101 protein-coding genes and 3 tRNA genes (1 of these 104 running past the window's edge) are annotated in these 114,812 nt (G+C 73.0%); 57 read left to right on the top strand and 47 right to left on the bottom strand.

Going from position 1 to position 114,812, the window contains the following annotated elements; genetic code table 11:
• On the bottom strand, window positions 1-330 hold the 5' portion of the coding sequence (gene cmtR / locus ACZLMO_RS06130) for a Cd(II)/Pb(II)-sensing metalloregulatory transcriptional regulator CmtR (protein ID WP_463653180.1). It extends 30 nt beyond the left edge of the window; 330 of the gene's 360 nt are visible here — the first part of the coding sequence; the start codon lies at window positions 328-330; its stop codon lies off the left edge, out of view.
• A gap of 96 nt (window positions 331-426) precedes the next feature.
• Here cmtR and ACZLMO_RS06125 point away from each other — a divergent pair, with 96 nt between their 5' ends.
• Window positions 427-672 carry a FitA-like ribbon-helix-helix domain-containing protein gene (locus tag ACZLMO_RS06125; RefSeq protein WP_463653179.1) on the top strand — a complete coding sequence of 82 codons (246 nt, stop codon included), beginning with the start codon at window positions 427-429 and terminating at the stop codon, window positions 670-672.
• Window positions 669-1,064 (top strand): type II toxin-antitoxin system VapC family toxin, encoded by a 396-nt coding sequence (locus ACZLMO_RS06120; RefSeq protein WP_463653178.1) that lies wholly within the window; start codon window positions 669-671, stop codon window positions 1,062-1,064. The genes ACZLMO_RS06125 and ACZLMO_RS06120 overlap by 4 nt, the downstream gene beginning before the upstream one ends.
• Window positions 1,065-1,107: 43 nt before the next feature.
• On the opposite strand, the gene ACZLMO_RS06115 is transcribed toward ACZLMO_RS06120, so the two are convergent.
• Both ACZLMO_RS06115 and ACZLMO_RS06110 read right to left on the bottom strand, forming a co-directional pair.
• A complete protein-coding gene (locus ACZLMO_RS06115) occupies window positions 1,108-2,178 on the bottom strand; it encodes a hypothetical protein (RefSeq protein WP_463653177.1) in 1,071 nt (356 codons plus the stop codon).
• A gap of 210 nt (window positions 2,179-2,388) precedes the next feature.
• Entirely contained in the window at window positions 2,389-3,042 is a 654-nt protein-coding gene (locus tag ACZLMO_RS06110) for a winged helix-turn-helix transcriptional regulator (protein ID WP_463653176.1), read from the bottom strand.
• 61 nt (window positions 3,043-3,103) lie between these two features.
• Between ACZLMO_RS06110 and ACZLMO_RS06105 the strand changes: the two genes are divergently transcribed.
• The 3 genes from ACZLMO_RS06105 to ACZLMO_RS06095 all read left to right on the top strand — a co-directional run bounded on the left by ACZLMO_RS06105 (window position 3,104) and on the right by ACZLMO_RS06095 (window position 6,438).
• Window positions 3,104-3,814, top strand: a complete 711-nt coding sequence (locus tag ACZLMO_RS06105; RefSeq protein ID WP_463653175.1) for a DUF899 family protein — start codon at window positions 3,104-3,106, stop codon at window positions 3,812-3,814.
• Between the two features lie 150 nt (window positions 3,815-3,964).
• Window positions 3,965-4,768 carry an alpha/beta fold hydrolase gene (locus ACZLMO_RS06100; protein WP_463653174.1) on the top strand — a complete coding sequence of 268 codons (804 nt, stop codon included), beginning with the start codon at window positions 3,965-3,967 and terminating at the stop codon, window positions 4,766-4,768.
• Window positions 4,769-4,857: 89 nt separating this feature from the next.
• Window positions 4,858-6,438, top strand: a complete 1,581-nt coding sequence (locus ACZLMO_RS06095; protein WP_463653173.1) for a hypothetical protein — start codon at window positions 4,858-4,860, stop codon at window positions 6,436-6,438.
• Here the strand turns inward: ACZLMO_RS06095 and ACZLMO_RS06090 are convergent.
• Window positions 6,435-7,277 carry a protein phosphatase 2C domain-containing protein gene (locus tag ACZLMO_RS06090; RefSeq protein ID WP_463653172.1) on the bottom strand — a complete coding sequence of 281 codons (843 nt, stop codon included), beginning with the start codon at window positions 7,275-7,277 and terminating at the stop codon, window positions 6,435-6,437. The genes ACZLMO_RS06095 and ACZLMO_RS06090 overlap by 4 nt on opposite strands.
• A gap of 210 nt (window positions 7,278-7,487) precedes the next feature.
• Between ACZLMO_RS06090 and ACZLMO_RS06085 the strand changes: the two genes are divergently transcribed.
• Entirely contained in the window at window positions 7,488-8,048 is a 561-nt protein-coding gene (locus ACZLMO_RS06085) for a DUF421 domain-containing protein (protein ID WP_463653171.1), read from the top strand.
• A 64-nt stretch (window positions 8,049-8,112) separates the two neighbouring features.
• Here ACZLMO_RS06085 and ACZLMO_RS06080 read toward each other — a convergent pair whose 3' ends face one another.
• The 4 genes from ACZLMO_RS06080 to ACZLMO_RS06065 are packed head-to-tail and all read right to left on the bottom strand — an operon-like array spanning window position 8,113 to window position 12,866.
• Entirely contained in the window at window positions 8,113-9,177 is a 1,065-nt protein-coding gene (locus tag ACZLMO_RS06080; RefSeq protein WP_463653170.1) for a LacI family DNA-binding transcriptional regulator, read from the bottom strand.
• Window positions 9,178-9,199: 22 nt separating this feature from the next.
• Window positions 9,200-9,904 carry a sulfite exporter TauE/SafE family protein gene (locus tag ACZLMO_RS06075; protein ID WP_463653169.1) on the bottom strand — a complete coding sequence of 235 codons (705 nt, stop codon included), beginning with the start codon at window positions 9,902-9,904 and terminating at the stop codon, window positions 9,200-9,202.
• Window positions 9,901-11,316: an amidohydrolase family protein gene (locus tag ACZLMO_RS06070; RefSeq protein WP_463653168.1), complete on the bottom strand. Its 1,416-nt coding sequence runs from the start codon at window positions 11,314-11,316 to the stop codon at window positions 9,901-9,903. Before ACZLMO_RS06070 ends, ACZLMO_RS06075 begins: the two co-directional genes overlap by 4 nt.
• Window positions 11,313-12,866, bottom strand: coding sequence for a uracil-xanthine permease family protein (locus tag ACZLMO_RS06065; protein WP_463653167.1), 1,554 nt, complete (start codon window positions 12,864-12,866; stop codon window positions 11,313-11,315). Before ACZLMO_RS06065 ends, ACZLMO_RS06070 begins: the two co-directional genes overlap by 4 nt.
• A 424-nt stretch (window positions 12,867-13,290) precedes the next feature.
• Here ACZLMO_RS06065 and ACZLMO_RS06060 point away from each other — a divergent pair, with 424 nt between their 5' ends.
• Window positions 13,291-13,983, top strand: coding sequence for a hypothetical protein (locus ACZLMO_RS06060; RefSeq protein ID WP_463653166.1), 693 nt, complete (start codon window positions 13,291-13,293; stop codon window positions 13,981-13,983).
• Window positions 13,984-14,019: 36 nt separating this feature from the next.
• Here ACZLMO_RS06060 and ACZLMO_RS06055 read toward each other — a convergent pair whose 3' ends face one another.
• The 6 genes from ACZLMO_RS06055 to ACZLMO_RS06030 form a co-directional block, all read right to left on the bottom strand.
• A complete protein-coding gene (locus ACZLMO_RS06055) occupies window positions 14,020-15,837 on the bottom strand; it encodes an L-lactate permease (protein ID WP_463653165.1) in 1,818 nt (605 codons plus the stop codon).
• 208 nt (window positions 15,838-16,045) lie between these two features.
• Window positions 16,046-17,482 carry a glycolate oxidase subunit GlcF gene (gene glcF, locus ACZLMO_RS06050; RefSeq protein ID WP_463653323.1) on the bottom strand — a complete coding sequence of 479 codons (1,437 nt, stop codon included), beginning with the start codon at window positions 17,480-17,482 and terminating at the stop codon, window positions 16,046-16,048.
• 26 nt (window positions 17,483-17,508) lie between these two features.
• Window positions 17,509-18,792, bottom strand: a complete 1,284-nt coding sequence (locus tag ACZLMO_RS06045; RefSeq protein ID WP_463653164.1) for an FAD-binding oxidoreductase — start codon at window positions 18,790-18,792, stop codon at window positions 17,509-17,511.
• Window positions 18,792-20,315, bottom strand: a complete 1,524-nt coding sequence (locus ACZLMO_RS06040) for an FAD-linked oxidase C-terminal domain-containing protein (RefSeq protein ID WP_463653163.1) — start codon at window positions 20,313-20,315, stop codon at window positions 18,792-18,794. The genes ACZLMO_RS06045 and ACZLMO_RS06040 overlap by 1 nt, the downstream gene beginning before the upstream one ends.
• A gap of 156 nt (window positions 20,316-20,471) precedes the next feature.
• Complete coding sequence (locus ACZLMO_RS06035) at window positions 20,472-21,503, bottom strand: GNAT family N-acetyltransferase (RefSeq protein WP_463653162.1); 1,032 nt, start codon at window positions 21,501-21,503, stop codon at window positions 20,472-20,474.
• A gap of 103 nt (window positions 21,504-21,606) precedes the next feature.
• Window positions 21,607-22,554: a mechanosensitive ion channel family protein gene (locus ACZLMO_RS06030; RefSeq protein WP_463653161.1), complete on the bottom strand. Its 948-nt coding sequence runs from the start codon at window positions 22,552-22,554 to the stop codon at window positions 21,607-21,609.
• Between the two features lie 238 nt (window positions 22,555-22,792).
• On the opposite strand from ACZLMO_RS06030, the gene ACZLMO_RS06025 reads away from it, so the two are divergent.
• The gene (locus ACZLMO_RS06025; RefSeq protein ID WP_463653160.1) at window positions 22,793-23,251 is read left to right on the top strand and encodes a GNAT family N-acetyltransferase; all 459 of its coding nucleotides are present in this window, start codon (window positions 22,793-22,795) and stop codon (window positions 23,249-23,251) included.
• 25 nt (window positions 23,252-23,276) lie between these two features.
• Here ACZLMO_RS06025 and dnaB read toward each other — a convergent pair whose 3' ends face one another.
• The gene (gene dnaB, locus ACZLMO_RS06020; protein ID WP_463653159.1) at window positions 23,277-24,725 is read right to left on the bottom strand and encodes a replicative DNA helicase; all 1,449 of its coding nucleotides are present in this window, start codon (window positions 24,723-24,725) and stop codon (window positions 23,277-23,279) included.
• A gap of 287 nt (window positions 24,726-25,012) precedes the next feature.
• Here dnaB and ACZLMO_RS06015 point away from each other — a divergent pair, with 287 nt between their 5' ends.
• Complete coding sequence (locus ACZLMO_RS06015) at window positions 25,013-26,374, top strand: MATE family efflux transporter (protein WP_463653158.1); 1,362 nt, start codon at window positions 25,013-25,015, stop codon at window positions 26,372-26,374.
• 56 nt (window positions 26,375-26,430) lie between these two features.
• Window positions 26,431-27,708 carry an MFS transporter gene (locus tag ACZLMO_RS06010; RefSeq protein ID WP_463653157.1) on the top strand — a complete coding sequence of 426 codons (1,278 nt, stop codon included), beginning with the start codon at window positions 26,431-26,433 and terminating at the stop codon, window positions 27,706-27,708.
• Window positions 27,709-27,810: 102 nt separating this feature from the next.
• Here the strand turns inward: ACZLMO_RS06010 and rplI are convergent, their stop codons facing one another.
• The 5 genes from rplI to ACZLMO_RS05985 all read right to left on the bottom strand — a co-directional run bounded on the left by rplI (window position 27,811) and on the right by ACZLMO_RS05985 (window position 32,075).
• Window positions 27,811-28,263 carry a 50S ribosomal protein L9 gene (gene rplI / locus ACZLMO_RS06005; protein ID WP_425713995.1) on the bottom strand — a complete coding sequence of 151 codons (453 nt, stop codon included), beginning with the start codon at window positions 28,261-28,263 and terminating at the stop codon, window positions 27,811-27,813.
• A gap of 14 nt (window positions 28,264-28,277) precedes the next feature.
• Window positions 28,278-28,514: a 30S ribosomal protein S18 gene (gene rpsR, locus ACZLMO_RS06000; protein WP_425713996.1), complete on the bottom strand. Its 237-nt coding sequence runs from the start codon at window positions 28,512-28,514 to the stop codon at window positions 28,278-28,280.
• A gap of 123 nt (window positions 28,515-28,637) precedes the next feature.
• Window positions 28,638-29,231 (bottom strand): single-stranded DNA-binding protein, encoded by a 594-nt coding sequence (locus ACZLMO_RS05995; protein ID WP_463653156.1) that lies wholly within the window; start codon window positions 29,229-29,231, stop codon window positions 28,638-28,640.
• Between the two features lie 45 nt (window positions 29,232-29,276).
• Window positions 29,277-29,567, bottom strand: coding sequence for a 30S ribosomal protein S6 (rpsF, locus tag ACZLMO_RS05990; protein WP_425713998.1), 291 nt, complete (start codon window positions 29,565-29,567; stop codon window positions 29,277-29,279).
• A gap of 234 nt (window positions 29,568-29,801) precedes the next feature.
• A complete protein-coding gene (locus ACZLMO_RS05985; RefSeq protein ID WP_463653155.1) occupies window positions 29,802-32,075 on the bottom strand; it encodes a transglycosylase domain-containing protein in 2,274 nt (757 codons plus the stop codon).
• A 248-nt stretch (window positions 32,076-32,323) separates the two neighbouring features.
• Here ACZLMO_RS05985 and ACZLMO_RS05980 point away from each other — a divergent pair, with 248 nt between their 5' ends.
• Entirely contained in the window at window positions 32,324-33,397 is a 1,074-nt protein-coding gene (locus ACZLMO_RS05980) for an inositol-3-phosphate synthase (RefSeq protein WP_463653154.1), read from the top strand.
• Here ACZLMO_RS05980 and ACZLMO_RS05975 read toward each other — a convergent pair.
• Together ACZLMO_RS05975 and ACZLMO_RS05970 are read right to left on the bottom strand one after the other, a co-directional pair.
• The gene (locus ACZLMO_RS05975) at window positions 33,394-36,282 is read right to left on the bottom strand and encodes a cation-translocating P-type ATPase (protein ID WP_463653153.1); all 2,889 of its coding nucleotides are present in this window, start codon (window positions 36,280-36,282) and stop codon (window positions 33,394-33,396) included. The two genes, ACZLMO_RS05980 and ACZLMO_RS05975, sit on opposite strands and share 4 nt — an antisense overlap.
• Window positions 36,283-36,420: 138 nt before the next feature.
• A complete protein-coding gene (locus ACZLMO_RS05970; RefSeq protein ID WP_463653322.1) occupies window positions 36,421-37,848 on the bottom strand; it encodes a CCA tRNA nucleotidyltransferase in 1,428 nt (475 codons plus the stop codon).
• Window positions 37,849-38,066: 218 nt separating this feature from the next.
• Here ACZLMO_RS05970 and ACZLMO_RS05965 point away from each other — a divergent pair, with 218 nt between their 5' ends.
• The 8 genes from ACZLMO_RS05965 to ACZLMO_RS05930 all read left to right on the top strand — a co-directional run bounded on the left by ACZLMO_RS05965 (window position 38,067) and on the right by ACZLMO_RS05930 (window position 51,019).
• Window positions 38,067-38,573, top strand: coding sequence for an NUDIX hydrolase (locus ACZLMO_RS05965; protein ID WP_463653321.1), 507 nt, complete (start codon window positions 38,067-38,069; stop codon window positions 38,571-38,573).
• Window positions 38,570-41,017, top strand: coding sequence for a DUF6049 family protein (locus ACZLMO_RS05960; protein WP_463653152.1), 2,448 nt, complete (start codon window positions 38,570-38,572; stop codon window positions 41,015-41,017). Before ACZLMO_RS05965 ends, ACZLMO_RS05960 begins: the two co-directional genes overlap by 4 nt.
• Window positions 41,014-43,713 carry a murein biosynthesis integral membrane protein MurJ gene (gene murJ, locus ACZLMO_RS05955; protein ID WP_425714004.1) on the top strand — a complete coding sequence of 900 codons (2,700 nt, stop codon included), beginning with the start codon at window positions 41,014-41,016 and terminating at the stop codon, window positions 43,711-43,713. The genes ACZLMO_RS05960 and murJ overlap by 4 nt, the downstream gene beginning before the upstream one ends.
• Before the next feature lie 199 nt (window positions 43,714-43,912).
• Window positions 43,913-46,825, top strand: a complete 2,913-nt coding sequence (locus ACZLMO_RS05950; protein ID WP_425714005.1) for a hypothetical protein — start codon at window positions 43,913-43,915, stop codon at window positions 46,823-46,825.
• Between the two features lie 94 nt (window positions 46,826-46,919).
• The gene (gene trxB, locus ACZLMO_RS05945) at window positions 46,920-47,969 is read left to right on the top strand and encodes a thioredoxin-disulfide reductase (RefSeq protein ID WP_425714006.1); all 1,050 of its coding nucleotides are present in this window, start codon (window positions 46,920-46,922) and stop codon (window positions 47,967-47,969) included.
• Window positions 47,970-47,973: 4 nt separating this feature from the next.
• Window positions 47,974-48,294, top strand: coding sequence for a thioredoxin family protein (locus tag ACZLMO_RS05940; RefSeq protein WP_463653151.1), 321 nt, complete (start codon window positions 47,974-47,976; stop codon window positions 48,292-48,294).
• A 271-nt stretch (window positions 48,295-48,565) separates the two neighbouring features.
• Entirely contained in the window at window positions 48,566-49,933 is a 1,368-nt protein-coding gene (locus ACZLMO_RS05935; RefSeq protein WP_463653150.1) for an aminotransferase-like domain-containing protein, read from the top strand.
• An 84-nt stretch (window positions 49,934-50,017) separates the two neighbouring features.
• The gene (locus ACZLMO_RS05930; RefSeq protein WP_463653149.1) at window positions 50,018-51,019 is read left to right on the top strand and encodes a D-alanine--D-alanine ligase family protein; all 1,002 of its coding nucleotides are present in this window, start codon (window positions 50,018-50,020) and stop codon (window positions 51,017-51,019) included.
• Between the two features lie 124 nt (window positions 51,020-51,143).
• On the opposite strand, the gene ACZLMO_RS05925 is transcribed toward ACZLMO_RS05930, so the two are convergent.
• The 8 genes from ACZLMO_RS05925 to rpmH all read right to left on the bottom strand — a co-directional run bounded on the left by ACZLMO_RS05925 (window position 51,144) and on the right by rpmH (window position 58,819).
• Entirely contained in the window at window positions 51,144-52,457 is a 1,314-nt protein-coding gene (locus ACZLMO_RS05925; protein WP_425714010.1) for a ParB/RepB/Spo0J family partition protein, read from the bottom strand.
• 3 nt (window positions 52,458-52,460) lie between these two features.
• Window positions 52,461-53,555, bottom strand: coding sequence for a ParA family protein (locus ACZLMO_RS05920; RefSeq protein ID WP_425714011.1), 1,095 nt, complete (start codon window positions 53,553-53,555; stop codon window positions 52,461-52,463).
• A gap of 1,468 nt (window positions 53,556-55,023) precedes the next feature.
• Window positions 55,024-55,683 carry a 16S rRNA (guanine(527)-N(7))-methyltransferase RsmG gene (gene rsmG / locus ACZLMO_RS05915; protein ID WP_425714012.1) on the bottom strand — a complete coding sequence of 220 codons (660 nt, stop codon included), beginning with the start codon at window positions 55,681-55,683 and terminating at the stop codon, window positions 55,024-55,026.
• A gap of 160 nt (window positions 55,684-55,843) precedes the next feature.
• Window positions 55,844-56,314 (bottom strand): Jag family protein, encoded by a 471-nt coding sequence (locus tag ACZLMO_RS05910; protein ID WP_425714048.1) that lies wholly within the window; start codon window positions 56,312-56,314, stop codon window positions 55,844-55,846.
• A gap of 260 nt (window positions 56,315-56,574) precedes the next feature.
• Window positions 56,575-57,747 carry a membrane protein insertase YidC gene (gene yidC / locus ACZLMO_RS05905; RefSeq protein WP_425714013.1) on the bottom strand — a complete coding sequence of 391 codons (1,173 nt, stop codon included), beginning with the start codon at window positions 57,745-57,747 and terminating at the stop codon, window positions 56,575-56,577.
• A 15-nt stretch (window positions 57,748-57,762) separates the two neighbouring features.
• Window positions 57,763-58,302, bottom strand: coding sequence for a membrane protein insertion efficiency factor YidD (gene yidD, locus ACZLMO_RS05900; protein ID WP_425714014.1), 540 nt, complete (start codon window positions 58,300-58,302; stop codon window positions 57,763-57,765).
• A complete protein-coding gene (gene rnpA, locus ACZLMO_RS05895; RefSeq protein ID WP_425714015.1) occupies window positions 58,295-58,678 on the bottom strand; it encodes a ribonuclease P protein component in 384 nt (127 codons plus the stop codon). The genes yidD and rnpA overlap by 8 nt, the downstream gene beginning before the upstream one ends.
• Window positions 58,679-58,681: 3 nt before the next feature.
• Window positions 58,682-58,819 (bottom strand): 50S ribosomal protein L34, encoded by a 138-nt coding sequence (gene rpmH / locus ACZLMO_RS05890; protein WP_425707255.1) that lies wholly within the window; start codon window positions 58,817-58,819, stop codon window positions 58,682-58,684.
• A 381-nt stretch (window positions 58,820-59,200) separates the two neighbouring features.
• On the opposite strand from rpmH, the gene dnaA reads away from it, so the two are divergent.
• The 13 genes from dnaA to ACZLMO_RS05825 all read left to right on the top strand — a co-directional run bounded on the left by dnaA (window position 59,201) and on the right by ACZLMO_RS05825 (window position 73,141).
• Complete coding sequence (gene dnaA / locus ACZLMO_RS05885) at window positions 59,201-60,670, top strand: chromosomal replication initiator protein DnaA (RefSeq protein ID WP_463653148.1); 1,470 nt, start codon at window positions 59,201-59,203, stop codon at window positions 60,668-60,670.
• A 444-nt stretch (window positions 60,671-61,114) separates the two neighbouring features.
• On the top strand, window positions 61,115-62,245 hold the full coding sequence (gene dnaN / locus ACZLMO_RS05880) for a DNA polymerase III subunit beta (protein ID WP_463653147.1): 1,131 nt from the start codon (window positions 61,115-61,117) through the stop codon (window positions 62,243-62,245).
• A gap of 26 nt (window positions 62,246-62,271) precedes the next feature.
• The gene (gnd, locus tag ACZLMO_RS05875; RefSeq protein ID WP_463653146.1) at window positions 62,272-63,198 is read left to right on the top strand and encodes a phosphogluconate dehydrogenase (NAD(+)-dependent, decarboxylating); all 927 of its coding nucleotides are present in this window, start codon (window positions 62,272-62,274) and stop codon (window positions 63,196-63,198) included.
• A complete protein-coding gene (gene recF / locus ACZLMO_RS05870) occupies window positions 63,199-64,452 on the top strand; it encodes a DNA replication/repair protein RecF (protein ID WP_463653145.1) in 1,254 nt (417 codons plus the stop codon).
• Complete coding sequence (locus ACZLMO_RS05865) at window positions 64,449-65,096, top strand: DciA family protein (protein ID WP_463653144.1); 648 nt, start codon at window positions 64,449-64,451, stop codon at window positions 65,094-65,096. Before recF ends, ACZLMO_RS05865 begins: the two co-directional genes overlap by 4 nt.
• 311 nt (window positions 65,097-65,407) lie before the next feature.
• Complete coding sequence (gene gyrB / locus ACZLMO_RS05860; RefSeq protein WP_463653143.1) at window positions 65,408-67,522, top strand: DNA topoisomerase (ATP-hydrolyzing) subunit B; 2,115 nt, start codon at window positions 65,408-65,410, stop codon at window positions 67,520-67,522.
• A 154-nt stretch (window positions 67,523-67,676) separates the two neighbouring features.
• A complete protein-coding gene (gyrA, locus tag ACZLMO_RS05855) occupies window positions 67,677-70,280 on the top strand; it encodes a DNA gyrase subunit A (RefSeq protein WP_463653320.1) in 2,604 nt (867 codons plus the stop codon).
• Window positions 70,277-70,795 carry a DUF3566 domain-containing protein gene (locus tag ACZLMO_RS05850; protein WP_463653142.1) on the top strand — a complete coding sequence of 173 codons (519 nt, stop codon included), beginning with the start codon at window positions 70,277-70,279 and terminating at the stop codon, window positions 70,793-70,795. The genes gyrA and ACZLMO_RS05850 overlap by 4 nt, the downstream gene beginning before the upstream one ends.
• A gap of 291 nt (window positions 70,796-71,086) precedes the next feature.
• Window positions 71,087-71,160 (top strand) — tRNA-Ile (locus tag ACZLMO_RS05845).
• 33 nt (window positions 71,161-71,193) lie between these two features.
• Complete coding sequence (locus ACZLMO_RS05840; protein ID WP_425714023.1) at window positions 71,194-71,361, top strand: DLW-39 family protein; 168 nt, start codon at window positions 71,194-71,196, stop codon at window positions 71,359-71,361.
• A 100-nt stretch (window positions 71,362-71,461) separates the two neighbouring features.
• A tRNA-Ala gene (locus ACZLMO_RS05835) sits at window positions 71,462-71,537 on the top strand.
• 111 nt (window positions 71,538-71,648) lie between these two features.
• A complete protein-coding gene (locus tag ACZLMO_RS05830) occupies window positions 71,649-72,185 on the top strand; it encodes an ATP-dependent endonuclease (RefSeq protein ID WP_463653141.1) in 537 nt (178 codons plus the stop codon).
• Window positions 72,182-73,141, top strand: coding sequence for a N5-glutamine methyltransferase family protein (locus tag ACZLMO_RS05825; RefSeq protein ID WP_463653140.1), 960 nt, complete (start codon window positions 72,182-72,184; stop codon window positions 73,139-73,141). The genes ACZLMO_RS05830 and ACZLMO_RS05825 overlap by 4 nt, the downstream gene beginning before the upstream one ends.
• A gap of 50 nt (window positions 73,142-73,191) precedes the next feature.
• Here ACZLMO_RS05825 and ACZLMO_RS05820 read toward each other — a convergent pair whose 3' ends face one another.
• Together ACZLMO_RS05820 and ACZLMO_RS05815 are read right to left on the bottom strand one after the other, a co-directional pair.
• A complete protein-coding gene (locus ACZLMO_RS05820; RefSeq protein WP_463653139.1) occupies window positions 73,192-74,286 on the bottom strand; it encodes a DNA glycosylase AlkZ-like family protein in 1,095 nt (364 codons plus the stop codon).
• A gap of 46 nt (window positions 74,287-74,332) precedes the next feature.
• Window positions 74,333-75,187 (bottom strand): TetR/AcrR family transcriptional regulator, encoded by an 855-nt coding sequence (locus tag ACZLMO_RS05815; RefSeq protein WP_463653138.1) that lies wholly within the window; start codon window positions 75,185-75,187, stop codon window positions 74,333-74,335.
• 93 nt (window positions 75,188-75,280) lie between these two features.
• Here ACZLMO_RS05815 and ACZLMO_RS05810 point away from each other — a divergent pair, with 93 nt between their 5' ends.
• Both ACZLMO_RS05810 and ACZLMO_RS05805 read left to right on the top strand, forming a co-directional pair.
• Window positions 75,281-76,288 carry an ABC transporter ATP-binding protein gene (locus ACZLMO_RS05810; protein ID WP_425714028.1) on the top strand — a complete coding sequence of 336 codons (1,008 nt, stop codon included), beginning with the start codon at window positions 75,281-75,283 and terminating at the stop codon, window positions 76,286-76,288.
• Complete coding sequence (locus tag ACZLMO_RS05805) at window positions 76,281-77,078, top strand: ABC transporter permease (protein ID WP_463653137.1); 798 nt, start codon at window positions 76,281-76,283, stop codon at window positions 77,076-77,078. Before ACZLMO_RS05810 ends, ACZLMO_RS05805 begins: the two co-directional genes overlap by 8 nt.
• 97 nt (window positions 77,079-77,175) lie before the next feature.
• Here the strand turns inward: ACZLMO_RS05805 and ACZLMO_RS05800 are convergent, their stop codons facing one another.
• Entirely contained in the window at window positions 77,176-77,571 is a 396-nt protein-coding gene (locus ACZLMO_RS05800; RefSeq protein ID WP_425714030.1) for a (R)-mandelonitrile lyase, read from the bottom strand.
• Between the two features lie 249 nt (window positions 77,572-77,820).
• Here ACZLMO_RS05800 and ACZLMO_RS05795 point away from each other — a divergent pair, with 249 nt between their 5' ends.
• Window positions 77,821-78,243, top strand: a complete 423-nt coding sequence (locus ACZLMO_RS05795; RefSeq protein ID WP_425714031.1) for a VOC family protein — start codon at window positions 77,821-77,823, stop codon at window positions 78,241-78,243.
• Between the two features lie 37 nt (window positions 78,244-78,280).
• Here the strand turns inward: ACZLMO_RS05795 and ACZLMO_RS05790 are convergent, their stop codons facing one another.
• Entirely contained in the window at window positions 78,281-78,664 is a 384-nt protein-coding gene (locus ACZLMO_RS05790; RefSeq protein ID WP_425714032.1) for a cupin domain-containing protein, read from the bottom strand.
• A 38-nt stretch (window positions 78,665-78,702) separates the two neighbouring features.
• On the opposite strand from ACZLMO_RS05790, the gene fdxA reads away from it, so the two are divergent.
• From fdxA to ACZLMO_RS05775, 3 genes are all read left to right on the top strand, one after another.
• Complete coding sequence (fdxA, locus tag ACZLMO_RS05785) at window positions 78,703-79,059, top strand: ferredoxin (RefSeq protein WP_425714033.1); 357 nt, start codon at window positions 78,703-78,705, stop codon at window positions 79,057-79,059.
• A gap of 34 nt (window positions 79,060-79,093) precedes the next feature.
• Complete coding sequence (locus ACZLMO_RS05780) at window positions 79,094-79,429, top strand: cupin domain-containing protein (RefSeq protein WP_425714034.1); 336 nt, start codon at window positions 79,094-79,096, stop codon at window positions 79,427-79,429.
• Window positions 79,430-79,524: 95 nt separating this feature from the next.
• The gene (locus ACZLMO_RS05775; protein ID WP_463653136.1) at window positions 79,525-80,049 is read left to right on the top strand and encodes a hypothetical protein; all 525 of its coding nucleotides are present in this window, start codon (window positions 79,525-79,527) and stop codon (window positions 80,047-80,049) included.
• A gap of 39 nt (window positions 80,050-80,088) precedes the next feature.
• Here ACZLMO_RS05775 and ACZLMO_RS05770 read toward each other — a convergent pair whose 3' ends face one another.
• The gene (locus ACZLMO_RS05770; protein WP_425714036.1) at window positions 80,089-81,114 is read right to left on the bottom strand and encodes an LLM class flavin-dependent oxidoreductase; all 1,026 of its coding nucleotides are present in this window, start codon (window positions 81,112-81,114) and stop codon (window positions 80,089-80,091) included.
• 75 nt (window positions 81,115-81,189) lie between these two features.
• On the opposite strand from ACZLMO_RS05770, the gene ACZLMO_RS05765 reads away from it, so the two are divergent.
• Window positions 81,190-81,834: an NADPH-dependent F420 reductase gene (locus tag ACZLMO_RS05765; RefSeq protein ID WP_425714037.1), complete on the top strand. Its 645-nt coding sequence runs from the start codon at window positions 81,190-81,192 to the stop codon at window positions 81,832-81,834.
• Between the two features lie 76 nt (window positions 81,835-81,910).
• Here the strand turns inward: ACZLMO_RS05765 and ACZLMO_RS05760 are convergent, their stop codons facing one another.
• Window positions 81,911-82,729: a hypothetical protein gene (locus ACZLMO_RS05760; protein ID WP_463653135.1), complete on the bottom strand. Its 819-nt coding sequence runs from the start codon at window positions 82,727-82,729 to the stop codon at window positions 81,911-81,913.
• 236 nt (window positions 82,730-82,965) lie between these two features.
• On the opposite strand from ACZLMO_RS05760, the gene ACZLMO_RS05755 reads away from it, so the two are divergent.
• Complete coding sequence (locus ACZLMO_RS05755) at window positions 82,966-83,487, top strand: peptidylprolyl isomerase (RefSeq protein WP_425714039.1); 522 nt, start codon at window positions 82,966-82,968, stop codon at window positions 83,485-83,487.
• The gene (locus ACZLMO_RS05750) at window positions 83,484-84,461 is read left to right on the top strand and encodes a rhomboid family intramembrane serine protease (RefSeq protein ID WP_463653134.1); all 978 of its coding nucleotides are present in this window, start codon (window positions 83,484-83,486) and stop codon (window positions 84,459-84,461) included. The genes ACZLMO_RS05755 and ACZLMO_RS05750 overlap by 4 nt, the downstream gene beginning before the upstream one ends.
• Before the next feature lie 394 nt (window positions 84,462-84,855).
• Here the strand turns inward: ACZLMO_RS05750 and ACZLMO_RS05745 are convergent, their stop codons facing one another.
• Complete coding sequence (locus tag ACZLMO_RS05745) at window positions 84,856-85,131, bottom strand: cell division protein CrgA (RefSeq protein WP_463653133.1); 276 nt, start codon at window positions 85,129-85,131, stop codon at window positions 84,856-84,858.
• A 120-nt stretch (window positions 85,132-85,251) separates the two neighbouring features.
• On the opposite strand from ACZLMO_RS05745, the gene ACZLMO_RS05740 reads away from it, so the two are divergent.
• The 4 genes from ACZLMO_RS05740 to ACZLMO_RS05725 all read left to right on the top strand — a co-directional run bounded on the left by ACZLMO_RS05740 (window position 85,252) and on the right by ACZLMO_RS05725 (window position 87,672).
• Window positions 85,252-86,076, top strand: a complete 825-nt coding sequence (locus ACZLMO_RS05740) for a DUF881 domain-containing protein (RefSeq protein WP_463653132.1) — start codon at window positions 85,252-85,254, stop codon at window positions 86,074-86,076.
• 107 nt (window positions 86,077-86,183) lie between these two features.
• The gene (locus ACZLMO_RS05735; RefSeq protein WP_463653131.1) at window positions 86,184-86,894 is read left to right on the top strand and encodes a class E sortase; all 711 of its coding nucleotides are present in this window, start codon (window positions 86,184-86,186) and stop codon (window positions 86,892-86,894) included.
• The gene (locus tag ACZLMO_RS05730; RefSeq protein WP_463653130.1) at window positions 86,894-87,049 is read left to right on the top strand and encodes a hypothetical protein; all 156 of its coding nucleotides are present in this window, start codon (window positions 86,894-86,896) and stop codon (window positions 87,047-87,049) included. Before ACZLMO_RS05735 ends, ACZLMO_RS05730 begins: the two co-directional genes overlap by 1 nt.
• 2 nt (window positions 87,050-87,051) lie before the next feature.
• Window positions 87,052-87,672, top strand: coding sequence for an anthranilate synthase component II (locus ACZLMO_RS05725; RefSeq protein WP_463653129.1), 621 nt, complete (start codon window positions 87,052-87,054; stop codon window positions 87,670-87,672).
• Window positions 87,673-87,865: 193 nt separating this feature from the next.
• Here ACZLMO_RS05725 and pknB read toward each other — a convergent pair whose 3' ends face one another.
• From pknB to ACZLMO_RS05690, 7 genes are read right to left on the bottom strand one after another with little or no spacing between them, the layout of a single operon-like run.
• The gene (gene pknB, locus ACZLMO_RS05720) at window positions 87,866-89,887 is read right to left on the bottom strand and encodes a Stk1 family PASTA domain-containing Ser/Thr kinase (RefSeq protein ID WP_463653128.1); all 2,022 of its coding nucleotides are present in this window, start codon (window positions 89,885-89,887) and stop codon (window positions 87,866-87,868) included.
• A complete protein-coding gene (locus ACZLMO_RS05715) occupies window positions 89,880-90,857 on the bottom strand; it encodes a serine/threonine-protein kinase (protein WP_463653127.1) in 978 nt (325 codons plus the stop codon). Before ACZLMO_RS05715 ends, pknB begins: the two co-directional genes overlap by 8 nt.
• Window positions 90,854-92,308: a peptidoglycan D,D-transpeptidase FtsI family protein gene (locus tag ACZLMO_RS05710; protein ID WP_463653126.1), complete on the bottom strand. Its 1,455-nt coding sequence runs from the start codon at window positions 92,306-92,308 to the stop codon at window positions 90,854-90,856. The genes ACZLMO_RS05715 and ACZLMO_RS05710 overlap by 4 nt, the downstream gene beginning before the upstream one ends.
• A complete protein-coding gene (locus ACZLMO_RS05705; RefSeq protein WP_463653125.1) occupies window positions 92,305-94,266 on the bottom strand; it encodes an FtsW/RodA/SpoVE family cell cycle protein in 1,962 nt (653 codons plus the stop codon). Before ACZLMO_RS05705 ends, ACZLMO_RS05710 begins: the two co-directional genes overlap by 4 nt.
• Window positions 94,267-94,279: 13 nt before the next feature.
• Complete coding sequence (locus tag ACZLMO_RS05700) at window positions 94,280-95,623, bottom strand: PP2C family protein-serine/threonine phosphatase (RefSeq protein ID WP_463653124.1); 1,344 nt, start codon at window positions 95,621-95,623, stop codon at window positions 94,280-94,282.
• Window positions 95,624-95,626: 3 nt separating this feature from the next.
• The gene (locus tag ACZLMO_RS05695; RefSeq protein WP_425715852.1) at window positions 95,627-96,109 is read right to left on the bottom strand and encodes an FHA domain-containing protein FhaB/FipA; all 483 of its coding nucleotides are present in this window, start codon (window positions 96,107-96,109) and stop codon (window positions 95,627-95,629) included.
• 4 nt (window positions 96,110-96,113) lie between these two features.
• Window positions 96,114-96,812, bottom strand: coding sequence for an FhaA domain-containing protein (locus tag ACZLMO_RS05690; protein ID WP_425715853.1), 699 nt, complete (start codon window positions 96,810-96,812; stop codon window positions 96,114-96,116).
• 250 nt (window positions 96,813-97,062) lie between these two features.
• On the opposite strand from ACZLMO_RS05690, the gene ACZLMO_RS05685 reads away from it, so the two are divergent.
• From ACZLMO_RS05685 to ACZLMO_RS05670, 4 genes are all read left to right on the top strand, one after another.
• Window positions 97,063-99,531 carry a phosphoketolase family protein gene (locus ACZLMO_RS05685; RefSeq protein ID WP_463653123.1) on the top strand — a complete coding sequence of 823 codons (2,469 nt, stop codon included), beginning with the start codon at window positions 97,063-97,065 and terminating at the stop codon, window positions 99,529-99,531.
• A 291-nt stretch (window positions 99,532-99,822) separates the two neighbouring features.
• Window positions 99,823-99,906: transfer RNA gene (locus ACZLMO_RS05680), tRNA-Leu, on the top strand.
• Between the two features lie 109 nt (window positions 99,907-100,015).
• Entirely contained in the window at window positions 100,016-100,405 is a 390-nt protein-coding gene (locus ACZLMO_RS05675; protein WP_463653122.1) for an ankyrin repeat domain-containing protein, read from the top strand.
• 55 nt (window positions 100,406-100,460) lie between these two features.
• Entirely contained in the window at window positions 100,461-101,060 is a 600-nt protein-coding gene (locus tag ACZLMO_RS05670; protein ID WP_463653121.1) for a hypothetical protein, read from the top strand.
• A 69-nt stretch (window positions 101,061-101,129) separates the two neighbouring features.
• Here the strand turns inward: ACZLMO_RS05670 and ACZLMO_RS05665 are convergent, their stop codons facing one another.
• Entirely contained in the window at window positions 101,130-102,140 is a 1,011-nt protein-coding gene (locus ACZLMO_RS05665) for a tetratricopeptide repeat protein (RefSeq protein ID WP_425715857.1), read from the bottom strand.
• Window positions 102,141-102,312: 172 nt separating this feature from the next.
• On the opposite strand from ACZLMO_RS05665, the gene solA reads away from it, so the two are divergent.
• From solA to ACZLMO_RS05630, 7 genes are all read left to right on the top strand, one after another.
• Window positions 102,313-103,539, top strand: a complete 1,227-nt coding sequence (solA, locus tag ACZLMO_RS05660; protein WP_425715858.1) for an N-methyl-L-tryptophan oxidase — start codon at window positions 102,313-102,315, stop codon at window positions 103,537-103,539.
• Window positions 103,540-103,596: 57 nt separating this feature from the next.
• On the top strand, window positions 103,597-103,962 hold the full coding sequence (locus tag ACZLMO_RS05655) for an ArsR/SmtB family transcription factor (protein WP_425715859.1): 366 nt from the start codon (window positions 103,597-103,599) through the stop codon (window positions 103,960-103,962).
• Window positions 103,963-104,000: 38 nt separating this feature from the next.
• Window positions 104,001-105,221, top strand: coding sequence for an MFS transporter (locus tag ACZLMO_RS05650; protein WP_425715860.1), 1,221 nt, complete (start codon window positions 104,001-104,003; stop codon window positions 105,219-105,221).
• A gap of 79 nt (window positions 105,222-105,300) precedes the next feature.
• A complete protein-coding gene (locus tag ACZLMO_RS05645; RefSeq protein ID WP_425715861.1) occupies window positions 105,301-107,325 on the top strand; it encodes an ABC1 kinase family protein in 2,025 nt (674 codons plus the stop codon).
• 47 nt (window positions 107,326-107,372) lie between these two features.
• Complete coding sequence (locus tag ACZLMO_RS05640) at window positions 107,373-107,912, top strand: DUF4442 domain-containing protein (RefSeq protein ID WP_425715862.1); 540 nt, start codon at window positions 107,373-107,375, stop codon at window positions 107,910-107,912.
• Between the two features lie 131 nt (window positions 107,913-108,043).
• Window positions 108,044-109,141, top strand: a complete 1,098-nt coding sequence (gene ald, locus ACZLMO_RS05635) for an alanine dehydrogenase (protein ID WP_463653120.1) — start codon at window positions 108,044-108,046, stop codon at window positions 109,139-109,141.
• Entirely contained in the window at window positions 109,059-109,397 is a 339-nt protein-coding gene (locus ACZLMO_RS05630; RefSeq protein WP_425715864.1) for an ATP-binding cassette domain-containing protein, read from the top strand. Before ald ends, ACZLMO_RS05630 begins: the two co-directional genes overlap by 83 nt.
• A 75-nt stretch (window positions 109,398-109,472) precedes the next feature.
• Here ACZLMO_RS05630 and ACZLMO_RS05625 read toward each other — a convergent pair whose 3' ends face one another.
• Entirely contained in the window at window positions 109,473-110,438 is a 966-nt protein-coding gene (locus tag ACZLMO_RS05625) for an electron transfer flavoprotein subunit alpha/FixB family protein (RefSeq protein ID WP_425715865.1), read from the bottom strand.
• A complete protein-coding gene (locus tag ACZLMO_RS05620; RefSeq protein ID WP_425715866.1) occupies window positions 110,435-111,202 on the bottom strand; it encodes an electron transfer flavoprotein subunit beta/FixA family protein in 768 nt (255 codons plus the stop codon). The genes ACZLMO_RS05625 and ACZLMO_RS05620 overlap by 4 nt, the downstream gene beginning before the upstream one ends.
• A gap of 443 nt (window positions 111,203-111,645) precedes the next feature.
• Between ACZLMO_RS05620 and ACZLMO_RS05615 the strand changes: the two genes are divergently transcribed.
• A partial coding sequence (locus ACZLMO_RS05615) for a phosphodiester glycosidase family protein (protein ID WP_463653119.1) occupies window positions 111,646-114,812 on the top strand: 3,167 nt, incomplete at its 3' end.

Genomic DNA, 114,812 nt, shown 5'->3' with positions numbered 1-114,812 from the left:
GGGCACCGAGCACTCGGCGTCCATGCACGGCACGCTCTCGTCGACCGCCAGCGTCACGTCCACCAGCGCCGTGAGCGCCGCGCCGATGTGAGGATCGGCGATCTCGTACCGGGTCCGCCGCCCCTCCGGCTCGGCGACGACGATTCCGCAGCCCCGCAGGCAGGCCAGGTGGTTCGACACGTTCGTGCGCGTCAGGTCGAGCTCGCGGGCGAGCACCGCCGGATAGCCGGGCCCCTCGAGGAGGGCGAGCAGGATCCGTGAACGGGTCGGGTCGGCCATCGCTCGGCCGAGCCGGTTCATGACGTCGACACGAGAGGCAATGGTCAGCATGTACTGACCATACAGCAGTCGCTGAACGGTCGACCGCACTCGGAACACCCCGCCGGCACCTGGTGCGTGCAACTATCAGATTGATATCGTCTCGTCATGGACGTTCTCATCAGGGACCTGCCGGTCGAGGTCCACGCCGAGCTGACCCGCCGGGCCGCCGCCGAGGACAAGAGCCTGCGCGCCTACCTGCGCGACGTCCTCACCCAGCACGTCGCCACGCCCTCCATGGACCGCTGGCTCGAGAGCGTCCGCGAGCTCGGGCCGAACCACGTGGGCGGCCCGTCCGGAGCGGATCTGGTCACCGCCGGGCGCGCCGAGGACGACGACCTGGCCGGCCGGTGACCGTCGTCGTCGTCGACGCCGCGACCGTCGTCGACCTCATCTGCGGCCTGCCGGCGGCCGATGCCTTCCGGCGTCACCTCGTCGAGGCCGATGTCGTCGCCGCACCCGCCCACCTGGACGCGGAGGTGCTCTCCGCACTGGGGCGGCTCAAGCGCACCGGGCGGCTCACCCACGAGGCCGAGCGCGTGGCGGCGCTCGGCTCCTTCGGCGCGCGGCGTTGGCCGCTCCAGCCCCTCCTGCCCGCCGCGTGGGCGCTGACGGACCGCATCGCCGTCCGCGACGCGCTCTACGTGGCGCTGGCCCGCACCCTCGACGCCACCCTGGTCACCACCGACGGCCGCCTCCGTCGAGGTGCAGCGGGAATCATCGACATCGCCGAGCCGGAGGAGTGAGCGACTGCGAGGGCCGCTGCATGCCCCGCTCCGCCGGCGCCCGCTAGGCGTTCACCGCGGCCTCCTGCCGGTCGGCCCCCGCGGCCAGCGTGGCCAGCAGCTCGGGCATGACCGCCTGGTTCCAGAAGTAGCCGCAGTAGTGCGCCACCCCGAAGTCCGGCAGGGCCTTGCGCGCCGCGGCCATGCGGCGGTCCATCGCCTCGATGCCGTCGTTGCACTCGAGGCCGAGGTAGATCGTCGCGTCGCCGGTCTCGAGGTCCGCGAGCGGGGCGAAGTAGGCCTCGTCGGAGTCGGACATCGCCGGCAGGTGGAAGAAGTCGACGACGCCGCCGGACGCGCGCTGGACGGCGTTCGAGAGGCGGACCGGGAGCGCGATGTCGTCCAGCGGCTGCACGGGGAAGCTCGGCGAGGTGCCGCAACAGACGTGGATGCCGATCCGGACCTCCTCGGGCAGACCGGCGAGGTGGCCCCGGATGTACTCCTCGGACGTGTACTGCGCGAACAGCTCATCGGCGGGCAGGTCGGGCACCCAGGAGAACAGCTTCGACCACTCGCCGCCGATGTGGATGAGCTCGGTGCAGTAGTCGACCTGGACGCACAGCTCGTCGGCCGGGACCACCTCGAGGATGCGGCGGTACTCCTCCTGGAGGGCCTGCTGCCACGCCTCGACGACGACCGGCCACTCCTCGACCTCGGGGAAGGTGATCGAGACGACGTCGTGCGCGCCGGGGACCGAGACCTGGAAGCGGACGCCCTCGGGGATGCGTCCCTCCTCGCGCAGCCGCGTGAACGTGCGGTAGGAGTCGATGGCATCCTTCGCGTAGGGCAGGCGACCACGCAGGTCGACGGCCTGGCCGGGCCGGATGCGCAGGGTCCTGAACACCGTGTACGCGTGGTCCTCGGACTGGCCGAGATCGGCGTCGACCTCCTCGAAGCACGGGGCCTTCGCGAGCACCTCGTTGTTGACCGCGCCGATCCAGCCGCGCCGCTCGGGGGTGGTCTCGCCGTCGGGCCAGCTCAGCGCGCGGTCCCCCACGGTGTCGGCGATGAGGGTGAAGACGCCCTCCGCACCGTCGGCGGGGATCCCGCCCGAGAACATCACGTTCTGTGCCATCCGGCCTTCTCCTGTCGTCGCGCCTCGTCGGTCGTGGTCGGGGCGCGCGTCGGCACCCCGGTACGGGGACGGACGCTAACGGCCCGACGACGAACCACGCGCGGTCCCGCCCGACGGTCTCGCCCACCGGGACCGGTGAGACGGCGCCGACGGCACGAGCCGGTTGCCGGGAGTGGTCGTCGAGACCGGTCAGCAGGTGCCGGTCACCGGTCAGGCGGCGAAGGCGGCGACCAGGCGGCGGACCTCGTCGACGTCGCCGTCGATCTCCACCTCGTCGAGCGGGACGCCGTCGTAGAGGACGCCCGCCCACGTGGTCGAGTCGCCGGTCACCCGCGCGGGCGCGTCGGTCGCCGGCTCCCGGACGATCGCGAGCTCGTCGTCCCACGTCAGGCGGAACTCGTACGGCCGGGGGGCCTCGATCCGTGCGTCGTGGAGGAGCAGCCCGACCTCGACCGGGGCGGTCGGTGGGGTCGACGGCGCCATGGTGAGCATCGACTGCACGGTCCCGTCGGGGGTGAGTCCGCCGTCGTCGTCCCGGGTGGGCGAGTCCATCGCCCACCGGCCGAGCGCGTTGAGGAGCGGGCGGAGCTCCTGTCCCCACGGCGTCACGCGGTACCCGGTGGCGCGGGTGGGTGCGGGGAGGTCGACGCGCTCGACGAGGCCGGCGTCCTGGAGCGCCCGAAGCCGAGCCGTCAGCACGGCGGGCGTGACGCCGATCAGGCCCTCGGCGAGCTCGACGAACCTCTTGGGCCCGAGCATGAGCTCGCGCAGGATCGGGTAGGTCCAGCGGTCGCCGATGAGCTCGACCGCGTGCGCGGTGGCGCACGCGTCCCCGAGCTCGGCATAGCTGCGCTTGATCGGCATGACCTCATCATTCCACATTCGATATGGACACGGTAGTGATCGCTCTGTTAAACATATCTCCATGGACATCGCCGACAGGGCAGTCGACCGCACCGCGTGGGAGACCGCGCAGGCCGAGCACCTCACCGCCGAGAAGGCGCACAGCCGGGCCGGGGACGCGCTGGCCGCCGCGCGCCGCCGGTTGCCGGTCACCCTGGTCGGGCCGGTCCGGCTCGTCGGCGCCACCGGCGACGTCCCGCTCGTCGACCTGTTCGAGGGACGCCGCCAGCTCGTCACCTACTCGTTCATGTGGCACCACGGCCGGCCGCACCACGGGCAGTGCGAGGGCTGCACGTTCTCGATGAGCCAGGTCTCCGAGGCCACCCGGGCCTACCTCGCCGAGCGCGACGTGGCGTTCGCGGTCCTCAGCGAGGGGACGTGGGCCGAGCTGGCCGCCTACCGCGACTTCATGGGCTGGACGATGCCCTGGTACTCGGTCGAGCACGCACCGGACGAGCCCGCCGTGGCCGGCGGCGGGCAGCTGCGCTCCTTCGTCCGCGACGGCGAGGACGTCTACCTCGCGTTCGAGACCGTCGCGCGCGGGACGGAGCCGTTCGACATGGCGAACCTGCTCCTCGACCGGACACTCCTCGGGCGGCAGGAGGAGTGGGAGGACTCCCCCGCCGGTTGGCCGCAGACACCGGCCGGCGGGTGGTGGCGCCGCGACGGCCGCCCCGTGGCCCAGTGGCTGCGCACCGACGAGCCCGTCGAGCACGCGGCCGCCTGCCACTGACCCAGCACGAACGACCACCGACCGAGACCGGACCACCCACCGGGACCCGACCGCACGACCGCGAGGGACCGATCGACCGGTACGACCCGCACGAACACCAGCTGCACGACCGACGACCGCACGGGACACACCGACGACGAAGGAGCCATCGTGACCACCTCGAGCACCACCACGTCCGCGACCACCACCCACGGAACCGTCACCTCGGCCGACGGGACGACGCTCGCCTGGAGCCGCACCGGATCCGGCCCGGACCTCGTCATGGTCCACTGCGTGGCCACCTCCCGCACCGCCACGCCGCAGCCCGACCTGCCCGGCGCCCTCGCCGCACACTTCACCGTATGGACGTACGACCGCCGCGGCACGGGCGAGAGCGGCACCACCGCGCCCTACGCCGTCGAGCGCGAGTTCGAGGACCTCGCGGCGATCGTCGCGCTGGCCGAGGGTCGGCCCGTCACCGCCTACGGCTTCTCCTCGGGCGCCACCCTCCTGCTCCTGGCCGCCGAGGCCGGGGCTCCCGTGGCCCGCCTCGCCCTGCTCGAGCCGCCGCTCATGCCCGCCGACCCCGAGCACGCGGCGCGGGCCGAGGCTCAGCGCCTCATCGACGAGGACCTCGAGGCGGCGCACCGGTGGTTCAACGTCGAGGTGGTCGGGGTGCCCGCGGAGGTCCTCGCCGAGCTGCCGCCCCTGAGCAAGCAGGACCTCGAGAACACCCGCACGATCGTCCACGAGCTCACCTTCCTCCCCGGCACATCCGCGGCGCGGTTCGCCTCGATCACCACGCCCACGCTCGTCATCGCCTCGGAGGCGACGGACCCGGGCATGCTCGAGGGTGTGCGCGAGCTGGCCGACGCCGTCCCGTCCGCGACCGCCGCGGTCCTGCCCGGCGAGTGGCACGGGGTCGACGACGCGACCCTCACGGACGCGATCCACGGGTTCGTCTCTGGCGCCTGAGCGCGGCGGGGCCGGGGGCGGCGGGACACGGCTAGATTGACGGCGGAACCACGTCGACGTCGTCTCCCCCGGCCCGATCGGAGCACCCCGTGCGCCACCACGCCCACCCGTCCACGCCCACCCGATCGCGGCGCCCGCTCGCGCACCGACTGATCGCCGTCCTCGGCTCCGCCCTCCTCGGCGTCACCGCGCTCGGCCTGCCCGCGGGCGCCGCGCCGGTGCCGGACGGGGAGGAGGCCGACGACGACGCGCCCCCCGTCGTCGTGCCCGGGTCCGCCGCGACCGACACCGGCGCCGCACCGGACCAGGGCGGCACGATCGGGTCGGTCGGCAGCTCGCCGACGTTCCACCTCTCGAACTCCCCCACCGGGGCCTCGCCGCGGCAGGTGATCTTCGGGCGGACCGGGGACGAGGTGTTCATCGCCGACACGGACGGCAACGGGACGGACGAGATGATCGTCCGCCGAGGGGCCGAGTTCCACGTGTCGGGCTCCGGCGGGTCCGCCGTCACCACCCACCGGTTCGTCTACGGGCGGGCCGGGGACGAGGTCTTCTTCGGCGACTGGGACGGCGACGGGGTCGACACCCCGGCGGTGCGGCGCGGCAACACGTTCCTCGTGCGCAACGAGAACTCGGCGGGGTTCGCCACGTCGTCGTTCGACTACGGCCGGGTGGGCGACGAGGTGCACGTGGGCGACTACGACGCCGACGGGCTCGACACGATCGCCATCCGCCGCGGCATCCAGATCCACGTCCGCAACACCCTGACCAGCGGGCCCGCGAGCGTCCAGTGGCCCTACGGGCGGGCGACCGACAGCGTCCTCGTGGGCGACACGGACGGCGACGGCACCGACACCTTCCACGTGCGGCGGGGCAGCACGGTCTACGTGAGCGACTCCCACGGCGAGACCGCCGCCGACCGGACGTTCACCTTCGCCGCCGCCTACGACGTGGCGATCCTCGGTGACTGGGACGGGAACGGCACCGATACCATCGGGGCGCGCGCCGCCGACCGTTCGAGCTGGGGCCGCTGCGCCCCGCTCTCGCTCGGGCAGTCCCGGTACGACACCGGGCTCACCGATCGCGTGTCGATGGCAGTCGCGGAGAACTGGTCGACCTCGTGGGCCACGTTCACCGTGTGCGAGCGGGTCCCCGGGTCCGAGGCCTACCGGGAGCGGTGGTCGACCTCCGCCCGGATCGGCGCCAACGGCACCGCGCGGCCCGGGCAGCCGGCCGCCTGGCACACCTACCGCACGCCGACCGGCGCGTACTCCGTGACCGAGTCCTTCGGCCTCTACGACCCGGGGACGGCACTCGACCACCGGATCCTCACGCCGTACTCGCGCTGGGGCGGGACGCCCGGGCGGAACTACAACCAGTACTACGACGCGTCCTCGCCGAGCATGGCCAACACGATGCCCGACGAGAACATGTGGCGCCTCGCCCACACCCGCGGCGGCGACTACCGCCAGGGCGCGGTCATCAACTACAACCGTCCGCCGGACAGCCGGATCCGGGAGGGCATGGGGTACGCGATCTTCCTCCACGCCAACCCGGTGGCCACGGCCGGGTGCATCGCGATCCCCGAGCACCTCGTCTCGCGCTACCTGCGCGAGACGCAGCCCGGGGACACGATGCTGCTCGGCGTGCGGGACGACCTGTTCGGCTAGGCCGGGAGCGTCGTCGCCCCCGGAGCGACGGCGACGGCCACGACGGTCAGGTCGTCGTGGCGCTTCTCCCCCGGCGCGACGTCGGTGCGGGCGGTCTCGGCGGCCCGGACGGCGTCGCGGAGCCCGGTCAGGCGTCCGGCCGCGCACTCGCTGGCGAACTCCTCGAGGGTGTGCGTGCCGACCTCGAGGAAGGACCGGGTCGCGCCGTCCGAGGCCGCGACGAGGTGGCGGACCTCCGCGCGGGGCACGGTGGTGACGAGCGCGCGGTGCGCGACGTCCGGGTCGTGGCTCGCCACCCAGTAGCCGCCGGGCGTGTTGAGCAGATCGGCGGCGCGGGGCACGGGGGCCGGCGTTCCGCCCGCGGCGGCGACCCTCGCTGCCTCCTCGCGGACGGCGGCGAGGCGGTGCACGAGCTGGTCGAGCCGGTCGTCGGTGAGGTGGAGCGGGCCCTCCTCACGCACGACGACGATCGACGAGTCGCACAGGACGAGGCACTCGACATCGTCGTCCCCGATGCGCCACGCGACCACGGTCGCGCTGGGTGACCCGGACGCGAGGTCGCACGTCGTCGCATGCCGGTCGCGGACGTCGGCGAGCGCCGCCTCGAGGGAGTCGGTCATCGAGGAGTCCCCGCGCTCGAGGATCGGGCCGAACGCCTCTGCGAGCGCGTGGGAGAACCAGGCGACGGTGTGCGCGCAGCCGGCGCGGAACTCCTTCGGGAGTCCCGCCCCGTCGGCCACGACGACGACGCGCTCGCCCACCCAGGACGCGTCCTCGTTCTCGCGGTCGGGGGAGCCGGGGACGGACAGCGCACGGACGGTCGAGGCGGTCGCACCCATCGCGCCAGCGTGGCACGGACGGCGGGGCGCACGCCGTGCGACGACGGTGGTTCGGGGCGGGTCGTTCGTCGTCGTCGGGCGTGGTGTCCTCCGGCGGCGGTCCCCGGGCGCGGACCGGAGGCATGATGTCGGTCAGGAAGGGGGCCGGGACGCCGCGTCGCGGGCGACGGGAGCGAGAGTCCGAGCCCCGGGCGAGTCGACGGAGGACCTGTGCGCGACCTGTTGTTCATCACCACGACCGAGGCGCTCGCGGTGGCGGTGGCCACCGCGGGGATGTACCTCGCGATGGTTCTGCTCGTGCGGGTCCTCGGGCAGCGGGTGCTGTCGAGCATGTCGAGCTTCGACCTCGTGGCCGTCATCGCGTTCGGGTCGGTCATCGGGCGCGCCGCACTGGGCGAGGCACCCGTGCTGGCCGGGGGGATCGTCGCGCTGCTCACGCTCATCTCGATGCAGGCGCTCGTCGGCCTCGTGCGCCACCTGCGCGGCGGGAACCGGGCGCTCGTGGCGCGGCCCGTGCTGCTCATGGCCGGCTCGCAGGTGATCGACGAGCACATGCGGAAGTGCCACGTGCTGCCCGGGGAGCTGCAGTCGCGGCTCCGGCTCGCCGGGATCAGCCACTACGGGCAGGTGGCGGCGGTGACGTTCGAGCCGACCGGGACCATCAGCGTGCTCCGCCGCGGCGAGCCCGTGGACCCGCTGCTGCTCAGCGGGGTGGTCGGCGCATCGCTGGTGCCGGCCGAGCTGCTCGCCGAGCACGAGGCCGAGGCATAAGCGCCGTGGATCACGCATCGATCGAGGAGACGCTGGAGATCGCCGGGCGTCCGGAGCTGCTTGCTCAGGTCCGGGACGGCCTGGACGAGATGGCCGCCGTGGAGGCCCGGGGCAGCAGCACCGGCGCGGGGATGGCGCGCGCGCTCACGGCGCCGACGGCGTCGCCGCCGCCCGCGCGGTCGAGCTCCGCGAGCAGCAGGTCGACGGCGACCCGGGAGACGTCACCGAGGTGGAGGTCCACGGCGGTGAGCGGCGGTCGGGCAGACCGCGCCCGGATGCCGTCGTAGCGGGTGGCCACGAGGAGGTCCTCCCCCACCGTGCGCCCCGCCTCGCCCGCGGCCGCGACGGCACCACTGGCGAAGGCGTCGATCGGCACGCACAGCGCGTCGAGGTCCGGGCGCTCGCGCAGGAGCGAGCGCGCGGCCTCGTAGCCGGCCTGCTCGCCGCCCCGTTCGTCGGCGACGGCGATCGCGGGCGAAGCACCCGACGCCTCGGCACGCTCGAGGTAGAGCGAGCGAAAGACGTCCTGGGACTGGCGCCCGCTCGACCCCACGAGGAGGCCGATCGTCCGCGCCCCCCGCTCGGTCAGGTGCGCGAGCAGCAGGTCGGCGACGTCGTGGTGGCGCAGGTCCACCGAGCGGCCGGACCCGGCGCCGTCCAGGTCCTCTCCGATGGTGACGAAGGGGATGTCGCGCTGGGCGAGCTCGGTCGCGAGCGGGTCGTCGGCCGGCGGCTCGAGGAGGATCGCGCCGTCGATGTCGAGGAGGCCGAGCGCGCCGGGGTCCTCCGACGGCGGGACGAGGACGAGGCTGTACCCCCTCAGGAGGGCGTTCTCGGCGCAGCCGACGGCCAGCTCGGTGAAGAAGCCGAGCCGCGCCGGGCCGGCGGAGACCGCCGTCGGCATCGAGGACAGCAGCGCGATCGCACGGGACCGGCCGGAGCGGAGACGCTGGGCGCGGACGCTGGGCCGGTAGCCGAGCGAGGCCGCGACCTCCTTGACGCGCTCGCGGGTGCCGGCGTGCACCTGGCCGCGGTCGTTGAGCGCGTGCGAGACGGTGGTCCGCGAGACCCCGGCGACGCGAGCGACGTCGGCGATCGTCGGTCGCTTCTGGGCGGGGGAGCTGGTCACGGTGCTCGCAGGCTACCCCCGCTCAGAGGAGGACGACGATCCCGGAGACGATCGCGAACACGAGCACGATCATCCGCAGCAGCTTGCCGTCCAGACGGTGGTGCACCCAGCGACTGACGAACGCCCCGATGCCCACGAACGGCACGAGCGCGGCGCTCATCCCGAGCGTGCCGAGCTCGATCTGCCCACCGATACCGAGCACGACGAGCGAGATCACCTCTCCCACGAGGAAGCACACGGCGACCGTGGCGCGCAGGGTCGGTCCGCTCTTGTGCTGGTAGGCGAGCGCCAACGGCGGTCCGCCGACGCCGGTCGAGGTCTCGGTGACGCCGGTGATGAGGCCGACGCCGACCAGGCCGGTCCGATCGGGGTCGAACGCGGGGGCGAGGAGTGCGACGACGGCGGCGATGATCGTCGACCAGCCGATGAGGAGCATGAGCTGGTGCTCGGTCACCACGACCAGGATCCACAGCCCGGCGAACGTCCCCGCGAACCGTCCCGCGCTGATCCAGCGCACCCCGTGCCAGTCCAGGTGCTCCCGCTCGCGCCAGGCGACGTAGGCGTTGAGCGGGATCATCAGCACGAGCAGCAGCACCGGGATCAGCCGCGGCTCGACGAGGCTGATCACCGGCGCCGCCACGAGCGCGAAGCCCATCCCCGTGGAGCCCTGGACGAACGCGGCCACGAGGATCGTGACCGCGGACACGACGAACGCGGTCTCGCTCATGCGTGGGCGACCTGACCCGACGCTCGGTGGTCCGCGGAGAACGGGTGGATCTTGTGGATCGGCGCCCGCTCGACCGCGCGCTCGGCGATCTCGCGCGCCCGGTCGAGCAGCGCGTCGCCGTCGACACCGAGCGGCCGGCCGTCACGGACCCGGAGACGGCCCCCGACGACGACGGACTCGATCTGGTCGCGACCGGCCAGCCGGACGAGCTCCCACGGCAGGTCCCACGACGGGACGAGCTCGGGGACGTCGAGCGTGAGGACGAGCAGGTCGGCGTGGGCCCCGGCCGAGATCTCGCCGATCTGGCCGGCCAGCCCCACGGCGTCGGCACCGCCCGTGAGCCCGCGCTCGAGCCACGTCCAACCGCCGCCCACGGACGAGTCGCCCGAGGGGAGCCCGTGGACGAGTCGCTGCGCGGTCTCGGCCGCGTCGAGCATCCGGAACGCGTCGCCCCGGGTCCCGTCGGTGCCGAGCCCGACCCGTACGCCGAGCTCGTGCATGAGGAGCGCCGGAGCCACCGCGTTACCCTTCCACGCGCTCGCGACCGGGTTGTAGGAGATCGCTCCCCCGGAGTCGCGCAGGAGGGTGATCTCACGGGGCGTCAGCAGCGTGGTGTGCGCGGCGAGCAGCTCCGGACCGAGCGCACCGAGGTGCGCGAGGCGCTCGAGCGGACGCATCCCGGTGGCTTCCAGGGACCGCTCGACGGCGGCGAGGTGCTCGTTGAGGTGCGTCTGGAAGGTCACACCGGCCTCCCGCGCAAGGGCGGTGACACGGGTGAGCATCTCGTCGGAGGCCACCTCGGGGATCGAGACGGCGAGCGAGGGCTGGACGAGGTCGTGCCCCTCCCACTTCTGGAGGTGCTCGCCGGCGGCGGCGAGGACGTCGTCGACCTCCGCGACCCGCTCGCCGCCCACGATGTCGTTGCAGATGGTGCCGAGCACGAGGCGCACGCCGACCGCGCCGGCCGCCTCGGCGAGCCGATCGACACCGCCGTCCACCGTGGCTCTGGTCCCCGCGTCCGCGACGGTCGTGAAGCCGCCCCGGAGCGACTCCCACGCCCCCAGCCGGGTCGCGACGTCGATGGCCTCCGCGTCCAGGTGCGCCTCCATCGGCACCCAGACCCGGCGGAAGATCTCGGACGGTTCCCCGAAGACGAGGGACTTCCCGAAGGACTGGGTGAGGTGGTGGTGGGCGTCGACGAGCCCCGGCATGAGGAGCCGGCGCGGGAGGCGGACGACGGCCGCCCCCGGGTGGCGCTCCTGGACCACATCGGCCTCCCCGACCTCGGCGACGCGCCCGTCGGCGACGAGGACGCCCTGACCCGTGCGGATGCCGTCGGGCAGGAGCGTGCGCTCCGGGAGCAGAACGGTGGGCCGCTCGTGCAGGTCGGCGAGGTCGACGCGGTCGGTCACGGAGTTCCTCCATGTGAGTCGTGGTCTGCGCGGCTGGTCGTGCGCGGACGTGGGTCGTGCTCGGCGGTCGTGCGAGGGTTCGACCGCCCGGGGTCGGAGGCCTCCGCGTCAGCGTGCGTCGGCGCCTCGTCGTGGTCGGGGAGATCGGCGTGGGCACGCTCGTCCGCCTGCCCACCGCGGGCTGCGTCGTCGTCGGGCGCGTCGTCGGTGCTCGTGCCCGGTTCGTCGGCGTCGGCAGAGCGCGACCGGCCGATGTGGTTGAACAGGATGTTCACGAGCACCGCGACCAGGGCGCCCATGGCGACCCCGCTCGAGAGGATGCTCCCGAGGGTGGACTGGAGGCCGTCGTAGGCGCCGGGCACCACGATCGGGAGCAGGCCGAAGCTCAGGCCCGCGGCGACGACGAGCATGTTCCGCTGGTCGCCCAGGTCGGAGCGGCCCAGCATCTGCAGGCCGATGACGGTGAGGATCGCGAACACGACGACGCCGGTCCCGCCGACCACGGGGGCCGGGATCGCGTAGATGATCCGGGCGACCGGGGTGATCAGTCCGATGACGATGAGGATGACACCCGCCGCCGCCGTGACGAAGCGGCTCTTGACGTTGCTCACCCGCACGATGCCGATGTTCTCGCCGCTCGTCACCATGAGCGAGGTGCCGAACATGCCGGCGAAGAGCGAGACGAGCGCGTCGGCGCGGATGGTGCGCGGCGCCGCCTTGGTGATGTCGATCTTCTTGCCCACGATCTCCGCGTTGATCGCGGTCTGGCCGGTGGCCTCCGCCATCGAGGCGAGGCAGAAGATCAGCAGCGGGATCGAGGCGAGGATGTCGAACTGCGGCGTGCCGAACGGGAACAGCTCGGGCACCGTGGCGACCGGTCCCGACAGGTCGGGGACGTCCACCCGTCCGAGCAGCGCCGCGATGCCGGTCGCCGCGACCAGGCCGATCATCACCGCGAGCTGGCGCACCATGCCGCGCAGCACCCGGAAGAGCAGGACGATGAGCACGATCGTCATGACGCCGAGGCCGATGGCCATGGGGTCGCCGAACGCGTCGGAGTCGGGCTGGCCCGTGATGAGCAGCACGTTGATGCGGATGAGGTTGACGCCGACGACGACGATCATCGTGCCGATCACCAGGGACGGGAAGAACTTGATGATGCGGCTGAACACCGGTAGCACGATGAAGTAGAAGACCGCGGTGAGCAGCACCGCTCCGGACGCCGTCGCCGGGCCGTGCTCGGAGGCGATGGCGATGAACATGATCACCGGCGCGCCGCCGGGAAGCATCATGAACGGCAGCCGCACGCCGATGCCCCAGCGCCCCATCGACTGGATGATCGACCCGATCCCCGAGAAGACGAACGTGATGCTGAGCAGCTGGACGATGAGGTCCGGCTCGAGCTGGAGACTCGCTCCCACGAGGAAGACGGACGAGATGGGCGCGGCCGACATCACGAGCACGTGCTGCAGGCCGAACGGGACGTTTCTGCGGACGGGCGGGATCTCGTCGACGGGGTGCGGTCGACGTTCGTCGGTCGATGTGGTCATGCGGTTCTCCTTCGGACCGGACCTGATGGACATTCCCAAATCGATTCGGGCCTGAATCGATTTGGGAAGGGTATTGGCTCGCCGCGGCGGCGTCAACAGCCCAGGTGGCAGGGGGCGTCGCGAGTGTCGGCCGGCCGACGGGGTGCCGCCCCGACCCACCGAGGTCGTGCCCTGGCTGGCGAGGTCGTGCGTGCGAGGCACGACCTCGCCAGGCGCGGCACGTCGTCGCCACGCAGGGACGCGCTGGGGGGTGGTCGATCACCGATCGAGGCTGCCGACCCGTGCTTGACTCGTGGGCGTGACCGATGCGCCGTCAGGCCGAGCAGCGCGGCGCCACCACTCCGGGGCGCGGACCCGACGGAACGGCCGAGGCGCAATCGGGCGCCGGCGCTGGGCCACCTGGGCCGTGGTGGTGCTCCTCGCGGTGGCTCTCGTCGTCGTCGGGCCTCCGGTCGTCGAGCTCGTGCGCGAGGAGGGGCTGCCCGTCCCGGGGAGCGAGCCCGAGTGCGAGGTGGCCGGCCCGGACGGTCCGGTCGGGCTCACGCGCGACCAGGCGCGACGGGCGACGACGGCGGTCGCCGCCGACACCCGGGACGACTCGGCGGTCACGGCGCCCGACACCTCCGACGTCGACGACGCCGTGCTGCGCGTGCTGGCGGACGGCCCGCCGGAGGACGCCGGACCGAGCCTGTCCTGCCGCGGTTCCGCCGCGGACGACCTGGCTGAGGAGCAGATCACCGGCTCCGGCCTCACCCCGCGGGCGCAGGCGGTGCTCGAGCAGATGACGGTGGTGTTCGGCGATCAGGTCCTCGGCGGGTTCGCACCCGGCGGCGTGCAGCGCGCGGGCGAGTCGACGCACAACGACGGGCGGGCGGTCGACATCTTCTTCCAGCCCGTCACCGAGGAGAACCGACGTCGTGGCTGGCTGCTGGCGCACTGGCTCGTCGCCCACGAGGACACCCTCGACATCCAGTACGTGATCTTCGACGACCGGATCTGGAGCGCGCACAGCCGGAGCGGTCGGTGGCAGCCCTACGACGCGCCCGAGCCGGGCGGCGAGATCCTGCGGCACCTCGACCACGTGCACGTCGACGTCCTGCGCGGCGGGAACCCCTGACCTGGTCCGCCTCGGTCGAGCCCGCAGCGGCGGCCGTCACCGTCCGGCCGGCAGGAGCTGCTTGTTCGGGACGTCGGGCATCGTCGAGATCCGCCAGATGCCGATCGCGAGCGCGACGACGACGAGCACGCACACGATCGTGCCCACGTTGAGGCCGACCCCGAAGATCCACATGTAGGCGATCGATCCGGCGGCCAGACAGTAATAGGTCATCGGGATGATCGTCTTGCGGATCAGGTCACCCTCCCTGCCGAGCAGACCCACGGTGGCCGCCGCCGCGACGACGTTGTGCACGGCGACCATGTTGCCCGAGGCCCCGCCCACGGCCTGGGCGGCGACGACCGTCTCCGGACCGCTCGCGCCGATGTTCTCGCCCGTCGAGAACTGGAACAGGGAGAACATCATGTTCGACACGGTGTTCGAGCCGGCGGCGAAGGCACCGAGAGCGCCGATGAACGGAGCCAGGACCGGCCAGCCCTCGCCGGTCGCGTTGGCCGCGACCTCGGCCAGCGTGATCGGCATGGACTCCAGCCCCGCCTCGTTGAACTCGCTGCCGGAGTTGATGAAGATCCGCACGAGCGGGAGCGCGCAGAGCAGTGCGACCGCGGCGCCGGCGATCTGCCCGCCCGCGACCTTCCACGAGGCCGCGATCTGTCTGCCATTCATCCTGTGCAGGACGTAGGTGATGAGCACCGCCAGCAGGAACACGGCCCCGGGCGAGTACAGCAGGTCCATGTTCTGGGAGATCCCGGTGCCGAAGATGTCGTTGACCTGGATGACGGCCGGTCCGGTGAGGAAGTCGGTGATCGCCGGCACGTTGCGGGTGACGAGCAGGACCGCGGCCACGATGACGTACGGCATCCAGGCCATGGCGATCGGCATCTTCGTCTTCAGCACGGTGGCGCCGGCCTCCGGGTCGACGGTGCCGACCCACCGGTCGCTCCACCGCTCCTTGGGCGGGAAGTCCCACGTGTCCTTGGGCATGAGGAAGCCCTTCGACGACGTGAACATCACGACGACGAGTCCGACGAAGCCACCGATCATGGACGGGAACTCGGGGCCCAGCAGGTAGGCGACGGCGAGGTAGGGCAGGATCATGGCGAGCGCGGCGTAGAGGGCGAACGGCGCGACCGCCAGCCCCGCCCGGAAGCTGCGCCTCTCCCCGAAGAACCCGGTCATCAGGCAGACGAGGAACAGCGGGACGAGGACACCGACGACCGCGTGGATCGTGGCCACCTGGGTCGCCGTGTGGGCGACGAACTCCGAGCGGCTGAGTCCGAGCTCGTCCGCGCGCTCCGTGACCGCCGGGACGAAGCTCCCGTCCGTGCCCGACAGTCCGTTGCCGACCCCCACGAGCATCGGGGTGCCGACCGCGCCGAAGCTGACCGGCGTGGACTGGATGATCAGGCCCGCCATGACCGCCGCCATCGCGGGGAATCCCAGCGCGAGCAGCAGCGGCGCGACGACGGCCGCCGGCGTGCCGAAGCCGGCGGCACCCTCGATGAAGGACCCGAACAGCCAGGCGATGATGACGACCTGGACGCGCCGGTCGGCGCTGATGGTGGTGAAGCCCGAGCGTATCGACTGCAGCGCACCGCTCTTGGTGATCGTCTCGAGCAGCAGCAGCGCGCCGAACACGATCCACAGCAGGCCGATGGCGACGAGGAGGCCCTGGACGACGGACGCGCCGATCGTGGTCCACGACATCTCCCACACCGCGACGGCGATGACGACGATGACGGCGAGTCCGATCGGCATGGCGTACTTCGCCGGCCATCGCAGGCCGACGAGCAGAACACCGATGACGAGGATGGGAAGGATGGCGAACAGGGCGAGTACGACGAGGTTGTCCATCTGGACCTCCGGGCTCGGCGGCGTTGCCGATTCGTGGGATGTCGAGGGGTGGAGCTCTGTATCCAGTTGCCGGTGGTGTGAAACCTAACGCCTCGCGCCTCGCCGGGCCAGCATTTCGACCGACGAGATCGCGTCGATGCCGGCCGGCCGGCGGTGAAGGAGTCGATGCCGGCCGGCCGGCGGTGACGGATCGGTGCGCGACCTCGCGTCAGCCGCCGCAGCCGCCCGGCTTCCCGCAGGCGCAGCCGCCGGCCCGTCCGGTGGCGGCAGGGGTGCGCAGGGTCGTGGGCGTGGCGTCGACGAGTGTGCTGACGTCCTTGCCGAGCAGGGAGGCGTCGAGCACGAGGATCATGTGCGCCGTCGACATGTGCTTGCCCTGGCGGGAGAGGGCGTCGGTGATCTGCAGCAGGCAGCCCGGGTTGGAGGTCACGAGCAGCTCGGCCTCCGTCGCTGCCACGTTCGACGCCTTCTTCTCCCCCAGCTCGCGCGCCGGCTCGGGGTTGACGAGGTTGTAGATCCCCGCGGAGCCGCAGCACAGGTCGCCGTCGGCGATCTCCTTGATCGTCACGCCGGGGATGTCGCCCAGCAGCCGGCGCGGCTGGGACCGCACCTTCTGCGCGTGCGAGAGGTGGCACGCGTCGTGGTAGGCGATCGTCACCGGCAGGGGGTGCCGCGGCGCGACGGGGCCGAGCTCGACGAGGATCTCCGAGATGTCCCGGACCTTCTCCGAGAACTCCCGGGCGCGCTCGGCGTAGTCGGGGTCGTCGGCGAGCAGGTGGGCGTACTCCTTCATGGTGGAGCCGCAGCCGGCGGAGTTGACGACGACCCGCTCGACACCGGTCTCGCTGAAGGTGTCGATGAGTCTGCGCGCGTAGGTGAGGCCCTCGTCCTCCCGGCCTGCGTGCACGGACAGGGCACCGCAGCAGCCCTGGGAGGGCGGCGTGACGACGTCGCAGCCCTCCATGTTGAGCACCCGCACCGTGGCGGCGTTGACGCCGGGATAGAACTCTCGCTGGACGCAGCCGAGCAGCAGGCCCACCGTCATCCGGTGCTCGCCCTTGGCGGGCATGTGGGCGGGGATGCGCACCCGACGCCCGATCGGCGGGGCGACTGCCTCCATCGTGGCGAGGGTCGGAGAGATCCTCTCCAGGACCTTCGAGCCGCGCACGAGCCTGCTCAGCCCGCTCCGCTGGTACAGCGCGAGGGGTCCGCGGACGAACCGCAGCCGCTCCGGTCGCGGGAACAGCGCGAAGATGCCCTGCCGCAGGGCGCGCTGCGCCACGGTCCGGTGCTGCTTGCCGCGCCGCTCGACCTGCTGGCGCGTGGCCTCGATGAGCTTGTCGTACTGGACGCCCGACGGGCACGCGGTCACGCAGGCCATGCACCCGAGGCAGGCATCCATGTGCTGCACCATGGCCGGGCTCATCGGCTGGTCCTCGAGGCCCTGCTGCATGAGGTAGATGCGGCCGCGCGGGGAGTCCATCTCCTCGCCCCACAGGTCGTAGGTGGGGCAGGCCGGCAGGCAGAAACCGCAGTGCACGCAGTCGTCGATGAGCTCGCGCGAGGGCGGGTGGTGGTCGTCGAAGGCCGCGAGCCCGAGGACGTCGGTCTGCGCGTGGCCCGACCGGGCCGCCGAGTCCGTCATGTCGAGCCGGTGCATGTCCGTGCTCATCAGATCCCTCCCACGAAGCGTCCGGGTGCAAGGTTCCGGCCCGGGTCCAGGCGTTCCTTGATGCTGCGCATGAGCTCGATCCCGCCGACCGGTCCCCACACGTCGAGGCCCTCGCGGAGCGGGGCCGGCGCACGCAGGACGACGACGGTGCCCTCCCCCGGGTCGGGAGCCGCGGCACGCAGCCGGGCGACGGTTCCCGCGACGTCCGCACCGTCGATGCCGACGTCCAGCACGCCCGCCGCCGAGCCCCGGACGGCGACGCCGGTCCCGTGCGACTGCTCCGCCGCGCGGGCGGCCAGGAGCACCTCGCGCACACCGACCAGGGTCGCGGTGGCCCGCGCGCTCACCGCGCCGTCGGGCGCGCGGTCCCACCACGCGGGTTCGTCGGCGAGATGACCGCCGACCAGGTCGGCGACCTCGGCGGCGCGCGTGGCGACGCCGGCGGGCCCGCCCTCGAGGAGCACGGCGAGGGTCGCCTCGTCGCTGCCGGCCGGGCGGTCGATCTCGACCGCGGCGGGGGCGACCTGGGAACCCAGCACCGCCCGGCCGAGGTCGGCGATCTCGTCGAGCGCGCCGCTGCGCACGACGAACGCGCGGTCGTCCGGGACGGGGTGGAGGCGGAACGCCGCCCGCACGATGATCCCGAGGGTGCCGTAGGAGCCCGTCATCAGCTTGCCCAGGTCGTAGCCGGCGACGTTCTTGACGACCTTGCCGCCCGAGGACGCGACGGTCCCGTCCGCCAGGACCACCGTCGTGCCGAGCACGAGGTCGCGCAGCGCGTGGCGCAGCACCCGCCGCGGGCCGGACGCGCCCGTCGCGAGAGCGCCGCCGACCGTGGACCCGTTCTCGAACCGCTCCCGCCCGACCTCGGACACGAGCTCCTGCCCGGCGCGGGTCACCTGCGCGTGGAGGTCGCGCAGCGGCAGTCCGGCCTCGGCGACGACGACGAGGTCGCCGGCCCCGTGCTCGACGAGCCGGTCCAGCCCGGTGGTGTCGAGGAGGACGTCGACGCGCTCGGGGGGTGCCGCCCGGTCGAGCGCGGTCGCGCCGCCGCGCACGACGGTGACGAGCCCCTGGCCGCTGGCCTCCCGCACCACACGGGAGACGCCCTCGATCGACGTCGGCCGGGCGACGACGACCGCCGGGACGCCGTCGACGACATCCCCCGGGTCCGCCTCGCGCACCTCACCCTCACCGCCGAGGCTCCGGGCCAGGGCCGCGAGGTCGGGGCGGCCGGGCGGGCGCGCGGCCGCTGCACGCGTGTCCGCACCCGTCGACGACATCAGAACACCTCCGCCAGTCCGGCCTCCTGGAGCGGGTGCGCCCCCTGGTGCCTGCCGGGTCGCTCGCCGCACAGGCGCGGGGTCGGGAAGATCTTTCCGGGGTTGGAGATGTTCTCCGGGTCGAACGCGCACCGCACCGCCTGCATCGTGTCGAGGTCGGCGGCGGTGAACATCCGCGGCATGTGCTTCGCCTTGTCGGACCCGACGCCGTGCTCGCCGGTGATCGACCCGCCGCCCTCGATGCACAGGTCGAGGATCCCGCCGGCCACCTCCTCGGCGCGCTCGGCGGCACCCTCCTCGGCGTCGTCGAAGAGGACGAGCGGGTGCAGGTTGCCGTCGCCCGCGTGGAACACGTTGGCCACCCGCACGCCCTTCTCCTCGGACAGATCGGCGATCCGACGCAGCACGTCGGGCAGTGCTGTCCTCGGGATGACGCCGTCCTGGACGATGTAGTCCGGGCTGATCCGACCGACGGCAGCGAACGCAGACTTGCGGCCCTTCCAGATGAGGGCGCGCTCGGCGTCGTCCGCCGCCAGCCGCGTCTCGAACGACCCGTTCGCGTCGCAGTGGTGCAGCACCTCGGCCAGCTCTCCGGCGACGTCGGCCGACGAGCCGTCGACCTCGATGACCAGCACCGCCCCCGCGCCGTCGGGATAGCCGCAGGCGACCGCCTCCTCCGCCGCCTCGATGGCGAGCGCGTCCATCATCTCGATGGCCGCCGGGATCACGCCGGCAGCGATGATCGCCGAGGTCGCGGCCCCCGCGTCGTCGACCGACCGGAACCCCGCGAGAACGGTCTGGACCTCCTGCGGCAGCCGGGTGAGGCGCACCGTCACCTCGGTGACGATGCCGAGCGTGCCCTCCGAGCCGACGAGGGCGCCCAGCAGGTCGTAGCCCGGAGGGTCGGGGGCCTTCCCGCCGATCTCGACCCGCTCACCGCCCGGGGTGACGAGGTCGACGCCGGTGACGTGGTTGACGGTGAAGCCGTACTTCAGGCAGTGCGCGCCGCCCGAGTTCTCGGCGACGTTGCCCCCGATCGAGCAGATCGTCTGGCTCGAGGGGTCCGGCGCGAAGTAGTAGCCGTCGGGCGTCGCGGCGCGGGACAGGGCGAGGTTGATGACGCCCGGGTCGACCACCGCGCGCTGGTTCGCGGCATCGATCTCCTTGATGCTGCGCATCTGGGACATGACGACGAGGACGCCCTCCGCGTGCGGGAGCGCACCGCCCGACAGACCCGTACCCGAGCCGCGTGCGACGAACGGGACCCGGTGGGCGGCGCACACGCGGACGGCCCGTGCGACGTCGTCCGCATCGCGTGCGAGCACGACGAGACCGGGTACGGCCTTGTACTGGGCGAGGCCGTCGCACTCGTAGGTCTGAAGACGCTGCCGGTCGGTGATGATCCGATCGGCGTCGAACGTGCGGGCGAGCTCGGCCGTGACGCGGCCGAGCGGGCTGGTCGAGCTCCGGTCGGCGGGCGCGGTGGGGCCGTCCGGGGCGACGGCGGTGTCGGTGGACGTCATGGCGGCAGCCTCCTCGGTGACGTCGGCGTCGTGACGAGCGTGCTGTGGAGATGTCCACACCGAGCGTACCGGTCGGAGGTGGACGGGGCACCGACAGAGCCTCTGCCAGCGCGTCGACAAGGGCGTCGCGACGAACCCGAGCGACCAGCGCCTCCCCTACAGCGACAGCCGGGCCACGGCCTCGCCGTCGTCGTACGCGCCGGTGAGCACGAAGCCCATCCCCAGGTAGAACGGCTCGGGGCCGCCCGGGGCCTGGACCCAGCTGGTCTCCACCGCTGAGTGGCCGGCGGCGCGCAGGTCCGCGGTCCACAGCTCCAGCGCACGTCGGCCGATGCTCCGCCCCTGGTGCCGCCGGTCGACGAGGAACCGCCAGAGGTACGGATCCGGCGTTCCTGCGTTGACGGCGTCCGCCCACATGAGGAAGCCGGCCGGCTCGCCGTCGGCCTCGATGCCCCGCAGCACCGGGACCACGGGGTGGCCGGCCTCCGGCTCGGGGAAGAGCGCGTCGGTGAAGGACTGGTCGACGCTCGCGACGAAGCGGTCCTGGGTGCGGTGCGTGCGCAGCCGGCGATAGGTCCAGGCGCTCTCGTGGTCGAGCTCGACGAGGCGGACGGTTGTCGGCGGCGTGCGCGGGCGGTCGCGCCAGGCCCGGCGGTCGTCGGCGGACATCGAGTAGTAGAGGTTGTCGTCCCACGCACCTCGCCACCAGAAGGACTTCTCCGCGAAGTGGTCGAAGGTCATGCCGAGCCGCTCGAGGAGCCGGGCCGAGGCGCGGTTGTCCGGGGAGAGCTCGGCGACGAGGCGGTGGACACCGACCCGGTCGACGAGGTCGTCGACGACGGCGGACGCGGCCTCGATGCCGTACCCCCTGCCCTGGTGCGCCGTCGCGAGGGTGAACCCGATCTCGGCGATCCCGGAGTGCTCGTCGAGGCCGACGTAGAGGTCGCCGACGATCTCGCCCCCGGCCTCGATCGCGAGCTGCGTGCCGCCGCCGGGCACGACGTCGGTCCGGTCCGCGTGGGCGGCCGCGAGCCGCTCGGCCCGCTCCCTCGGGTACGGCAGCTCCCAGTCCTGGAGCGCGCTGACCTCAGGGTCGTTGCGGTAGGCCGTGAGCGTGTCGACGTCCCGCTCGGCCACCATGCGCACGGTCAGCCGGTCGGTCCGCAGAGGGTAGGGGATGGCGGTCATGCCCCGATCGTCGCCGGGCCGGACGGACGGCGCCAGCGAAATCCGGTCGTGCCGACGGCGTCGGGCACGGCAGGGAAGGTATCCGTGCCGTGGCGCCCCGCGATCACCCCTGCTTGGTCGCCCCGGCCCCGCTCTGCGGGAACATCGGCACCGCGACCTGGATCCCCTCCTGATCGAACCGGACCTTGAGGTGGGCGCGGGCGGCGCGGCCGATCGCCCACTGCGAGCCGGGCCGGGTCTTGATGATCATCCGCATCGTCACGGCGCCGTTCCCGATGGCGGTCACGCCGCTGACCTCGGGGGCGTCGAGGATCTCGGCCGCGAACTCCGGGTCCGTGGCGAACTCCTCCAACCCGCTCTCGATGACCTGCTTCGCCCGGGGCAGGTCGACCGAGTAGTCGAGCGGGATCTCGATCAGCGCGTTCGCCCAGTCCTGGTTCATGTTGGCGACCCGCCGGATCTCGCCGTTTCGCACGTACCAGACGTTGCCGTCGAGGTCGCGGATCTTCGTGATCCGCATCGTCATCTCCTCGACCGTGCCGACGGCGTCCCCGACGTCGACCACGTCACCGACGCCGATCTGGTCCTCCGACATCATGAACAGGCCGGAGATGAAGTCCTGGACCAGACTCTGCGCGCCGAAGCCGATCGCGAGACCCACCACGCCGGCGCTGGCCAGGATCGGAGCAAGATTGATCCCGAACTCGCCCAGGATCATCATGAACGCCACGCCGAAGATGACGAACGAGGCGATGCTGCGCAGCACCGAACCGATCGTCCGCGCCCGCTGCTGCTGGCGACGGACGCGAGCGGTCTCGTCGGTGCCCGGCCTGACGACCTTGCGCCTGGCGTTGGACGCGGCCCGGTCCAGCTGTTGCCGCGACTGGACGATCCGCTCGGCGAGCCGCATGATCACCCGGCCGAGGACGGCGCGCGCGATGATCGCCACCAGGAGGATGATGACGACGTTGATGAGGCTCGAGACCATCTCCCCCGAGCGCGAGGAGAACCACTCGCCGATCACGCCGGCCTGCGCGGGTATGTCTGTCACGGGTCGCCCCTTCCGGTCTCGGGCTCACGTGGCTCGGGTCTGGAGCCCGCGAGATTCCGAGATCCATCGTCGCAACGACCGGTCCCGCTCGCGATCCTCGGCCGCCGCGCACTGCTGTGAGAAATCCGGCCGTCGACCGGGAATTCCGCCGGGCCGGGGCGGAACGCGTCCGGGGCGCACGCCCCAGCCGCGACGCATTCGGCTTGGCCCGACTGCCGGGCCCGCGCACGATGGACCCATGACCACGATCCGGCCGGCACGGCCCTCCGACGCCGAGGACATGACCGAGGTGCAGAACGCGATCCATCGCGCGGGCCTCCGGGAGAGCCCGGTCGACGTCGCGTCGGTTCGCGAGCGCTACCTCGGGCTCGAGCACGTGGTCGCGTGCACCGTCGCCGAGCGGGATGGCTCGGTGGTCGGTTTCCAGTCCCTCACTCGGGCGTGGCCGGGCAACCCCTACGACGTGACCGAGGGGTGGGGGATCATCGGCACGCACATCCACCCCGACGCCGCTCGGAGCGGTCTCGGTCGCCGCCTCTTCGTCACCACCCTTGCCGCTGCCCGGGCCACCGGACTCCGGCACATCGACGCCACCATCGGCGCCGACAACCCGCCCGCCCTGTCGTACTACGCGGCCATGGGCTTCACGCCCTACCGACCGGCCGGCGACGCGATCCCGCACCGACTCGACGTCTGATGACGTCGACGCTGCCGGCCCTCGGTCACCGCCCCATGTCGACGAAGCGCGAGTAGTGCCCCTGGAAGGCCACCGTCACCGTGCCGGTCGGTCCGTTCCTCTGCTTGGCGATGATGATGTCCGCCTCGCCGGCCCGCGGGTGCTCCTTCTCGTAGGCGTCCTCGCGGTGCAGCAGCATGACGACGTCGGCGTCCTGCTCGAGCGAGCCCGACTCGCGCAGGTCGGACATCATCGGCTTCTTGTCGCCGCGCTGCTCGGGACCACGGTTGAGCTGCGCGACGGCGATGACCGGCACCTCGAGCTCCTTCGCGAGGAGCTTGAGCGCACGGGAGAACTCCGAGACCTCCTGCTGGCGCGACTCGACCCGCTTGCCCGAGCTCATCAGCTGGAGGTAGTCCACCGCGATGAGCTTGAGGTCGTGATTCTGCTTGAGCCGCCGGCACTTGGCGCGGATCTCCATGAGCGACATGTTCGGGCTGTCGTCGACGAACAACGGGGCCGACGACGAACGGCTCGCCGCGCCGGCCACCCGCTCCCACTCGTCCTGCCGCATCGAGCCCTCGCGCATGTGCTTGAGCGAGACGCCGGCCTCGGCGGACAGCAGCCGCATGGTGATCTCGGTGCGCCCCATCTCGAGGCTGAAGATCACCGACGCGTGGTTGTTGCGGATCGAGGCGTTGCGGCAGATGTCGAGCGCGAGGGTCGACTTACCGATGGCGGGCCGCGCCGCGATGATGACCATCTGGCCCGGGTGGAGGCCGTTCGTCAGGCCGTCGAGGTCGGCGAAGCCGGTGGGGACGGCGCCGTCGTCGCCCGTCTTGGACTCGATGCGCTGCAGCTCGGTGAGCGTGGGGTCCACCAGCTCGCGCAGCGGCCGGTAGTCCTCCGCGTTGCGCTGGTCGGCCACGGCGTAGACCTCGGCCTGGGCGGAGTTGACGATCTCCTCGACGTCGCCGCCGTCGGTCGCGTAGCCGAGCTGGACGATGCGGGTGCCCGCCTGGACGAGCCGGCGCAGCACGGCCTGCTCGCGCACGATCCGCGCGTAGTAGCCGGCGTTGGCCGCGGTCGGGACCGAGGAGACGAGGGTGTGGAGGTAGGGCGCCCCACCCACGCGGGTCATCTCGCCGCGCCGGGTGAGCTCGGCGGCGACCGTCACCGGGTCGGCCGGTTCGCCGCGCCCGAACAGATCGATGACGGCCTCGTACACGAGGGCGTGCGCCGGCTTGTAGAAGTCGACGCCGCGGACCTCCTCGACCACGTCCGCGATCGCGTCCTTGCTCAGCAGCATGCCGCCGAGGACGGACTGCTCGGCCGCGACGTCCTGCGGCGGGGTCCGGTCGAAGTCGGCCCGTGCTGCGCCCGGATCCTCTGCCACGCTCGCTCCTTCTCGTGCCCGGTCGAACGCCCGGCCAGGCGACGCTACGGGTCCGCTCCCCCGTCGCCAAACCCACACTGTGCACGAACCGGCCGACATCCGTGGACGGCCTGTGGACCAACACCGTGAGCCTGTGCACAGCTGTGGACAAAGGTGTGGGTATGACGGGCGCCAGGGACCCCGGGACGCACGACGACGCCGCCCCTCCCCGCACAGGGTGTGGACGGAAGAAGTCGGGCGTGTCGTGTGGACGGAGGAAGTCCGGCCAGTCGTGTGTAGGGAAGCCGGCCCGTCCGACCGCCCGCCCTGCGGGCGTGGGTCGCCCCACCCTCGGGCCCGACCTACCGTGACCCGGGTACCGACCGGCGAGCGCCCGAGGAGGAGAGATGTCCGCGGACCCGGGCTCCGGCGTCGGGCCGGAGATGACCCCGCGCGAGGTCGACCGGCAGATCCTTCGGCTCGCGGTGCCCGCGCTCGGCGCGCTGATCGCCGAACCGTTGCTCCTCATCATCGACTCCGCGATGGTCGGGCACCTCGGCACGGAGTCGCTGGCGGGGCTCGCGATCGCGCAGGCGGTCCTCACGACGATCGTCGGGGTCTGCGTGTTCCTCGCGTACGCCACGACGGCCGCGACCGCCCGGCTCGTCGGGGCCGGTCAGCGGGGCCGCGGCATCCGGGCGGGGATCGACGGGATGTGGCTCGCCGTCGGGCTCGGCGTCGTCCTCGCGGGCGTCCTGCTGCTGGGCGGCCCCTGGCTCGTCGGCGCGCTCGGCGGCAGCGGCGAGGTGGCGTCCGAGGCGGTGGCCTACCTGCGGGCGTCGGCGTTCGGGCTGCCCGGCATGCTCGTCGTGCTCGCCGCCACCGGGACGCTGCGCGGACTGCTCGACACCCGCACGCCGCTGTACGTCGCCGCCGGTGGTGCCGTGGCGAACGCCGTGCTCAACGCGATCCTCATCTACGGTGCCGGCCTCGGGATCGTCGGCTCCGGCCTCGGCACGGCGGTCGCCCAGCTCGGGATGGGCGCGGCGCTCGCGGCCGTGGTGGTCCGCGGCGCCCGACGCCACGACGTCCCGCTCGCCCCCTCCGGCCTCGGCGTCCTCGCCTCCGCGCGCGCCGGCCTCCCCCTCTTCGTCCGCACCCTCTCGCTGCGGGCCGCGATCCTCGTGACCGTCGCCGTGGCCACCGCCCTCGGCCCGGCGCGCCTCGCGGCCTACCAGGTGACGAGCTCGATCTGGTCGCTGTGCGCGTTCGCGCTCGACGCCGTCGCGATCGCCGCGCAGGCCCTCGTCGGCCAGGGGCTCGGCCGCGGCGACACCGGGGCCGTGCGCCGCCTCGTCGGCCGCTGCCTGCGCTGGGGCATCCTCGCCGGGATCGTCATCGGGATCGTCGTCGCCGCCAGCTCCCCGCTCCTCGTGCGCATCTTCTCCGCCGACCCCGACGTGCGCTCGGCGGCCGTGTGGTGCCTCGTCGTCGTCGGGGCGCTCATGGGTCTGGCCGGGCTCGTCTACATCCTCGACGGCATCCTCATGGGCGCCGGCGACGGGCCGTTCCTCGCCGTGTCCGGCATCGTCACGCTCGTCGTCTACCTGCCGGCCGCGTGGGCGGTCGCCGCGTTCGGCCCGGGCGGGACGTGGGGCCTCGTCTGGCTGTGGGTGGCCTTCGCCGGGGTGTTCATGGGCGCGCGGGCCGTCACCACCTACCTGCGCTCGCGCGGGACCCGGTGGATGGTCCTCGGGGAGGGGCGGTGACGGACGTCGCCGGGCGATCACCTGATCGCGACCGGCCCGTCGGGCACCCTGGCCGGATGACCACCGGTGGACGCACGAGGCTCGAGCGCCCCGACCTGCGCGCCGTCATCCTCGTGGCGATCGCGTCGGCCTGCGGCTTCGGCACCTTCTACGGCCTGTACACCTCGGCGCCGGTCGCGCTCGCCGGCGGGGGCGTGTCCGCCGGCACCCGCACCGCCGTCTTCATGGCCTGCGTCATCGCGGTGCAGCCCCTCGTCACGGTGCTCGGCCGGTGGATGCGCGTGCGCTCGCGCTCGGTGGGCGGCGGGCTCGCCTCGATGGCCCTCGGGTTCGCCGTGCTCCCGCTCGCCGGCGGCTGGCCGGGCCTCGTCCTCACGGGCCTCGGGTTCGGCGTGTTCGTCGTGACCAGCGCGGCCTGGGTGCGCGAGCTCGCCGACGCCCGCACCGCCGGCCGGGCCCTCGGCATCTACGGCCTCGCCTCCGCCGTCGGCGCGACGGTCGCCGCCCCCGCCGCGCTCGCCCTGGCCGACGGCGTCGGGGTCGTCGGCGTCGCGGCCGGTGGCGCCCTGGTCACGGCGCTCGGGCTCGTCCCCGTGGCCCTCGCGCGGCGCATCGGCGAGCACGGCCGCCCCGGCCTCACCGACGCCCCCACCGACCACGTCCCCACGCTCCCCCGCTCCGGCACCGGGCCCGCCCCGGAGACCGAGGCGTCCCTCGCGGTCGGGGACGCGACGACCTACCTCTCCGACGACGAACCACCCGCCCGGGTCGCCGTCGCCGAGGATGACCGCGTCGGCTCCGACCACTCCGACGACCCCGGCAGCAGCCCGCGCTCCGTCCACGCCGACGACGACGCACACCACCGCCGGCGTGGGCCGTTCGGCGTCGTCGCCCCCACCCTGGTGATCCATTCGCTCGCCGTGATCGCCTACGGGCTCATGCTCACGTCCGCGGGCACCCTGGCGGAGGCCGGCGGCGGGACGGCGGCCGTGGTCGCCGCGTTCAGCGTCCAGGGAGCCGTGGCGGTCGGTCGGCCGGTCGCGGGGTGGCTGGCGGACCGCTGGTCGGGGGCAGGGACGCTGCTGGTCGCCGCGGTCGCGGTGGCGGGCGCGCTGGCCTGGGCGGTGGCCGACGACGACCCGGTCCGGTTCGTCGTCGCCGCCACGCTGGTGGGAGCCTTCTCGGGCGCCGTCCAGACCGCGGCGCTCACCGTGATGATGCGCCGCGCGGTCACGCCCGGTCAGGCCGAGCGCGTGAGCATGGGCTGGAACGTCACGTTCGACGTCGCGCTCGGCCTCGCGGCGGCGGCCGCCACCCGCCTCGCCCTCGTGTGACAGCACGACGCCCCCGGAACCGCGCGGGTTCCGGGGGCGTCGGACAGGTGGATCTCGTCGGGACCGGGTCTCTGTGACCGGACCCGCGAGGCCGACCGAGGATCAGGCCTCGGGCACGACCTCGACGACCAGGCTGGCCGAGACGTCCTCGTGCAGGCGGACCTGCACGCGGTGCTCGCCGAGCGACTTGATCGGCGCCGGGATCTCGATCTTGCGGCGGTCGAGCTGCGGCCCGCCGCCGGCCACGACGGCCTCGGCGATGTCGACGCTCGACACAGCACCGAACAGACGACCGGCCTCGCCGGCGCGGACGCTGACGGTGACCGGGCCCGACTGGAGGCGGTCGCGCGTGGCCTGCGCCTCCTCGACGGTGGCGATCGCACGCGTGCGGCGCGCGGACGTCATCTGGTCGACCTGCTTCTGGCCGCCCTTGGTCCAGCGGGTCGCGAGACCGCGCGGGACGAGGTAGTTGCGGGCGTACCCGTCCTTGACCTCGACGACGTCGCCCGCGGCACCGAGACCGGTGACCTCGTGGGTGAGGATCAGCTTTGCCATCTCGATCCCCTTCCTCAGCGACCGGCGCCGGTGTACGGCAGCAGGGCCATCTCGCGGGCGTTCTTCACGGCCTTCGCGATGAGGCGCTGCTCCTGGACGGACACGCCGGTGACGCGGCGCGAGCGGATCTTTCCGCGGTCGGAGATGAACTTCCGCAGGGTCGCGGTGTCCTTGTAGTCGATCTTTCCGACCTTGACAGCCTTGAGCGGGCTGACCTTCTTCTTCGGCTTGCGAAGTACGGGCTTCGCCATGGGGTTCTCCTCGTGGATCAGTACCGGCCCTCACGCGCATCTCTCGCGCGCGAGCGCCCTTCGTGGAATGTGTGTGTCCGCCGCACCCGCGGCGGTCCGCCGATCAGCTCGGCGGGTGATCGATCAGAACGGCGGGTCGTTCGGGAACGCCGTGCCGCCGCCCTGGGTCGCCCAGGGGTCCTCGGGGCTGCCGCCGGCGGGGCCGTTGTAGCCACCGCCCTGGCCGCCCTGGTTGCCGCCGCCGTAGCCGCCGCCGCCCTGGTTGCCGCCGCCGTAGCCGCCGCCCCCCTGGTTGCCGCCGCCACCGAAGCCGCCGCCCTGGTTGCCGCCGAAGCCGCCTCCGCCGCCACCGCGCTGCGTGCGGGTGACCTTTGCGGTCGCGTACCGCAGCGAGGGTGCGACCTCGTCGGCCTGCATCTCGACGACCGTCCGCTTCTCGCCCTGCTGGGTCTCGTAGGACCGCTGCGTGAGCCGGCCCTGGACCATGACGCGCATGCCCTTGGTCAGCGACTCCGCCACGTTCTCCGCGGCGTCACGCCAGACGGAGCAGCGCATGAACAGCGTGTCGCCGTCCTTCCACTCGTTCGACTGGCGGTCGAACGTGCGGGGGGTCGACGCGACGGTGAAGTTCGCGACCGCAGCCCCCGACGGGGTGAACCGCAGCTCGGGGTCGGCGGTGAGGTTGCCGACCACGGTGATGATGGTGTCGCCTGCCATGAGAGCTCCTGACGGTGGCTGTCGGTACGGGGGCTGTCGGTCGGATCAGTTGGCGTCGGGGCGCAGGAGCTTCGTGCGCAGGACGGCCTCGTTGAGGCCGAGCTGGCGGTCGAGCTCCTTGGCGACCTCGGGCGTGGTCGTCATGTCGACGACCGCGTAGATGCCCTCGGTGCGCTTGTCGATCTCGTAGGCGAGCCGGCGCTTGCCCCAGATGTCGATCGTGTCCACGGTGCCACCACCGGTCGTGACGACCGACAGCAGCTTGTCGAGCGACGGGGCGACGGTGCGCTCGTCGACCTCCGGCTCGAGGATGATCATCAGTTCGTACTGCCGCATGGGTATCCCCACCTCCTTCGGACTGGGCGGTCACGGTCTCTCCGTGACAGGAGGGTCATGCGTGTCCCCGGTACGTACCGGGGCCGACCGTCAACGGTACCCGCTCCGGGCACCCCGTGGAGAGGCAGGTCTGGTGCCGCCCGTCACCTCCGACGGCGGCACTCACCCCGGGAGCATCACCGCCCGACGGCGGCACTCACCCCGGGCACGCGGGTCACCCCGCGTCCGGCGTCCTCAGCCGCCGCCGCCCGCGCCTGGGTCGCGTCCGTTGCCGTTCCCGCCGCCGCCGTTACCGCCACCGTTGCCGCCGCCGTTCCCGCCGCCGTTGCCGGGCGGGGTCGAGGGCGGCGTCGTCGGCTCGGGTGTCGGCTCGGGCGTCGGCTCCGGCGGCGGCTCGGTCGTCGGCTCCTCGGTGGTGGGCTCCTCCGTCGTCGGCTCCTCGGTGGTCTCCTCCTCGGTGGTCTCCTCCTCGGTGGTGGTCTCCTCCTCGGTCGTCGACTCCTCCTCGGTGGTGGTCTCCTCCTCCGTGGTGGGGACCTCCGTCGGGGCGGGCGCCTGCGTCGGCGTCTGGTTGCTCCATCCCTGCGAACCGGGCAGGTCGTCCGGGTCGGGCCGCTCGGGCAGGTCGACGACGGGCATGCCCTCGGTGGCCACCATCATGTAGTCGCGCCAGATCTGGGCGGGGAAGGTCCCGCCGGCCACGAGGTCGACGCCGCCGAAGCCGGTCAGCTCCTCCTCGGTGCCGTCCTCGCCGACCTGGTACATGCTCACCACGGTCGTCAGCTGGGGGACCCAGCCGGCGAACCACGCCGACCGGTAGGCGTTGGACGATCCGGTCTTGCCGGCCGCGGGCCGCCCGATCTCGCCGGCCGTCGCGCCGGTGCCGCCGGGCTCGAGGACGGACTCCATCGCGTAGGTGGCCTCGTCGATGACGGCCTCCTCGAAGGCGCGCACGCCCTCGTCGCCGCCGGTGTAGATCCGGTTGTCGTCCCGGTCGAGGACCTCCTCGACGATGTACGGCTCGTGCCGCACGCCGCGCGCGGCGAACGTGTTGTAGGCGCGGGCGGAGTCGAGCGTCGTCGGGGACGCGGGGCCCAGCACGTTGGACACGGTCGGCACGAGGCCGGGCGTCTCCTCCGACCAGCCGGCGCGGGTCGCCACGTCGACCATGGTCTCCGGTCCGACCTGCTGGTTGACGAGTGCGTAGGTCGTGTTGACGGACTGCGCGGTCGCCTCGCGCAGGGTGATGTAGCCGCGGTCGTGCCAGTCGTAGTTGTTGACCGGGACGTCGTAGCCCTCGACCTCCATCGGCGAGTAGGACGGGAACCGCTCGTCCATGGACACGCCGGCCTCGATCGCGGCCACGAGGGTGAAGGGTTTCGCCGTCGAGCCGGCCTGGGCGCGGTCCTGCGTGGCCGAGTTCCGCGCGTCGGTGACGAAGTCCGGACCGCCGTAGAGGGCGACGATCGCGCCGGACTCCGGGCGCATCGACACGAGTCCCACGTGGTTGTTCTCGGGCCGGTCCTCCGGGAGGTTCCCCACGGCGTCGATCGCGGCCTGCTGGCTGCGCTGGTCGATGGTGGTGACGATGTCGTAGCCACCGGTGTCGATCTCGTCGAGGGTGAGGTCGCCCTGGGCCACGAGCTCGTCGCGCACCATCGCGAGGAGGTACCCGTTGGGTCCGGCGTAGGTCTCGTTCGCCTCGGGCTCGACGACCTCGGGGAACTCGGCGGCCGCGTGCTCCTCGGCGGTGATCCACCCGTCCTCGAGCATGAGGTCGAGGACGCGCTCGAACCGCTGCTCGGCCCGCTCCGGGTCGTTCGCCGGGTCCCACGCGGACGGGCTGGGGATGATCCCGGCGAGCATCGCCGACTCGCTGATCGTCATCTCCGAGGCGCCGTGCCCGAAGTACGCCATCGAGGCCTCCTGCACGCCGTACGTGCCGCGGCCGAAGTAGATGGTGTTCATGTAGTTCTGCAGGATCTCGTCCTTGGACTGCTCCTGGTCGATCCGCAGGGCGAGGATCGTCTCCTCGAACTTGCCGATGTAGGACGTCGTGGTCCCCGTGTAGTAGCGCTCGACGTACTGCTGCGTGAGGGAGGAGCCACCTTGCCGCGCCTCGCCCTGGATGTTGTTCCACAGGGCGCGCGCGATGCCGCGCCAGTCGACTCCGGGGTTCTCGTAGAACCGGCGGTCCTCGGACGCGATGATCGCCTCGGTCACGTGGTCCGGGACGTCGTCGAGGGAGACCGAGCTGCGGTCGTACTCGGCGAAGCGGCCCATGACGGTCTCGCCGTCGGCGTAGTAGACGGTCGTGCCCTCCGCGAGGGCGAAGTCGTCCGGGGCGGGGACGTCGATCGAGGCGTAGGCGGCGACGAACAGGCCGGCGGCACCGGCGAGCCCGGCGATGAAGAGGCCGACCAGCCAGAACAGGATGCGTCGCCACACCGGCACGCGACCCTTGTCCTCGGGGGCCCGGCGTGCGGTGCCCGTGGTGTCCTTCGACATCCGCGCCAACCTTTCGTCGTGACGTGAGCTCAACAGTATGGAGCTCGTCCCCGTCCCCGCGCGCGAGGCTGTGCGCGATCACACGGGCCGACGACGACGATCGCGCGGGTCCTCACCCGCCACCCGCGTGCCACGGGGCGCCCGGCCGCGCCGTGCGCGGCGCCACACCCGATCGGCCGGAATGCGGTCGATCGCGGCGCCGGGGCCCGGTTACCGTCGTCGGAGGCAACAGGGGTGGAGGTCCCGTCGTGGTCAAGGTGGCAGTCGTCGGGGTGGGCAACTGCGCCTCCTCCCTCGTCCAGGGCGTGCGGTACTACGCAGACGCCGATCCCCGCGGCACGGTGCCCGGCCTCATGCACGTCGAGCTCGGCGGCATCCACGTCCGGGACGTCGAGATCGTCGCGGCCTTCGACGTCGACTCCCGCAAGGTCGGCGCCGACCTCGCCGAGGCGATCGGTGCGTCCGAGAACAACACCCTCCGCCTCGCCGACGTCCCGCCGACGGGGGTCGAGGTCCTGCGCGGCCCCACCCTCGACGGACTGGGGCGGTACTACCGGGAGACGATCAAGGAGTCCGACGCCGCGGCCGTCGACGTCGCCGCCGAGCTCCGCAGGGCCGGCGCCGAGGTCGTCGTCTGCTACCTGCCCGTCGGCTCGGAGGAGGCGGCCCGGCACTATGCGCAGGCCGCGATCGACGCCGGCTGCGCGCTCGTCAACGCCCTGCCCGTCTTCCTCGCCTCGGACCCCGAGTGGGCGCAGAAGTTCACGGACGCCGGCCTGCCGATCGTCGGCGACGACGTGAAGTCCCAGGTGGGCGCCACGATCACGCACCGGGTGCTCGCCCGGCTGCTCGAGGAGCGGGGGATCCGGCTCGACCGCACGTTCCAGCTCAACGTGGGCGGGAACATGGACTTCCGCAACATGCTCGAGCGCGAGCGGCTCGAGTCCAAGCGCCTCTCGAAGACCCGGGCGGTGACGTCGAACATCGCCGGTCACCTGCCGGCGCGGGACATCCACATCGGCCCCTCGGACCACGTGGCCTGGCTCGACGACCGCAAGTGGGCGTACGTCCGGCTCGAGGGCCGCGGGTTCGGGGACGCCCCGATGTCCCTGGAGTACAAGCTCGAGGTGTGGGACTCGCCGAACTCGGCCGGCATCGTCATCGACGCGCTCCGGCTGGCGAAGCTCGGCCTCGACCGCGGGATCGGCGGCCCGCTGCTGGCGGCGAGCGCCTACCTCATGAAGTCGCCGCCCGAGCAGCGGGAGGACACAGCCGCCCGGGCCGACGTCGAGGCGTTCATCCGCGGCGAGATCGAGCGCTAGCCGGCCGAGCCGGCGCCCGGCCGGCCGGCCCGCAGCACCACCTTCCGCAGCTCGACCGCGACGAGCACGAGCGCCGCCATCCCGGTGCAGGCCGCCCAGTGGGCAAGGTCCATCGACGCGGTGCCGAACGCCGTCTGGAGGAACGGGACCTCGACGACGAGGACCTGGAGGACGACCACGAGGACGATCGAGCCCCACAGCCACGGGTTGACGAACATCCGGTGGAACGCCGAGCTCGTCGCCGAGCGCGAGTTCAGCGCGTTGAACAGCTGGGCGAGCACGAGCGTGGTGAACCCGGCCGTCCGGGCGACCTCGACGCTGTCGGAGCCCTCGATGAGCCCGCCGGGCAGGAACATGTCGATCGTCGTCAGCATGACCACGGCCATGACGGCGCCGACGAAGAGGATCCCCGCCCACATCCCGCGGTCGAGGATGCGGTCGTCGGGCCGGCGCGGGGGGCGCGCCATCGGGTCGTCGATCTCGGGGTCCATGCCCAGGGCGAGCGCCGGGGCGGAGTCGGTGACGAGGTTGATCCACAGGATCTGGGTGGCCAGGAGCGGCACCACGGTCCCGCCGGAGTCGTCGGTGAGGCCGATGACGCCGGCGAGGACCACCCCGAGGAACACGGTGAGGACCTCGCCGAGGTTGGACGAGAGCAGGAACCGCAGGAACTTGCGGATGTTGTCGAAGATGACGCGGCCCTGACGGATCGCGGCGACGATCGTGGCGAAGTTGTCGTCGGCGAGGATCATCGTCGACGCCTCCTTCGTCACCTCCGTCCCGGTGATCCCCATGGCGACCCCGATGTCCGCCGACTTCAGCGCCGGGGCGTCGTTGACGCCGTCGCCGGTCATCGAGACCACGTGCCCGCGCGCCTGGAGGGCGTCGACGATGCGCAGCTTGTGCTCGGGCGCGACCCGGGCGAACACGCGGGTCTCCTCGACGATCGCACCGAGCGCCTCGTCGTCCATCCGCGCGAGCTCGGCTCCGGTGACCGCCTCCGCGCCCGGCTCGGCGATCCCGAGGTCGGCGGCGATGCGGCTCGCGGTGGCGGGGTGGTCGCCGGTGATCATCGTGACCCGGACGCCGGCGCGGTGGGCCTCCCGCACCGCGACGGCGGCCTCGGGACGGGGTGGGTCGATGATGCCGACGACGCCGAGGTAGACGAGGTCGTGCTCGGCGTCGTCGTCGATCGCGTCCGTGCCGTCGGCCAGGTCCGCACCCTCGGCCCGGTAGGCCACGCCGAGGGTGCGCAGGGCCTGCGCGGAGAGGGACTCGACGTCGGCGAGCGCGTCGGCCCGTCTCTTCTCGTCGAGGAGGAGGACCTGGTCCCCGACCTGGACGTGCGTGCAGTCGGCGAGCAGGACGTCGGGTCCGCCCTTGCTCATGAGGACGCGCCGGCCGTCCTCGTCGACCTCGAGGGCGGACATCTTCTTCCGCTCGGAGGTGAACGGGACCTCGGCGGCGCGGGTGAACCGGCTCGCCTCGTCGGTCACGCCGGGGAACTTGCGCGCGGCCACGAGGAACGCGGCCTCGGTGGGGTCGCCCTGGATCTGCCACTCGCCGCCGGTCTCGGCGAGCTGGGCGTTGTTCGCGAGCGAGCCGGCGCTGAGCAGGAGCCGCGCCTCGTGCTCGGCCGCGGTGGAGGCGACGTCGAGGACGGCCTCGCCCTCGGGCCGGTAGCCGACCCCGGTGATCTCGATCGTCCCCGAGGCGGTGACGACCTGCTCGATCGTCATCTCGTTCTTCGTCAGGGTGCCCGTCTTGTCGGAGCAGATGACGGTCGCGGAGCCGAGGGTCTCGACCGAGTGCAGCTCCTTGACGACCGCCTTCCGGGACGCCATCCGCTGCACGCCGATGGCGAGGACGAGGGAGAGGATCGCGGGCAGCCCCTCCGGGACCGCGGCGACGGCGAGGGAGACGCCGAGGAGCAGGGTGCCGACGAGGTCGTCGGAGGTCTCGATCCCGTTGACGAGGAGCATCGCCGCCATGACGACGACCGCGATGACGACGACGATGATCCCCAGCGTCCGCGAGACGCCCGCGATCTCCTGCTCGAGCGGGGTCGGCTCGGACTCGGTGCGGTCGAGCATGTCCGCGATGGCGCCCATCTCGGTGCCCATGCCGGTGGCGGTGACGACCGCGCGGCCCACCCCCTGCGCCACGGCGGTGCCCTTGTGGACCATCGACGTGCGGTCGCCGATCTGGCCGGGCTCCGCGAGCGCCGCCGCGGACTTCTCGACCGCCTCGGACTCCCCGGTGAGCGAGGCCTCCTGGATGCGCAGCGCGGTGGCCGTCAGCACCCGGGCGTCCGCGCCGACCTGGTCGCCCTCGGCGAGGACCAGGACGTCCCCGCGGACGAGCTCGGCGGAGGGGACGTCGACGAGGCGCCCCTCGCGCAGCACGGTCGAGGTCGCGGCGGTCATGCGGCCGAGCGCGGCCACGGCTTCGGCCGCCCGCGCCTCCTGGCTGTAGCCGATGACCGCGTTGAGGACGACCACGGCCGCGATGACGATCGCGTCGACCGGCGCGCCCGAGGCACCGTCCGCGATCCACGCGACCAGCGAGATCCCGATCGCCACGAGCAGGAGGTAGATGAGCGGGTCCTGCAGCTGGGCGAGCAGCGTGCGCCACCAGGGCGTGGGCGGTGTGCCGCGCAGCTCGTTCGGCCCCTCGGCCTCGAGGCGGGAGGCCGCCTCGGCGTCGCTCAGGCCGGTCTCGAGGTCGACGCCGAGGAGGTCGGCGATCTCGGCCGGCTCACGGACGGACGGGTCCGTGATCGCGGGGCGAGCGGCGGTTCCGGGCGGCGCGGTGATCCCGGGACGCGCAGCACCCTCGGGTCGATCGGTAGCGAGAAGGGGGTCGGGGGATGCGGGGTCCGCCATGCCCCCATCGTCCTCCTCCGGGACCGGTTCCGGGCGTCCCGCTGCCGTTTGTCCGGTTTCACCCGCGGCGACGCCCGAGGTCGGCACGGGGCGGGCGGTCGCCGCCGCACACGCACGCCCGACGGCGACACCCCGTGCTCAGCCCTGCGGCGAGCCCTCGGACTCGGGCTGCTCGCGCCACCAGGCCAGGAGCGCGGCCTCGGCGTCCTCGGTCGCCATCGGCCCCTGATCCATCCGCAGCGCGAGGAGGTGCTGGTAGGCGCGGCCCACGAGCGGGCCCGGCGTGATCCCGAGGATCTCCATGATCCGCGAGCCGTCGAGGTCGGGCCGGATCGCGGCGAGCTCCTCCTCCTCGGCGAGCACCTCGATCCGCCGCTCGAGGTCGTCGTAGGCCGCCGAGAGGCGGGCGGCCTTGCGGCGGTTGCGCGTCGTGGAGTCGGCGCGGGTGAGGCGGTGGAGGCGCTGGAGGAGCGGGCCGGCGTCGGTGACGTACCGGCGCACGGCCGAGTCCGTCCACGCCCCGTCGCCGTAGCCGTGGAACCGCAGGTGGAGCTCGACGAGCCGGGAGACGTCCTTCGTCGTCTGCTTGTCGAAGGTCAGCGCGCGCATCCGCTTCGACGTCAGCTTGGCGCCGACGAGCTCGTGGTGGTGGAAGCTGACGCCCCCGCCGGGCTCGAAGCGGCGGGTGGCGGGTTTTCCGACGTCGTGCATGACCGCCGCGAGGCGCAGGACGAGGTCCGGACCCGGGACGGGGCCCTCCGGCCCGGTCTCGAGCGCGATCGCCTGGTCGAGGACGGTGAGGGTGTGCTCGTAGACGTCCTTGTGGCGGCCGTGCTCGTCGACGGTCTCGCGCAGGAGGGCGAGCTCGGGCAGGACGACCTCGGCCACGCCGGTGTCGACGAGCAGGCGGAGCCCGGACCGCGGGTGGCCGCCGACCAGGAGGCGCTCGAGCTCGGCGCGCACCCGCTCCGCGGAGACGATCTCGAGGCGGGCGGCCATCGCCGTCATCGCCGCGCGCACGTCGTCGGCCACCTCGAAGCCCAGCTGCGAGACGAACCGGGCGGCACGCATGATCCGCAGCGGGTCGTCGTCGAAGGACTGCTCGGCCGTGACGGGCGTGCGCAGGAGGCCGCGGGCGAGGTCGCCCAGGCCGTCGTGCGGGTCGACGAGCGCGAGGTCGGGCAGCCGCACCGCCATGGCGTTGACGGTGAAGTCGCGGCGGGACAGGTCCCCCTCGAGGGTGTCCCCGAACGCGACGACGGGCTTGCGCGACCCCACCTCGTACTCGTCCGTGCGGTAGGTGGTGACCTCGACCTCGAGGCCGTCCCGCGCGCCGCCGATCGTGCCGAACTCGCGCCCCATGTCCCACGTGCGGGCGCCCCAGGCGCGCAGGAGGGACTCGGTGACCTCGGGGGTCGCGGACGTGGTGAGGTCGATGTCCTTCGGCGGCACCTCGAGGAACGCGTCCCGGACCGGGCCGCCGACGAGCGCGATCTCCTCGCCCGCGTCGACGAACCGCGCGGCGAGGTCGAGCACGGGTCGCGGCAGGTCGGCGAGCACCTTCATGGCGCGCACCTGGAGGGCGAGGTCGTCAGGGAGGTCGTCCGGCACCGACCAAGGGTGCCACGGCCGCCACCTCGGGCCGCAGCGGTCCTGGTCACCCGGGCCGCCCTCCCGCCGACCGGGGCACCGCCTCCCGACCGTTCCCGCCCCTGCCGACCGGCCCGCCCTCCTTCTGACCGGCGCGGGAGTCTCTTACAGTGGACGGTATGCCTGCCGCTCCGATACCCCAGCCTCGGGCCCCCCGCCCGTTGCGGGTGCGGACCCCGGGCTCCCGCTCCTCCCGCCTGCCCGTGGTCGACGAGACCTCGGCCGGGGGGATCATCGTCAAGGTCGCCGACGGCGTCGCGTACGTCGCCGTCATCGCCCGTCGCAACCGGGGCGGCCGCCTCGAGTGGTGCCTGCCCAAGGGGCACCTCGAGGGCGTCGAGACCGCCGAGCAGGCCGCGGTCCGGGAGATCGCCGAGGAGACCGGCATCGACGGCCGGGTCCTGCGGCACCTGGGGACGATCGACTACTGGTTCGCCGGCACCGACCGCCGCGTCCACAAGGTGGTGCACCACTACCTCCTCGAGGCCACCGGCGGCACGCTGACCATCGAGAACGACCCGGACCAGGAGGCGGAGCAGGTGGCGTGGGTGCGGCTGGACAAGGTCTCGGCCCGCCTGGCCTACCCCAACGAGCGGCGCGTGGTCGCCACGGCGCGGGACGTGCTGGCCGGCCGGGCATGACCCTGGACGCCCCGCGGGGCCGGGCCGCGGGGGCAGCCCTCGTCGCGGCGCTCGCGGCGACCCTCCTGTGCTCCCTCGCGCTCACGGCACCCGTCGCGGCGGACGCCGCCCGGTCGGCAGGTGCCCCCGGGTCCGCCGACTCCGGACGGCACGCGGGCGCCGCGGCGGACGATCCACGGAACGCCAGGACCGCCCGGACCGCTCCCGGCGACCCGGCGGACCCCGCCCCGCCGCTCGGTCTCGACGACGTCTCGCCCGCCGCGCTCGACCCCGGCGAGGACCTCACCGTCACCGTCACGCTCACCCCCACCTCCGACGTCGACGACGGCGTGCTCACGCTCGCCCTCGACCGGTCGATCCCCATCTCCCGGTCCGTGCTCGCGGCCTGGCAGTCGGGCGAGGACCCGTCGGGCCACCCGGCTGTCGAGACCGTCGAGCTCGACGAGCCGCTGGCCGCCGGCGAGAGCCGCACGGTCGAGCTCGAGGTCCCCGCCGACGACCTCGGCCTGGTCGAGGGCGTCCACGAGTGGGGTCCCCGCGGGCTCGAGGTGGTCCTCACGGACGCCGGCGAGGTCGTCGAGGTCCTGCGCACCGCCGTCGTCTGGGGTGCTCCGGCCGGGTCGCTCGAGCCGCTGCCCGTGGGGCTCCTCGTCCCGGCGACGTCGGGAACCGTCGGCGGCGACTCCCTCGTGCCCGGGCTCGGTCCCGATCCCGCGGCGAGCGACACTGCTCCGGCGACGCCCCCGCCGGACGACGACGAGTCGGCGTCGGCGGAGTCGCCCTCGGGCGAGGCGCCGTCGTCGAACGAGGTGCCACCCGCGGAGTCGCCGAGCGACGCCGCCGGCACCGGGACCACGACCGACACCGACGCACCCCCCGCCGGACGGGGCGTGCTCGCCCTCGCGGACGCGATCGCGGGCACCGGGGCCACCCTGGCGCTGGACCCCGTGCTCCTCGACGGCACGGGCACCGCCGCCGGCACCGCGCTGCCAGAGCTCGCCGAGGACGACCGCCTGCTCGCGCTGCCCGCCGGCGACGCGGACCTCGCCGCGCTCGCGCACCTCGACCGGCCCGACCTCGCCCAGCGACTGACGAGCGACGGGGTCGACCGCATCGGGGTCCTCACCGGCCACGTGGTGCCCTCCCTCGCGTGGCCCGCGACCGAGGAGGTCGACACGGAGACCGTCGAGCTCGCCCACGACGCCTCGGCGGGCGTCACCGTGCTGCCCGGCCCCGTCCTCACGCCCGCGTCGGACCTCACGTACACCGTGTCCGGCCGGGCGGACGTCGAGCTCGGCGGCGCCCGCGCCCTCCCCGCGCCGGCGCTCGTCACCGAGGAGCGGGCGAGCGCTCTGCTCGAGGGCACCGTGCTGCCCTGGTCCACCGGCGACGAGACCTCCCTGTCCGACGTCCAGGCCCGCCAGCTCCTCCTCGCCGACCTCGCCGTCGTGTTCCGCGAGCGGCCCAGCGACCCGCGCCCGCTCCTCCTGGCCTACGACCGCACCACCGCTCCCGAGGCGGCGGCGGTCGGGGACGTCGCGCACGCGCTCGCGGACGCGCCGTGGGTCGAGCTCACCTCCCTCGCCGAGCTCCGGCTGGCCCCCGCCGCGTCGACCGACCCGCTCTCGCTCCCCGACCGGGTGGTCGGGGCGGGCGAGCTGGGAAGCGCCGAGCTCGAGCGCGCGGAGGCGACCGAGCGTCTGGCCGCCGCGGTCGCCACGATGACGGACCCGCCCCACCCCGTGACCGCGAGCGCCGCGCTCGCCGTGCGCACCGCCGTCTCGGCCGGGTGGCGCGACGACCCGACGAGCCGGGAGACGCTGGTCGGCGGCTGGTTCGACACGCTGACCACGGCCACCCACGCCGTCCGCGCGACCCCCACCTCCCCCATCAACCTCATCGCGTCGACCGCCGACCTGCCGGTGCGGGTGGTCAACGACGGCGAGACCGACGCGCGGGTGACCGTCGTCGTCGACCCCGACGACCCGCGGCTCGAGGCGCCCGAGGGCGTCGAGATCGTCGTCCCCGCCGGCGGTCAGGAGACCGCCCTCGTGCCGGTCTCCGCGATCGGGTCCGGCGACCTGCCGGTCCAGGTCAGGCTCGTCACCCCCGACGGGGACCAGATCGGCGACGCCGCGACGATCGTCGTGCGGGTCCGCGCGGGCTGGGAGGGCACCGGCGTGCGGATCGCGGGGCTCGTGCTCGCGCTGCTCGTCGTCGTCGGGCTCGTGCGGCGCATCCGCCGAGGTGTCCGTGTCCCGACCGGGGACGCCACCCCCGTCATCGCCGGGGACCCCGGCGCGCCGACGGTGCACGTCACCGGGGAACAGCCGGCCGTCACGGACGATGTCCCCCGCGTCGGGACCGACGCGGACGGGAGCACGGGCGAGAACGCGGACGTGCCCGACGACGAGGACCACGGGAGCGGGAGGACCGGGCGATGAACGGGAGGCGAGGACTCGCGGGGTCGTCGGTGACGATGTTCGCCGGCACGCTCGTCTCCCGCGTGCTCGGGCTCGTCAAGGGCCCGGTGCTGCTCGTCGCGGTCCTCGGGGCGAACACGGGTGCGTCCAACGCATTCGACGTGGCCAACCGCCTGCCGAACCTCATCTACCTCCTCGTGGCCGGTGGCGTGCTCAACGCGGTCCTCGTGCCCCAGATCGTCCGGGCGATGACCAAGGACGAGGACGGCGGCGACGACTACGTCTCCCGGCTGCTCACCGCGATCACGCTGGGGCTCGCCGGGCTCACCGTGGTGCTCACGCTCGCGGCGCCGCTGCTCGTGCGGCTGTTCGCGTTCGGCATGGAGGACCCCTGGTACTCGCTCTCGGTGACGTTCGCGTACTGGTGCATCCCCCAGCTGTTCTTCTACGGGATGTACACGCTGCTGGGGCAGGTGCTCAACGCGCGCGGGATCTTCGGCCCGTACACGTGGGCGCCGGTCCTCAACAACGTCGTCGCGATCATCGGGCTCGTGGTGTTCCTCGGCCTGCACGGGTCGGTCGCCGACCTCACCGCCGAGGGTGCCCAGGCATGGACGCAGGACCGGACGATCCTGCTCGCGGGCGTGGCGACCGCCGGCGTGGCCGCCCAGGCACTCGTGCTCCTGTGGCCGCTGCGGAGCGCGGGCGTCAGGCTGCGGCCGCGGTTCGGGTTCCGCGGCCGCGGGCTCGGCTCCGCCACCTCGACGGCCATGTGGGTGTTCGCCGCCCTCCTCGTCGGGCAGCTCGCCACGCTCGCGATCTCCAACGTGGCGGCCGCGGCGTCGGCGGCGGGCGACTACGCGATCGACGTGGCCGGCAACGCCGCCTACACGAACTCCTACTTCCTCTACTCGCTTCCCACCTCGCTGGTCGTCGTCTCCCTCATCACCGCGCTGTTCACCCGGATGTCGACGTCTGCGGCGCACCAGGACCTGGGCGCCGTGCGCGCCGACCTCTCGCTCGGCCTGCGGGTGGTCGGCCTGTTCACCGTGTTCTGCTCGGGCGGCCTCATGGTGCTCGCGCTGCCGCTCGTCCGGGTCATCACGCCCGCGGCCGCTTTCGCCGAGGTCGAGTCGATCGCGATGGTGCTCGTGGCCATGCTGCTCGGCCTCGTGGGCGTGGGCGCGTTCACCGTGATCCAGCGCGTGTACTACGCGTTCGAGGACGCGCGCCGGCTGTTCTTCCTCCAGCTGCCGCTCACCGCCGTCGTGGTCGTGGGCGCGTTCGCCTCCCTGCTGCTGCCCCCGCGCTGGGTGCTCGTCGGCGCCTGCGTGGCGATGGCCGTCTCCAACGTGTTCGGCGCCGCGCTGTCGTTCCTCGGCCTGCGGCCCCGGCTCGGCCACACCGACGGAGGCCGCGTGGTCCGCGCCCACGTGCGGATCACGATCGCCGCGGCCGGGCCGGTGCTGCTCGGCTGGGGCCTGCTCACCCTCCTCGGCACCGACGAGGCCGACCTCGACCTGCCCGGCGCGTTCCTGCGGGTCGTGCTCGTCGGCGTCCTCATGGTGCTCGGCTACTTCGTGGCGCTGCGCACCCTGCACGTCGACGAGCTCGAGGTCGTCGCGCGGCCGCTGGGGAACATGGTGGCGGGGATCGCCCGCCGCCTGCCCGGGCCCCTGCGCACGGGCGTCATGTGGGTCGCGGCGGTGCTCAACCCCGGGCTGCGGGGCGGCCGTGCGGGCGGACCTGCGGGCGGGACCGGTGCTGGTGAGCCCGGCGCGGGTGTGTCCGGCCCGGGAGCGCCTGGTGCCGGCGGTCCTGGCGCGGGCGCGGCCGAGGCCGACGTCCTCGACCACCGGATGCGCGGTGCCGGGACCGGCTCAGGGTCGACGTGGGGCCCGGACCCCCGCTCCGACGACGAGCGGCCGCTGTGGGCACGGTCCGCCGCCGACGCCTCCCGCCAGGCCGACGACGCGGTCGACGCCTCCCGCGACCTGCCCTGGGCCCCGCACATCGAGTCCGCGTGGGAGCCGGTCTGGAACCCGGGGCGGCGTCGTCGCCCCGAGGCTGCCGATCAGGGCCCCGAGACCCCGGGAGCCGGCGCGCCCGACGTCGGCGGACCAGGGACCGGCACACCCGGCGCGGTCGCACCGGGAACGGGGTACGGGTCCGCCGCACCTCGAGATGCCGTACCGGGCGCCGGCGCACCGGTGGGCGGATCGTCGTCGTCGGGCACCTCGTCGCCGACCGACCGGCCGCGCACCCGCCCGGACGAGATGTCCTCCCGACCTACTCCGTCCGCGCCCGCGGCGACGAGCGCCGCCACCGGCGCGTCCCCGACGATGCCCCGACGCGAGCGCGCGGACCGGCGTGAGCGGCCGGGGCGCCACGTACCTCCCTCGCCGACCGAGGCCGAGCTGGACCCGCTCACGCACCTCGACGCGCTCGACGGCGCGCCGGACGAGACCGTCGTCCGCCCGGTCCGTCCCGCGGGTGAGCACTCGCAGGGACGAACGCCCCACGACCCGCGCCGCGCACGCCGCGCGCGTCCCACCGACGGCGACGGCAGCGGGCGTGGGCACGGCGGAGCCGGGTCGGGCGGCCACGCGGGAGGACCCGGGAGCCCGACGCCGCCACCCCCACCACCCGCCGATCCCGAGCCGGAGCGGGGGCCTGACGAGCCGCCGTCGAGGCGCTCCGACCCACCGAGCCGGTGAGGCGACCGGAAGGCTGGACCTCCGGCAACTAGACTCGCGCAGGACCACGCACCGGCGCACCGCCCGCCACGATCGAGGGGGAGACCTGGACACGAACCAGGGCACCGCACCCGGCCCGCTGCTCGCGGGGCGGTACGCGCTCGGTCACGCCCTCGAGCCCGCCTCGCCCGGCGCCACCCGGTACGCGGCGCAGGACACCGTGCTCGACCGGCCCGTCGAGGTCCTGCTCCTCGACCCGGCGCAGCCGGCCACCGAGGAGGTGCTCGACGCCGCGCGCCGCGCCTCGCTGGTCGAGGACGAGCGCCTGCGACGGATCTACGAGGTGGCCACGAGCGAGGGGCGGGCGTTCGTCGTCGGCGAGCCCGCCCGGGGTACCACGCTCGCGGACTACGCGAGCCACGGACCGGTGCCGCCCGAGCAGGCGCGCGCCATCGTGGGCGAGGCCGCCGCCGCCCTCGACTCCGCGCGTCGCCACGGCGTCCGGCACCTCGCCCTCGACGCGCGGTCGGTCCGCGTGACCGACGACGGCGAGGTGATGGTCACCGGAACCGGTGTCGCGAACGCGCTCGGCGAGAACCTCGTCCTCACCCCGGCCCGCGCCTCCCGGAAGGATGCCGGGGACCTCGTCGGGCTCCTCTACCTCGCGCTCACCGGACGTCCCGTCGGCACCGACGACGGCTCGGCCCCGCCCCCGCCGGCCACGCTCGTCGACCGGGTCCCGCCCGACCTCGACGACCTGTGCGTGCGCACCTTCGACGAGGGCGCTGGTCCGTCGAGCGCCGGCGACCTCTTCCACACCCTCGCCCCGTGGGGCGACATCGACCCGCCACCGCGGTCCGTGCGCCGCTCGTCCGCGACTTCGTCCGCCGGCGCGGGCGCTGCTCCCCCGCCGCCTCCGCCCGCCGGGGGGACGACGCCGGAGCGCAGCTCGCGCGCGTCCGCCGCGGGCGCTGGTGCGGGCGCTGCAGGTATGGGTGCTGCCGGCGCTGCGGGTGCTGCCGCGACCGGTGCCGCGGGCGGAACGTCCGGCTCGGCCTCCGGCCCTGGGGCGACACCCGCGCCCCCTCCGCCTCCGCCCGCGGACGCCTCCACCGAGGAGATCTCCGCCGTCGACGACGACCGGCCCGAGGCCCCTGCCTCCGCCCCCGCGGAGCAGCGCCCGTCCTCGACGCTCGGCGGCCGCCTGCGCCGCCGCCCGGGACCGCCGTCGATCCCGCCGAGCGACGGGTCCGCGGGTTCCGCGCCTGCGGGCGCCGCTGCGGGCTCCGGTTCCACCGCGGGCTCTGCTGCCTCCGCCGGTGCCGCCGGTCTCGGTGCGGCGGCGGCCGGAACGCTCGCCGCCGGTGCGGCCGCTGCTCAGAACCGGTCCGGCACCACCGACTCCCACGACCGCGCCCAGGGCGGGCGCTCGGGCGGTCCGACCGAGGGATCTGCCTCGGGGGCCGGTGCGCCGCGCGACCCGCACAGCGCACCGGCCGGTCCGCAGGACCCGTCGAACCGTTCGCAGGACCCGACGTCCCGGCCCACGGACGGGACGTCGCGTGGACGCCGCGGCCCCACCCCGTACGGCACGCCGCCCGGTGGCACGTCGGGCACCGCCGCAGGTGCGACCGGGGCCCCCGACGGCTCCGCGCCGCACGGCCGACCCGGGCAGGACGGCGCGCCCGACCCGCTCGAGGGCATCGTCCCCACCACCACCGCGGCACGGTTCGACGCGCTCACCCGGCGGGTCGTCGGCGGCGCACGTCCGCCGGTCCGGCATGCACGGGTCGCCACGGCCCACCTGCCACTGCCCGATCCCGACGCACCGGGGAGCGCCCCCGAGCAGGGCGACGGGCGCCGTGCCGGCCGCGACCGACGTGCGGGGGCGGCTGGTGCAGCCGGCGCAGGCGCCGGCGCTGCCGGAGCGGGTGCGGGTCCCGCGTCCGCGCACGGCGCGGCCGGTGCGCCCCCTCCCCCACCCGGGGAGCACCCGGGCGCGACGACCGGCACCGTCCAGCGTGCGGGCGCCACCCACGGGGACGAGCACGCGCCCGGCACCGGCCGCGGGTCCGGCCACCCCGCGGCTGCGGGAACCGCAGCCGGCCCGGGCGCTGCCGGCGCCGGACCGTCCATCGGGGCCAAGGCCTCCGCCGCCGCGGCAGCGGCTGCGGCCGGGATCGGCGGTGCCTCCGCCTCGTTCGGCCGCTCGGTGGGCCGCGCGCGCAGCTCGATCCAGGAGCGGCTCTCGAACCCCGGCCGCCTCGAGGACGACGAGGCGGGCGAGCAGCCGCTGGACGTCCCCTACGGCACGTCCGGCTCCGACGAGCTCCCTGCCGTCGACGAGCGGACCCGCGAGGTCCCCGTCTCCGCCGCGGGCCGCTCCGGACGATCCGCGCGGGGCGGGGCGGCCGCGTACCGGCCCGACGACGGTGCCGACGCGCGCGACGACGGTTCGCTCATGGACGACCGGGTGGCTGGTCGCGAGGTCGGCCGCGGGACCATCGACCCGATGCCGTGGGTCGTCGTGCTCTTCCTCGTCGTCGTCGTGCTCGGCGCCTGGTGGGCGACCCGGACCCTGATGACGCCCACCTCCGCGGTCGAGCTCCCGAGCGAGACCCCGCCCGTCGTCACACCCGACCCGGTCGAGGAGAGCCCGTCGGAGGCGCCGACCGCCGGGGCCGACTCCGACCTGCCGGCCCCGGTCCTCTCGCGCACCGAGCTCGTCGACCCGGAGGGCGGCGGCACGGACAACGCGGACACGGCACCCCTGGCGGCGGACGGTGACATCGACACCTACTGGCGGTCGCTGTCCTACCAGTCCCCCACCTACGGGGTGAAGTCCGGCACCGGGCTGCTCGTCTGGCTCGAGGACATCAGCGCGGTCAGCGGCCTGACGATCGACACCTTCGCCGACGGCGAGGGCGGTCACGTCGAGATCCGCGTCTCCGACCCCGCCACCCCCGGGGAGGGCGCGCTGCTGGCCGAGGGACCGCTCGAGGCCGGGGAGACGACGTTCACGTGGGACACGCCCGCGCAGACCGCCCACCTCATCGTCTGGATCACCGAGCTCCCGACCGCCGGGACCGACGGGGCCAACCGGGCGGAGATCGCCGAGATCACCGTCCAGTAGCGGGGCGAGCACCACCGGCGGCCGCGCGCGGGAACATCGCGAGCGGCTCCGCTGTTGCCCCGCGCAGGAGCACACGACACATCCGAGGAGAGTCATGACCGAGACCAGCGCCGCCGACAAGATCCACGACGTCGTGGTGGTGGGCTCCGGCCCCGCCGGCTGGACGGCCGCGATCTACGCCGCCCGCGCGGACCTCGCCCCCCTCGTCATCGCCGGCCAGATCGACGCCGGTGGCGCGCTCATGACGACCACCGAGGTGGAGAACTTCCCCGGCTTCCCCGAGGGCGTGATGGGGCCCGACCTCATGACGAAGATGCAGGAGCAGGCCGAGCGGTTCGGCGCCGAGGTCCTGTACGAGGACGTCGTCGAGACCGACCTGACGGGCGACGTCAAGGTCCTCACGACCGACGACGGCACCTACCGTGCGCGGTCCGTCATCCTCGCGCTCGGCAGCGCCTACAAGCACATCGGCCTCGAGAAGGAGGAGACGTTCTCCGGTCGGGGCGTCTCCTACTGCGCCACGTGCGACGGGTTCTTCTTCAAGGAGCAGCACATCGCCGTCGTCGGGGGCGGCGACTCCGCGGCCACCGAGGCACTCTTCCTCACGAAGTTCGCCGACAAGGTGACGATGATCCACCGCCGCGACGAGCTGCGCGCCTCGAAGGTGATGGCAGACCGCGTGCTCGCCCACCCGAAGATCCAGATGGCCTGGAACTCCGAGGTCGCCGAGATCAACGGTGACCAGCGGCTCGAGTCGCTCACGCTGCGCGACACGACGAGCGGCGAGGAGCGTGACCTCCCCGTCACCGGCATGTTCGTCGCCATCGGGCACCTCCCCCGCACGGGCGTCGTCGCCGGCCAGGTCGGGCTCGACACCGACGGCTACATCGTCGTCGACCACCCGACGACGGCGACCAACCTGCCGGGCGTCTTCGCGTGCGGCGACGCGGTCGACCACACCTACCGCCAGGCGATCACCGCCGCCGGTACCGGCTGCTCGGCTGCCCTCGACGCCGAGCGCTACCTCGGCGACCTCGCCCACGGGACCGTGTCCCCGGGCGCTCCCGAGGTCGAGTCCGCCACCGTCGAGGACGCGGAGCCGGCCGCCCGCGCCGTCGGCTCGGCCACGCCCGTCGCCGGCTGAGCGCGTGCACGTCACCCCGGTCGACGCCGAGGGCCTGGAGAGTGCCCTCGCGTCGGACGGCCTCGTCGTCGTCGACTTCTGGGCCGAGTGGTGCGGCCCGTGCCGGCTGATGACCCCGGTCCTCGAGGAGGTCGCCGGCGCGCGACCGGGCGTCCGCGTCGTCTCCGTCGACACCGCCGAGCACCCCGAGATCGCCGAACGCTGGGGCGTGCGCACGATCCCGACCTACCACCTGCGCCGGGCCGGCGAGGGCGTGGGCGTCCTCGTCGGCGCGCAGACCAAGCCGGCGCTGCTGTCCACGATCGACGACGCCCTCACCCCCTGACCCCGACCTCGTCGAGATTGCGGTTCGTCGTCGTCGAGATTGCGGTTCGTGCAAGCGGGGTTGCTATTCGTCGTCGGCGAGATCGACCCCCGTGTGGTCGAGAGTACGGCTGAGGGCTGCCCTTCGTCGTCGGCTCCCGTCCCGCTGCTCCGTCGCCCCCCGCCGACCGACCCGTCGAGCACCCGCACGTGAGCCGTCCCGGGCCGCCGGGGCAGGCGGTGGCACACTGGCACCTCCGCGCACAAGCGCACCGAGCCACGAGGAGCAGGCGATGAGCACCACGGACAGCCAGGACGGCCAGGTCGAGCAGCAGGAGCAGCGCGCGGCTGCCGCCGCTGCTGCGGCCGCCGGCACCCGGCTCGACCCGTGGCGCTCGAGCTACGCGGGTCGCGCCCACCACCTGCGCGCGTCCGAGGTCCGGTCGCTCTTCGCCGTCGCGAACCGGCCCGAGGTGGTCTCCCTCGCCGGGGGCATGCCGAACATCGCCGACCTCCCGCTGGGGAACCTGGGCGACATGATCGGCCGGATCGTCGCCGAGTCCGGTACCCGTGCGCTGCAGTACGGCGGCGGGCAGGGCGAGGAGGAGCTGCGCGAGCAGATCGTCGAGGTCATGCGGTACTCCGCGATGCACGCGCACCCGGACGACGTCGTCGTCACCACCGGGTCGCAGCAGGCGCTCGACCTCGTCACCGGGATCTTCATCGACCCGGGCGACGTCATCGTGGCCGAGGCGCCGAGCTACGTCGGCGCGCTCGGCGTGTTCCGGAGCTACCAGGCCGACGTCGTCCACGTGCCGATGGACGACGACGGCCTGATCCCCGAGGAGCTCGAGCGGATCCTGGGCGAGCTCAAGGCCGCCGGCCGCACCGTCAAGCTCCTCTACACGGTGCCGAACTTCCACAACCCGGCCGGCGTCACGCTCACCCTCGAGCGGCGCCCCCGCATCGTCGAGATCGCGCGCCGACACGGCGTCCTCATCATGGAGGACGACCCGTACGGGCTGCTCGGCTTCGACTCCGACCCGCTGCCCGCCCTCAAGTCCTACGACGAGGACGCCGTCGTCTACCTCGGCTCCTTCTCCAAGACGTTCGCACCCGGCCTGCGGGTCGGATGGGCGTACGCCCCGCTCGCCGTGCGCGAGAAGCTCGTGCTCGCCGCGGAGTCCGCGATCCTCTCGCCGTCGGTCATCAACGAGATGATCGTGACGCGATACCTCCAGGAGTTCGACTGGTACGGGCAGGTCAAGTCGTTCCGCGAGATGTACCGCGAGCGGCGCGACGCGATGCTCGGCGCGCTCGGAGAGCACCTGCCGCACCTGTCCTGGACCGTCCCGACCGGCGGTTTCTACACGTGGCTCACCCTCCCCCGCGGACTCGACGCCAAGGCGATGCTGCCCCGCGCGGTTACCAACCGGGTCGCCTACACCTCCGGTACGGCGTTCTTCGCGGACGGCACCGGCCAGGACCACATCCGACTGTCCTACTGCTTCCCGACGCCAGAACGCATCCGGGAGGGAGTCCGTCGCCTCGCGGACGTGGTCCGCGCGGAGAGCGACCTCGTCGAGATGTTCGGGACGGCGGACGACATCCCCACCCCCGGTGAGCGCACGATCGACGTCCCGGGCGCCGACGCCAGCTGACCCAACGCCCGGGCCGGCCCGGGCATCCCACGACAGCCCACAGCGACGACGGTCGAAGGACCGCACGGAGACGAGGAGCAGGAGATGGACGACGCGGCCGCCGCACCGGCGCCCGGAGGTGCAGGAAACCCCGAGGAGCTGACCGTCGCCGTGGTGAGCGGGGGGCTCACCCACGAGCGTGACGTCTCGATCCGGTCGGGACGGCGTGTGGGCGGTGCCCTGCGGTCGGCCGGCGCACGCGTCGAGATCCTCGACCTCGACGGCGCCCTGCTCGAGCGGCTCGCGGCCCTCGATCCCGACGTCGTGTGGCCCGTGGTCCACGGCGCCGAGGGTGAGGACGGCTCGCTCCAGGACCTCCTGGGCGTGCTCGGCCTGCCGTTCGTCGGCTCGAGTGCCGCCGGGGCCCGCCTCGCGTCAGACAAGCCGGTGTCGAAGGCGGTCCTCGAGCACGCCGGGGTCGCCACGCCGTCGTACGTGGCACTGCCCCAGTCGCTGTTCCGAGAGGTCGGTCCGCGCCGAGTGCTCGACGCCGTGGTCGGCCGCCTCGGGATGCCGCTCGTCGTCAAACCGGCGGCCGGTGGCTCTGCCCTGGGGGTCACCCTCGTCGAGGACCGGGCTCAGCTGCCGGGCGCGATGGTGGCCTGCTTCGCCTACGGCCCTGACGCGCTCATCGAGCGTGCGGTCGACGGGACCGAGGTCGCCGTCTCGGTGGTCGACCTCGGGGACGGGCCTGTCGCCCTGCCGCCCGTCGAGATCGCGACATCGGACGGCCCCTACGACTTCGACGCCCGGTACAACCCCGGCCGCGCCGAGTTCTTCGTCCCTGCCCGGCTCTCCGCCGACGTGGCGGCCGAGGTTGCCCGGACCGCGACGACCGTGCACACCGCCCTGGGGCTGCGTGACCTCTCCCGGATCGACATGATCGTCGACCACGACGGGCGCCCCTGGGTCATCGACATCAACGTCGCCCCCGGCATGACGGAGACCTCGCTGTTCCCCCAGGCGGCGTCCAAGGGCCCGACGACGGCGGAAGAGCTCTACCTGGCACTGGCCCGCCGCGCCGTGGAGCGCGGAGCGAACGGCTGACGCAAGGCTCTACCGGCGGCCACGGCGACAGAATGTCGCCAGCCATCCCCCTGACCTGGTTCGACGTCGAGTTCTGACGTTTGAGCGCGGGCAGAGCTGTCTGCCCGCGGTCCAGCACGGAGGACTAGTCCGAGTCGACCTGCTCGCCCGGCGCCAGCGTCGCGAGGATGCGGTCGAGATCCTCCACCGAGGCGAAGTCGACCGTGATCCGACCCTTGCGCTGACCCATCGAGACCTTGACGCGGGTGTCGAGCCGGTCGGACAGCCGGCCGGCGAGACGGTCGAGCTGCTCCGAGTGGGCAGCAGGCGCCCGACGCCGACGCAGCTCGGGTCTCGTCGGCCCCTCGCCCATCGCGACAGCCTCCTCCGTCGCACGCACCGACAGCCCCTCGGCCACGATCCGCTGCGCCAGCCGTTCCATGGCGGCACCGTCCTCGAGACCGAGCAGAGCCCGGGCGTGACCGGCCGACAGGACGCCCGCTGCAACCCTCCGCTGCACGAGCGCGGGCAGCTTGAGGAGCCGCAGCGTGTTGGAGATCTGCGGCCGGGACCGGGCGATCCGCCGGGCGAGCTCGTCGTGCGTGCCGCCGAAGTCGTCGAGCAGCTGCTGGTACGCCGCGGCCTCCTCCAGAGGGTTGAGCTGGGCGCGGTGCAGGTTCTCGAGGAGCGCGTCGCGCAGCAGGTCGGTGTCGTCCGTGGAGCGGATGACCGCGGGGATGTCGGTCAGGCCCGCCTGCATCGATGCGCGCAGGCGCCGCTCGCCCATGACGAGCTCGTACCGGACGTCGTCGCTCCGCCGCGGGTCCTGGGTCGCGATCGGACGGACGACCACCGGTTGCAGCACGCCCAGCTCACGGATGGATGCGGCGAGCTCGTCGAGGTCGTCCTCGTCGAAGACCTGCCGAGGCTGGCGGGCGTTGGGGACGATCGAGGAGACGGGCACCTCGGCGTAGGTCGCCCCGGGTACCGGGCGGAGGCCATCGTCGTCGACCGCCACCGAGGCGTCCTCCGACCGGCGCACTGCGGTGGCACCAGCATCCGGATAGGTGCGGTCACCGTCCGAGCTCGGGGTGCCGATCGCTCCGGTCGACGTCCCCGCGTCGTCAGGTATCGCGGTCCTGCCGGAGCGGGACTGCTCGAGCTCCGCCGGCGTCGCTGCTGCGTCGACCGTCGTGCTCGTGCGCATGGAACCCGCCGTCGCCTTGTCCGGAGCGGCGGTCACCGGCGACTCGGCGGATACCGACTCGTCGGGCGCTGCACCAGGCATCGTCTCGAGCGCGTCAGCCGGGCCCGTGACCTGCTGTTTCGTCTCAGCCTGCGCCGTTCCAGGTCCATCGAAGAAGATGTCCGCCGGTCGTGCCGCACGGGTACCTGCGGGCGGTCCGGTGGGGATGAGCGCGCCGATTCCGCGGCCCAGGCCGCGTCGCTTCTCCGCCATGCCCTACTCCTTCGGTGCAGCGCCGCGTACGGCGATCTCGAGCGCGGCCTCACGGTAGGTGAGGGCTCCCGACGACGTCGGGTCGTACGTGATGATGGTCTGCCCGAAACTCGGCGCCTCGGAGATTCGCACGGAGCGCGGGACGGCCGTCGTGAGGACCTGGTCCGGGAAGTGCGTCCGGACCTCGTGCTCGACCTCCCGCGAGAGGTTGGTGCGCTTGTCGTACATCGTCAACAGGATCGTCGAGACGACGAGGTCAGGATTGAGGTGCTCGGTGATGAGGCCGATGCTACGGACGAGCTGCGTCAGTCCCTCGAGCGCGTAGTACTCGCACTGGATCGGGATGAGAACTTCGCGAGCCGCGACGAAGGCGTTGATCGTCAGCAGCCCGAGGCTCGGGGGACAGTCGACAAGAATGTAGTCGATGTTCTCCTGACCTGCGTCTTTGCGATGCTGAACGTAGGCGTCGAGCGCATCGGCAAGCCGACGCTCGCGGTTGTCCTCGGAGACCAGCTCGATCTCGGCACCCGACAGGTCGATCGTCGACGGCACGACCTCGACGCCCGGCAGCAACGGTGCCGGCACCACGACGTCGGCGATGGTCAGCTCCCCCATGAGGACGTCGTACAGCGACTGCGTCCCGGGGTCGTGCCCGGCGCCGAGCGCCGTCGAGGCGTTTCCCTGGGGGTCGTTGTCGACGACGAGAACCCGCAGGCCGCCCTCGGCCAACGCAGCAGCCAGATTCACGGCGCTTGTGGTCTTTCCCACACCGCCCTTCTGATTGGCTACCGTTATGGTCCGCATTTGTGTGGGCTCTGGCATGTCCTTGCCGAACAGGCGCCGTCGGCGCTCCGCCTGCTGAGCGAGCTCCTGTGCGAGCGGCGTCGTTTCGTCGGCATCGAACGTGGTGTGCGAGAGAGCGTCGTCCTGGTCGTCCTCCGGCACGGCCGCAAGTCCGTGGACGTCGTCCTGAGCGGCGTCGGTCGTACGATCTGCCATGCGTCCTGTCTCCAGACCCTGAGGTGTAAGGCTGTCCGAGTCTATGCCGGTTCTGGCGATAACTGATGTCCGTCCACAGCCTGTCCCGTGGCTTGCCACTCACGGAGGAGCAGCTCCATGGGGTGGTGTTCCACGTGGAACACCACCCCCGTGTAGTCGTCATCGTGCACAGAGGTGGTGACGGCACTGTTGTCACCCACCAATCTGTCCGTTCGCCGGGCACCCGTCTTGGCACGCATCGCCGTAGCTGTGCGCACGAGGATGTAGGACGTTCGGTGGTGGGGCACTTGATGCGCGCAATCGGTCGACAACATGAGCGCACCGACCACATATGGTGAGTGCACCTCTGCAGCCAGGCGTCGCGTTCCGCTGGCTACTAGTCGCGGCTTTGTGCTCGCCGGCTGTTTCACGTGAATCCTTCCGGCCGAGGGCACCTATCGGCCGCCACCAGAGTGTTGTTCACCGTCGTATGGACACATCCGTCGCCCCCGCCTGTACCTCGAGCTAGTGCAGCATGAACCATCTGTCGTTGCGTAGCCGCCGACCAAGCTCCGAGGTTGCACAACGACACTGTGCGTACTTGGTTCACGTGAAACGCGACGGGACGGGACGCATGCTCAGGTCTTCGCCGCCTCGAACATCCAGCAACGATGCGATATATCGGCCACGCCAGAAGCAGGGTGCCGGCCTCTTGCGGCGTTCACTCGGGGACCACCTGGCTCGCCCGTTCGGAGTTCTACTCTCAGTGCTCGAGCACCGCTCCAATGGATTGATCCCGTTTCACGTGAAACCGTGCTGTCGTGCCTACATCGACCAACCGCGTCGTGCCTGGTTCCACCGTCCGTCGCGAGGCAGCGCCTCGAGCACCGTGAGCACTCATGGTCAGGTGCCAGCACGAGCACTACTTCTGTCGTGCCACCACCGAGTCATCGACGCGGTCACCGGACGTTCGACAGCGCATCTGCAGCTTGATTCGCTTCAGAGTTTGGGCGACACCGGTTTCACGTGAAACTCGAGATCGCCACTTGACCGCTCGGGCCCAGCACTGAACCAGGCGGCTTAGCGGAGCCACGCCTCATCGACGGACTCCTGGAAGACACATGGCCTCCGACCTATGGGCCAGGATTGCTGGCGACCCGGGGAGCTCAACAGCAGAAGCAGCGCACGTGCCTGCCGGCAAAGGATGCCCACAGGGATCCGGGCCGAGACCGGGGGACCGCCGCACCACCCTCTTGAGAACCAGTACCCGGCACCGACGCACCCCCACGATCCGCACGCAGCGCGCCTCGGCGCCGGCCACCCGGCGCACCTGTGGCATGCACACCACCATGGGTCGACATTGCGGAGTGCAGAGCCGAGACAACTCAACCGCGATCTCTCGGGACGCCCCCCAACCTGGAGGCGGCTCCGTGGCCAGCAGCACTCCCAGAAGGCAGCCTCGCGGCACCACTCAACTGGCCGAGCGCAAAACTCATGCAGTCACACAAACCATGCATAGGCATCGATCCACCGAGATCGACGAGGCCAACCGCGCGGCCCGTCCGCGCGTTCCGGGGACGCAAGATAGTCAACGCTTGTTGACAACTACCACGGTCGTGCTCTCGCCGCCCGGGACCGGAGTCACCGACTCGACGGTCGTGCTCGCGGCACCAAGCTTGCGCAGGACCTTCCGCGCCTTCTCCACCTCGATGCTCGCCCGCTCACCCTTGAGCGCGACCAGACGCCCGCCACCTGCCACCAGCGGCATCGTCCATCGGGAGAGCCTGTCGAGAGCCGCGACTGCACGCGCCGTCACCACCGACGCCTTGAGGACCCCGTGCATCTCCTCCGCACGAGCCCGATGAATCTCGACGTTGTCGAGACCGAGCTCATCGACCACGTCGTGCAGCCAGTCGACCCGCCGCTCCATCGGCTCCACGAGGTGGACCGCTGCGTCCGGTCGCAACATCGCCACGACCACACCGGGGAACCCCGCACCTGAGCCCACGTCGACGACCGAGTCGTCCTCGGACACGAACTGAGCAACGGCGGCGGAGTTGACGATGTGCCGACTCCACAGGCGCGGTAGTTCCCGCGGGCCGATGAGACCTCTGAGCTCACCTTCCTCGGCGAGCATCTGGGCGAAGTGCTGGGCGGGTGCCCAGGCAAGATCGAACAGCTCGGCGACCCCGGCGCCCGGGACCTCAACCGCACTCTCGGCAGCCTCGAGGTCGACGTCAGACGACACCGGATCACCGTCCTCAGCCGCACTCGCGACACCGGAAGGGACAGCAGCCGGTGAACCGGCGCCGGCCGTCTGAGCCGCACTCTCGACACCTTCGGGTCCGTCACCCGCAGGGGCGCCGGCGAGGGAGCGGTCGGGCTGCTCGTCGTCGTGACGCACGGGATCAGGCAGGTCGGATGACCACGTGCCGGCGCGGCTCCACGCCCTCGGAGTCCGACACGAGCCCGGCGGCGGAGACCGCGTCGTGCACGATCTTCCGCTCGAACGGGTTCATCGGCTCGAGGGCCACGTCCTCCTTGCTCGTACGGACCCGCTCGATCGCCTCCTCCGCCAGCGCGGTCAGCGACACCCGTCGACCCTCCCGGTAACCGGCGATGTCGACCATGATCCGCGACCGGTCACCCAGCTTCGCCTGCACGGCGAGCCGGGTGAGCTCCTGGACGGCATCGAGCACGTGGCCGTCGTCGCCGACCAGGCGCGAGAGGTAGCGGTCGCCGTCCTCCTCGGACACGATCGAGACGGCCGCGCGGCCGTGGTCGACCTCGATGTCGATGTCGCCGTCGAGGTCGGCGATGTCGAGGAGCTCCTCGAGGTAGTCCGCCGCGACGTCCCCCTCCTCCTCGAGCCGGCTCACCCGAGAGGACCGGGTGGGCTCTGCGTCCTTCGCGTCGTCGGCCGTCTGCCCGTCGTCGGCCGTCTCCTTCGTCGGGGCCGCCGTCGCCTGCTCATCCGGCGTCGTCGTCTCCTGCGTGGTACCGGCGTCGTCGCCGGCAGCGGTCTCCTCGGTGGTGAGGTCGTCGTTCACGATGTGCTCCTTCGTCCGACGCCCTCGGGGGCGCCTGCCATGTGGTGGGGCCTCGCCCGGGTGTCCAACCCCGGTCCGGGCCGGTGGTGTCAGTTCTTCTTCGCGCCGCCGGAGGACGAGCCGCCCTCGCGCTTGCGCCGCTTCTCGGCCGCGAGCCTGCGCTCGGCCTGCCTGCGCTCGTACCGCTTCTGCGCGCGCTCGGCGGCGGTCAGACCATCCTTGCCGCGGACCTCGAACTCGCCGTCGTCGCCGGCCTCATCGGCGGAGCCTGCCGCGTCGTCGGCGGCCGTCGCGCCCGCCACCTCGGTCCCACGCTTGGGCTGCGGCTTGCGCTGACCGGCAGACGCGCTCCGCTTGAGGGTCGGGATCTCCTCCTCGAGCGGGGGAAGTCCCTTGCGCGCACGCTTGGCGTTCTTCTTCTCCACCATCGCCTTGTAGGCGTCGGAGCCCGGGGTCGGCTGCCGCTTGATCGTGTAGAACTGCTGGCCCATCGACCACAGGTTCGAGATGAACCAGTAGATGAGGACACCGATCGGGAAGTTGACGCCGGTGACGGCGAAGACGACCGGGAGGATGTACAGCAGGATCTGCTGCTGCCGGAACATCGGGCTCTCGAGCGCCGCCGGCGGCATGTTCTTCATCGTCAGCTGACGCTGCGTGAAGAAGGTCGACAGCGACATCGCGATGATGAGGACGACCGTGACGACCCGGACCGACGTGAGGTCGGCGTCGAGGTTCGCCGCGCTGTCGCCGAACGTCTGCATGAAGGTCGACGAGATCGGTGCGCCGAAGAGCAGGGAGTTCTCGGCCTCGCGGGCGAGGTCCTGGGTCAGCGGGCCGATGGCGTCGGAGGTGCCGGCCGCGATGTTGTCGAGCGAGTTGAGCACCGAGAACAGACCGAAGAAGATCGGCATCTGCAGCAGGAGCGGCAGACAGGAGGCGAACGGGGACGTGCCGGCGTCCTTGTAGAGCGCCTGCATCTCCTCCTGGAAGCGCTGCCGGGAGGCCGGGTCCTTCTTGTTCTTGTACTTGTCCTGGAGCTTCTTCAGCTCCGGCTGCACGAGCTGCATCGCCCGCGAGGCACGGATCTGCCGGAAGAAGAGCGGGATGATGAGGATCCGGACCACGACCGTGAGGCCGACGATCGAGATGATCCAGGCCCAGCCGGACCCCTCGGGGAACCCGACGGCGACGGCGCCGTCGTGGATCAGCACCATCACCCAGGCAACGGCCCACCTGATCGGCGCGAGAATGGCATCCATCAGCCCGGTGACTCCCTATAGGTCCTGCGGCGTGCCGTCGCACGCCCCTCGATCTGTCCCCCCGAGGGTAGACGCACCGGGAGGTCCGGGCGTCGTCGGGTGCCCGGGGCCACCCGTGCCCGCCTGGTGAGGCTGCTCACCCGGCTCGTCCGGGTCGGGCAGCGGGACACGCCTGCCGACCCAGGCTCCGCGCTCGGGCACGTGGTCGACCCCGCCCCGTGACCAGGGGTTGCACCGCAGCACCCGCCACACGGCGAGGAGCAAACCCTTGCCCGCACCATGCGTCCGCAGGGCCCCGACGGCGAACGCCGAGCACGAGGGGTAGTAGCGGCACGTCGGCGGGAACCAGGGGGAGACGATCAGCTGGTAGCCACGGACCGCCTTGAGGAGCAGCCACGTGATCGGCCCGACCCGGCCGCGCTCCAAGCGGCTGCCCCCTCGGTCGTCACCCTCGGCGTGCTGGTCCCCGCCGACCACGCGCCGGCGATCGTCGTCGGCCCGCCGCTGTGCACCGCCTCCCGGAGATCGCTCCCGGCCCGGGCCCTCCTCAGGCATGCCCCGGTGCCACGGCGTCGGTGGTCCGCGTCCGCTCGATCTTCCGGGCGGTGCCGCGCAGCGCCCGCTCGAGGTCGACCGAGAGCTCGGCGGAGGTCGCCCCGGCGGCGCGCGGCAGGGCGCGGACGACGACCCGCGTGCCCGGCTCGAGGCCGGCGACCCGGTCAGCCATCAGGTGCCGCAGGCGCCGCTTGACCTCCGTGCGGACCACAGCCCCGCCGACCCCCTTGGAGACGACGAAGCCGACGAGGACGGGGTCCTCGTCGGCGGTCGGTCGCCTGTGGACGACGAGTCGGTCGCTGCCGGCCCGCACGCCCTTCCGGACGGTCGCGGTGAAGTCGGCCGCGCGGCGCATCCGGTGGTGCGCCGGAAGCACGACTCAGGCGGAGAGCTTCGCGCGGCCCTTGGAACGGCGCGCGGAAAGGATGGCGCGGCCGGCGCGGGTGCGCATCCGCAGACGGAAGCCGTGCACCTTGGACCGGCGACGGTTGTTCGGCTGGAAAGTCCGCTTGCTCACGGCTGGTACCCCTGACGTGTCTCGACGTGCTGGCTGGCCCTGGAGGATCCGACCCCCGCGCTCGAGCCCTGACGGGCGCGCGCACGGGCCCGACCTCGGGCCCAGGTTTGAGTGGTGTCCACACGAGTGGACGCCCCAGGCTACGGGCGGCGGCCGCACCCGGTCAACGGCGTGCGGGCGTGACCTGTGGAACGTCGTCGTCCACGGATTGCCCCCCGCCCGCCGGCGCCCGGCTCCGGGATCGGCACGGTGCCGCGCCTCGTGCGCCCCGACCGGATGCGCACAACTGTGGAGAACTATGTGGATGTGGCCGTTCCGTGACACAGTAAGGGACCCGTCCGGCACCGGTCGGGCGACTGGTGCGCAAGGAGTGGTGTGGGCGTGGCGGAATCCATCGCCGAGGCATGGCAGCTCGCCGTCTCGCGTCTCTCGGACAGCGGCGACATCCGCCCGGCGCAGCTCGCCTTCGTCCGTCAGGCCCGGGCCCTGGGGATCATCGACGACACGCTGCTGCTCGCCGTCGGCTCGGACCTCGCCAAGGACTACCTCGAGATGCAGGCGCGCGAGCAGATCATCGCCGCGATGTCTCAGATCCACGGCAGCACGGTCCGGATCGCGGTCACTGTCGACCCCTCCCTGCTCGACGAGCCCACGCCGCCGCGGCCCACCGTCACCGAGCTCCCTGTCCCGCCGAGCGCCGCCACCCCGCCGCGGCCGGTCCCGCCCGCCGACCGGGGGAACGAGCAGCGCCCCACCCCGGACCGGTCCTCCCAGAGCCGGGGCATCTCGCACGCCGAGGACAACGGCGAGCAGGCCTCGCGGCTCAACCCCAAGTTCACGTTCGAGACCTTCGTGTCGGGTTCGTCGAACCGGTTCGCCCATGCGGCGGCGACGGCCGTCGCCGAGTCGCCGGCGAAGGCCTACAACCCGCTGTTCATCTACGGCGGGTCGGGGCTGGGCAAGACGCACCTGCTGCACTCGATCGGCCACTACGCCCGCAACCTCTACCCCGGGATCCGGGTGCGCTACGTGAACTCCGAGGAGTTCACGAACGACTTCATCAACTCGATCCGGGACGACAAGGCCGAGTCGTTCCAGCGGCGCTACCGCAACGTCGACGTCCTCCTCATCGACGACATCCAGTTCCTCGGCGGCAAGGAGCAGACGGTCGAGGAGTTCTTCCACACCTTCAACACGCTGCACAACGACTCCAAGCAGGTGGTCATCACCTCGGACGTCCCGCCCAAGCAGCTCAACGGGTTCGAGCAGCGGCTGGTCTCGCGCTTCGAGTGGGGGCTGCTCACGGACGTCCAGCCGCCCGACCTCGAGACGCGCATCGCGATCCTGCGCAAGAAGGCGGAGAACGACGGCCTCAACGCCGCGCCCGAGGTGCTCGAGTACATCGCGTCCCGGATCTCCACCAACATCCGCGAGCTCGAGGGCGCCCTCATCCGCGTGACCGCGTTCGCCAACCTCAACGGGCAGGACGTCGACCGGCCGCTCGCCGAGATGGTCCTCAAGGACATCATCACGGACCCCGCGAGCGAGGAGATCACGCCGAGCCTCATCATGGCGCAGACAGCGGACTACTTCTCGATCTCGCTCGAGGCGCTCACCTCCGCCGACCGCTCCCGTGTCCTCGTCACCGCGCGGCAGATCGCGATGTACCTGTGCCGCGAGCTCACCCAGCTCTCGCTGCCCAAGATCGGGCAGCTGTTCGGCGGGCGCGACCACACGACGGTCATGCACGCCAACCGCAAGATCAAGGACCTCATGGCGGAGAAGCGCCAGATCTACAACCAGGTCTCCGAGCTCACCGCCCGTATCAAGAACCGCGCCCGCGAGGGGTGACCTCGGCCGCGGCGGCGAGAACCACACCACCGGTCGACCGTGTGGACGACCCTGTGGGTCGGCGTGGACGAGCGGGCCCCCATCCGTGCACGAGCTGGGGACGACGGCGCCGCCCCGGTGGACGGACGAATGACATCCACGGACCGTGTCATTCGTCCACGCCGCCGTCCGCAGCGTCGTCCACATGAATGACAAGCCCCTGACCTGGCACGACGACGACGATCCCCAGGTTCCACAGGTGCGATGACGATGACGAACCCTAGATCTCGGACTTTGTCGTTCATCCGCACAAGCCGACGATCCCCCCTCGGACCGACATCGACCGTCCCCGTCCCCAGCCGCCCCCGCCACCGACCGCAAGGAGCTCCCGAGCACGTAAGGTGTGCGGTGCGCCGCACCCTCGCCGATGGAGAGCGCACCAGTCTTGAGAGAAAGTGATCCACCGTGAAGTTCAGGGTTGACCGCGACGTCCTGGCCGAGGCCGTGTCCTGGACGGCACGCTCGCTGCCGGCACGTCCCCCCGTCCCCGTCCTCGCCGGTGTCCGCATCGAGGCGGCCGACGGACAGCTGACGCTCGCCACCTTCGACTACGAGATCTCCGCGCGCTCCGTGGTCGAGGCCGAGGTCGAGACCGCCGGGACGGTCCTCGTGGTGGGGCGCCTCCTCGCCGACATCTGCCGCTCGTTGCCGGCCAGGCCGGTGGACGTCGAGGTCGACGGGACGCGCGTCACGCTCACCTGCGGCGCCTCGCGGTTCACCCTGACGTCCATGCCGGTCGAGGAGTACCCGGCGCTGCCGGCGATGCCGGACACGGCGGGCACGATCGACGCCGACGTGCTGGCCGAGGCCGTGGCCCAGGTGACGACCGCCGCCTCCCGCGACGAGACGCTGCCGCTGCTCACGGGCGTCCGCGTCGAGATCGAGGGCGACACGATCACGCTGCTCGCCACCGACCGGTACCGGCTCGCGATGCGCGAGCTGCCCTGGCACCCCGCCGGGGACGAACCAGTCTCGGCCGTCGCGCTCGTCCGCGCCCGCACGCTCTCCGACGTCGCGAAGTCGCTCACCTCCGCGGGGGCTGTCGAGGTCGACCTCGACACCTCCGGCGCCGGCTCGCTCATCGGCTTCGAGGCCGGCGGCCGCCGCACGACCTCGCTGCTCGTGGACGGCGACTACCCGCCGGTGCGCCGCCTCTTCCCCGACGAGACGCCGACCCACGCGGTCGTCGACGCGGCCGAGCTCATCGCCGCGGCCAAGCGCGTGAGCCTCGTGGCCGAGCGCAACACCCCGATCCGCCTGTCGTTCACCGAGGGGCAGGTCGTCCTCGAGGCCGGTCAGGGGGACGACGCGCAGGCGTCGGAGGCCCTCGAGGCCACCCTCGTCGGCGAGCCGATCACCACCGCGTTCAACCCGGTCTACCTGCTCGACGGGCTCGGCGCGCTCACGCGCCCGCTCGCCCGGCTGTCCTTCACCCACCCCTCCAAGCCGGCGACCCTCACGGGACAGGACGAGGCCGACGGCGAGGACTCCGGAGAGTTCCGCTACCTCCTCATGCCCATCCGCTTCGCCGGCTGATCGGCCGGTCAGACGAAGGAGTTCGCATGCACCTCGGGATGATCGGTCTGGGCCGCATGGGCGGCAACATGGCCGAGCGGCTGCGAGCCGCGGGACTGACCCTCACGGGCTACGACCGCGACCCGGAGGTGTCCGACGTCGCCACCCTGGCCGAGCTGGTCGAGGCCCTGCCCGCCCCGCGGAACCTGTGGGTGATGGTCCCGGCCGGCGACCCGACGCGCGGCACCCTCGCCGAGCTCGCCGAGCTCCTGGACGAGGGCGACCTCGTGGTCGAGGGCGGCAACTCGCACTTCGAGGAGGACCAGGCGAACGCCGCCCGGCTCGCGGAGAACGGCATCCACTACGTCGACACCGGGGTCTCCGGCGGCGTCTGGGGCAAGGAGGTCGGCTACGGGCTCATGGTCGGCGGCTCGCCCGAGGACGTCGAGCGGCTCATGCCGGTCTTCGACGCGCTGCGCCCCGAGGGTCCCCGCGAGGAGGGCTTCGTCCACGCCGGCCCGGTCGGCGCCGGCCACTTCACCAAGATGGTCCACAACGGCATCGAGTACGGCCTCATGCAGGCCTACGCCGAGGGCTACGAGCTCATGCACGCCCGCGACGACCTCGTCGACGACCCGGGCGCGGTCCTCAACGCCTGGCGCCGGGGCACGGTCGTGCGGTCCTGGCTCCTCGACCTCATGGTGCTCGCGCTCGACGGCGACCCGGACCTCGACGACATCCGCGGCTACGTCGAGGACTCCGGCGAGGGCCGGTGGACGATCGACGCCGCCATCGACGCCGCGGTCCCGGTCCCCGCGATCTCGGCCTCGCTGTTCGCCCGCTTCACCTCCCGCCAGGAGGACTCGCCCGCGATGCGCATGGTCGCGGCGATGCGCAACCAGTTCGGCGCGCACGCCACCAAGCCGGCGCAGGACCCCGCCGGAGAACCGCCGGTGGGGCCCGCCACGAGCTAGGTGCGGGTCACCGACCTCGCGCTGAGCGACTTCCGCTCCTACCGCGAGCTCGTGCTGGCCCTCGAGCCGGGAGTCACGGCGTTCGTCGGACCCAACGGGCAGGGCAAGACGAACATCGTCGAGGCCGTCGGCTACCTCGCCACCTTCAGCTCCCACCGGGTGGCGGCGGACACGGCGCTCGTCCGCCGAGGGACGCCCGGCGCCGTCGTGCGGGCGAAGGTGCGTGACGACGACCGGGACACCCTCCTCGAGGTGGAGATCATCGCCGGCCGGGCCAACCGCGCGCGGCTCGACCGGCACCCCGCCCGCCCGCGGGACCTGCTCGGGCACCTGCGGCTCGTCGTGTTCGCGCCCGAGGACCTCGAGCTCGTCCGCGGCGACCCCTCGGGGCGGCGGCGGTACCTCGACGACCTCCTCGTCCAGCTGCGCCCGCGACTGTCCGAGGTGCGTCAGCGCTACGACCGGGTCCTGCGTCAACGCGTCGCGCTGCTCAAGTCCGCCGGGGCCGCCGCCCGTGCGGGTCGCAGCGTCGACCTGTCCACGCTGGACGTGTGGGACGCCCAGCTCGCCGAGGCCGGTGCCGAGATCGTCGCCGCGCGCGCGGACCTCGTCGCGCGCCTGCGTCCCCACGTCGCCGAGGCCTACGAGCAGGTCTCCGGCGGGCAGGGGGAGGCGCGGATCGACGGGCGGACCTCGCTGGTGGGCGCCGAGGGCGGGCCCGACCCGGACGCGGCCCTCCTCGCCGGGGTCACGGGGCCGGACACCGTCGACGACGACGCCGCCCGCGCGGCTCGCGACCGCGCGGCCGAGCTCGAGGCCGCGCTCATGGACCCGGCCGCCGTCGCCGAGCGGATGCTCGCCGCCCTGGGGGAGGCCCGCCCGCGGGAGGTCGAGCGGGGCGTGTGCCTCGTCGGCCCGCACCGCGACGACCTCGCCCTCGCCCTCGGTCCGCTGCCGGCGCGCGGGTACGCGAGCCACGGCGAGTCCTGGTCGTACGCCCTCGCGCTGCGGCTGGCCGCCTGGCGGGTCCTGCGCGACGCCGCGGCCGAGACCGGCGGGGGCGACCCGGTACTCGTCCTCGACGACGTCTTCGCCGAGCTCGACTCCCGCCGGCGCAGCAGGCTCGCCGGCATGGTCGCCGAGGCCGAGCAGGTGCTGCTGACCGCCGCCGTCGACGAGGACGTTCCCGAGGAGCTCGCCGGCACCCGGGTCGACGTCGCCGACGGGACCGCCACCGTGCGGGGTGCGGCATGAGCGCCGACGGGCCGACCACGGGCGACGACGTCGACGCGGCGGACGTCCTGCCTGCCTCGCCCGACGCGCTCGCGCACGCCGTGCTCGCGCGTGCGCGGGCCGCAGCATGGGACAAGGGGCTGCGCACGACGCCCGCCCCTCGTCGTCGTGGGGGATGGGTGCGCGGAGGGCAGGACGACACGGACGACACCGACGACGGGACGGCGCCGCAGGAGAGCGGGTCCGGCCGGCCGTGGCGCCCGGGGCCCGGACTCGGGTGGGCCGGCTCAGGATCCTCGCCGTCCCGCCGGGACCCCCAGCTCCTCGGCAGCATCGGGGCGCAGCTCGTGCGACGTCGGGGCTGGGGACGCGAGCTCTCCCTCGCGACCGTCGTCACCAGGTGGCGGGAGATCGTCGGTGAGCAGGTCGCGGACCACTGCGAGGTCGAGACCTTCGCCGAGGGGGAGCTCGTCCTGCGCACGTCGTCGACCGCGTGGGCTACCCAGGTGCGGCTCCTGCTCCCGCAGCTCGAGCGGCGGATCGAGGAGGAGGCCGGCGCCGGGACGGTCACGTCGATCACCGTGCTCGGACCGGGCGGGCCGAGCTGGAAGCACGGCCGGTTCGCCGTGCGCGGGGGGCGGGGGCCACGCGACACGTACGGCTGACCCTCGCTCGCCGGCAGTGGCGTGCGACAGCGTGGATGCGGCTGCGAGCAGTGGCGGGGCCGCGGGGCCGCGGGGCTCGCGGCGCGGTGGCGCGCGGTCCCGACGATCCCCCCGGGGCGGCGTGGGACATAACAGCCCACAGCCTGTGGACACAGCCTGTGGATGATTGGGTGGTGAGCGCTGTCCGCGGTAGAATCTCCTGACCGGTCCGGCGTCGTCCGGGGCAGCGCGCCCCGGGGTCGGACACGAGGCGACCGAGGGGGCGGGCACCCGTCCCCGTGTCGTTCGAGAGCCGAGGAGAACCGTCGACCGTGGCAGCAGAGAGCAGCGCATCGTCCCCCGAGACCCCTGCCGACGGGACGGCCGCAGCTGCACCGGGCTCCCCGTCGACCCCCGGCCAGGACCCGGCCGGCTCCGCGCGTCCCCAAGGGCAGTACGGCGCCGAGAACATCCAGGTGCTCGAGGGGCTCGAGGCCGTCCGCAAGCGGCCCGGCATGTACATCGGGTCGACCGGCCCCCGGGGGCTCCACCACCTCGTGTACGAGGTCGTCGACAACTCGGTGGACGAGGCCCTCGCCGGCTACGCGGGCGAGATCTCGGTGACCCTGGGCGGCGACGGCTCGGTGACCGTGGTGGACGACGGCCGCGGCATCCCGATCGACCTCCACCCGACCGAGGGCAAGCCCGCCGTCGAGGTCGTGCTCACCGTCCTGCACGCCGGCGGCAAGTTCGGCGGCGGCGGGTACGCGGTCTCCGGCGGCCTGCACGGCGTCGGAGTCTCGGTGGTCAACGCGCTGTCCCACCGCCTCGAGGTCGAGGTCCGCCGCGAGGGGCACGTCTGGCGGATGTCGTTCGTCGACGGTGTGCCGACCGGCCCGCTGGAGAAGGGCGAGGAGACCACCGCGACCGGGACGACCGTCCGGTACTGGCCCAACGCCCACATCTTCGAGACGGTCGACCACGACTACGAGACGCTGCGCTCACGCCTGCAGCAGTACGCGTTCCTCAACAAGGGCCTCACCCTCTCGCTGACCGACGAGCGGCCCGAGGCGGTCGACTCCGGCGACGAGGTGACCGGGGACGAGGAGGGCACGTCGGACGACCCGGTGCCCGGCTTCCGCACCGTGACCTACCGCTACGACGACGGGCTCGTCGACTACGTCAAGCACCTCAACGCGGCCAAGCGGGTCGAGGTCGTGCACCCCGAGGTCGTCGCGTTCGAGTCCGAGGACACGGACAAGAAGATCTCCCTCGAGCTCGCCATGCAGTGGACCGGCGGCTACAGCGAGTCCGTCCACACGTACGCGAACACGATCAACACGACCGAGGGCGGCACCCACGAGGAGGGCTTCCGCTCGGCGATGACCTCGGTCATCAACAAGTACGCCCGCGACAAGGGCCTGCTCAAGGAGAAGGACGACAACCTCACGGGCGACGACGTCCGCGAGGGCCTCACCGCCGTCATCTCGGTCAAGCTCGGCGAGCCGCAGTTCGAGGGGCAGACGAAGACCAAGCTGGGCAACACCGAGGCCCGGACCTACGTCCAGACCCAGGTGTACTCCCAGGTCGCCGACTGGCTCGACCAGCACCCGAACGAGGGGCGCGACGTCATCCGCAAGGCGCAGTCGGCCGCCGCCGCGCGCCTCGCCGCCCGCAAGGCCCGCGAGGCCACGCGCCGCAAGACCGTGCTCGAGTCGGCGTCCATGCCGGGCAAGCTCAAGGACTGCTCGAGCAAGGACCCGCGCGAGTGCGAGATCTTCATCGTCGAGGGTGACTCGGCCGGCGGCTCCGCCGTGGGCGGCCGCGACCCGCGGATCCAGGCGATCATGCCGATCCGCGGCAAGATCCTCAACGTCGAGAAGGCGCGCCTCGACCGGGCACTCGGCTCGGAGACGATCCGCAACCTCATCACCGCCTTCGGCGTGGGTGTCGGCGAGGAGTTCGACATCGAGAAGCTGAGGTACCACAAGATCGTCCTCATGGCCGATGCCGACGTCGACGGCCAGCACATCGCCACGCTGCTGCTCACGCTGGTGTTCCGCTACATGCGACCCCTGCTCGAGGGCGGCCACATCTACCTCGCGCAGCCGCCGCTCTTCCGCATCAAGTGGACGAACTCGCCCCACGAGTACGTGTACTCGGACAAGGAGCGGGACGCCGTGGTGGCCGACGGCCTGGCGAACGGCAAGCGGCTGCCGAAGGAGAAGGACGGACCGATCCAGCGCTACAAGGGTCTGGGCGAGATGAACGACTCCGAGCTGTGGGACACCACGATGAACCCGGACACGCGCACCCTCAAGCAGATCACCCTCGGCGAGGCCGCGGCCGCGGACGAGATCTTCGCGATCCTCATGGGGGAGGACGTCGAGCAGCGCCGCGGGTTCATCCAGCGCAATGCGCACGACGTCCGGTTCCTCGACATCTGACCCCGCGGTCCCCGTCCGCCCCAGCCGGGCCGGGACCCCGAGCCGCGCACCGCCGTCGCGGCCCCCACCCTCTGGCACACCAGCCGACCGAAGGACACCAGTGAGCGAGACACCCGAGCAGACCGGCGTGACGCAGGTCGACCTGCAGGACGAGATGCAGAGGTCGTACCTCGACTACGCCATGAGCGTCATCGTGGGACGCGCGCTGCCCGACGTGCGTGACGGCCTCAAGCCCGTGCACCGCCGGGTCATCTACGCGATGTACAACGGCGGCTACCGCCCCGAGTCGGCGTTCTCGAAGTCGACCCGCGTGGTCGGCGACGTCATGGGGACGTTCCACCCGCACGGCGACGGCGCCATCTACGACACGCTCGTGCGCCTCGTCCAGCACTGGACGATGCGGTACCCGCTCGCCGCCGGGCAGGGCAACTTCGGCTCGCCCGGCGACCAGGGCGCCGCCGCCCACCGGTACACCGAGGTCCGGATGGCCCCGCTGGCGTTGGAGATGGTCCGGGACATCACCTCCGGAACCGTCGACTTCCAGGCGAACTACGACGGCCGCGACTCCGAGCCGGTCGTCCTGCCGGCGCGCTTCCCCAACCTGCTCGTCAACGGCTCCGAGGGCATCGCGGTCGGCATGGCCACCCGCATCCCGCCGCACAACATGCGGGAGGTGGCGGCCGGCGTCCAGTGGTACCTGGAGAACCCGGAGGCGTCCAAGGAGCAGCTCCTCGGCGAGCTCATGCAGCGCATCAAGGGCCCGGACTTCCCGACCGGCGCCACGATCCTCGGCACGCGCGGCATCGAGGAGGCGTACCGCACCGGACGCGGCTCGATCGTTCAGCGCGCGGTCGTCGAGGTCGAGGAGATCGACGGGCGTACGTGCCTCGTCGCCACCGAGCTGCCGTACCAGGTCAACCCCGACCGGCTGCTGGAGAAGATCGCCGAGTCGGTGAGCGACGGCCGTGCCCCCGGCATCGCCGACGTCCGGGACGAGACCTCCTCGCGGACCGGCACGCGTCTCGTCGTCGTCCTCAAGCGGGACGCCGTCGCGAAGGTCGTGCTCAACAACCTCTACAAGCACACCCAGCTGCAGACGAACTTCCCGGCGAACATGCTCGCCCTCGTCGACGGTGTCCCGCGCACGCTCTCCCTCGACGGGTTCGTGCGCCACTGGGTGACCCACCAGCTCGAGGTCGTTCGTCGTCGTGCGGAGTTCGAGCTCGGCGAGGCGCAGAAGAGGATGCACATCCTCACCGGCTACCTCAAGGCGCTCGACGCTCTCGACGAGGTCATCGCGCTCATCCGCCGCTCGCCCACGGCGGACGACGCGCGCACGGGCCTGATGGACCTGCTCGAGATCGACACCGACCAGGCGGACGCGATCCTCGCCCTCCAGCTGCGCCGGCTCGCCGCGCTCGAGCGGCAGAAGATCCTCGACGAGCACGCCGCGCTCGCCGCGAAGATCGAGGACCTCGAGGACATCATCGCCAGGCCCGAGCGGCAGCGGACGATCGTGTCCGAGGAGCTCGCGACCATCGTCGAGCGCTACGGCGACGAGCGACGCACGACCATCCTCCCGTTCGACGGCGAGATGACGGTCGAGGACCTCATCCCGCGCGAGGACGTCGTCGTGACGATCACCCGCGGCGGGTACGTCAAGCGCACACGCACGGACTCCTACCGGGCGCAGCGGCGCGGCGGCAAGGGCATCCGCGGGACGCAGCTGCGGGAGGACGACGTCGTCGAGCACTTCGGCGTCACGTCCACCCACAACTGGCAGCTGTTCTTCACGACGCTCGGCCGCGTCTACCGCGCCAAGGGCTACGAGCTGCCCGAGGGCGGGCGCGACTCCAAGGGCCAGCACGTGGCCAACCTCCTGGCGTTCCAGCCGGGCGAGTCGATCGCGTCCGTGGTCGACATCGCCGACTACCAGGCCGCGGACTACCTCGTCCTCGCCACCGAGCGGGGCCTGGTCAAGAAGACCCGGCTGTCCGACTACGAGTCGGCCCGCCAGGGCGGCCTCATCGCCATCAACCTGCGCGAGAACGGCGACGGCGAGCCCGACCGCGTGATCGCCGCACGGCTCGTCGACGAGGGCGACGACGTCCTGCTCGTGTCGAAGAAGGGCCAGTCCCTGCGCTTCACGGCCACCGACGACGCCCTGCGCGCCACCGGCCGCGCCACGTCCGGCGTCACCGGCATGAAGTTCCGGGACGGCGACCACCTGCTGTCGATGGACGTCGTCCACCCCGGCGACCAGGTCTTCGTCGTCACCGAGGGCGGCTTCGCCAAGCGCACCGAGGTCGAGGAGTACCGGGTGCAGGGCCGTGGCGGCCTCGGCATCAAGGTCGCCAACCTCGTCGAGGCGCGCGGCGACCTCGTCGCCACCCTCACGGTCACCGACGACGACGAGGTCCTCGTCATCATGGCCGGCGGCAAGATCGTGCGCTCGCGGGTCGACGAGGTCCGCCTCACCGGCCGCAACACCCAGGGCGTCTCGTTCGCCCGGGTCGACGACGGGGACCGCATCATCGCCGTGGCGAAGAACGCCGAGCGCGAGGTCGCCGAGGAGGTCGAGCGCATCGAGGCGGACGCGGAGACCGATGCCGAGTCCGGCGAGACTGCCGATGCCGGCGACAGCCGCGACTCCGGCGAGAACGGGGCCACCCCGTCCCCGGCAGCGGACGACGAGCGGGTAGCGTCTGGCGAGCAGGTGCCGGGGGTCGGCACCGACGACGACGGAGGTGACGCGTGAGCGAGGCATCGACCCGCGACGGAGGTCGGTCGCACACCGCACCGCCGCCGCCCGGTGACGAGCGGTCGCAGCGGTCCTCCTCCGGAGCGCCGGCCCGTTCCTCCGGCTCCGGTCGTGCGCCTTCCTCGAGCTCGCGGCCGAGCGGCAGGTTCGCCGGGGCGCGCACCGCGCGGCTCACGCTCGCCCGCATCGACCCCTGGTCCGCCATGCGGCTGTCCTTCCTGCTGTCGATCGCGGCGGGCATCATGCTCGTCGTCGCGGTCGCCACGGTGTGGTTCGTGCTCGACCGGATGTACGTCTTCTCGGAGATCGAGGAGCTCCTCGCCACGATCGGGTCGGCGAGCTTCCTCGAGCTCATGCAGCTCCTCGAGTTCGACCGCGTGATGTCGCTCGCCGCGATCATCGCCGTGCTCGACGTCCTCCTGCTCACCGTGCTCGGCGCGCTCGCCGCGTTCCTCTACAACCTCGTGGCGGCCCTGGTCGGCGGCCTCTCGGTCACCTTCACGGACGACTGACCCGGCTCCTTCGTCGAGACTGCGGTTGGTGCGCGCCGAGACTGCGGTTGGGCCCCAACCGCACTCTCGACATCAGACGGGTCGAGAATGCGGGGTAGCGACCGAACCGCACGCCCGACATCAGACGGGTCGAGAGTGCGAGGTAGCGGCTCACCCGGACGTTCGGCACGGAGCGGCAGTGCGGGAACTCACGACCGGTGGGGCCCGATCGGGTTGGGGACCACCGCGCACGTGGGCTAAACTCGCACGTCGGCGCGCCACGTACGCGCCTCGCTCGCACCACGCGGGCACGGGCCTGTAGCTCAGTCGGTTAGAGCGCTTCCCTGATAAGGAAGAGGTCGATGGTTCGAGTCCATTCAGGCCCACTCTCCTCACCCTCGTCGCACCGGAGGACCACCATGAAGAAGGTTCTGATCGTCCTGGCCGCCGCGGTGGCCGGATACGCCGTCTGGATCAAGGTGCAGCAGGACCGCGAGGAGCGGGCCATCTGGGCCGAGGTCACGGACGAGCCCAATCCGGCCGACGCCCCGGGCGTCACCCTGCCGACGCAGCCGACCGAGGGCTGACCCGCTTCACGCCGCCGAGTCCTCCTCGGCGGCGGCGCCGGCCGCTAGGGTCGTCGCACGGCACGACCGCCAGGTCGGCCGGCCGGGTCACCGGCATCGAGGGGCCATGGCGCAATTGGTAGCGCACCTGCTTTGCAAGCAGGGGGTTCGGGGTTCGAGTCCCCGTGGCTCCACCAGCACATCGGCACGACGGCGGTCGGACCACGAGGTCCGGCCGTTTCGCCGTTCCGGGGCAGCTGCCGGGTGGTCGGTGCACGCCCGAGAGGGAGGGATGCCACGATGCACGGGTGACGATCGTGCTGGTCGAGGGCGAGAGCGATGCCGTCGCCGTCCGCACCCTCGCCCGGCGCCTGGGGATGACCGAGCCGGAGGTGCTGCCCGTCGGCGGTTCCAAGGGCGCGAGGCGGGCGGCCGGCCGGCACATCGGAGCTCGGCTGCTCGGCCTCGTCGACGCCCCCGAGCGCCGCGACTTCGAGCGCGTCATCGACCGCGTCTTCGTCTGCGACCCCGATCTCGAGTCCGAGCTCATCCGCGCGCTCGGGGTCTCCGGAGTCGAGGCCGTCATCGACGCTCAGGGTGAGCTCGGCTCCTTCCGCCGGCTCCAGCGACAGCCGCAGCAGCGCGGCCGTTCGCAGGCGCACCAGCTCGTGCGGTTCCTCGCCGGCCGGAGCGGCAACAAGGTGCGCTACGCGGCGCTCCTGGCCGAGGCTGTCGCGCTCGACGCCGTCCCGCCGCCGATCGACGCCCTCCTCGCCGCCGTCCGCGACACCGATGGGCGCGGGACCACAGGTGCCGGGGAGCACGCCGAGGGCCTGACCCGGTGACGTCGGACGACATCGTCCACAGGCTCCGCGCGGCGGGTTCGGTCTTCGCGGAGGACGAGGCGGCGCTCCTTCGGCGATCCACGCACGACGACGACACCCTCGAGTCGCTCGTGCGCCGCCGCCTCGGGGGCGAGCCGCTCGAGCACGTCGTCGGCCGGGTCGAGCTTGCCGGCCTCGAGCTGTCGGTGGGACCGGGCGTCTTCGTCCCCCGGCAGCGCACGCGGGCGCTCCTCAACCGCACTCTCGACACGGTGCGGGCGGCGCAAGCGGTGGGTGAGGCGTCCGCTCGGGGCCGGCGCCCGCGCGCGTCGTCGCAGTCGGTGGTGGTCGTCGAGGCGTTCTGCGGCGTCGCACCCGTAGCGACGGCGATCGTGCGGGCGTTCCCGGACGCGGAGATCCACGCGATCGACCGCTCCCCGGCGGCGCTCCGGCACGCACGGACGAACCTCGGTGCCGGTCGCGGCGTCCATCGGGGGGACGTCCTCGTGGGCCTCCCGCAGTACGTGCGCGGACGCGTGGATGTCATCGCGGCCGTTCCGCCCTATGTTCCCGACGGCCGCCTCGACCTCCTCCCGCACGAGGCCCGGGACCATGAGCCGCACGCCGCCCTGCTCGGCGGCGCGGACGGGTTGGACCTCGCCCGTGCTCTCGTCGAGCAGGCACCGTGCTTCCTCGCCGCGGACGGACTGCTCCTCCTCGAGCTCCACCGCTCCCAGGTTGCGGCCGCGGCGACGCATGCCCGGGCGAACGGGCTGGTCGTCGTCGGGCAGGGTTCGACGATCGACACGGACGACGTCGCGGAGAACGACGACGCCGGGTCGGCCCCGCGTCCCGTCGCCACCGGCACCTTCCCGGACGACGACGACCAGCCCGACGACGAGCCCGACGACGAGCCCGACGACGAGCCCGACGACGCCGACCTCCAGACCGTCGTCCTCGAGCTGCACCTGGGCTGACGGTGTCGACGTCCGGCGTCCCTGCCCCGCCCGTCACCGTGCGGGCGCGGCTACCGGTGCGGCCACCCCGCCAGCGCACGGTCGATCGCGGTGCGCGTGCGCGCCGGCACCCGCTCGACCATCTCGACGACCGGCCCGGCGTCGGCGCGCCCTCGACCCGCGGGGAACCTCCACGTCCCGACCGCGACCCCGTCCACGAGGATGGTCGGGCGGAAGACCCCGTTGCGGCCCGGCACGATCGCGTCGAGCATCGCCGCGCTCGCGACGAGGGAGCGGTCCTGGTAACCGAGGATCCACTCGTCGAAGGCGGGGGCGAGGTCGACCCGCGGGGCGCCACGACCGGACGACTCCTCCTCACGACCGGACGCCCGTTCGTCGCGCCCGAGCGCGCCCTCGATCATCCACGCCACCGTCCCGTCGACCTCCACCTCGACGACGTCCTCAGCCTCGGCCGCTGCCCGCCGGACCTGGGTCTTCGGCAGCTTGAGCCACCACGCGAGGTCGGCCTCGGCGACCGGCCCGCGGGCGGCCACGTACCCCCGCAGCACCTGGGCGAGCGCCTGCTCGGGGTCCGCCGCCGAGGTCGGGGAGGACGCCGTGAGCAGCTGCTCGGACCCGCCGTCGACGAACGAGCCCCAGTGGACGTCCCCGTCGATCGCGAGGTGCGCGATGAGGTGGTAGCCGCGGCCGGCGTCGGTGGGGATGCCGGCGTCCGTCCACAGCTCGAGCACCTCGGCGCGGGTCCGGGGCCGCTCGGCCAGCGCCGCACCGAGGACCTCCCTTGCGCGTGCGACCACCGCGTCGTCGAGGCCCAGCTCGCCCCGACGCCGAGCGTCCTGACGCTGGATCCGTTCGGCCGTGAGCGAGAGGAGCGTGGCCAGGTGCGCGGGCGTGGTGGCGAAGAGGGTGCCGCGCATCGGCCAGGACCGCACGATCTCGCCGGCGTCGAAGGCGGCGCGCACGTCGTCGAGCGTGGTCCCGGGGCGGGAGCGGATAGCGACGGCACGGAGCACGCCCGCGAGGTCCTGCCCCTGGAGGGCCACGGCGCGGTCGACGACCTCGGTCGGGGACAGGTCGGAACCGGCGAGCAGGTGGGCGTCGAGCCGGGCGCGCCGGGCCTGGTCCGGGCTGAGGCGAGGCGTCATGCCCGGCACGGTAGCGGGCGCGACCCACGGTGACGGACGGGGGTGATCAGCCGGATCGCTCGTCGCCGTTGTCGTCGTCGCCGTGACCGTTGCCGTTGCCGTTGCCGTTGCCGTTGCCGTTGCCGGTGCCGTCGGTCGCGTCCCGCCGACCGCGCAGCTCCTGGTCCTCCGCCCGCACCTGCTCGATGAGCTCGCGCACCTTCTCGATGCTGCTCCAGGTCGGCGCGTCGTCACCGGCGGCCGCGCCCTCGCGTCCTGTGGCTGCGGCAGCGGCCGGGTCCATCAGCCGGTGGAGACCGACGCGCAGGAGCGCGGGATCGACCTCCACGCCACCGAGCGAGAGGACCGCGGTGCCCTGGTCGAGAGCCGTGAGCAGCAAGGAGACCTCCTCGGCCGTCAGGTCCTCGCCGACCGGTCGGCGGTCGGCCACGTAGCCGGAGTAGGTCCGCACGAGGACGCCGATCCGTTCGCCGATCGCCTCGCGCATCGCCGGGTCCCGGGCGGTCGCGCCGATGAACTCGAGCGTGGCGAGCCCGAACGCCTGCGCCGCCTCCGCCGGGGTCGGCTCGTCGGGATCGTGCTCCTCGACCCCGTCGTACGGGGAGGGCGGGTCCTCGAGCCCGTGGCGACCGGGGTACGTCATCGGGTCCCACCCGGCGTCGTCGGCGAACGCGATGTTGTGGTCCATGACGGCGAGGAACAGCTCCGCCTTGCCGGCGAAGTTGGAGTAGACCGCGCCCTTGGAGTAGCCGGCGTCGGCCGCGATCTTCTCGAGGCTGGCGCCGTGGTAGCCGTCGCTCGTGAAGTTCGCGAGGGCCGAGAGGACGAGGTGCCGGCGCGTGTCCTCGCGCTGCTCGGCCCGGGTGCGTCGTCCCGGTGTCGCCGTCTCGTCGTTCGCCATCCCCTCAACCTAGTTGACGTACCGACAGTACGTGGATACTGTCAGTATCGACATACCGTGAGTATGTCGACGCGGCCCGACGGAAGGAGAGCCATGGGCGACGCCGTGCTCGAGATCGAGAACCTCACGAGACGCTTCGGGGAGGTGGTGGCGAACGACGGGATCGACCTGCGGGTCCGGCCCGGCGAGGTGGTCGGCCTGCTCGGCCACAACGGGGCCGGGAAGACGACGCTCGTCTCCCAGGTCGTCGGCCTCCTGCGGCCCGACGCCGGAAGGATCACCGTCTCCGGCGTGGACGCGATCGCCCACCCCGCCGTCGCGCGCCGCGCCGTCGCCCTCCAGGGCCAGTCGCAGGCGCCCCTCGACGGACTGAGCCCGCGCTCGGCCATCGAGATCGCCGGGCGCCTCCGAGGGATGAGCCCGCGGCACGCCCGCGCCGCCGCCGACGCCCTCGCCGACGAGCTCGACCTCCACGAGTGGTACACGCGGCGCACCGCCACCGACGGGACCGGGCTGTCCGGCGGCGTCCGCCGGCTCACCGCGTTCGCGATGGCCGCCGTCGCGCCGGTGCCGCTGCTCGTCCTTGACGAGCCGACCAACGACGTCGACGCGTCCCGCCGACGCCGCCTGTGGGACACGGTCCGCCGCATCGGCGACGAGGGCGCCGGGGTCCTGCTCGTCACGCACAACGTGACCGAGGCCGAGCGCGTCGTCGACGAGCTCGTAATCCTCGACCGCGGCCGAGTCGTCGCCGCCGGCTCGCCCGCCCGCATCCGGGGCGGCGAGGACTCCGGGCTGCGTCTCGAGCTCGCCCTCGTGCCGGAGGGCACGGATCCGTCCGACGGCGACGTCCCGGTCACCTTCACGCGCCACGTCCGGGTGGGGCGGCGCGTCCTCCTGACGATCGGGGCGCACGACGCCGAGCGGGCGGTCGCCTGGGCCACCGCCCTGCGCGCCGACGGCCTGATCGACGGCTACACGCTCGCGCCCGTCACCCTCGAGGACGCCTACCTCGGGCTGACCTCGGCGAATCACGACGACGCGGCCGAAGAACGGCCCGGCGCCCTCGCCACGACCGGCTCGGAGGCCGACCATGACTGACACCGCGCTCGCCCCCCGCACGTCCGGCGGCCCGGCGGCGATCCCGCCGCGCGCCGGAACCGGCACGATCCTCGGCACCCTCCTGCGGTGGACGCTCGCGCAGACCGGCCCGATGCTGCCGCTCATCATCGTGGTCCAGGCCCTTCTTGCCGCGGGCATCATCATCGGCTTCGGACTGCTCATCCCCGACGTCGACGGTGGTGAGGCGGCCTTCCTCTCGACGGGTGCCCCCACGGTCCTCCTGCTCACGGTGGGGCTCGTCGTCGTCCCGCAGGGAGTGGCGCAGGCGAAGGCGAACGGGACGTTCACCTACCAGCGGGCGCTCCCGGTGCCGCGCGCCCTCGTCCTCCTCGCCGACCTCCTCGTCTGGCTGCTCGTCGCGCTGCCGGGCGTGGCCGTCGCCGTGATCGTCGCCCAGCTCCGGTTCGACCTCGACCTCGCGATCGACTGGCCCGTGCTCGTGCTGGCGTCGGTGCTCACCGCGCTGACGGCCACGGCCGTCGGGTACGGGATCGCGGTGGTGCTCCCGCCGATGCTCGCGCAGGTGATCAGCCAGGTGCTTGTCTTCTTCGTCCTGCTGTTCTCGCCGATCACGTTCCCCGCCGACCGGCTGCCCGGCTGGTTCCAGGACGTGCACGCATGGCTCCCGGTCCAGCCGGCCGGGGATCTCGTCCGGGCCGGCCTGCTGTCGGAGAGCTACGACGCGAGCGGCCGCGACGTGCTCGTCCTCGCGGTGTGGTGCGTGCTCGGGTTGGCGGAGACGCTCCGGGCGCTCGTGCGGCGGGACTGACCGCGGGAGAAGGACCGATGCGGGCACCGCCGCCGGCCGGGCTGACCGGTGGTGCCGACCGGAACGGGTGCGGTCACCTCCCCGGGCGAGGGACGGGTCAGTGCTGGTTGTACTCCGAGTCCCGCACGAGGGCGCCCCACTCGGTCTCGGCGCCGACCTCGGGGCCGTCGGTCACCGCGATGTGGCTCATGAACGTGTGGCGGCCGGCGCCGTGCCAGTGCCACAGCCCGCCGTGGAAGCGGACGACGTCCCCCTCCCGGAAGACCTGCACCTGGCCCTGCGCGACCTGCACGAGGCACAGGCCCTCGGTGATGTAGATCGTCTGACCCACCGGGTGCATGTGCCAGGCCGTGCGGGCGCCCGGGGCGAAGCGCACCACCGCCGAGTGCACCTTCGACGGCGTGTCCCCGGTCGTGATCGGCGTCAGCCACACGTCACCCGTGAACCGGTCCTCCGGGCCGCGGACCGCAGCGGCGTTCGAGCGGATGTCCATGATCGTTCCTCTCCTCGGCGCCGCGGGCCGCCGGTGGCGACGCCCGACCGTCGCACCCAGGCTAGCGACGCCGGGTCCTGTTCGGGAGAGGGGCGTGGGAGAGGCTTGTCGGTGGTCGGGATGTGCCGGACGAGGGGTTCGTCGTGGGGAATGTGCGCCCGAAGGGCTGGCGCTCCTGCGGCCGCGGTCGCCACACTTCTTCTGGCAGCGGCGCCCGCGGCTGACCGCCCCGATCGACGGAGATCCGAGATGCTCTCGACCATCGCCACCTACATCGCCTTCCAGGGCCAGACCCGCGAGGCCTTCGAGCACTACCGCGACCTGTTCGGCGGTGAGCTCGAGATCGTCACGTACGGCGACATGCCGATGCCCGGTGTGGACATGCCCGCCGACGCCGTCGCTCACGCCATGCTCGCCACGCCGGCAGGGGTGCTGGCCGGCTCGGACGCCGTCGACGACGGCGAGTACCCCCTGCGCGGCTCTGCCTACTCGTTCCTTCTCACCTTCGACTCGGTCGAGGAGGCGCAGCGGGTCGGCGTCGCCATGCTCGAGGCGGGCGGGAGCGTCCAGATGCCGTTCGAGGAGGCCCCGTGGGGCGACCACTACGGGCAGATGTTCGACCGGTACGGGGTGATGTGGGCGTTCAACGTCGCGGGGACGCCGCCGGCCTGACCGAGGCGCGGGGTCGGCCGAGGCGCGGAGCCGGCCGTCAGCCGCGCGTGGGGCCGATCCCGAGCGGTGGCTTGCGGTCGTGCACCGTGAGGTAGCGGATCCCCTCCGCGCCGGCCGCCACACCGCGGACCGTGCCGCGCGGGAGGTGGACGACGTCGCCGGGAGCGAGCGGGGGTTCGTCGTCGTCGGCCGTGAGAAGTGTGCCGGTGCCGGCGACGACGTGCCAGAGGACGTCGAGCGCCGGACCCTCGTGGGGCTCGATCCGCCCGCCCGGTGGCAGCTGCACGACGTTGGCGTCGAGCCCGCGGTCCGGGCCGGTGAGGTTCCAGAGGGCGCCCGTCGCCCGCCGATCGCCGACCGCGGGGGTGAGTGACGTCGTCGACGTGACGACCCGTGGACGCCTCGATCCGCCTGCCGACATGCCTCGAGAGTATCCGGCGGCGTCATTAGGCTGGCCGGATGACGTACGTGATCGCACAGCCGTGCATCGACGTCCTCGACCGGGCGTGCGTCGACGAGTGCCCGGTGGACTGCATCTACGAGGGCGACCGGATGCTGTACATCCAGCCCGACGAGTGCGTCGACTGCGGGGCCTGCGAGCCCGTCTGCCCCGTCCTTGCCATCTACTACGAGGACGACCTGCCCGAGACCCTGCGGCCGTACCTCGTGGAGAACGCCGGCTTCTTCGACGACACTCTGCCCGGCCGGGACGAGCCCATCGGGTCGCCGGGCGGCGCCCAGCGCCTCGGCCGCCTCGGCGTGGACACCGAGCTCGTCGCGGGCGCCCCGCCGGGAGCGGGCGCACGCGGGCAGTGACTGGACGACACGGGACCGACACCAGGGAGACCACATGGACCGCATCGACCTTGCCGCGCTGACCGAGAAGCACCTCGCCCTCGCCGGTGAGGCCCGGGCCCGTCGGTCCTCGACCGCGCTGGTGGGGGACAAGGACTCCCGCCTCCGGCAGCACCTCATGGTGCTCCTCGCCGGGACCGAGCTGGCCGAGCACGAGAGCCCCGGTGAGGCGACGCTCCAGGTCCTGCGCGGACGGGTGATCCTGCACGCCGGAGACGACGAGGTCGAGCTCGCTGCCGGCGACCTCGCCGAGATCCCGCCCGAGCGGCACGGCGTCCGCGCCCTCGAGGACTCGGCGTGCGTGCTGACGGTCGCCCGCAACCGGGACTGACGGCAGCGGCCGTCGGCCCGGGCGCAGGTGGGGACCTCGGCCCGTGCGAGGCGGAGTGCCACCGCCTACGGTGTCAGCACCGGAGGTGATCGACGATGAGGACGAACCCCAGACTGCTCGCCGTGGCGGCCGCCGCGCTCCTCGCGCTCGGCGCGTGCAGCGAGGACCCGACCGAGGAACCGGACGAGCCGACGACGACCCAGGCGCCCGACGACCCGTCGGGGGGGCCCGGCGAGGAGTTGCCGAGCGGGGAGTCACCGACCGCGGAGAGCCCGACCGGCGAGGCACCGTCGGAGGGGACCGGAGGCACGCCGTCGGACGGAGCGGCCGGCCCGGACCAGGACCCCGACGTCGCAGCCGCGATCAACGAGCTCGCCGCGGACACCGGCAGCGCCGACGCCGACATCGAGGTGGTCTCCCTCGAGGAGGTCACCTGGTCGGACGGGTCGATCGGCTGCCCGACCCCGGGCCAGGCCTACACGCAGGCGCTCGTCGAGGGGCGGCTGCTCGTCCTGACCGCTGACGGCGAGGAGTTCCGGTTCCACGGGGAGGGTGACGGGCCGCTGGCCTACTGCGCCGACCCGATCGACCCGGCCGAGACCGGCGACGCCGTCCAGTAGGGCGCGGCAGCGGTCCACGGGGGAGTGTCGCGCGGACCCTCAGGCCAGCATGTCGCGCACCATCGGGGCGACCGTCGTGCCGTAGAGCTCGATGCTGCGCATGATCTTCTCGTGCGGGAGCCGGCCCGTGCTCACCTTGAGGTCGAACCGCTCGGCGCCGAGCGCGCGCACACCCTCGGCGATCTTCCGCGCGACCGTCTCGGGCGAGCCCACCGCCATCGCGCCGTGCTCGGCCTCGTGCTCGAACGAGGCGCGCGAGGGCCGGCTCCAGCCGCGCTCGCGACCGATCCGCTCGACCTGCTCGACGTAGTGCGGGTAGATCTCCTCCTTTGCCTGATCGTCGCTCTCGGCCACGTGCCCGTAGGAGTGGTAGCCCACCGGCCGCGGCTCGCGCTCCATCTGCTCCAGCGCCCGGCGGTAGAGGTCCGCGAACGGGGCGAAGCGGGGGACCGGCCCGCCGATGATGGCGAGCATGAGGGGCAGATCGTGGTGGGCGGCCCGGACCACCGACTGCGGGCTGCCGCCCACGGCCACCCAGGCCCGCAGCGGCCCGTGCTCGACCGGCGGGTAGACGGTGACCTGGTCGAGGTTCTGGACGTGCGTCCCGCGCCAGGTCACCGGCTGGGCCGTGCGCAGCCGGGAGAACACCTCGAGCTTCTCCTCGAACAGCGCCTCGTAGTCCTCCATGCGGAACCCGAACAGGGGGAACGACTCGGTGAACGAGCCCCGGCCGAGCACCACCTCGGCGCGGCCGGAGCTGATCGCGTCGAGCGTGGAGTACCGCTCGTACACGCGGACCGGGTCGTCCGAGCTGAGCACCGTGACGGCGGACGCCAGGCGGATCCGCTCGGTGCGCGCCGCGATCGCGGCCAGGACCATCTCGGGGGAGGACACCGCGAAGTCGTCCCGGTGGTGCTCCCCGACACCGATCGCGTCGAGCCCGACCTGGTCGGCGAGGACACCCTCCTCCACGACGTTGCGGACCGTCTGGGCATGGCTGAGGAGCTCGCCGTCCGCCCCCATGGTGACGTCGCCGAAGGTGTCGATCCCGAGCTCGAGTGCCATGACAGCGCCAACCCGCGGCGCACCAGGGCTATTCCGGCGCGGAATAGCGCGCCGGGCGGGCGACGTTCCCCCGGCATGACCTTTCCCGTCGGCGGCAGCACCACGACCATCGGCATCGTCGGCGCCGGCCGGCTCGGCACCGCGATCGGCCGGCTCGTCGCCGACGCCGGCTACCGTCTCCTCGTCACCGACCGCCCCGACGCCGCACACCTCGAGCTCGTGGTGGGCAGCGTGCTGCCGGAGGCGCAGCTGGTGGGTCTCGACGAGATTGCCGAGCGGGCCGACGTGGTCGTCCTCGCCGTGCCCATGGCGGCCGCGCGCGGCCTCGACATCGAGGCGTTCCGGGGTGTCGTCGTCGACGCGACCAACGTCTGGTACGACACGGACGCGACGACGGCGCACGAGGTGGGCACGACCGCGACCCTCGCCGCCACGCACCCCCGCGCGAGGATCGTCAAGACCTTCAACCACGCGGCCTACGCGGACCTGCTCGCGGACGCCCGACCGGTGGGCGCCCCCGGGCGCCGGGCCTTCGCGGTGGCCGGCGACGACGTCGATGCGGTGCGCGTGGCCGCCGAGGTCGTCGACCGCGCGGGATTCGATCCGCTACCGGTCCCCGCGTCGGACGCCCACCTGCTCGAGCCGTCCGGCCCCGTGTTCGGCCGCCGGCTCGAGCGCGCCGACCTCGAGGCCGTCCTCGCCGGGGCGCGCGCCGCCTGAACCGCCGCGGGGAGCGACCCGTGTCCCGGCACGACGACGGGGGCCGACCTCGTGGTCGGCCCCCGTCGTCGGTGGGTCAGGAGCGGGTGGTGCCCGTGGTCGGGTCCACCGTGTCGTTGTAGACCGGGGTGTCCTCGGTCGTCACGCCGGTGCCCGCGGCCTGGACCGGAAGGTCGGCAGCCGTGGCGTCGTCCGCGGCGTCAGCCGCGTCGCTCACCTCGCCGGTCTCCGAGGAGCCGCGGTCGGTGAGGTTGGCGGCCTTGTCCTTGACGGCGCCGGCGGCCGACGAGGCGGCGTCCTTCGCCTTGCCCGCGAGGCCCGCGGCCTTGTCACCGAGCGAGCCCGAGGAGTCGGTGGGGCTCGAGACGGTCGTGTCGTCCCAGTACTCCTCGGCCCACGGGTCGTCCACCGGCTGCGTGCGACGCCACACGAGGTAGCCCGCACCGGCGACGGCCGTGCCCACGAGGACCCAGCCGAGCGCCTTGCCGGCGCCGCCCTTCTTCTTGTCGGCGGGCTTCTCCAGCGACGAGCGGGCAGCCTTCGAGGCCTCCTTCGCGCGGTCGGCGATCGGGGCGTCGGACCGGGCGGCCTCGGCGGCCGACTGGGCCGCCTTCTGGACGCGGGGGACGTAGTCGTCCTTCACCTTGTCCCGCGCGGTCGCGGCCGAGGTGCGGGCCTGCTCGATCGTGGGAGCAGCGGCGGTCCGGGCGTCCTCGAAGGCCTTCTGGACCTTGGGGGTCGCCCAGTCGACGCCCTCCTGCGCGAGCTCGGCGGCGCGTGCCCCCGTGATCTTCGCCTGCTCGGAGAGTGCCGTGCCGAGCTCGGCGAGCTTCGCGCCGACGTCGGCCTGCTCGGGCTCCGTCGTCGTGGACGTGCGCTTGGTCTTGCGCGACATGTGCGTATCTCCATTCGTAGCGGTCGTGCGGTCGGGACCCGACCTGCGCGTCGTTCGCGGCGGGCCTGGATCCGCCCCACCCCCATAGTTCCGTATCAGGACCGGTGCTGCCAGTAGACCAGGTGAGTCAGGACACGGACCTGGACAACAGGTGGCTCCCCGGAGGGGTGTCGCCACGCCCCCGACCCACCGGGGCAGTCGTGTGCGCGGGCCCCCGACCGTGCGAGGATCGACCCATGGACGCCATCCTCCACACCAATCACGGCGACGTGTCGATCCGACTCTTCCCGAACCACGCCCCCAAGACGGTCAGCAACTTCGTCGAGCTCGCGCGCGGGACCAAGGAGTTCACCGACGCGGAGACCGGCGAGAAGGTCACCCGGCCGTTCTACGACGGCCTCACGTTCCACCGGATCATCCCCAACTTCATGATCCAGGGCGGCTGCCCCGAGGGCACCGGCACCGGTGGCCCGGGCTACACCTTCGACGACGAGATCCACCCCGAGCTCGGCTTCACCGAGCCCTACGTGCTCGCCATGGCCAACGCCGGCAAGCGCATGGGCCACGGCACCAACGGGTCGCAGTTCTTCATCACGACCCAGCCGACCACCTGGCTCCAGGGCAAGCACACGATCTTCGGCGCCGTGACCGACGAGGCCTCGCGCGCCGTCGTCGACGCGATCGGGGCCGTCCCGACCGGTGCCGCCGACCGCCCGGTCGAGCCGGTCGTCATCGAGTCCGTCGAGATCGTCGAGTGACCTCCGCGCCCGGGCCCGACGAGCCGCGCGACCCGCGCCGGCCGGACGGCCCGGGCGTGCACGGCGCCGACCCGTACGGCGCCGGTGCCTACGGCGCCGATCCGTACGGGAGAAGCGCCCACGGCGCCGACCCGTACGGGGGCGGCGCGAACGGCCACGCCGGGCGGGCCGACGCCCCGCCCGGCTCCCCGCACTACGCGCCAGCACCCGGGTACGGCGCCTACGTCGCACCGGGGCAGCAGCCCCCGCCGCACCCCGTGCCGGGACCCCCGCACCCCGACAACCGGCCGCAGCGCGGCGCCGCCCGGCGCTCGGCGCCCGTCGGTGTCCGCGTGCGTGGCGGGACGCCGTACCTCACCTTCGCCGTCATGGGTGTCCTCGGCGTGGTCTACCTGCTCCAGCGGGCCACCGGCCTGCAGGCCGACCTCCTCTACTGGCCGGCCGTGACCGAGCACGAGCCCTGGCGCATGCTGACGGCTGCCGTCCTCCACGGCGGGCTCGCCCACCTCGCGTTCAACATGTACGCGCTGTGGATCGCCGGACAGGCGCTCGAACCCGTCGTCGGGCGGTGGCGGCTCGCCGTCCTCATGCTCCTCAGCGCGTTCGGCGGCTCGACCGCGGTCCTCCTCCTGTCCGGCGGCCCCGGTGCGGAGGGGTGGGTCACCGGCGTCGTCGGGTTCTCCGGCGCCGTCATGGGCCTGTTCGCCGCCGTCCTCGCGATCCAGCGGAGCGTCGGCCAGGAGTCGAGCCAGCTCCTCGTGCTCCTCGTCATCAACATCGCCATCGGGTTCGTCCCCGGGTGGAACATCTCGTGGGAGGCGCACCTCGGCGGGATGGTGGTCGGGCTCGCGCTCGGCCTGACCTGGTCGACCTGGCGACGCCGGCCGACCGCCGTCGCCGTGCTCTCGTCGGCGGCGGTCGCTGCCGCACTCGTCGCGGCCTGCCTGGTCTACCTCGGCTCCGTCGGGGCCTGAGCCCCGCCGCCTCCACGCTCCCGTGCGTCCGCGTGGGCGGGGAACACCCAACTGCGACGCCGCCGTCGGACGATCGCGACTCCTCGCCGCCCCGAGCCTGCGGGCGCCCTGACGCAGTTCGACGCCGGGCCGTGCGTCGTCGTCGGGCACCGTGCTCGCCGTCCACATCTGAACTCACAGCTGTGGAACTACACGCCTGTGATTCGTCCCCAGGTGTGGGTATCCCTGTGGGAATCACACGCGTGTTGTTCGTTCGTCCCCAGCGGCGGGGTCGGGGCGAACGACACGACTGTCATTCCTCCCCACCTGTGGGTATCCCTGTGGACGGGGAGAGGGCGATCGACCGGGTGCCGGCGGGTCGGTGGCCCGGAGGAGCGGGGAGCGGGTGCCGGCGTCAGCGCCAGCGCAGCGTCATGAGGAACCCGATCATCGCGATGCCGAAGCCGATCGCGAGGTTCCAGTTGCCGATCCCCGGGACCGGGTACGCGGCGGACGTGAGGTAGGTGACGAGGAGGACGACGAGGCCGACGAGCATGAGCGTGACCATCGTGGGCGCCCACCAGCCGGGGCTCGGTTCGCCCGCGGCGGCCGCCTCGAGCTCGGCCTCCTCCTGCGGGGTGCGGCTGACCGGGGAGCCGTCCTTGCGCTTGCGCTTCTTCGAGACCGGCACGTCGTCCTCCAGTGGTGTCCCGCCGTCGGGGCGGGTTGCGGAATGTCTGTGCGCGCACGCGGCGCGACCCGGACCTAGCCTAGTCTTCGAGAGCAGCGGCGACGTCGAGGAGGTGGCCCGGTGGCCGGGTTCCGCGTGCCGCCCGCGTCGCTCCGCGTGGCGGCGGTCGGCGTGCTCGCCGGCCTCGTCATCGCCGTCAATGCCCGCGACGCCGGGGAGGACCCCGCGCGCGCCGCCACCGACCTCGTCTCGCTCGCCCGCGCGCAGACCACCCGGATCGAGACGCTCGAGGGTGAGAACGAGGAGCTGCGCGAGCAGATCGAGCCCTACCTCGAGAGCCACGACGCCGAGGTCGGCGCGCCCCCGGACGAGGTGCTGGTCGCCGCCGGTGCCGCGCCCGTGAGCGGTCCCGGGGTGGAGGTCGCGCTCGACGACGCGCCGGTCCCGGAGTCCGGGATGCCCGCCGACCGCGTGGCGGACGACTACGTGGTCCACCAGCAGGACGTCGAGGGGGTCATCAACGCGCTGCGGGCCGGGGGCGCGGAGGCGCTCACCGTCCAGGGACAGCGCCTCCTGCCGACGACCACGGTGCGGTGCGTCGGGAACGTCCTCTACGTCGGGACGCGCGTCTACTCGCCGCCGTTCGTCGTCGGGGCCGTGGGTGACCCCGACGAGCTCACCGACGCCCTCGAGGAGTCCGAGGCCGTCGACATCTACCGGCAGTGGGTCGAGCTCATCGGGCTGGGCTTCACCGTCACGGTCCACGACCAGCTCGAGGCCCCGGCGTCGACGTCGGTGTCGACGAGGTACGCCGAGCCGCTCGAGACCGGCGATCCGGCCGCGTCCACCGATCCGGGCGCGTCCACCGATCCGGCCGAGTCCACCGATCCGGGCGCGGACGACGCGCGTGGCGCCGGGTCCGACGACGCCGAGTCCGGGTCGTGACGGCGCCGGCCTCGTCCACCGGGTCGGCCTCGTCCACCGGGGATGCGCCTGCGACCGCCGGGAAGGGGCGGGGGACACGGCGCGGCAGGGGGCGACGGCCGTCGCGGGTGTGGGGCGCCGTCGGCGTGCTCGGCGAGCTCCTGCTCACCGCCGGGGTCGTGCTCGGGCTGTACGTCGTGTGGCAGCTGTGGTGGACCGACCTCGAGGGGCACGCCCGTCAGGAGGAGTCCGTGGCCGCCATCGCGGGAGCGATCGGTGCCGCGGAGGACGGGGTCGGCGAGGCACGGACCGACGACGCGCCCCCGTTCGCGTCCGCCGCCCTCGAGCTTCCCGACGGGATGACCGCGCTCGGGGTCGTGCACGTCCCCGCGTGGGGGGAGGACCACGCCCTGCCGCTGATCGAGGGGGTCGGCATGGACGTCATGGACTTCGGGGCGATCGGCCACTACCCGGGCACGGCGCTGCCGGGCGAGATCGGCAACCACGCGGTTGCCGGGCACCGCCAGACCCACGGTTCCCCGCTCGGGCAGGTCGCCGACCTCGAGGTGGGGGACCCGATCGTCGTCGAGACGGCCGACACCTTCTACGTCTACCGGGTCACGGGCTCGGAGATCGTGCGGCCCTGGGACGTCGAGGTCGTCGCGCCGGTGCCCGGGGACCCGTCCGCGGAGCCGAGCGAACGGCTGATGACCCTGACCACCTGCCACCCCTTCAACTACTCGACCCACCGCTGGATCACCTACACCGAGCTCGACCACTGGGTCGACCGCGCCGACGGGATGCCCGCCGAGCTCGTCGCGCCGTCCGAGGAGGCCTGATGTACGCCGCCATCTTCCGCGCCTTGCCGGGGCCGCGCTGGCTGCGGGCCGTGCTCATGGCGGTGCTGATCCTCGCAGCCGTGGCCGCCCTCTTCCTCTGGGTCTTCCCGTGGGTAGAGTCGATGCTCCCCAGCGCCGACCTGACAGTGGAGTGACCGTGGCCCGCATCCTCGTGGTGGACAACTACGACAGCTTCGTCCACACGATCGTCGGCTACCTCCAGCACCTCGGCGCGGAGACGGACGTGCGACGCAACGACGACGCCGACCTCGACGTCGCGGGGTACGACGGCGTGCTCGTCTCGCCCGGCCCGGGCGTGCCCAAGGAGGCCGGTCGGTCCGGCGAGGTGATCGAGGCGTGCGCCGCGGCCGCGGTGCCCATGCTCGGCGTGTGCCTCGGGCACCAGGTGCTCGCCGAGCTCTACGGCGGGGTGGTCACGCACGCGCCCGAGCTCATGCACGGTCGCACCTCCGAGGTCGAGCACGACGGGACCGGGGTCCACGAGGGCCTCGACAGCCCCTTCACCGCCGCCCGCTACCACTCGCTGGCCGTGGTGCCGGAGTCGGTGCCGGACGAGCTCGTCGTCACCGCGCGCACGCCCGGCGGGGTGATCATGGGGCTCGTCCACCGCGAGCTGCCCCTGCACGGCGTGCAGTACCACCCGGAGTCCGTGATGACGCGGGGCGGGCACCGGCTGCTGGCCAACTGGCTGGAGCTGGCCGGGCAGGGCGGGGCCGTCGCAGGAGCCGCGGGGCTCGCGCCCCTCGTCCGGGCCTGAGCCGCACTCTCGACATCGGGGGCGGGTGCTGACCCGGACTCTCGAGCACGACGACGACAGGCCGCACGCTCGGTGCGTGCTCCGTCCCTCCGGGCACGAACCGCAATCTCGGCGTGCACCAACCGCAATCTCGGTGAGTACGAACCGCAATCTCGACGGGTCCCAACCGCAATCTCGACGACGGGGGTGGGGGTCAGCCCTCGTCGGTGGGGGACTCCGACGGCGGCTCCGTCGTCGTCGGCTCCTCGGTCTCCTCGGGACCGCGGGAGATCGTCACGTCGACCCGGGTGTCCTGGGGGATGAGCCCGTTGTGCGACTGGCTGATGACCTCCCCCTCGGGCACGTCGTCGGAGAACTCCTCGGTGAACTGGGAGCTGAGATCGAGGTCCCCGAGGATCGTCTCCGCCTCCTCACGGGACAGGCCCGTGAGGTCCTGGAGCTCGACGTTGCCGGACGCGAGGAAGAGGGTGACCTCCGTGTCGCGCGGCACCGACGTGTCGGCGGCGGGGTCGGTGCGCAGCGCATGGTCGGCCGCGGCCCCGGGCTCGTCGACGGTCCGCGTGTTGCCGACGCTGAGCCCGGCCTCCTGGAGGATGTTGCGCGCGTCCTCCTGGCTGAGCCCGGACACGTCGGGGATCAGCACGTCGCCGGGGCCGGCGGACAGGACGATCTCCACGGTGCTCCCGCGGGGCGTGGAGTCGCCGGGTGCCGGGGTCGAGCTGAGGAACAGGTCGGCCTCGACCTCGTCGTCGTTCTGCGGCTCGACGAACTCGGGCTGGAGCTCGACCTCCTGCAGGGCCTCGACGATCCCGGCGCGGTCGAGCCCCTCGAGGTCGGGCACCGTGACCTCCTCCGGTCCGGAGGACAGGACGATGTCGACGGCGCTGCCGGACTCGACCGAGGTCCCGGTCTCCGGGCTGGCGCTGAGGAAGAGCCCCTCCTCGACCTCGTCGGACGGCTCCGGATCGAGGAAGTTGGGGACGAGGTCCTGGTCGTCGAGCGCGGCGGTGATCCCGTCCTCGTCGAGCCCCTCGAGGTCGGGGATCTCGACCATGGTCACGGACGGTGTCGTCTCCTCGTCGCCACCGCCGTTGCCGGTGACGAGCAGGTAGGTGACGACGCCGCCCACCACGAGCAGCGCGGCCAGGAGGATCCACAGCCACGCCCAGGAGCGCTTCGGCTCGTCCTCGACGGGCTGCGGCGTGCGCCGGTAGGGCTCCGGCTCCCCGGCGGGGGCCGCGGCCACCCCGGCGGTCTTCGGGACCACGCGGGTGGGCTCGGCGGTGGCGACGGCCGCGCCCGCGCCGGCGGCGGCCCAGGCCGAGGTCGGCGGGGCGCTCACGTCGCTCCCGCGGGAGGCGGCGAGCAGGTCGCTGCGGAAGTGCGCGGCGTCGGCGTAGCGCTCGTTGCGGTCCTTGGCGAGGGCCTGCATGACGACCCGGTCGAGCGTCTCGGGGATGTCCGAGGCGATCGTCGAGGGGGTCGGCGGGATCTCCCGCACGTGCTGGTAGGCGACGGCGACGGCCGAGTCGCCCGAGAACGGCGGGCGCCCGGTGAGGAGCTCGAAGAGCAGGCAGCCCGTGGAGTAGAGGTCGGAGCGGGTGTCGACCACCTCGCCGCGCGCCTGCTCGGGGGAGAGGTACTGCGCCGTGCCCACGACGGAGTGGGGCTGCGTCATCGTGGCGGAGTTGTCCGAGAGCGCCCGGGCGATCCCGAAGTCCATCACCTTCACGTCCCCCGTGGGCGTGATCATGATGTTCCCGGGCTTGATGTCCCGGTGGACGATGCCCTCGCGGTGGCTGTACTCGAGCGCGTTGAGCACGCCGACCACGATCTCGACGGCCTCGCTGATCGGTACCGGGTCGCCGTCGCCGAGGAGCTCGCGGACCGTGTGGCCCTCGACGTACTCCATGACGATGAACGGGATGCGCCGCTCGTCGGTGCTGCCCGCGCCGACCACGTGCTCGCCGGTGTCGTAGACGGACACGATCGCGGGGTGGTTGAGCCCCGCCGAGGACTGCGCCTCGCGGCGGAACCTGGCGAGGAAGGAGGGGTCTCGCGCGAGGTCCGCGCGGAGCATCTTGATGGCCACCGTGCGCGAGAGCCGGGTGTCCCGGCCGACGTGCACCTCGGCCATCCCACCGCGCCCGATGAGGCCGCCGAGCTCGTACCGGTCCGCCAGCACGAGGGGTCCGTCGGTCCCGTGGTCACTCACGTGCGTCCTCCTTCGCGTTCTCCGCCCGGTCTCCCGCGGCGGGCGCGGTGCCGTCCACTCTACCGACGCCTCCGTCGGTCGCCCGACGAGGGCGTCGGATCTCGTTCAGCGCGTCGCGCAGCCGGCCGGCGGCGGCCGCGGCGGACGCCGGCCGGACGGCCGGGTCCTTCGCCAGCAGGTCCTGCACGACGGCGGCCAGCGGCTCGGGCGCGCCCGTCACCTCGGGCACGGGCTCGCCCACGTGGGCGAGCAGCACGTCGAGCGGTCGCTCGCCGCCGAAGGGCCGCTGACCGGTCAGCGCCTCGAAGGCGACGACCCCGACCGCGTACAGGTCGGCCGCGGGACTCGCGGTGCCGCCCCGCGCGAGCTCGGGCGCCAGGTACTCCGGGGTGCCCATCACCATGCCGGCGGACGTCATCGTCTCCTGCCCCACGGCGCGCGAGATCCCGAAGTCGGTGATCTTCACGGTGCCGCGCGTGGAGACGAGCACGTTCGCCGGCTTGACGTCCCGGTGGACGACCCCGGCGGCGTGCGCGGCCTGGAGGCCGTCGAGGACCTGGACGAGGATGCGGACGACCGAGCTCGGCGTCAGGCTGCCCTCGCGGGCGAGGATGTCCGCCAGGTCGTCGCCCACGACGAGCTCGTGGGTGAGGTAGGCGCCGCCGTCCGCCGCGCGGCCGTGGTCGAGGAGCGCGGCGATGTTGACGTGCCGCAGCCGGGCCGTGTTCTGGGACTCCTTGCGGAAGCGCTCGAGGAAGTGCGGCTGGGCGGCGAGGTCCGGCCGGAGGCACTTGATGGCCACCTGCCTCTCGAGCCGCCGGTCCCGCGCCACCCACACCTCGCCGGACCCGCCGGTGTTGAGGTGCACGGTCAGCTCGTAGCGGTCCACCACGAGGTCGCCGACCGCGAGGCGGGGCCCGGGGACGTCGCCCGGCTGCGGCGAGGGCGGGCGATGTGACTGGTCCGTCACTGGAGCACCGCCTCCATCACGGAGGCGGCGATCGGGGCCGCGATCTGCGCGCCGCCGACCCCCCAGCCCACGTTCCCGCCGTTCTCGACGATGACGGCGACCGCGACCTGGGGGTCGTCCGCCGGGGCGAAGCCGGTGTACCAGGCGTGCGGCGGCGTGTTCGCGTCGATCTCGGCGGAGCCCGTCTTGCCGGCCACGCTCACCCCGGGGATCGCGCCCGGGTTCGAGCTGCCCTGCTCGACGACGTCGATCATCATCGACGTCATCTCCTCGGCCGTGCGCTCGGAGATCGGCTCCGAGAAGACCTCCTCGTCGTGGGTGTCGACCTCCTCGAGGTCCGCCGTCAGGGTGCGCTGGACGAGGTAGGGGGTCATCAGCACGCCGTCGTTGGCGATCGCGGAGGACACCATCGCCATCTGCAGCGGGTGGGTGCGCACCGAGAACTGGCCGATCGAGGACTGGGCGAGCTCGGGCGGCGTCGCGTCCGCGGGGAAGCGGGACGGGGTCACGGGCAGCGGGACGGCGAGCTCCTGACCGAACCCGAACGCCTCCGCCTGCTCGTTGATCTCGTCCGTGCCCAGGTCGACCGCGCCGATGGCGAACGGGGTGTTGCAGCTCTGGACGAGCGCCTGGCGCAGGGTGGTGCTCCCCGACCCGTCGCCGCACGCGGCCTCGCCCGGGTTGTGCATGTAGGTCTGGGTCTGCGGCAGCTGGTACTCGGTCGGCGCCTCGACCATCGAGTCGGCCGTCAGCCCGTTCTCGACCATCGCGGCCGCCGTGACGAGCTTGAACGTGGAGCCCGGCGCGTACTGGTCGCCGCCGATCGCACGGTTGAGCAGCGGCCGGTCCGGGTCGTTCGCGAGCTCGTCGTAGGCGGTCGTCGCCTCCTCGCGGATGTGGGAGGCCAGCGGGTTCGGGTCGAACGACGGCGAGGAGTACATCGCGAGGATCGCCCCGGTGCGGGGGTCGAGCGCGACGACGGCGCCGCGCTGGTCCCCGAGACCCTCGATGGCGGCCGCCTGCGCCGCCGGGTCGATCGTCAGCTCGAGGGCACCGCCGCGGGGCTGGTTGCCCGTGACGAGCGACTGGATGCGGGCCACCAGCAGGCCCGGGTCGTTGCCGTTGAGCACCTCGTTCCCGGAGCGCTCGAGACCCGTCATCGAGGAGTGCACCACGGAGAAGTAGCCGGTCAGGTGCGCGTACGCCGGACCCTGCTCGTAGCGCCGCAGGTAGTTGTACGCGTCGTCCACGGGCTCGGACGTGACGATCGGCGTGCCGGCCACGACGATCGGCCCGCGGTCCCGGCCGAACTCGCGGTAGAACGTGCGCACGTTGCGGCCGTCGGCGTTGAGGTCGCCCGCCTGGGCGAACTGCACGGTCGTCGCCGAGACCATGAGCGCGAGGAACATCAGCGCGATGACCACGGTGAGGCGTCGGATCTGGTCGTTCATCGCCGGTCCTCCTGCTCGCGCGGGTCGCTCCCGGTGTCGTCCTCGGTCTCGTCCTCGGGGAGGAGCGTGGCGCCGGGGTCGTCGGACCGGACGTCGTCCGCGGCCGGCCCGGCGGTCGGTGCCGCGTCCGCGTCGCGGCGGGCGGCGGCCACGGTCGGTCGTTCGTCGTCGTGCCCGGGTGTCCGAGAGGCACCGGCCACCGGCCGGTAGCCCGACCGCGGCGGGTCGCCGAGCGTGTCGCCGCTCTCGTCCTCGTCCGCGGCGTCGTCCCAGGCGTCACCGGTCGCCCGCCACCCGCCCTCGGAGCCTCCGTGCCGCGCCGGGGTGCCGCCGTCCGGGCCGGCTCCGTGGGACTCCTCCTGCCCGGGTGTCGTCCAGCCGGGCTCCTCGATCGGCGGGGCCGGGGCGTCCCAGGCGGATCCCGCCGCCGCTCCGTCCGCGCCCGCGGGCCCGCCGCCGCCCGCCGCGTCGTCGGGGACGTCCCACACGGGTGGGGGTCCGCCCGCGGCGACGGCGCCCTGGGTGGCGGTCGCGTCGTGCCGGCCGGCGCCGGCGTAGGCCGGGGCGCGGGCGACGTCCGGGGAGGGCGCCGTCGGCCCGACGCCGAGCGCGGCGACCGCGGAGGGGTCGGCGACCGGCGCCGGGCGGCGGCCGGCGTCGGAGACGCGCAGCAGGAGCGCGATGATCACCCAGTTCGCCACCAAGGAGGAGCCGCCGAGGGCGAGGAACGGGGTCGTCAGTCCCGTCAGCGGGATGAGCCGGGTCACCCCGCCGACGACGACGAACACCTGCAGCGCCATCGTGAACGCGAGGCCGGCGGCGAGGAGCTTGCCGAAGCCGTCACGGACGGCGATCGAGGCGCGCATGCCGCGCTGCACGACGATGAGGTAGATGAGCAGGATGGCGATGAGGCCGGTCAGGCCGAGCTCCTCGCCGAGCGAGGCCATGATGAAGTCGGACTCGGCGTAGGGCACGAGCTGCGGGTAGCCCAGGCCCCAGCCGGAGCCCATGAGGCCGCCGGACGCGAGGCCGAACAGGCCCTGGACGAGCTGGCCGGAGCCGCCCGGGCTGCGGGAGTACACGGCCGGGTCGAGCGCGTTGAGCCAGACGTCCACGCGGGCCCCGACGTGCGGGAACAGGGTCGCGGCCAGCATCGCGCCGCCGACCGCGAGGAGGCCGCCGAGGACCACCCAGCTGATGCGCTCCGTCGCGAGGTACATGAGGGCGACAAACATGCCGAAGAACAGGACGGCCGTACCGAGGTCGCGCTGGAGGACGAGGACCGCCATGCCGACGCCCCACGCGATGAGGATCGGGCCGAGGTCCCGGGGGCGGGGCAGGTGCATCCCGAGCACCTTCGGGCCCGCGAACGCCAGGTTGTCCCGGTTGGCCACGAGGTAGCCGGCGAAGAAGATCGCGAGCGCGATCTTGGCGACCTCGGCCGGCTGGAAGCTGAGCGGGCCGACGCCGATCCAGATGCGCGCGCCGTTGATGGTGCGGCCGAGCCCGGGGACCATCGGGAGCAGGAGCAGGACGATGCCGACGATCATCGACGTGTAGGTCAGGCCCCGCAGCGCGCGGTGGTCGCGGACGAGGAGCAGCACCGCGAGGCAGAGCCCGATGCCGATGCCCGTCCACATCAGCTGCCGGTCGACCGAGGCGGAGCCCTCCGCGATGTCGATGCGGTGGATCATCGTCAGCCCGATGCCGTTGAGCAGGACCACCGACGGGAGGATGACGGGGTCCGCGTACGGGGCGCGCCAGCGCACCACGAGGTGGGCGACGAGGGCCATCCCCGCGAAGATCCCGCCGCGGACGTGGAGGTCGGTCGGGAGTGCCTCGGTCGTGTTGAGGGCGACCTGGACGTAGCCGAGCAGCACGAGCGCGACGGCGAGGGCCAGCAGGCCGAGCTCCGGCCACCGGCCCGACCGGGCGGACTGCTGATGCACGACCGCCATCAGTCGGCGCCCCTCACGTGGTGCCGGTGCCGGACTCGCTGCCGGACTCGCTCGGGGACTCGCTGGACGACTCGCTCGGCGACTCGCTGCCCGACTCGCTGGGCGACTCCTCCGGCGGCTCCTCGGGCACGACGGACTCGCGCAGGTTCTCGACGACGTCCCGGGCCCCGGCCAGCGAGCCGCGGGTGATGGGGGAGTCGAGGCGCTGCTGGGCCAGCGGCGTGAGGTCGTCGACGCGCAGGTCGGTGCGCTCGTGCAGGTCGGAGAAGCCGAGCGGACCGATGTGCTGGGGGATGCCCCGGTAGATCGCCACGTGGTCGCCCGAGGGCGCGACGAAGTACTGCTGCTGCGTCCACGTCCAGCCGGCGAACGCGCCCGCGCCGAGGAGGACGAGGCCGGCGACGACGCTGAGCAGGACGCGCGGCAGCCGGCGTCGGCGCGGGGTGTCCGGCTCGTCGCCGTCGGGCCCGAGGAGGGCGGCCGCGCGCTCGGCGGACGAGGCACCGGCACCCGTCGCCGCGGTGGTGCCGGTCCCGGTACCGTTCGTCGTCCCGGTGCCCGGTCGCTGCGTGGGGCGCTCGGCTGCGGAGCCCACGACCTGGGGGTCGGCGGACGGAAGGTGGGGGGCGTCGGCCGTGGCGAGGAAGTCGGAGACCACGCAGGTGACGTTGTCCGGCGCCCCGGCGCGCAGCGAGAGGTCGACGAGCGCCTGGGCGGCGGCTCCCGGGTCCTCGGTGTCCCGCAGGGTCTCGGCGATCGTGTCCTTCGAGACCACCCCGAACAGGCCGTCCGAGCACAGCAGCCACCGGTCACCGGGTCGGGCCTCGCGCATCGACTCGTCGAGGTCGACCTCGCCGTCGGTGTCGCCGAGCGCGCGCAGGATCATGTTGCGCTGCGGGTGGCGCTCGGCCTCCTCCAGGGTGAGGCGGCCGGTGGAGACGAGGTACTGGACGAACGTGTGGTCGGTCGTGATCTGGGTGAGCTCGCCGTCGCGCAGGAGGTAGGCGCGCGAGTCGCCGATGTGCACCATCGCGAGCTTGGTGCCCGTGCGCAGCATGGCGATGCACGTGGTGCCCAGACCGGCGAGGTCGGGGTCCGCCGTCGAACGGGCCACGAGGTCGGCGTGCGCGTCCGCCACCGCGCCACGGAGGAGGCCGAGGAGCTCGTCGGCCCCGTGCTCGTCGTCGAGCGGTGCGAGGTGGGCCACCGCGACGGAGCTCGCGATGTCGCCGCCCGCGGGCCCGCCCATGCCGTCCGCGAGGACGAGCAGATGCTCCCCGGCGTAGCCGGAGTCCTGGTTGCTCGAGCGCAGCAGCCCGACGTCGGAGCGGGCGGCGAAGCGGGTGACGATGGGCATCCGCTACCGCCTCAGCTCGATGACGGTCTGACCGATGCGCACCGGGACGCCGGCGGGCACCTGGATCGCCGTGCCGATCCGCTGGCCGGCCACGGTCGTGCCGTTCGTGGAGCCGAGGTCCTCGAGGAACCACTTGCCGTCCCGCGGGAAGAACCGGGCGTGGCGCGAGGAGGCGTAGTCGTCCTCGAGGACGAGCGTGCACGACTCGGCGCGCCCCACGAGGATCGCGGAGCGGGACAGGGGGACCGACGTGCCGGTGAGCGGCCCCTCGGTGACGATGAGCCGGGTCGGGACGTCCCGGCCGGCCGACGGCCGGCCGGGGCCACCGGCGGACCGACCGGTGCGGGAGGGCCGGCCGCGCACGGGGCGGGGCGAGACGCGGGTCCCGAAGATGTCGTTGCGCAGCACGAGCACGGCGAGCAGCACGAACAACCAGAGTCCGGCCAGGTAGCCCACGCGCAGGAGCGTGACGACGAGCTCGTTCACGCGCTCAGACCTCGTCCTCGCCGGTCCAGAACATGATCCGCGAACGACCGAGCGTGATCGTGTTGCCGTCGACCAGCGTGGCGGCGGTGATGCGGTGCCCCTCGACGAACGTGCCGTTGGTCGACCCGAGGTCGGTGGCGATGACGGCCTGCGGCGTCACGGAGATCTCGAGGTGCTTGCGGGAGACCCCGGAGTCGTCGAGCACGATGTCGGACTCCGAGCCGCGGCCGAGGACCGTGACCGGACCGGTGAGGAGATAGCGGCGTCCGTCGATGTCGAGGATCGGGTGCGCCGCGGTGGCCGTCGCGGCGGCCGCGGGCGCCACCGCGCCGCGCCGCGTGGCGGAGCGGACCTGGATGCGCCCGGTGCTCAGCGAGTCGTTGACGACGAAGTCGATGTCCACCGGGCCGACGAAGCTGTAGGACTGCGAGGTGGCGTGCTCGGTCGCGGCCGCCGTCATCTCTCCGGCCAGCGCGTCGTGCCCCCACTCCTGGACGCGCGCCAGGTCGTTCGGGGCGAGCTCGACGTGGAACTCGTTCGGGGCGACCGTGCGGTCGCGGGTCAGCGTGGCTGCCCGCTCGTCCATCTCCCGCCGCACCGCCGAGGCGATCTCGACGGGCTTGACCTCCGAGCGGAAGGCCTTGGAGAACGCCGTGGACACCACGTTCTCCACGCCCTTCTCGAAGCGGTCGAGGATGCCCATCGGTGCGGTGCTCCTTGCTGGTGGTCCGGGCCGCGCCGGGAGGGCCGGGCGGTGTACGGGCACGTTGCCTCAGGAGATGGTAACGACCCGCGGCCGCGGAACGGGACGGCGCCCCGGACAGGCCCGCCGCGATCCGGACCGGACAGGTGACGCGCGGGCGCCGACGCGGGTGCCCCCGTGGCCAGGACCGATGTCGGACATAGCGGGCGTGGGGGTGGCGGGGACCGGGCGGAGGGACCACGCTTGAGGCATGGATCTCCACGCCGGAACCGGGACCGAAGCACGAGAGACCGAGAGCTACCGACTGGACGACGCGACCGTCGAGGCCGTCGACGCCTGGTGGCGGGCGTCGAACTACCTGGCCGTCGGCCAGATCTACCTCATGCGCAACGCGTTGCTGCGGCGGCCGCTCGAGGAGGGGGACATCAAACCCCGCCTGCTCGGCCACTGGGGCACCTCGCCGGGCCAGAACTTCCTCTACGCGCACCTCAACCACCAGATCATCGAGCGGGACCTCGACGCGGTCTATCTCAGCGGCCCCGGGCACGGCGGCCCCTCGCTCGTGGCGGCCGCCTGGCTCGAGGGCACGTACTCCGAGGTCTACTCGCACGTGGGGCCGGACGAGCGCGGCGTCGACGAGCTCTTCCGCCAGTTCTCGTTCCCCGGCGGCGTCCCCAGCCACGTAGCGCCCGAGACGCCCGGGTCGATCCACGAGGGCGGCGAGCTCGGCTACGTCCTCTCCCACGCCTACGGCGCGGCCTTCGACAACCCGGGCACCATCGCCGTCGCGGTCATCGGCGACGGCGAGGCCGAGACCGGGCCCCTGGCCACCGGCTGGCACGGCAACAAGTTCCTCGACCCCACGGTCGACGGCACCGTGCTCCCGATCCTCCACCTCAACGGGTACAAGATCGCCAACCCCACGATCTTCGACCGCATGCCCGAGGGTGAGCTCGAGTCCCTGATGGTCGGGTACGGACACAAGCCGTACTTCTTCGAGGGCGGGTTCGACGACGAGGACGTCGCGCAGACGCACCGTCGCTTCGCCGCCCTGCTCGCCGAGGTGCTCGACGAGATCGCGGACATCCGGGCCCGCGCCGCCGACGGCACCCTCGAGGACCGGCCGCGGTGGCCGATGATCGTCTTCCGCACGCCGAAGGGCTGGACGGGCCCGAAGGAGATCGACGGGCAGCCCGTCGAGGGCACGTGGCGCAGCCACCAGGTGCCGATGAACCACGTGCGAGGCAACGCCGAGTACACGCGGATGCTCGAGGAGTGGATGCGCAGCTACCGGCCCGAGGAGCTGTTCGACGACGAGGGTCGCATCGTCGACGTCGTCGCGCGCAACAACCCCTCCGGAGAGCGCCGGATGAGCGCGAACCCCCACGCCAACGGCGGGACCCTCACGCGGGACCTCGACCTGCCCGACTTCCGGGACCACGCCGTCGACGTGCCCGCGCCCGGCGGGACGATGGGCGAGGCGACCCGCACGCTCGGGAGCTGGCTCGCCGGCGTGGTCGACCGCAACCGCACGAACTTCCGCGTCTTCGGCCCGGACGAGACGGCGTCGAACCGGCTGAACGCCACCGTCGACGTGGCCGGCAAGGCATGGCAGGGCGAGATCGTCGGGACCGACGTCGACCTGTCCCGCTCCGGACGCGTGATGGAGGTGCTCTCGGAGCACCAGGTGCAGGGCTGGCTCGAGGGCTACCTGCTCACCGGCCGCCACGGCGTGCTCAACAGCTACGAGGCGTTCGTCCACATCGTCGACTCGATGTTCAACCAGCACGCCAAGTGGCTGGACGCGAGCAACGACATCCCGTGGCGCGTGCCGATCCCGTCGCTCAACTACCTGCTGTCCTCGCACGTGTGGCGCCAGGACCACAACGGGTTCTCCCACCAGGACCCCGGGTTCCTCGACGTCGTGATGAACAAGACCGCCGACGTCACCCGCATCTACCTGCCGCCGGACGCCAACACCCTGCTGTCGACGTTCGACCACGTGCTGCGCAGCAAGGGGTACGTCAACGTCGTCGTGGCCGGGAAGCAGCCCAACCCCCAGTGGCTGACGATGGACGAGGCCGTGCTGCACTGCGCGCGCGGCATCGGCATCTGGGACTGGGCCGGGACCGAGGTGCGGGGCGAGAAGCCGGACGTCGTCATCGGCTGCGCCGGCGACATCCCCACGATGGAGGCCATCGCGGCCGCCGGGGTGCTCGCGGAGCATCTGCCCGACCTGCGGATCCGCGTGGTCAACGTGGTGGACCTCATGCGGCTGCAGGACGAGCGGGAGCACCCGCACGGGATGAGCCACCGGGACTTCGACGCCCTGTTCACCACCGACCGCCCGGTGATCTTCGCGTTCCACGGCTACCCGGCGCTCGTCCACCGCCTCACCTACCGGCGGACGAACCACGGCAACATCCACGTCCGTGGGTTCAAGGAGGAGGGCAGCACGACGACCCCCTTCAACATGCTGATGGTCAACGACCTCGACCGGTACCGGCTCGCCGTCGACGTCATCGACCGCGTCCCCGGCCTCGCCGAGCGTGCGGCCGGGCTGCGGCAGGAGCTGCTCGACACCCGCGAGCGGGCGAAGCAGTATGCGCGCACGCACGGCGAGGACCTCCCCGAGGTCGCGGAGTGGAGGTTCACGGACAGCAGGGGCCAGGAGGTGCGGCTCGGGTCGACCGACGACACGGGCGGCGACAACGCCTGACCCACCCGCCCTCGTCGAGACTGCGGTTGGTGCCCGTCGAGATTGCGGTTGGGAGCCCGCCTCCGTGTCGAGAGTGCGGCTCAGGTCGAGCTCATCGAGATTGAGGTTCGTCGTCGGGAGGTCGCGGTCCACGGTCGAGAGTGCGGCTGACGCCCCGCGCACGGGGCTGAACCGGCGCGGACCTGCGCAACCGGTGTGCGGGATCACGCCCGTGGACGCCCGGATGCCCGGGCGTCCACGGGAACCGGGGTGATAGTCTCCTCTACGCTGTTTGCCGCAGTCGAGCGGCTCGCGCGAGTGGCGGAATTGGCAGACGCGCACGGTTCAGGTCCGTGTGCCCGAAAGGGCGTGGGGGTTCAAGTCCCCCTTCGCGCACAGTGTGATGTCCCAGGACATCGTGAGCGGCTGAACCCCCGGTAACGGGGGTTCAGCCGTTTTCCGTCCTGCCGACGGCCCCGGGGGCCGCCGCCTCTACGCTCACCACATGACGGACAGCCACGACGCCCCCGACGACGCCGTCGAGCTCGCCCACCAGCTCCTCGACCTCGCGCGTCGGGGCGAGACCGAGCGCCTCACCGCCTACGTCGACGCCGGCGCCCCGGTCGACCTCGCAGGGGCGGACGGCAACACGCTCCTCATGCTCGCGGCCTACCACGGGCACGCGGACCTCGTCGGGGCGCTCGCCGAGCGCGGCGCCGACGTCGACCGGCTCAACTCCCGCTCCCAGTCCCCGCTCGCCGGCGCGATCTTCAAGGGGGAGGCCGACGTCGTCACCACCCTGCTCGAGGCAGGGGCCGATCCCGACGCCGGGCAGCCCTCGGCGCGGGGCACCGCCGAGTACTTCGGCCGCACGGACCTCCTTCCGCCCGTCTGACGCCCACTGCTCGGAGTGGACTGCCGACGCCGACGCGCGCCCGTACCGTGGCGCCATGTCCTGGAACACCACGATCGCCGTCGTCGAGGGTGCTCAGCCGGCCGAGCTCGAACGGGCCGGCCTTCAGCCCCGGGAGGGCAGCGTCCTCGCCGACTTCGCCCTCGGCGGCCCCCCGGACGACGTCGGCCACCCGGGCGCCGTGATCGCCGGTTCCGTGCCCGGCGGAACGGTGGTGCTCGGCGACCTGATGGACGTGCTCGAGCTGGCTCCCACCCTCGCGCCGGCACTCGGCCGCACTGTCCGGCTCGCGGTGTTCGGCGGGACCTCGGACAGTTACCTGTGGCAGGTGATCACGCCGGAGGGGCCGGTCCGCGAGCTGCGCTCGCAGTCGGGGGAGACCGACGCCGACGACGGCCAGCCCGACCCCGCGGAGGCAGCCTCCGGTCTCGGGGTGCTCTCCGAGGACACCCTCATCGCGCTCCTCGAACGGACGACGGGCGTCACCTTCGACGACGCCCTCCTCGAGACTCCGACGACGCCGTACGTCCGCTTCGGACCGGACACCGCACCGTCGGGCCCGTCCGCGGCGCCGGGCCTGACCGCGTCCGCGCCCCGCCGCCGCAGCCTCCTCGACCGGATCCTTGGCCGCGGCTGACGTCATCCCGTCCGACGAACAGCCGCCCGACGTCGGCTGAGGACCGCCCCGACGCCGCTGCTTCGGTGGCTACCGGTAGCCGTCCTCCTCCTCCGCCATGACCTGCATCGCCTCGAGCGCCGCGTTCTCCTCGACGATCTCGGCCGCACCCGCGGCCCGGGCGTCCGCGATCTCGGCCTCGTCGTCCCGTCCGAGGGCACGCAGGGCGTCGGCGAGCCCGATGGCGAGGCTCTGCTCGACGTCGGCGTAGTCCTCATCGCCCTCCCCGACGAGGTCGAGCCCCTCCACGTAGGTGTCGACGGCCTCCTCGTGGCGCCCCTGGGTGTCCAGCGCCGAGGCCAGTCCGTCGAGCGCCCGGGCGAGGAGGTCGGTGGCCTCCTCGTCGGCGCGGAGCCGCTCGAGCACGGACCGGTAGATGCGTTCGGCCTCGACAGGGCGCCCCGTGCTCTCGTGGAGCTCCCCGATGTCGTCGACCACCATGAACTCCTCCCACAGCAGCTCCGGGTCGCCGCTCAACAGATCCCGGGCCTCCTCGAGCCGGGGCAGCGCGGCCTCGGGGTCGTCGAGCCCGGCGAGCGTCCGGCCGATCTGCTGGATGACGTGGGCGCGTTCGTTGATCGTCGTCGGGCCGTCGTCCCAGGCGGCGAGCGCGCGCCGGTAGGCGGGCAGCGCGGCGCGGGGAGAATCGGTGGCGCGGTGGAGGTCCCCGAGCAGGCGCCAGGCCCGGCCCAGCTCCTTGGCCGGGCCGCCCGCCGCCTTGAACGCCGCGATGGCGCGGGCGACCGACCCGCGCGCCTCGTCGAGGTCGCCGTCCCTGTGGTGGAACCGGGCGAGCGCCAGCCACGCCGTGCCTTCCGCGGCGCCCGCGTCCTCCGTGTCCGCCCGTGCGGCCGCGAGGTTGGCCTCGTGCTCGGCGAGCTGGACGTCCCGGGGGAGTGCCATCAGGCGGAGGAGCTCTTGGAGCTCCTCGTTCTCCTTCCGGAGCACCTCGCTCTTGCGCCGCAGCGCGTCTGAGTCATCCTCCGCGGCGATCGCGGCGCGTGCGTGATCGTCGTCGGTGGTCGATGGATCCTCGTGCACGTCGCCTCCGGCTGTCGGTCGAGCGGTCTCGTCGGTCGAGCGGTCAGGTCAGGCGGGTCACCCACGCGTGTGAGCGCAGCCCGCCGGCGGGCCCGCTGCCCCGCCCGTCTCCCATCGTGGTCCCCGGGCGGCCGGCGGACAACGCGGATCCCCAGGGTGGAACACTCGGCCCGTGTCCACACCCCCCGAGCACCCGGACTCCGCCCGCGCGGCCGAGCCGGACGCAGCCGTCACGCGCACCGACGTCGCCGTCGTCGGCCTCGGAGCCTGGGGCTCGCAGGCGCTGTGGCGGCTCGCGGAGCGGGGTGTCGACGTCGTCGGGGTCGAGCAGTTCGACGTCGGGCACGCCCTCGGCTCGACCCACGGCACCACCCGCCTGTTCCGCGAGCTGTGCCTGGAGCACCCCTGCCTCACTCCGGTGGCCGGCCGCGCCCGCGAGCTGTGGCGCGAGCTCGAGAACGTGACCGGGACCGAGCTCCTGCGGCTCACGGGAGGCGTCATGGCGGGACCGCCGGACGGTCGCGTCGTCACCGGCGTCGCGTCCGCCGCCGACGCCGCCGGCCACCGTGTCGAGCAACTCGGTGCCGTCGAGGCCAGGGACCGGTTCCGCGTCCTGCGCCAGCTGCCCGACCACCACGTCGCGCTCCTCGACCCGGCCGCCGGCCTCGCGCGCCCGGAGGACGGGGTGCGGGCCGCGGTCGCCGCCGCCACGGCCGCCGGCGCACGAGTGGCGCGCGCCCGCGTCGACGGGATCGACGAGTCAGGGTCCGGCGTCGTCGTCCGCCTGGCAGGCGGGGGACGGATCGAGGCGAGCCAGGTGGTCGTCGCCGCCGGCGCCTGGACGTCGCGGCTGGTGGACCTCGATCTGCGCCCCCGCCGCGTCCCCATGTTCTGGTTCGACGGCCGCGACTCCGAGGACCTCGTGCCGGGCGGGATCCTCGACCTCGACCGGTTCCCGGTCATCATCCGCGAGCTCGACGACGGGCGGTGCATCTGGGGTCATGGCGCCTCACGGCCGGGGGAGCGGGGCGGGTTCTCCGTCAAGCTCGGCCTCGACGACGACGGGACCGACGGCCTCGGCTTCTCGGACGCCGACCCGGACCACCTCGACCGTTCGATCGACCTGCGCCGGGATGCCGCGGCGCTCGCCGACGCGGTCGCGACCGCCTACCCGGACGTGGACCCGACGCCGCTGTCCGGTGTCGCCTGCATGTACACGCGCTCGGCCGACGGCAACTTCCACGTCGGCCGCGTGCCCGGCCGCGACCGGGTGCTCGTCGCGGCCGGCGACTCCGGGCACGGGCACAAGCACGCTCCGGGGGTGGGGGAGCTCCTCGCCCAGGAGGCCGTGGGGGAGGGCCCGTTCGCCGACGTCGGGTTCATGCGCGTCCGTCGGTAGTCCACGACGAGGCGCGGCCACCCACCGGCACCCCACCCAAAATGTTAATGTCCGCGTATGAATGCGGACAACAAAGCATGTGGGCTCGACCCGTCCTCGGAGTTCGTCGAGCTCGCGGCCGAGGTGATGGGCCTGCTCTCGGACCCGACCCGGGTCCGCATCGTGCTCGCCCTGCGCCGGTCCGAGGAGCTGGCGGTGGGCGCGCTGGCGGAGATCGTGGGCAAGAAGCCGTCCGCGGTCTCGCAGCACCTCGCGAGGCTGCGGATGGCACGGATGGTCACCACCCGGCCCGAGGGGACGAGCGTGCTCTACCGGCTCGCGGACGAGCACGCGGTGGCCCTCGTGGTCGAGGCGGTGCGGCAGGCGGAGCACGCGGTGGCCAACGGGCAGAACCCGCCCCACCACCACACGCCGACGCCGTAACCCCGGCGCCGTCCACCGCTCGCGGATCACGAGGTCCCATGCTCACCGTTCTGAGGAACCCCACCTACGCCAAGCTGTTCGTCGCGCAGGTCGTCGCGCTGCTCGGCACGGGCCTGCTCACCGTCGCCCTGGGCCTGCTCGCCTTCGACATCGTGGGCGGCGACGCCGGGGTCGTCATGGGTGTGGCAATGACGATCAAGATGATCGCCTACGTCGCCGTCTCTCCCGTCACCACGGCGCTCGCGGCACGCCTGCCCCGCAAGCCGGTGCTCGTGGGCGCCGACCTCGTCCGCGCCGGTGTCGCGATGTCCCTGCCGTTCGTCACCGAGGCGTGGCAGATCTACGTCCTCATCTTCCTCCTCCAGTCCGCCTCGGCGACCTTCACCCCGACCTTCCAGGCCGTCATCCCCTCGGTGCTGCCGGACGAGCGTGACTACACCCGCGCCCTCTCGCTCTCGCGCCTGGCCTACGACCTGGAGTCGCTGATCAGCCCGATGCTGGCCGCCGCGCTGCTGACGGTCATCACGTACAACAACCTGTTCGTCGGCACCGTGATCGGGTTCCTCGCCTCCGCCGTCCTCGTCGTCGCCTCGCGGTTCCCGCACATCGAGCCCCCCGAGCCCGCGCGGTTCTTCGACCGCCTCACCCGCGGGGTGCGGTCGTTCTGGGCGAGACCGGAGCTGCGCGGCCTCATGGGACTCAACCTCGTCGTCGCGACGACCACGGCGATGGTCATCGTCAACACCGTCGTGCTCGTCCAGGGCGACCTGGGCCGCACGCGGTCCGACGTCGCCCTGCTGCTCGCCGCCTACGGGGGCGGGTCGATGGTCGTGGCCCTGTGGATGCCCAGGCTCCTCGACACCCTGCCCGACCGCCGGGTGATGCTCACCGGCGGCATCGCCCTGCCCATCCTGCTGGCCGCCTCGGCCGGCGTGATCGGCGCGGAGGCGGTGGCCACTCAGTGGGTCGCGCTGCTCGTCCTGTGGTTCCTGCTCGGCGCGGCGACCTCGACGATCCTCACCCCCTCGGCCCGGCTGCTGCGCCGCAACAGTCACGAGGGCAACCGGCCCGCCGTGTTCGCGGCGCAGTTCTCCCTCTCGCACGCCTGCTTCCTGGTCACCTACCCGCTCGCCGGCACCCTGGGCGCCGCCATCGGCCTGCCTGCGGTCGCGCTCGTCCTCGTGGCCGTCGGCGTCGTCGGCGCCGTCCTGGCGCTGGTCACCTGGCGGTCCGACGTCCCGGTCGCCGTCGGCCGCTGAACGCTCACCCCCGCACGGGGGAGCGGACTCCCCCGACCGGTTGATCCCCGCCGCCCCACCGTCCGCCACACTGTCGGTCATGGTGCAGTCCGCGCTCGGGTTCGTCCTCGTCGTCGCCACGGCGGTGGTCAACGCCCTGATCGTCGCCGTCGTCGCGCGCCGGCTGCTCGGCGCACCGGTGGGCTGGCCGCGCACGATCATCGTCGCGCTCATCGGCAACACCGCCGCCGCGGCGCTCCTCAACCGCGTGCTCGAGGGACTGCACATCGGCACGGACCAGCCCCTCGCCGGCGCGGCGGACCCGCTGCCGCTGACGGTCATCGTCGTGCTCGGCGCCGCCTGGGTCCTCGTCCTGGAGATCATGGTCCTCGCCGTGCTCGAGGCCGTCGTCCCGACCGGCGCGCTCCCGTCCCCGATCGCGTTCGTCCGGGGGACGCCCGCCCGGTTCCGCCGCGCGCGCCGCTACGCCGAGGTCGTCCAGATCGCGGCCCGCCACGGGCTCGTCGCATGGTTGCGCCCCCGCATGCCCAGACGGAGCGACGACGCCGCCGCCCCGCACACCACCGCCCGGGCCCTGCGGCGGGCGCTCGAGGACGCCGGCGTCACGTTCGTCAAGCTCGGCCAGATGCTGTCCACGCGGCCGGACCTCGTGCCCGCCCCCGTCGTCGCCGAGCTCTCCCGCCTGCACTCCGACGTGCCTGCGCTCTCGTGGGAGGAGGTCCGCCCGGTGGTCGACGCCTCCCTCGGGCGCCCCCTGGAGGAGGTCTTCGCCCACGTCGACACGACCCCGCTCGCCGCCGCCTCGGTCGCCCAGGTGCACACCGCCCGCCTCCACGACGGATCCGACGTGGTCCTCAAGATCCAGCGCCCGGGTGCGCGCCAGCAGGTCACCGGCGACATGGACATCGTCCTGCGGCTCGCGGACCGGCTCGACCGCACCACCTCATGGGGCCGCAGCCTCGGCCTGCGCACGCTCGCCCGCGGGTTCGCCGACTCCCTCGACGAGGAGCTCGACTACCGGGTCGAGCTCGCCAACATGCAGGCGATGGCGGCGTCGACCACCACGGACCTCGTCCACGTCCCGCGCGCCCACCCGGAGATCAGCTCGCGCACCCTGCTCGTCATGGAGCGCATCGAGGGGGCGCCGTTGTCCTCGCCGCGCGCCGACGTCGACCGGCTCCGCCTCGACGAGCGGGACGCCCTGAGCCAGGCACTCGTCGGCACGATCCTGCGCCAGGTCCTCGTCACGGGCGTCTTCCACGCCGACCTCCATCCGGGCAACGTCATGCTGCGCCCCGACGGCACCCTCGGCCTCCTCGACCTCGGATCCGTGGGGCGCCTCGACTCCGGCTCGCGCGGCTCTCTCGGTCTCGTCCTCGCCGCCGTCGAGCGCGGGGACGCGATCGCCACGACCGACGCGCTCGTCGACCTCCTCGACCGCCCGCCGGGGCTGGACGACCGGGCGCTCGAGCGGGAGGTCGGGCAGCTCCTCACCCGCCTCGCCGTGCTGGACCCCGCCGGCTCGTCGGCCGTGTTCGCCGACCTGCTGAGCATCGTGCTGCGCCACCGGTTCACCGTCCCGCCGCAGCTGGCCGGGGCGTTCCGGGCGCTCGGCTCGCTCGAGGGCACGATCGCGCTCCTGCACAGCGAGGTCGACCTCGTCTCCGCCGCCCGCGCCGAGGGCCGCACGCTCTCCCGCGAGAAGCTGGGGCCGAACGCCGTCAAGGACGCCCTGCTCGGGCAGGTCGCGTCCGTCCTCCCGATGCTCCAACGCCTGCCGCGCCGCCTCAACCGGCTGACGGAGGACCTCGAGGCCGGCCGCTTCACGATGAACACCCGCGTGCTCGGCCACGAGGACGACCGCGCCTTCGTCACCGGCATCCTCCAGCAGCTCATCGTCGCGGTCCTCGCCGCCGCGCTCGGGCTCGCCGGCGCCCTGCTCATCAGCACCCCGGGCGGCCCCGACCTGGCCGAGGGCATCCGCATCCTGCCGGTCGTCGGAGCTGCGCTCCTCCTCTTCGCGTTCACCCTCGGTGCCCGCGTCCTCGTCCAGGTCTTCCTCGGGGACCAGGACCAGGCCCGACGTCGGAGCGAACGCCGCTAGCGCCCCACCGACCTGCGCCGGGCGCGCCTCCTGCGGGAGGATGACGCATGCCGTCGTTGCCGAAGCTGCCCACGTACGCCGACCTCGACCGGGCGCTGGGCTCGACGTTCGCGCTCAAGTGGGTGATGAACGTCTGGCCGCCCATGCTGTTCTCGGGCATCCGCATCACGCACATCTCCCCGGACGCGCGCGATGTGCGCGTGCGCCTGGCGAAGAACCCGCTGACCTCGAACTACGTCGGCACCCAGTTCGGCGGCTCGCTGTACGCGATGACCGACCCGTTCTGGATGCTGCTCGTGGGCCGTGCGCTCGGTCCCGGCTACACGGTGTGGGACAAGCGCGGCGAGATCGACTACCTCCGGCCCGGGCGGACCGCGGTCGAGGCCGAGTTCCGCGTGACCGACGAGCTCCTCGAGCAGATCCGGTCGGGTGCCGCCGACGGCGCTGCGCACCTGCACTGGCTGAGCACCGACGTCGTGGCCACCGACGGCACCGTGGTCGCCCGCGTCCGCAAGCAGCTGCACGTCCGGCTCAACCCCACATCGACGCTCCGTGAGCCGGAGGAGGCGGTGGCCCGCGACGTCTGAGCCCGCGGTCGGCGACGCTTGAGCCGGCGGTCCGCGACGCCTGAGCCGGCGGCCCCGCACTACCCTGGTCGCCACCCGTGCGGACGGCGCGCCCCGCGCACGTCGAGCTGCGGCGTGAGACGGAGGAGAGCATGCGGATCGGTGTCCCCACCGAGGTCCTCGACCACGAGGGGCGGGTCGGCCTGACGCCGGCCGGCGTCCAGGAGCTCGTCGGCGACGGGCACGGTGTGGTCGTCCAGTCCGGGGCCGGCGTCCACTCGGGTCTGACCGACGACGACTACGCGGCCGCGGGTGCCACGCTCACCGACGACCCGGCCGAGGCGTGGGCCGCGGACCTCGTCGTCAAGGTCAAGGAGCCGGTCGAGGCCGAGTTCCCCTTCCTCCGCGACGGCCAGGTGCTGTTCACCTACCTCCACCTCGCGGCCGACCGGCCGCTGACGGAGCGGCTCCTCGAGTCGGGGACCACGGCCATCGCCTACGAGACCGTCCAGGACGACTCGGGCCGCCTGCCTCTGCTCGCGCCGATGTCGCAGATCGCGGGCCGGATGGCGGGCATGGTCGGGGCGAACCTCCTCGACGCGACCCGCGGCGGGACCGGCGTGCTCATGGGCGGCATCGCCGGTGTGGCCCCGGCCGAGGTGGTCGTGCTGGGGGCGGGGGTCGCCGGCGCCGGTGCGGCGACGTTCGCACTCGGGATGCACGCCTCCGTCACGGTCTTCGACAACCGCATCCCGGCGCTGCGCCGCCTCGACGACTCGTTCGGTCCCGCCGTGCGTACGCTCGCGGCGACCGGCCAGGCGATCGAGGAGGCCGTTCTGCGCGCGGACCTCGTCGTCGGGACCGTGCTCGTCCCGGGCGCCCATGCGCCCCAGCTCGTCGGCCGGGACCTCGTGGGGGAGATGCGGCCCGGTGCCGCGCTCGTCGACATCTCGATCGACCAGGGCGGCTGCTTCGAGGTCTCGCGCCCGACCACCCACTCCGCGCCCACGTTCCGGGTCGGCGAGCAGACCGTGTACGCCGTCGCGAACATGCCGGCCGCCTTCCCACGGACCTCGACCTTCGCGCTCACCTCGCTCACGCTGCCGCATGTCCGGGCGCTCGCGGGGGAGGACGGGTGGCGTGCGGCGCTCGACGCTGACCCGCACCTTGCCAAGGGGCTCAACGTCGACGCGGGCGGCGTGCGTCACGCGGGGGTGGCGGAGGCGCACGGCCTCGAGCTCGCCGGCTGACGCGGCGGCGGCCGGGCGGCGGCCACCGATCCGGGCCACCGTTCCCGGCCACCGCTCCGGGAAGCCGCCCCCGGGCGCCCGGGTCGACGCCGCCGACCTCGTCGAGTCCTCGCTGCGCCGGGCCAACCTGTGGAACGAGGTCGAGGACGGGCGCGACCGGCCCGGCCGGCTCGTCGAGTACGACACCACGGAGACGATCTTCCAGAACCCGGCCAACCAGCAGACCGTGGACTACGTCACCGGCCGCTTCGGCTGACCTCGCACCACCACGCACGACGACGAACGGCGCCGCCCCCTCGCGGGGAGCGGCGCCGTTCGCGGCGCTGCGGGCTCAGCCGCGCGCGCGGAGCGCCTCGAGCAGCGCCGGGACTACCTCGTGGAGGTCGCCGAGGACCCCGAGGTCGGCGAGCTCGAACATCGGGGAGTCCTCGTCGTCGTTGACCACGACGATCGTGCCGGAGCGCTGCATCCCGGACGTGTGCTGGACGGCGCCCGAGATGCCGAGCCCGATGTAGAACCGCGGCGCGACGACCTCGCCGGTCTGCCCGATCTGCGCGGCGAACGGCACCCAGCCCTCGTCGACCGCGGAGCGGGTGGCGCCGACGGCGGCGCCGAGCGCGTCCGCGAGCTCCTCGACGATCGGCCACTGCTCGCCGGAGCCGACCCCGAGTCCACCGGCCACGACCACGTCGGCCTCGGTGATCGCAGGTCTTCCGCCGTCCGTGACGGCCACCTCGCGGCCGATCACCGCCGCCCCCAGGGAGGTCGGCGCGGGCAGCTCGACCCGGCGGCCGGCACCCGGTCCGGATGCGGGGGCGACGAGCGAGGGGTCGACGACGACGACCGCCGTACCGCCCGTCTGGACGCAGCTGACGACCCACTGGTTCCACGCCACCGACTTCTTCGTGCTGAGGGAGCCGTCGTCCTGGCGGGTCACGGTGTCGGCGCCCCACAGCGGGGCGACCCCGAGGCGGACGGCGAGCCGACCCGCCGCCTCGCGGGCGTCCGGCGTGGCGGGGGCGAGGACCACCGTCACGTCGTCGAGCAGCTCGACCGCACCGGCGAGGGCGTCGACGAGCGGAGAGACGAGGACGTCGGCGTCGGGGGAGGGAGCCAGGGCGACGACGTCGGCACCCGCGGCGGCCGCGGCCGCGGCGAGCGCGTCGTGCTCGGCGGCGGGCGCCGAGGCCACGGCGGCCACGTCCCCGGCGTCGAGCGTCCGGGCGAGCGCGAGGAGCGCGAGGGAGTCCGGCGTGGGCGCGGCGGCGGCGGTCTCGAGCAGGACGAGGGCGGTCACTTCGCGGCTCCGATCGTTCCGGTGGAGGTGAGGAGATCGATGATCCGGACGACCGCCTCGTCGGTGTCGGTGACGAGCTCGGCGCGGGTGCCTGCCGCCACCTGCTCGGCGTCGGTGACCCCCCATGCCCGCTGCGGACGCTCGACCTCGAGGTCGTCGAGGCCGAGGACCTCGACCGGCTTCGTGCGGGCGGAGCGCAGGCCCATGAAGTTGGGGATCCGCGGCTCGGCGGCCTGCTCCACCACCGAGGCGACCAGCGGCAGCGGGGCGCTGACCGTCCGGGAGACAGGGCCGGTCACGCGCCGGCCGGTGAGGACGCCGTCCGTCAGGGCGACGTCCTCGATGTGCGTGACGTGCGGGAGCCCGAGCAGCTCGGCGATCATCGCCGGGATCACGCCGCCCATGCCGTCGGTGGCGAGGTTGCCGGCCAGCACGAGGTCCGGCTCGAGGCGGGCGAGGGCGGCGGCGAGGACGCGCGCGGTCGTCAGGGAGTCGGACCCGGAGAGCCGGTCGTCGACCACGTGCACGGCGTCGTCCGCGCCGGCGGCCAGCGCCTTGCGCAGGGAGGGCTCCGCCAGAGCGGGCCCCATCGTCAGGGCCGTGACCGTGTCGCCGTCGACCCGCAGGTCCTCGGCGACCGCGATCGCCCGCGAGTCGGTCTCCGATAGCACGCCCGGCTCGCGCACGATCTGCCAGTACCTCCCGGCGAACACCACCGGCTCCTCGGGATCCGGGACGTGCTTGACGAGCACGACGATCTTCACTGCTGGCTCCTCACGATCGGGTGGGACCGGCGTCGTCGTCCGACGGGCGTGCGCGCGCGTCCCGGTGCATCCCGGACATCCTCCCTCACCCGCTCGGGGGCGCGACGGCGCGGACCCGCCGTGGCGGCCGGTTCGTGCCGCTTGGGCCGACGCCCAGCAGGCGCGGATCGGCGACGAACGGGACCTACGTCCCCGTGCGCCGCCTGGAGGACCCGGCGGGGCCCGACGACGGGGCCGCCCGGCCGACGGGCGCGCCCCGAGGCCCAGGTTCGACCGCCCGGTGGCCTGGACCACACCCGCTCTCACCTGCGTGCACATGATGTGCACAGGTTCCCCGACGCGACGTCGCCCGGACACCTTCGGTCCACCGGACCGACAGGTTGGCGACACCGCCCCGGGGTGGGATGTCTCCGCCACTTCCCCCCGCTCCTCGGAGGACACCCATGTCAGTTGTGCCCGCACGACGGCGACCACGCGGCGTCACCACCGCGCTCGGTCTGCTCGTCACCTCGAGCTTCACGGCCGCGCTCGTCGCACCCGCCGCCGCCACCCCGCTCCCCGAGCCCGACGCGCCCACCGCCGAGGACACCGCGGAGACGGACTCCGCGGCCCCCGCCGACGCGGCGCCGGCCGAGACGCCGGCCGAGACGCCCACCGAGGGCGGCGAGGCTCCCTCCGAGGGGCCGGCCCCCGAGGAGACCGCGGTCGCGGACGACTACCTCGACGTGTCCAACGAGGGCACCGCGATCGTCAGCGAGCAGACCGCCACGCAGATCGCGCCGGGCGCGGTCCTCACCGAGTTCACCCGCCTCGAGTCGGCCGGGTGGCTGCAGGGCGCGATCCTCGACATCGACCTCACGAGCCCCGCGATCTCGCTGGACTACATGGACTCCGGTGAGGTCGCCGGCACCTCGACCATCTCCGAGATGATCGACGAGGCCGACGCCGTGGCCGGCATCAACGGATCCGGCTTCGACATCGGCAACTCCGGCTCGTCCAACGGCGTCGGCGTCGACCCCGAGACCGGGATCATCACCTCCCCGAACCCGAGCGACTCCTCCGCGCTCGTCATCGACTCCCAGGGTCTCGGCCTCATCACCGAGGTCTTCATGGAGGGCGTCGCCGTCGCGCCCGACGCCGGGTGGGAGCTCCCGCTCACCGGCGTCAACGCCTCGGAGTGGGACACCTCCGGCGTCGGCGTCTTCAACGACCGCTGGGGCACCTACGCCCGCGCGAACAACCTCGACGACCGCGCGAACGCCGTCGAGGTCTGGGTCGACCGCAACTCGGTGGTCACCCAGGCGGCGGCGCCCGTCGGCGAGGGCGAGATCCCCGCGGGGACCCGCATCGTCGTCGCGCCCGCCGGTGAGCTCGCCGACCAGCTGAGCTCGCTGGCCGTCGGCGACCGCCTCCAGACCAGCTACTCCGTGCGCTCCGACGCCGACGAGGTCGTCCTCGCCATCGGCGGGCACGGCGGCGGCAACGCGATCCTGCTCCGCGACGGCGTCCTGCACGACGCGTCCGACAACAGCCTCGCGCCCCGCACTGCCGTCGGCCTCGACGAGGCCGGCGAGCACCTCTACCTCGTCGTCATCGACGGGCGGCAGGCCAACTCGCGCGGCATGAGCCTCGACGAGACCGGCGAGTTCATGCAGCAGATCGGCTCGCACAACGCCCTCAACCTCGACGGCGGCGGCTCGACCCAGATGAACGCCACCCAGCCGGGCGAGGCCGACGACGACATCGTCAACAGCCCCTCCGACGGCACCGAGCGCAGCGACAGCAACGGGCTCGGCCTCATCGTCGGCCCGAGCTCCGGCGTCGTGCAGGACTACACCGTCCGCGGCGCGGACCGCGTGGCCAACACGAACCGGGTCTTTCCTGGCATGCACCGCCAGCTCGTCGCCCTCGGCTACGACGAGGCGATGCGCGCGGTCGACACCCCCGCCGAGACGTGGGCCTCCTCCGACGAGTCGGTCGCGACGGTCGACGCCGACGGCCTCGTCGCCGCGGGGGCGTCCGGTGCCACCACGGTCACCGCCACCACCCAGACAGAGGCCGGCGCCGCCGACGGCGAGCTCGACCTCGAGGTCCTCGGTGAGCTCGTCCGCGTGACCGCCGACCGGAGCGTCATGCAGCTCGGCGCCCCCGGCGAGCCGGTCACCGTCTCGCTCACCGGCTACGACCAGCAGGGCTACGAGGCGCCGGTCGACACCGCCGACATCCAGGCGTCCGTGGGCGAGGGGTTCACCGTCACGCCCGCGGGGTCGACGGCGTTCGTGGTCGACGCGACCGTCGAGTCCGGCGCCTCCGTCGTCGAGCTCGTCGTCGGCGAGCACACCATCCGCATCCCGGTCACCGTCGGCACCGAGCGTCTCGAGGTCACCGACCTCTCCGACGCCGCCGGCTGGACGTTCGGCCAGGCGCGCGCCTCCGGCACCATCGGCGTGACCGAGGGCCCCGAGGGACAGCCGGCGATCGAGGTCGGCTACGACTTCACCCAGTCGACCGGTACGCGCGGCGCCTACGCGATCGCCCCGGCCGCGATCGAGATGCCGGGTCAGCCGACCGCGGTCTCCCTCACCATCCGTGGTGACGGGACCGGCATCTGGCCCCGCCTCCAGGTCCGCGACGGCGACGGCGTGGTCCGTCAGCTCGACCCGATCAACATCGGCGCGGAGTACATCGACTGGACGGACGAGTGGCGTGAGGTCCAGTTCGGCGTGCCCGAGGGCGTGCCGTACCCGATCTCGCTCGAGCGCGTGCGCCTCATGGAGCAGAGCGCGGCCGACCAGTACACGGGATCGGTCGCCTTCACGGACATCGAGGTCATCGTCCCGCCGGACGCCGAGCAGATCAGCACCCCCGTGTGGGAGGACCACTCGCTCTCGCTCGCGGACGCGGCCGACGACGCGGGGCTGCGGGTGGCGGTGATGTCGGACGCGCAGTTCGTGGCGCGTGCGCCGGAGTCGCCGCAGGTCGAGAACGCTCGCCGTGGTCTGCAGGAGATCGTGGCCGAGGACCCGGACCTGCTGGTCATCAACGGTGACTTCACCGACGAGGCGGCGCCGGAGGACTTCGACCTCGCGCGCCGGATCCTCGACGAGGAGCTCGCCGAGACCGACCTGCCGTGGGTCTACGTCCCGGGCAACCACGAGATCATGGGTGGCCCGATCAGCAACTTCGTCGACGAGTTCGGCGAGACGTCGACGGTCCGCGACGTGGCCGGCACGCGCATCATCACCCTCAACTCCTCCACCGGTCGCCTCGGGGACGACTTCGGGCAGATGGTCATGCTGCGTCAGCAGCTGCTGCTGGCCCAGCTCGACCCGGAGATCACGGGCGTCATGGTGTTCTCGCACTACCCCCCGCGCGACTTCCTGCCGGGATCCCCGTCGGACATGGCGGACCGCCTCGAGGCCGCGACGCTCGAGTCCTGGTTGGGCGAGGTCGAGGACTCGGGCCGTTCGGTGATGTTCGTCGGCGCGGGCGTGGGGGCGTTCGACGTGTCGACCCGCGACGGTGTCGAGTACCTGACCAACGGCAACGTGGGCAAGTCTCCGAACTCGACCCCGGACCGCGGCGGCTTCTCGGGCTGGTCGATGATCGG

The organism is Georgenia sp. G2120, assembly GCF_055326485.1.
This window is presented reverse-complemented; position numbering and strand designations above follow the sequence as displayed.

Bases quoted from the DNA above. Each gene is read 5' to 3' on its own strand.
- ACZLMO_RS05650 (WP_425715860.1), top strand. From the start codon at position 104,001: ATGCTCACCGTTCTGAGGAACCCCACCTACGCCAAGCTGTTCGTCGCG.
- ACZLMO_RS05795 (WP_425714031.1), top strand. From the start codon at position 77,821: ATGCTCTCGACCATCGCCACCTACATCGCCTTCCAGGGCCAGACCCGC.
- ACZLMO_RS05770 (WP_425714036.1), bottom strand. From the start codon at position 81,114: ATGGCACTCGAGCTCGGGATCGACACCTTCGGCGACGTCACCATGGGG.
- yidC (WP_425714013.1), bottom strand. From the start codon at position 57,747: ATGGATGCCATTCTCGCGCCGATCAGGTGGGCCGTTGCCTGGGTGATG.
- dnaB (WP_463653159.1), bottom strand. From the start codon at position 24,725: ATGTCGGCCGGTTCGTGCACAGTGTGGGTTTGGCGACGGGGGAGCGGA.
- ACZLMO_RS05925 (WP_425714010.1), bottom strand. From the start codon at position 52,457: ATGGCGGAGAAGCGACGCGGCCTGGGCCGCGGAATCGGCGCGCTCATC.
- ald (WP_463653120.1), top strand. From the start codon at position 108,044: ATGCGGATCGGTGTCCCCACCGAGGTCCTCGACCACGAGGGGCGGGTC.
- ACZLMO_RS05690 (WP_425715853.1), bottom strand. From the start codon at position 96,812: ATGGGCATCCTCGACCGCTTCGAGAAGGGCGTGGAGAACGTGGTGTCC.
- ACZLMO_RS05935 (WP_463653150.1), top strand. From the start codon at position 48,566: ATGAGCACCACGGACAGCCAGGACGGCCAGGTCGAGCAGCAGGAGCAG.
- ACZLMO_RS06010 (WP_463653157.1), top strand. From the start codon at position 26,431: ATGACCACCGGTGGACGCACGAGGCTCGAGCGCCCCGACCTGCGCGCC.
- ACZLMO_RS05655 (WP_425715859.1), top strand. From the start codon at position 103,597: ATGAATGCGGACAACAAAGCATGTGGGCTCGACCCGTCCTCGGAGTTC.
- ACZLMO_RS05775 (WP_463653136.1), top strand. From the start codon at position 79,525: ATGAGGACGAACCCCAGACTGCTCGCCGTGGCGGCCGCCGCGCTCCTC.
- ACZLMO_RS06075 (WP_463653169.1), bottom strand. From the start codon at position 9,904: ATGAGCGAGACCGCGTTCGTCGTGTCCGCGGTCACGATCCTCGTGGCC.
- ACZLMO_RS05765 (WP_425714037.1), top strand. From the start codon at position 81,190: ATGACCTTTCCCGTCGGCGGCAGCACCACGACCATCGGCATCGTCGGC.
- ACZLMO_RS05640 (WP_425715862.1), top strand. From the start codon at position 107,373: ATGCCGTCGTTGCCGAAGCTGCCCACGTACGCCGACCTCGACCGGGCG.
- rplI (WP_425713995.1), bottom strand. From the start codon at position 28,263: ATGGCAAAGCTGATCCTCACCCACGAGGTCACCGGTCTCGGTGCCGCG.
- ACZLMO_RS05755 (WP_425714039.1), top strand. From the start codon at position 82,966: ATGGACGCCATCCTCCACACCAATCACGGCGACGTGTCGATCCGACTC.
- ACZLMO_RS05815 (WP_463653138.1), bottom strand. From the start codon at position 75,187: ATGGCGAACGACGAGACGGCGACACCGGGACGACGCACCCGGGCCGAG.
- ACZLMO_RS05840 (WP_425714023.1), top strand. From the start codon at position 71,194: ATGAAGAAGGTTCTGATCGTCCTGGCCGCCGCGGTGGCCGGATACGCC.
- gnd (WP_463653146.1), top strand. From the start codon at position 62,272: ATGCACCTCGGGATGATCGGTCTGGGCCGCATGGGCGGCAACATGGCC.
- ACZLMO_RS05790 (WP_425714032.1), bottom strand. From the start codon at position 78,664: ATGTCGGCAGGCGGATCGAGGCGTCCACGGGTCGTCACGTCGACGACG.
- ACZLMO_RS05710 (WP_463653126.1), bottom strand. From the start codon at position 92,308: ATGAACGACCAGATCCGACGCCTCACCGTGGTCATCGCGCTGATGTTC.
- ACZLMO_RS05675 (WP_463653122.1), top strand. From the start codon at position 100,016: ATGACGGACAGCCACGACGCCCCCGACGACGCCGTCGAGCTCGCCCAC.
- ACZLMO_RS05685 (WP_463653123.1), top strand. From the start codon at position 97,063: ATGGATCTCCACGCCGGAACCGGGACCGAAGCACGAGAGACCGAGAGC.
- ACZLMO_RS06125 (WP_463653179.1), top strand. From the start codon at position 427: ATGGACGTTCTCATCAGGGACCTGCCGGTCGAGGTCCACGCCGAGCTG.
- ACZLMO_RS05985 (WP_463653155.1), bottom strand. From the start codon at position 32,075: ATGTCGAAGGACACCACGGGCACCGCACGCCGGGCCCCCGAGGACAAG.
- ACZLMO_RS05700 (WP_463653124.1), bottom strand. From the start codon at position 95,623: ATGCCCATCGTCACCCGCTTCGCCGCCCGCTCCGACGTCGGGCTGCTG.
- gyrA (WP_463653320.1), top strand. From the start codon at position 67,677: ATGCAGAGGTCGTACCTCGACTACGCCATGAGCGTCATCGTGGGACGC.
- ACZLMO_RS05730 (WP_463653130.1), top strand. From the start codon at position 86,894: ATGTACGCCGCCATCTTCCGCGCCTTGCCGGGGCCGCGCTGGCTGCGG.
- ACZLMO_RS05705 (WP_463653125.1), bottom strand. From the start codon at position 94,266: ATGGCGGTCGTGCATCAGCAGTCCGCCCGGTCGGGCCGGTGGCCGGAG.
- ACZLMO_RS05810 (WP_425714028.1), top strand. From the start codon at position 75,281: ATGGGCGACGCCGTGCTCGAGATCGAGAACCTCACGAGACGCTTCGGG.
- ACZLMO_RS05805 (WP_463653137.1), top strand. From the start codon at position 76,281: ATGACTGACACCGCGCTCGCCCCCCGCACGTCCGGCGGCCCGGCGGCG.
- ACZLMO_RS06115 (WP_463653177.1), bottom strand. From the start codon at position 2,178: ATGGCACAGAACGTGATGTTCTCGGGCGGGATCCCCGCCGACGGTGCG.
- rpsR (WP_425713996.1), bottom strand. From the start codon at position 28,514: ATGGCGAAGCCCGTACTTCGCAAGCCGAAGAAGAAGGTCAGCCCGCTC.
- ACZLMO_RS06045 (WP_463653164.1), bottom strand. From the start codon at position 18,792: ATGTCGTCGACGGGTGCGGACACGCGTGCAGCGGCCGCGCGCCCGCCC.
- ACZLMO_RS06105 (WP_463653175.1), top strand. From the start codon at position 3,104: ATGGACATCGCCGACAGGGCAGTCGACCGCACCGCGTGGGAGACCGCG.
- rpsF (WP_425713998.1), bottom strand. From the start codon at position 29,567: ATGCGGCAGTACGAACTGATGATCATCCTCGAGCCGGAGGTCGACGAG.
- ACZLMO_RS05975 (WP_463653153.1), bottom strand. From the start codon at position 36,282: ATGGCGGACCCCGCATCCCCCGACCCCCTTCTCGCTACCGATCGACCC.
- ACZLMO_RS05820 (WP_463653139.1), bottom strand. From the start codon at position 74,286: ATGACGCCTCGCCTCAGCCCGGACCAGGCCCGGCGCGCCCGGCTCGAC.
- ACZLMO_RS05995 (WP_463653156.1), bottom strand. From the start codon at position 29,231: ATGGCAGGCGACACCATCATCACCGTGGTCGGCAACCTCACCGCCGAC.
- ACZLMO_RS05645 (WP_425715861.1), top strand. From the start codon at position 105,301: ATGGTGCAGTCCGCGCTCGGGTTCGTCCTCGTCGTCGCCACGGCGGTG.
- ACZLMO_RS06040 (WP_463653163.1), bottom strand. From the start codon at position 20,315: ATGACGTCCACCGACACCGCCGTCGCCCCGGACGGCCCCACCGCGCCC.
- ACZLMO_RS06035 (WP_463653162.1), bottom strand. From the start codon at position 21,503: ATGACCGCCATCCCCTACCCTCTGCGGACCGACCGGCTGACCGTGCGC.
- ACZLMO_RS06025 (WP_463653160.1), top strand. From the start codon at position 22,793: ATGACCACGATCCGGCCGGCACGGCCCTCCGACGCCGAGGACATGACC.
- ACZLMO_RS05670 (WP_463653121.1), top strand. From the start codon at position 100,461: ATGTCCTGGAACACCACGATCGCCGTCGTCGAGGGTGCTCAGCCGGCC.
- ACZLMO_RS06065 (WP_463653167.1), bottom strand. From the start codon at position 12,866: ATGACCACATCGACCGACGAACGTCGACCGCACCCCGTCGACGAGATC.
- ACZLMO_RS06110 (WP_463653176.1), bottom strand. From the start codon at position 3,042: ATGCCGATCAAGCGCAGCTATGCCGAGCTCGGGGACGCGTGCGCCACC.
- fdxA (WP_425714033.1), top strand. From the start codon at position 78,703: ATGACGTACGTGATCGCACAGCCGTGCATCGACGTCCTCGACCGGGCG.
- trxB (WP_425714006.1), top strand. From the start codon at position 46,920: ATGACCGAGACCAGCGCCGCCGACAAGATCCACGACGTCGTGGTGGTG.
- ACZLMO_RS05780 (WP_425714034.1), top strand. From the start codon at position 79,094: ATGGACCGCATCGACCTTGCCGCGCTGACCGAGAAGCACCTCGCCCTC.
- ACZLMO_RS06055 (WP_463653165.1), bottom strand. From the start codon at position 15,837: ATGGACAACCTCGTCGTACTCGCCCTGTTCGCCATCCTTCCCATCCTC.
- ACZLMO_RS06015 (WP_463653158.1), top strand. From the start codon at position 25,013: ATGTCCGCGGACCCGGGCTCCGGCGTCGGGCCGGAGATGACCCCGCGC.
- ACZLMO_RS05930 (WP_463653149.1), top strand. From the start codon at position 50,018: ATGGACGACGCGGCCGCCGCACCGGCGCCCGGAGGTGCAGGAAACCCC.
- murJ (WP_425714004.1), top strand. From the start codon at position 41,014: ATGAACGGGAGGCGAGGACTCGCGGGGTCGTCGGTGACGATGTTCGCC.
- ACZLMO_RS05865 (WP_463653144.1), top strand. From the start codon at position 64,449: ATGAGCGCCGACGGGCCGACCACGGGCGACGACGTCGACGCGGCGGAC.
- ACZLMO_RS05960 (WP_463653152.1), top strand. From the start codon at position 38,570: ATGACCCTGGACGCCCCGCGGGGCCGGGCCGCGGGGGCAGCCCTCGTC.
- ACZLMO_RS05970 (WP_463653322.1), bottom strand. From the start codon at position 37,848: ATGAAGGTGCTCGCCGACCTGCCGCGACCCGTGCTCGACCTCGCCGCG.
- ACZLMO_RS05800 (WP_425714030.1), bottom strand. From the start codon at position 77,571: ATGGACATCCGCTCGAACGCCGCTGCGGTCCGCGGCCCGGAGGACCGG.
- ACZLMO_RS05760 (WP_463653135.1), bottom strand. From the start codon at position 82,729: ATGTCGCGCAAGACCAAGCGCACGTCCACGACGACGGAGCCCGAGCAG.
- yidD (WP_425714014.1), bottom strand. From the start codon at position 58,302: ATGCCTGAGGAGGGCCCGGGCCGGGAGCGATCTCCGGGAGGCGGTGCA.
- ACZLMO_RS06090 (WP_463653172.1), bottom strand. From the start codon at position 7,277: ATGGGTGCGACCGCCTCGACCGTCCGTGCGCTGTCCGTCCCCGGCTCC.
- glcF (WP_463653323.1), bottom strand. From the start codon at position 17,482: ATGACGGACTCGGCGGCCCGGTCGGGCCACGCGCAGACCGACGTCCTC.